The organism is Gilliamella sp. wkB292 (assembly GCF_001690235.1).
Taxonomy (GTDB): domain Bacteria; phylum Pseudomonadota; class Gammaproteobacteria; order Enterobacterales; family Orbaceae; genus Gilliamella; species Gilliamella apicola_F.
Genome location: NZ_LZGO01000030.1, coordinates 1 through 98,188 on the forward strand (window position 1 = coordinate 1; position 98,188 = coordinate 98,188).

The following is a 98,188-nucleotide window of genomic DNA, read 5'->3' on the forward strand; positions in this document are numbered from 1 at the left end:
AAATAATATATTTGGTTCTTATTTAGTGAGTTACCGTTTTTATAATAAGTGAAAACAGTTATGCATTTAAAAAGGAGTAAGATTTAACATAACAAAAGCAAATTAACGTAATAAAGCTACCATCGTTTTATTATTTTAATGATAAAAAGTAAAAATCAATCATTTATAAATAGAAAATCTTACTACACTCAATATATTAAAATATCAATCAAATTTGGCTGATAAATGTTAGGGCAATGCACGCGATAAAACATTAATCATCAATCATGCATCTGTTAATATTACTTATTAATACCATATCATTAGACAATTTTGATCAATTTAATCTATATCAATGTAACCACTAAATTTGTTATGCATTATGATCTTAGTAGCAATATACTATTAATTAAAATCAATGGATATTTTCAAAAATTCAACAACAAGTCGATGCCATATAGCCAAAATGCATATTGTTATAATTATTAATTAGTATCATCTTTTTGCGTTATATTTATAATAATCACTATAGTTAATAATTGATAATGTAATGCTATTTCCTTTAAAGCGACAAATAAGGATTTTAATATGAGTAAAATATTTGATGATAATTCACAAACCATTGGTTATACCCCATTGGTACGATTAAAACACTTTGGTAAGGGCAATATTTTAGCTAAAGTTGAATCACGTAATCCAAGCTTTAGCGTTAAATGTCGTATCGCTTCTAATATGATTTGGGATGCAGAAAAACGTGGTTTACTCACCTCTGACGTTGAGCTAATTGAGCCAACAAGTGGTAATACAGGTATAGCACTTGCAGCCGTTGCAGCGGCGCGTGGTTATAAACTGACATTAACCATGCCTGAAAGCATGAGTATCGAGCGACGTAAGTTATTAAAAGCGTTAGGCGCAAATTTAGTGCTAACCGAAGCGGCTAAAGGTATGAAAGGTGCTATAGAAAAAGCGGAAGAAATTGTAGCTAGTAACCCACAAAAAAATATTATGTTGCAACAATTTAGTAATCCTGCTAATCCAGAAATACATGAAAAAACAACTGGCCCTGAAATCTGGTTAGATACAGATGGCCAAGTTGATATTTTTATTGCAGGTGTTGGTACTGGTGGAACATTTACGGGAGTCACGCGTTATATAAAAAAAACACAAGGTAAAAAAATAACTGCTGTTGCGGTCGAACCAACTAACTCACCGGTTATCACACAAGCACTAGCTGGCGAACTTATCAAACCTGGTCCACATAAAATTCAAGGTATAGGTGCAGGTTTTATTCCGGCAAATTTGGATCTCAATTTAATCGATCTTGTCGAAAAAGTATCTAACGAAGAAGCAATTGAAACAGCGCGTATTTTAATGGAAAAAGAGGGAATTTTAGCAGGAATATCATCGGGTGCAGCAGTTTTTGCCGCTGATAGGTTAGCTAATTTACCTGAAAATGCCAATAAAACTATTGTCGTAATTTTACCATCGTCCGGTGAACGTTATTTAAGTACGGATCTCTTTAGTGGCATATTTACTGAAAAAGAATTAGGCTGATTTAAAAGAAAACCACCACACAAGGTGGTGGTTTACATACTGAATAATCAACGAATCATTTACCAATCGTGCAGTCCATCTAGACTTATATGTTCCACTTTATACATCTTGAATAATACCAAAATGACGGTAAGCATGAGGCGTTGCAATTCGACCACGAGGTGTGCGCTGAATATAACCTTGTTGGATCAAAAATGGCTCAAGTACATCTTCAATGGTTTCACGCTCTTCGCCTATTGCCGCTGCAATGTTATCCAAACCAACAGGGCCACCCATAAACTTTTCAATGATCGCCAATAATAGTTTGCGATCCATAAAATCAAAACCTTCATTATCAACATCAAGCATATCGAGCGCTTGAGTTGCTATTGTTTCATCAACAATGCCTTTCGATTTTACATCGGCATAGTCTCTTACTCGTCGCAATAAACGATTGGCAATTCGAGGAGTGCCACGAGAACGCTTAGCAATTAAATGCGCACCTTCTTGAGATAAATCCATACCTAAAAATTTGGCGCTGCGACTAACAATATATTCCAAATCTTCAACCCGATAAAACTCTAGGCGCTGCACAATGCCAAAGCGGTCACGTAGTGGTGAAGTTAATGAACCGGCGCGAGTAGTTGCTCCAATCAGAGTAAACGGGGGTAAATCGATTTTAATCGAACGTGCAGCTGGCCCATCTCCAATCATAATATCTAATTGATAATCTTCCATTGCAGGATACAAAATTTCTTCAACCATAGGTGAAAGTCGATGAATTTCGTCAATGAAGAGCACATCATTGGGTTCTAGATTAGTTAGCATAGCGGCCAGATCACCCGCTTTTTCTAATACCGGGCCTGAAGTTGTACGCAAGTTAACGTTCATTTCATTAGCAACAATATTGGCTAAAGTCGTTTTTCCAAGACCAGGCGGACCAAAGATTAGTAAATGATCTAATGCATCATGTCGCTGCTTAGCAGCTTGAATAAAAATTTTCATCTGCTCACGAACATGCGGTTGACCAATATATTCATCCAAAAATTTAGGACGAATTGCTCGATCTAATGATTCTTCTTCTTTTTGAGCCTGAGGAGCTATCAAACGATCCGCTTCAATCATATCCTTGACCTATTTTATAATGCTGATTTTAATGCTTCACGAATAAGCGTTTCACTATCCATTTCTGGCTTAATGACTTTACTAATAATGCGACTAGCTTCTTGCGGTTTATAACCAAGTGCAATCAGTGCAGAAACTGCTTCGCTTTCAATTTGATTAGACGATTTTTTAAGGTCGCTTGATGAAATTATACTACTAGTTGCGGACAAATCTTCGCCAAATCGTTTCAGGCGATCTTTCATTTCAACAATCAAACGCTCAGCAGTTTTCGTCCCCACGCCTGGTAATTTAACAAGTGTTTTGATTTCACCTTGTTCAACAGCACTAATAAATTGTTGGGCTGACATACCCGATAAGATCGCCAATGCCAATTTAGGTCCTACCCCATTCACTTTAATCAGTTCTCGAAATAGCTCTCGTTCTTGCTCATGATTAAAGCCATACAATATTTGTGCATCTTCACGAACGGCAAAATGTGTTAATACAATCACTTCTTTACCATTGTCCGGTAACTCATAAAAACAAGTCATTGGCATAAATACTTCATAGCCAACACCGCCGACCTCAATTAACACTTTAGGTGGTTGCTTTTCTATAATGAGTCCTCGTAAACGCCCTATCACATTTAATCCTTAATAAAGAGTATTATTTAACTTAATTTTAACTATCAATAACCGAGATTTTAAATATCGCTTAAATAAAATAATAAAAATTATTTGATAGTCAGTATTAACAACATTTATAAAATAACTAGTTTGTAGTTTACCTGATACAAAATAATTAATAAAGAAAAACTGTATAAATAGACAGGCAAAATCATATATCAACTTTGGTCATTACTTACTATTGAAAGACAACCTAATAATCATTTATATACATGACACTGGTAAATAGTGCTAAATCTATTTATAGTAATGCTTATAAATTATAATCAGTAACATCAGTTTTCTAGGAATAACTTGAATGATTAAGGAGTATTATGCGTGATTAGTCAAATTAAACATTTGTGTCCGGATAAGAATAATGAAGATAACTATTATGGGTTTATAAAAGCACTAGATGAAAAGAACGATTACTATTTTGCTAAAAAAGATATCAATAATCTACCCATCGAAGAACTAAAAATAGGTACAAAAGTTAGTTTTACTGCAAATGAAAAAGACGCAGGCAAAAGATATGCAACCGATATCAAACTTATCGATGAGCGAAAAATAAAAGAGAATATTGATGTATCGGATGCCAATTCCTTTCCTGATAAAATGGATGCTAAGACTTATCAAGCATTATTAATACACTCGGTACGACAAATCGAAAACATCACCGATCCAATCGCTTTTGAAGATTCTGTTTTTAACTTATTAAAAATAATTGGATTGAATAAAATTTTTCAATTTGATAGAGAAAATCAAGCCGGAAAAGCAGATGGCTTTTTTATTATTGAAAATTTAGCGGTAATGTATGATTGCACTCTCAAATCAGATTATGAAGCATTTAAAGAAGAACAAATAGAAAATTATATTAATCAACTCAATCATAAAGCACATTTAACGTTCAATACAAAAAAAATGGATGGACCAACGACTCCAAAAACAATTCCGCTGACAGGCAAAAGCAAACAAGTTTGGATTATCACTAAAGGTGAAAGCAAAGAAATCAGCGATTATGATAATGTTAAAGTCAAAGAAATATCAATTCATGATTTGTGCAAAATATTCCAAAAAAGATTACATGATATTACCTATGATAATGAAAAATTAATGAATGATTTTATTTTTATTGCTAAATAATTTCTATAAATAAATGGGAAGACTAGAAAACTAGCCTTCCCACTAAATTAGATAAAGTTAATTTTTATACCGACAATAATCAATATTCAACGGCAATCATTAAAATGGCATTTTAAAACCTGGTGGTAATTGCATGCCACCGGTAACTTGTGCCATTCGCTCTTTTTGCGCCTCGTCTAAACGACGAGTAGCATCGTTATAAGCGGCAGCAATAAGATCTTCTAACATCTCTTTATCATCTTCTGTTAACATTGATGGGTCGATTTCAACGCGTTTGCAGCTATGTGCGCCATTGACTGTGATTTTAACCATTCCAGCACCTGATTCACCGGTCACTTCCAGTTTAGCGATCTCTTCTTGAGCTTGCTGCATTTTTGCTTGCATTTGTTGGGCTTGTTTCATCAAATTACCCAAACCACCTTTTCCACCTGAAAACATATTTATTCCTCTTTTAAAACATTTAGCTGCCAATTATACAGGACGAATACTCGCTTCATCAATCTTCGCTTCAAAATATTGGCAAATCATCTCAATTTTAGTATCTTGTTTGATGATCTGCTTAGCCTGTTCTAACTTTTGTTGATATAAATCTTCGCGCATTTCTAAAGGCGTTTTATTTTCTTGATTATCATCAATCATTACCTTGAGTTTTACTAATTGTTGTCGATGGTTAGATAATGCTTTTTCTAATTTGTTAGTATTAACAGATGAATTGATCAGATGTTTAACTGACGAGCGCATATGCAGAACTATATTAGTTTCATCAACTTGTTCTAAAAATGAATTTATTGCTATTTGTTTAATTAACGGAGCCAATTCTAGTTGTTCGATCTCTGCACACCACTTATCTTTTTGAGCCATTTCACCAATAAGTTTTTGAGTCATTTCTGGTGTTTTATCACCATTTAATGATTCTCGAAAAGCCTTTGTATCGATAACCATATCATCTTTAGTTTCAACCAGACCATAGGATTGCCATTGATAATTTTCAGCAGTAATCTCTTCTTCATCATTATCATTAATTGTATGGCTTTCTAGTTCAGTATTTTTCTCTTGCTCGTTAGTTGATGGCAAAATGTTTTTTATGCGCGCTAATGAGGAGTGCTCCTCGCCATTTTGTGACTGCTCTTTTCCAGCCACTGATTCAGACTTTTTTGTATTTTGCTCCTCTTTGATTAATTGCATTCTCATTTCTAAAATATTTTTAGTGATCGAGGATGCATCATCAGGGATAACTAAGTCTGATGGTGCAACATTATCCTTTACATCTTCTGTTATCGTTTGTTCAGCTTCAATCTTTTCTGTTGTGGTTGACCTTATTGGTTCCAACTTTTGTTGTTCTTTAGCATTAGACGAATTAACTGAAGTACTTTGTAAGTTTGACTTCGGTTCAATACGTTGCTCATTTTGCTGACTTGATACCATTGGCGGAACTTGTGATTTGCTATCCGCCATTTTTGGTGATTGCTCAGCAACTTTAGCTTGCTGTGTAGGCGGTTTAACTGCCTCAGTTGTTTTAGGGATAAAGGCTAACGCGCGTAGAAAGCTCATTTCAACACCAACTTTTTTATCAGGTGCATAAGCAAGTTCTTTTCTACCCATCAACAAAATTTGATAAAACAACTGGATATCATTTGGCGCCATATATTGTGCTAAAAAGCGTATGCGATCTTCATTGTCACTGTAATCCCCCAGTGCAGTAGGAACAACTTGAAGTAATGCTATTTGATGTAAAAGTGCAATGCTATCAGCAAGTAGATTATCCCAATCAACACCTTGCGTCGCAGCAACATTAATTTGCTGCATTAAAGCATTACCATCCCCGTGATAAAGCGACTCTACTAGTGAAAATGGTATTGATTTATCTAACGTGCCTAGCATCATGGCAACTGACTCAGCTTCGACTTTACCATTACCTAAAGCAATCGCTTGGTCAGTAAGACTTAGCCCATCACGCATACTGCCGTTAGCTGCTTTGGCCAATAACTGTATTGCTTTACTATCACTTTCGATCTGTTCCAGTTGTAAAATGTGTGATAGCTGTTCGGCAATTAACGAGGTATCAAGTACATTTAAATGCAAATGCAAACAACGAGATAAAATAGTAATCGGTAATTTTTGTGGATCGGTTGTGGCTAATAAAAATTTTACATGTTCTGGTGGTTCTTCTAATGTTTTTAACAAAGCATTAAAGCTACTACGTGAAAGCATATGAACTTCATCAATTAGGTAAACTTTGAATCGTCCTTTAGTTGGCAAATATTGAATATTATCTAAAATTTCACGTGTATCTTCGACTTTAGTCCTTGATGCTGCATCGATCTCAAGCAAATCAACAAAGCGACCTTGTTCAATATCGCGACAATTATCACAGACACCGCAAGGCGTTGCAGTTATACCTGTTTCGCAATTTAAGCCTTTAGCTAGTAAACGTGCTATAGACGTTTTCCCAACGCCGCGAGTACCCGAAAACAAATAAGCATGGTGCACGCGTCCTAGCGAAAGTGCGTTAGATAAAATTTTTAAAACATGCTGCTGTCCAACCACTTCAGAAAATGATTTTGGTCGCCACTTACGTGCCAGAACTTGATAACTCATAATCACCATTACTAATTGCTAATGAAATTGCCAATTATCATATCATAATGTGTCAAATTAGTCTTTACTATGCCGATAACCGATTTAATATTTGACAATGTTTTATACTAAAACGCATAACTTTCCTTAAACTTCCTGTCAGGATTTTTTGGATGTAAAGTTTATTTAACAGCCTATACGGCTGTGAGCGATCGTGAGATACTATAATCGTTGTTAGTGTAAAGGTAAATGGTATTTTTGGGGGGTTAAACCCTTTTTTTTGATGATTTTTTAATGTTTCGATTTTATTAAATTTTAAATTAACTTGAAAAAAAGGGGTAGTAGTTGGGTTACTTGAATTCAAGTTTTTTTGTAAAATGAAACTGTATAGACTCCTCAATAATTTTTAAAAAATATTTTAACCAATTAAATATTGATTGTTTTTTATGTTTAAACGCATAGGGTTCCTTAAACTTTTTGGCAGTCATTATTTTCATTTATTAATCAAATTTGTTTCTTAAATTTCTTAATAGAATTTTTGGATTTTAGATTGATTAAGACTTTGGACGTTGGTCGTTTTGTGATGTTTTCTTTTTTGTAAAAACGCCCGAGTAAAAAAGGGATTATGTGCCCTCCCCCAAATTACTCGTATAATCCATTTCTGCTTGCCGATGCTATCGGCTCGGATTGCCCCTGCCGCTAAAACTGCCCTTTTGTTGCTTAACCTTTATTACTCCTTATTAAACGCCCCCGACTTAAGGATTAAGGATAAGTGCAAATCCCCCCATTGATGGCGTCGCTGGGGTTGATCCTGATAACGTAGCCGTCTCTCGAGTAGACAGTCAACGGGTACGGAGAGCTGATGTCACTTGTCCAATCGTAGTAGTAGAGGAAGCCGGCAGCGGTATAATCGCTCATGTTGCCCCATTCGGTGAACAAACCTGCACCAATATTACGCTGGTAACCATTCCAATTCGATGACGGCGTAGCGCCCACTGCTCCTTGGCAAAAAAAGCCTGAACTAGTTCCCGAACAAACCGAGTTAGTTAAGTCTTTGACCTGTGGCAAGCGGTAACCACCACCTAAATTGCGACACCAGGATGAGGTGTTAGCATAAGTATCTGGTTTATTTCTACGGTTAACGAACCACTGTTTTAACACAAAGCCATAGCTTAATACCGTTTTATTACGACTATCTTTACCGACTAACACGAATGTCTGTGGCAAGATGGGAGTAGCGACGCTACCCGGTGTGGCTGAATTGATTTGGGATGCTGTTGCCGCCGGACCCGTGAGGGTGACGCGAATGTTATTAGCATTATCGGGGGATGGCGTCATGGTGGCGGTAATACCGCCTTGGCTGACTGTTGGCCATGTCAATGCTGAACCTTTAACACCACCTATGTCTAAATCAAAATACAGATTATTAATACCAGTAGTGGGGAAGTTACGACTGTAAGTTGATGGCTCAGTGGATTGCACCAGAAAACCTTTATCCGGATTCCAGATAGTGGCGGGACCGGCGTATTTGCCGTCACCATAATTCAGATTGGGTTTGACATAACAGATTTTTGGTGCGGCTTTAGGACTGATATAATAAGCAGCAGAACTACCATTGAAACTACTACTATTAGGCAGCCCATACTGAGTAGCTATACTTCCATTAGTACTGGTTAATTCCACTTTATAAGGCGCATCACAGATATCTAAAGTAGCACTACGACTCACAGCATGATTGGCTTTATCGGTAATACGCACGCTTAAATTACCGGTAGCAGCAATACCATTAGTACCTTGACCATCACCATCTTCATCACCCCAATAATTATAAGGTGCACCAATTAAAGCACTTAAGGCAATGGAATTGGTATTGGTAGGTATTGACATAACAATATCAGCGAAACTCTGATTGGCTACCGGCAGCTGTATTGGGTTGACTGCGGTTGAAGTATTGGTTGCTGGTGTAATGTGAGTACCGTCGGATAGAGTAATCCATAACAAACCATCTGTAGTGGTAACCTTAGTTACCCCATTATCAAAGGTTAAATAAGGTGGATTACCATGAATATATTCAGTTGTACTTGCCGATAATGCTTGAGTATTAGAGCAATAAAACAACAATAACATCGGCATCCAAGCTAAACCAAGTTTAGATAACCTACCTGATGCTTGAGTTTGAGTATAAACCCCTAGTGAAGTTAAGATTAACCTTAAATTTATATCTTTAATTAAGCTTAAGGATAACGCTGAGCTCAAAGCGTATCTTTTGTTTACACTTATTGCTAAAAAACAATGATTATTTACGCTGTTTCGATGAAATAAGTTAAAAGTAGAAGTAAGAATTGAATTAAATTTCAGCCTAGAGAGAGATTGGGGAGTTTTTAAAACATTGTTTTGCCAGCGCTGGTGTCTATAATTATACTGCATGGCGTTCCATCCGTCAACTAATCTTTTATTTTATTTAGGTTTTTTATGCTAAACGGCTATAAATTAAGCCTTAATCGTTTTAATTATAAGGGGATAATAAAAAAAAGCCACTCATTCAGCCGAATTATTTGTAAGGAAATGTAAAATAGCAAGATATATTTGAAATATATCGTATTATTTTTTATTCGAAAATATATCACCCCTTTTATTTCTTAAATTTCTTAATAGAATTTTTGGATTTTAGATTGGTTAAGATTTTGGACACTGGTCGTTTTGTGATGTTTTCTTTTCGGTGAAAACGACCGAGAAAAAAGGAGGTTTATGAGCCTTCCCCAAATTACTCGTATCGCCCATTTTTGCTTGCTTCTTCGAGGCTATTATCGCTATGTACTAATCTTCAAATTTGTTCCATAAAAAGTTTGTCCCCACAACCGCTCGAATACTGGTCACAGCTTTACTGCTTTCGTTTCACAAATTGTCATTTAACAAACCAGTGAGAATCGTAGCTCGTGTATGCCCTCACCTTATTCAGTATTCTGAATGTTCTAGGCCAATTCCCTCACTCGGCAAAATTTATATTGGAAATGAACATCTCGATTGGACTTAAGTAATCGCCCAAGAAAAAAACTTAAGTATAAAACACCCTGTGAAGCCTTTTTTAGGCTGAATTCATACTTAGTAGTTGAATTCAAGCAATGTTTTTATACTAAAACGTACATATTTCCTTAAGCTTTTTGTCAAAATTTAATTTGTTAAATAATCTATTTGTCAGCAGTTGTGAAATGGGTTAGGTTAATTGATATGTTGAATTATCACGCTGCCAAGCCATTTGCTCGGCAGAGTATCCGCCTAAATCAACTTTTTATTCAAGTTTTTGGCGTTTAGTTTTGATTTAAATAAGCCCAAGCATATTGTGCATAAAATTCTGCACCTAAGGTCATACCATCTTCGTCAACATTAAAGCAACCATGATGATGTGGCCATTGCGTGTCTTTTTCAGGATTACCGGAACCCACCAAGGCAAAAGCGCCTGGAATGTTTTCTGTATAGTAACTAAAATCTTCACCACCAGTTGTCGGCGGTTCAAAATAAAGGGTTTGTTCACCAAACGATTCGACAATAACTTTTTGTGCTAATAAGGCACTCTCTTTATCATTAATCACGGGAAGTGTACCGTAAATATATTCAACTTCGGCCGTAGCTCGGTACATAGCAGCAACTTGGTTAGCATATCGACGAATTGCTGCTTCAATTTTGTCACGTACAGCAACATTAAAACAGCGTACAGTGCCCTCTAATACCGCATTTTCGGCAATCACATTAAAACGAGTACCAACATCCATTTTGCCAATGGTGACTACAGCTGGATCAAGTGGGGAGACTTCGCGCGAGACAATAGATTGTATATTCATTACAAATGAAGATGCGACCATAACGGCATCAATAGTGTCATGTGGCATAGATCCATGCCCACCTTTACCTTTAAAACGAACAGTTAATAAATCTGCCGAAGCAAAACTAGAACCGACCACACAAGACACCTTCCCTACAGGTGTTTGTGACCAAATATGCATGCCAAAAGCGCTATCGACATCTTCAAGCACACCCTGTTTAATCATGCCTTTTGCACCTTGGGCGATTTCTTCCGCCGGTTGAAACACTAATCTCAAATTACCTTTTAGCTGATCGCGAATAGCATAAAGTGCTTTAGCCGCAGTCAGTAGCATAGAAGCATGGGTATCATGACCACAAGCATGCATTTTGCCATCAATTGTTGATTTATAATCGATGTTGGTACTTAATTCTTGCACCGGTAATGCATCGATATCTGCTCTCAGTAAGATTCTTTTACCGGGTTTACCACCTTGGATATCAGCAATAATGCCTGTTGGTTTAGTGCGGCGGTAAGGAATACCGATTTTATCAAGTTGTTCGGCTATTTTGTCGGTGGTTCTAAACTCTTCCCACGGTAATTCAGGATGTCGATGTAGGTCTCGACGAAAAGCAATCATTTCATCAATATTTTGTTGAACGAGTTTTTTAATATCTGGATTTATCATGATACTACCTTTAATATTTCAATGTATTCTATTTTTTAGGATTAGATATGCAATCATCTAATCCTTATTTATGTCATTACTCTTTTTTAATTGTGTCGGTTACTTTAGCCAATCAACACAATTATATCTGTCGCTAAGGCGTAACCGCTGATGGTGCGACAATCATATTGACCATGATACCGGCAAGCACCACAGATACTATTGTGACTGAAATAAATCCACCAATCAGCATCGGTGGTAGCATATGGCTAGTAAGCACATCTTTTTCTTTCTGATCTTTAGTTAAATTGTTGATCACTTCATTGGTAATAATATAATCGGCAGGAAAACCATATAAGGCAGTAAGTGCGATAGAAAACGCCATCTCTTTACTGACTTTTAAAACTTTACCCACAATCACCGAAAAGATAAACATGCCAACCACCGCAGATAAAATAAAGATGATAAGTGGTGTAATTAATCGAACTAGCATTTCAGGCGTTGCTTTACTTAAGGTATCAAAAATAAAGAGCATTAATCCCATCACCGCTAAACCAAATCCACCTGCTTTTTTGAGTGGATGACGTTCTAAGAAGCCACACGATGCCGCAATAACACCAAATAGTAAACATAAGACAAATGGGCTAACACTGACAATTGGCTTTAAAATTTCAGAAACAGAGTAAGCTAAAAGTCCAATAATTGCGATACGTAAAAAAATGAAATAAGATGAATTATAGCTGGAAGGAATTTTAGCAAACATGCGTGGCATCGGATTTTCATCATCTGCGACCACTGATTGTTTGTCAATCGATGACTTTGGATCGTTATTGGCATTCCAAGTACCTGCATGATACTGGCTCAGCACTCGTCGCCCTTCTCGTTTAAGCATGATTGAGGTAAGCGGATAACCAATAAAGCCTTGCATCACATAGATAATAATGGCAAATACAGCGAGATCAGGTAATCCAGCATCGGTTGCACCTTTCGCCATAATAATGGCCGATACAATGCCGCCAACTAGAGGCGGAATCGCCACAACAACGGTATTAAAGTCAAAGAATAGATAGCCCACTATTATTGCAATAATAATGATCCCCACAATTCCTGCCAGCGAAATTAAAATAGTTTTCCACTGTAGTAATAGTTCCTTAACCGATAATAGTGTGCCCATATTAACGATCAGTAAATACATAAACATTACAGCAACGACAGTTGGGATACCCGCACGAGCGACGATATCTTTTGGGAAAAACGTCCAATAACCAAGTAAGAAAAGTACAGCACAAATAAATACAGAGGGGATCCAAGCTTTGGTTCGGGTTGAAACAATATCGCCAAGATATAAAATAATTAACAATAATACGAGCGCTAACATTTGTGGCATGTCATTCATCGGTGACATAAAAAGCTCCATTTTTTATCTTTTTTAATAAATTTGTTTTCTTAAGAGACGCTATTATAGTTAATTATTTATGATGTTATATATTTTTTATCATGAAATCGTTAATTTCATCTAAAAATAAATTGCCATATTTCTCTAATTTAATTTTACCTACGCCTGTAACATTAAGTAGTTGTTTTTTGCTTTCTGGCATAGTTTGCACCATTTCTAATAAGGTCGCATCGCTAAATATGACATATGGTGCAATATCTTCAACATCTGCAATATCTTTACGTAATCGTTTTAGATTATTAAATAAAATACGCTCTTCATAAGACAAAATGGTAGTTAAGTTAATTGCTCTAGCATATCGATTTAAGCGACTCTTCTTCACAATCTCTAGTCGAGGTTTAGCTAATGATAAGCTAATCTCACCTCTTAAAATTTTTCGTGCCTCTTGAGTCAGTTGTAACGTTGTAAAAGTTGAAATATTTTGACTTAAGTAACCTAAATAAATTAATTGTCTAATGACACTTAACCAATAATCTGTTGAGTGCTGTTTCCCAATTCCATAAACAGACAATTTGTCATGTCCGTTTTCTTTTATTTGCGAGCGAGCTGATCCTCGTAATACATCAGAAATATATTGTGCGCCATAACGTTGCTCAACCCGATAAACACAAGATAAAACTTTTTGCGCATCAATTAAACCATCATACATTTCTGGCGGATACAGACAGATATCACAGTTATTACAAGGCTCGCTGTGATTTTCACCAAAATAATTAAGCAATACGATTCGCCGACAAGTTAAGCTTTGAGCAAATGATTCCATAGCATTAACTTTATGTTGCTCGACCTCTTTATGCTTACCATCCATTTTGTCAGCAATTTGTCGATGATACCAATTTAAATCTTTGCCATTAAAAAGTAATATTGCTTCGGCAGGTACGCCATCTCGCCCTGCTCGTCCTGTTTCTTGATAATAAGCTTCAATTGTTCTTGGGCAATCTGCATGGATAACAAATCGAATATTCGGTTTATTAATTCCCATACCAAATGCAACTGTTGCAACAATAATTTGTACATTATCTTTTAAAAAAGATTCTTGTGCCTGTAAACGTTCGCTGTTGGTTAAACCAGCATGATAAGCTATAACAGAAAAACCACGTGCAGCAAGCCTTGTCGCCATATCTTCAACTTTAGAACGGCTTGAACAATAGATTATGCCACTATTGCCTTTTTGTGTTTCAATAAAAGAGACCGCTTGCTCGGTTAAATTAAATTTATCCACTACGGTATAACGGATATTAGGGCGATCAAAACTACGCACAACAACTAAAGGATCCACTAGTTTTAATTGATGAATAATATCCGTCTGAGTCATCTTATCCGCTGTTGCAGTCAGTGCAACCAAGGGAATGTCAGGAAAACGTGCTGAAAGCTGTCCTAATTGGCGATAATCAGGGCGAAAATCATGACCCCATTGTGAAATACAGTGCGCTTCATCTATGGCAATTAATGAAGGGGGATGTTTTTCAATCATAGTAGAAAATGATGATACAGCGAGTCTTTCCGGTGAAATATAAAGCAATTTTATTGAGTGTGATAAATATTGTTCAATAACGGCTTGCTGTTCATCTGATGATTGAGTCGCATTTAGATATGCTGCCGAAATACCGTTGGCAATAAGTTGATCAACCTGATCTTTCATTAAAGAAATTAACGGTGAAATAACCAAAGCGGTACTTGGCAATAATACGGCGGGTATTTGGTAACATAACGATTTACCACCACCGGTTGGAATAATTGTTAAGGTATCTCGACCATCGATAATTGATTCAATAATTTCTTTTTGTTGATTTCTGAATGATTTATATCCAAAAATATTATGTAAAACATCCTCTATCTGATCTTTTATCGACATGTTAACCAAAACAAATAGCTCCTTAATTATTCCATTGAGTATAGCTAAATAAGACTAAACAAACCACAGAAAATTTACATTTATTTACAATTCGAGAAAAAAAACTAAACCTGTTTTTTAAATCGTAATAATGATAAAAATAAATCTATTTTACAACCCTTATCTTGATCATAAAAACAACGTATTCGGTTATTCTATAACCACAATTGTTCAACAGATTAAAAAACAGGCTATTTTTAATTTTTTTACTTGATACAAATCGATTTCACAGCTAATATTTGCGTGTTTCAACATATACGCCCGTAGCTCAGTTGGTTAGAGCATCACCTTGACATGGTGGGGGTCAGTGGTTCGAGTCCACCCGGGCGTACCAATTCAAGTCCATATCCGAAAAGGCTTCGCAAGAATTAATCTTCATCTCAATTCTATTAAAGGGGTTAAATCAGGGTAAAACCCATACCATTTTTTAGAAAATCTATGGTTATCCACTTTCAACCACCGCACTTTAAATTTCACATTTGCAAAATTAGTTTAATGTTAATAAAGGACCGTTTGCTTGTAACATGAAAACAATCAATCACACAACACCAATTACAAACATGGGCTATAGTCTATTTTGAACTTAGACAATTATTTATTAGATTATTATACTCAAAAATCAAGATAATTATTGCTTATAGAATAAGCTCTAAACCCGAGAATAAAAAAGAGCGATCAAAATCGCAATTGTTGTGCAAAATTAACTTAATCGACTTTATTTTTGGATGATAATCACTTTTTCACACTCTCGAAATACGAAAAAGGCTATGCTTTTAGTAAAGCCATAATTGTGCCTTTAATTTCCCATCATTTTCAAATTTAGTATTCATTATTATTAAATTCAGATCTGATCAATGATTGTCTTCGTTGATGTCAAATGTTGATTAACCATACGAACGATATAACATATTCTTTATTTTAAACGTTCGATTGGCTAACCTATCAGGATAAAACAGAGACAACCGCATCATTCAAGTCATAAAAGATTTTGATAAATGATAAATTAAAATTTTTTGACTTTACTTTGAATTAACAATGGCTAAATAAATTTTTACTGATATGATCTAAGTAATTAAACACCATAATAGGAAAATACAATGAAAAAGATTTTATTAATATCATTTATTTCTGCAATGCTATTAGGTTGTGATGCTAATGTTGAAACAACCGTGACAATTTCACAGCTTGATGCTAAACCATCTTTTGTTAAAGGAAACCTAACATTAGAAGTCCCAGCCTGCTCAGATTATAAAGACTCCAGAAGTGAATCATCGTCACTAATTACAGCTAAAAAAGAGATAGCCCAACTATTCAAATCAGTTGAATATAAAGAGTGTTATACTCAAAAAATGAAATCATATGCATCATTTGAAATTCCTATTTTAGTTGGTCAAGACATATCAGACACTGAACTTTTAAAACAAGCAGATATCCTAACAGTTAAACATGATAAAGGAATATATGCTATAACTAACCCCGAGTTCACAAAAAAATTAATTCAATATAAGAAAAAAGCCATGTCAAATATTGATTTTAAAATTTCAATTTCACTTATCAATGACACCGATAAGTCTATCGATAAAATTTCTGTAACAAAAGCTTTTATCGATAATAGACCATACGATGCGGCCGAATTCTCTTTAACACCAAATGCTAAGGTAACAATAACACTGAGTGATGTTTCTACTCAAATACTATTAAACCCGACTACAGATTCTAATAATAAACAAGGCATAACTGAAATCGCTAAATTTCAGTAAAATAATATTGTTAAAATGCATATCATATGACTTTATGATACTTAAATAATTAAAAAAGGGCGCTTTAACCCGCCCTTTTTATATGAAAATCATCCTAGAAAAATAATCGAGAGATTATTTGGTTCATTTAGAAATTAATCTCAGTACCAACAAAATAACGTCGACCTTCTAACGTTTTACCAAAATCATCGTTGCTTACATCCCTATCAAACAAATTATAAATACCAGCATATAATTTTGCTTGTTTATGGATTTTATAAGATGCACCAACATCCCAGAAAGTATAGCCCGGATATTCAATTTTATTACCATTGCGGTCTGTGGTACTTTCTACCCCATAATAAGCAACCTTAGTCCATAAATCCCACTCTTGAGTGAGATTCCAATCAAGTTGCGTATTGAACTTCTGTTTCGGAGTACGATTTAGTGATCTTCCTTTATTTAGACCTGTTTTTTGTTCAGTCTTAGTCCAAGAATAATTAGTACTTAATAAGAAATCAGTAAATAATGGAGTTTTAAATGAAAGTTCAAGACCTTTCAGATCCGCTTTATCAACATTTTGCCATTTTTGAATTAAATCAAATTTATCATTTGATCCTTCAAGTGTGCATGCCTTACTATTTTTTAAGTCATTACATAAATTATATGTCTGCATTTTATTTTTATACTTTGTATAAAACACTGTAGCTGAGGCATCAATACCATAATCATTAGTATAACCAAATCCTATTTCATAATTATTGGATTTCTCTGGTTTTAAATTAGGTTCACCAAGTACAATCCCTTTTCTCCCTCTACTTCCTGAACCACCCGTTGGCTGTCCCCAATCTGAAACAACTTGACGTAATTGAGGAGTCGCATAGCCTGTCGAATAACCACCTTTTAATGTAAAGTTATCATCAATATTCCAAACACTGTACACGCGCGGATTCCAATTGCTACCATAATTTTCATCTTTGTTATAGCGTAATCCGGTAGTTAAAATCCAATTGTCTAATAAATGGATCTCATCTTCTGCAAAAAAAGCATAATTCCAACGATCAATTTTTGTTATATTTCTATCAAATTGATTATTTTTATCATGCAATTCTTGATAATTATATTTTCCCCCAAGAGTAAGCATATTAATTGAAAAAGGAATGATTACACGACTATCAACATCGGTATTTCGTATCTTCATTTTGCGCTTTTTGTTATTATTTTCTTCATGAGAAACATAAGAAGTAGTTGTGACATCACCAAATACTCCATTGTGTGTTAACCCAAATGTATTATGATGATCGTTACGAGCACTTTCTCTTCCATCCATTGCAGTCTTTCCTTCGCTAGATTTACTACTTTGCAATGCATGTCCAAAATCTAAATCAAATTTTTGAGTATCGGTTGCATTTAACGATAATTTACCATTAATGCTATGTAGCTTTTGTTCGGCATGACCATATAAAAACTCATCTTCATGGCGATTAGAGTATTGGCCATAAAGTTGAATACCTAAAATATCATCAATAATAGGTCCCATTGTTGAAAAGCTGCCAGTATAAGTATCTTTTTCTTTGGAACGATAAGGGATAACTGACTCTAAACGTAAACCTGTATGCCATTTATCTGATACTTTTTTAGTAATAATATTAATGACCCCACCCATCGCATCAGAACCATACAGTGAAGACATAGGGCCACGCACCACCTCAATACGTTCGATTGCAGTTAATGGTGGTAGCCAACCTTGCTCAAATCCAGAATTATCGCTATTAGGCCGCGTTTCACGAGTGCTGACTTTTTTACCATCAACTAAAATCAAAGTATATTTAGCATCCATACCACGAATACTAATATCAGTTTTATCACCACCACCTGTTATTGTGACACCTGGAATATCTTTTAAAGCGTCAGTGACATCACGGTAAGGTTTATTATCAATTTCTTCGGGCGTAATAACCGAAATTGTCGCCGGCGCTTCTTTAACTTGTTGCGCAAATCCCGAAGCGGTTACAACCATAGTATCAGTATCAGAATTAGTTGCCGCCAAAGCCGAGGTTGATAATGATATTAAAATACCTGAATTGATTGCATGTTTAGCAAGTTTAAGTTTCTTTTTGAAAGCCATGATGTATAACCCTATTATTAATAATGATATTTTTATTTCAAGTGGAATGTGAACACTACAGTATATGAGAACAATTATCAATATCTTTTCGAAAAATTATTTAAGGCTAGACAATTTTAATTTATTAAATAATAATAGTTCGCATTTACACATAAACATAATGCGAGAAATTATGATGAAGAGAAATAAAAAATGGTTACTAATTAGCCTTATTGCCGCGACATTAGGACTAACCGGTTGCCAATCATCAAATACGATGATAGTAACAGCCGATAATCAAACAGTAACGGTTCCCAAATTACCCCATAAAGTTGTCGTGATGAATTACGGTGCCTTAGACACCTTAGATGCATTAGGCAAAGGTTCTATCGTTGTTGGCGCACCACAATCGGTAATTCCATCCTACTTAAATCAGTATAAAAAAGCCAATATTAAAGATACAGGTAATATGAAAGAACCTGATTTAGAGGCAATTAAACAAGTAAAACCTGATTTAATTATTATTGATGGTCGTCAAGCTAGTCGTGCGCCTGAGTTAACTAAAATTGCGCCTGTTATTAATCTAAGTGTTGATGCTAAAAACTATATTCAATCAACAAAAGACCATATTAATGTGTTGGCAAGTATTACCGGAACGGAAGCTAAAGCTACTAATTTGATTCAATCGCTTGAAAAAAAGGTAAATGATGCACAATCAATTGCTTCAGCAAGCCATAAAAAAGCGATTGTAGCAATTCATAATGATGGAAAAATGATCCTGATTAATACTAGCTCAAGTGCGGCTTTAATACATGATGTACTAAAAGTTAAACGGGCAGTACCCGTCGATGTTAAATCTAGCAATAATAACGACAAACCTAAACCGGTATTTATTGATAATCATTACATAAGCACAGTAAAACCTGATGTTATCTATGTAGTTGATCGCAGTAAAGCGATTGGTAAAGAAGGCATGAGTGAAAGTTACTTTGACTCAAAAGTATTGAAAAAGGCTAAAACACAGGTGGTATATTTAACGCCTGATCTTTGGTACTTATCTGGCGGCGGTGCAGAAAGTTTAGATCGTCAAATTGATGAAGTGGTAAATTCACTAAAATAAATTATTATTAAATTTTTAACTTCCTATTTATGAGCTGTTATTATCAAATAACGGCTCTTTTTTAATTAAATAAATCAGCCATAATAAATTAAACTACGGGTAATAATTAGCTACTTTTTAGCTATTGTAATTTAAATAACTCAATTCTAAAAACTATTTACTTAAAATTCGAATTAACCCCATTAAAGTATGAGAAATTTATTTTAATAGAGAATAACCATCTATTAATAGATTGATACTAAAGGTGTTTATACGCAATGAGAAATTCTTTATATCAACTAAGATTAAATATGATAAAATGCACCCGTTTTTTTATTATTAGCTACAAAATTAAACTAATTGACAGATAAAATTCTCAAATATACCTCTAATTAATAAACACACTATAAAAATATGAATATGTCATCCCCTACTATTGGATTTGTGAGTCTTGGTTGTCCTAAAAACCTTGTTGACTCAGAGCGAATTTTAACTGAGTTACGTACTCAAGGTTATCAAGTTGTACCAAGTTATGATAATGCTGATTTAGTTATTGTTAATACCTGTGGTTTTATTGATAGTGCTGTGCAAGAATCGCTTGAAGCTATCGGTGAAGCCTTAAACGAAAATGGAAAGGTCATTGTCACTGGTTGCCTTGGCGCCAAAGAAGATCAGATTCGTTCTGTTCATCCTAAAGTGCTTGAAATATCAGGTCCACACAGTTACGAATCTGTGCTGACTCATGTAAACAAATACGCACCTAAACCAGCTTATAATCCTTTTACAAGTTTAGTACCACAACAAGGTGTTAAATTAACACCAAAGCATTATGCTTATTTAAAAATTTCTGAAGGCTGTAATCATAACTGTACATTTTGTATTATTCCATCGCTTCGAGGCGAGATGGTCAGTCGCCCGATTGGTAATGTGCTTGATGAAGCTAAACGCTTAGCCGACAGTGGTGTTAAAGAATTATTAGTGATTGCACAAGATACATCAGCCTATGGTATTGATATTAAAAATCGTACCGATTTCTGGAATGGTATGCCACTAAAAACCGATATCAAAACGCTTTGTGAACAATTAGCGAGTCTAGGTATTTGGGTAAGGTTACATTATATGTATCCCTACCCGAGTGTTGATGAATTGATTCCATTAATGGCTGAAGATAAAATTCTTCCTTATTTAGATGTACCTTTACAGCATGCCAGCCCATCAGTTCTGAAATCAATGAAACGACCTGGCACCATTGAACGTACTCTTGAACGAATTGAAAAATGGCGAAATATTTGTCCTGAAATCACCCTACGTTCAACCTTTATTGTCGGCTACCCTGGTGAAACCGAACAAGATTTTGAACTATTACTCGACTTTTTATCGCAAGCACAATTAGATCGCGTTGGCTGTTTTACTTACAGTCCTGTTGAAGGTGCAGCAGCGAATGCGCTACCAAATCAAATTCCTGACGAAATCAAACAACAACGCTATGATCGTTTTATGCAACTACAACAAACGATTTCTACCCAAAAATTACAAGATAAAATTGGGAAAACATTATCGGTCATCATAGACGAAGTAGATGAAGAAGGCGCAATTGGCCGTAGCATGGCAGATGCACCAGAAATTGATGGTGTTGTTTATCTAAATGAAGAAAACTGTGTTAAAGTTGGCGATATAGTTCAAGTTAATATTGAACATTCAGACGAATATGATTTATGGGGAACTGTTAAACAGTAATAAAAACAATGAAACTACATTATCGGTTAGAGATTAAAAATATTATAAAATTAGCAGTTCCGGTATTGATTGCCCAAATGTCGCAAACAGCTATCACCTTTGTCGATACCATTATGGCCGGCAATTATAGTGCTACCGCACTTTCTGGTGTAGCTATTGCGGTTTCCATTTGGCTACCAACAATTTTATTTGGCCAAGGATTACTGACGGTTTTAACGCCGATTATCGCTAATTTAAATGGCGCAGCTAAACGAGATCAAATTGCAATTCACACCCGTCAAGGTGTAATTATTGCGTTATTTTTGTCGATAATCATGATGCTTTTTCTCTATCATTCCGATAAATTAATTACATTGAGAAGTTCTACTGATCATCCTATAGATCCAAAAATGGTTAATGTGGCGGTATCGTTTTTACGCGCAATTATGTGGGGAGCACCGGCTTTTTTACTCTTTTTTGTTTACCGTAATCAATGTGAAGGGTTATCAAATACTAAACCAGCAATGGTAATTATATTTATTGCATTACTTGCCAATATTCCCATTAATTACATATTAATATATGGTAAATTAGGGTTACCAGCTTTTGGCGGTGTAGGTTGCGGTATCACTGCCGCAATTATATTTTGGTTAATGTTCGCGTTAATAAGAATATACACATTAACCACCTCAAGTCAGCAAGATGTACGTAAAACACCAATGGTTAAACTATTTGATTTTTCAATCATCAAAAATATTATTGTTCTTGGTACGCCTTTAGCATTAGCCTACTTTTTCGAAGTCAGTTTATTTGCAGTTGTCGCATTATTGATAGCACCATTAGGCCAAACAACCGTTGCTGCCCATCAAATTATTTTTACCATCAGTAGCTTAACATTTGCTATTCCCCTATCATTAGGTGTCGCAACGAGTATCCGTGTCGGTTTTTTATTGGGTAAAAGCAAGCCAATTTTAGCTAAGCAAAGTGCTTATATCAGTTTAACTATATCATTAATGTTAGCAATTATTGTGGCACTAATATTAGTAATATTTAAATCACCAATAATTGAAGTTTTCACTACCGAAAGTAGTGTTATTTCTATCTGCATGCAATTAATTATTTTATTGGCTATCTATCAAGTCTCTGATTATTTACAGGTGGTTGCAAGTAATGTACTGCGTGGTTATAAAGATACACAAAGTATTTTCTTTATTACACTTATTTCTTATTGGGTAGTAGGCTTACCCGTTGGTTATATTTTGGGATTAACAAATATTATTATCGAACCAATAGGGGCTGCTGGTTTTTGGATAGGATTTATATCAGGTCTGAGTGTTGCAGCAATTTTATTGCTTGCAAGAATGGTTTATATTCAAAGACAACCTATCGATGTTATTCTAGAACGAGCTGCTAGATAAATAGTTAAATTATTTTATAAATAATAACAGAGTATTATTAGCATTCATTTATATAAAATAGTGTTAGATATAGATTTAGAAATATCTGGCACTATAGCAATATCATGAAATATATGACCATATATAAATTAACAATCAACGTATAAAAATGCTATTTATTTTATTGACATTAATTATATTTTAAATATCCCTTAAAACCTCCTAATTTGCAGCCTTTTAATTAAAATAACAAATAAAAACAATATAATAAATTATTTAAATTGGATTTTTTGATCTTAATTTAAAAATAAAGCTAATGGATGGGGATTGAATTAGATGTCAAACATGATTATATGCAACATGAAATTACAGCAATACCCGAACAACAAAATATCAAAGTCAAAGATTGGAACATGAATAATTTATACGAGTATGATAAATTGAAAAAAGATCCAAATCCTTTCAATTAGTATTTTAAATAATATTTTATAAAAATAGCTTATCAAAATAAAAACGCCATTAGCAATCTACTGCTTATGGCGTTATGAGTTCGTTTTTTTAGTTTGTTATTTTAACAAACTATTGGCTTGGGCAATTACATTTTCAACAGTAAAACCAAATGCTTTAAATAATTGCTCTGCTGGTCCTGATTCACCAAACGTTGTCATGCCGATTACTTTGCCATTTAGACCTACATATTTATACCAATAATCACTAATACCAGCTTCAATAGCAACTCTTGCTGTTACTGATGAAGGTAAAACTGATTCTTTATAAGATGGATCTTGTTTGTCAAAGGCATCTGTTGAAGGCATTGAAACGACTCTAACCTTTTTACCAGCTTGGGTAAGTTGATGATAAGTTTCTACCGCAAGTTCAACTTCAGAGCCAGTCGCAATAATGATAAGATCTGGCGTGCCTGTACAATCATTTAGAACATAACCACCACGATAAACATTAGCTAATTGCTGTGCTGTACGATCTTGTTGTTTAAGATTTTGTCTTGAGAAGATTAATGCTGTTGGACCATCTTTACGTTCAATTGCATATTGCCATGCAATTGCTGATTCAACTTGGTCACACGGTCGCCAAGTACTAACGTTTGGAGTAACGCGCAAACTAGCCATTTGTTCAACAGGTTGATGCGTTGGTCCATCTTCACCTAGACCAATTGAATCATGGGTATAGATAAATAGTGAACGAATCTTCATTAACGCAGCCATTCTTACTGCATTACGGGCATATTCCATAAACATTAAGAAAGTTGCACCATATGGAATAAATCCGCCATGTAGAGCAATACCATTCATAATCGCTGACATACCAAATTCACGCACGCCATAATGAATATAATTGCCATCAGGATTAGCCAATATCTCTTTAGAGCCTGACCACATGGTTAAGTTACTTGGTGCTAAGTCCGCTGAACCACCAAGAAATTCTGGTAGTGCTGGTGCAAAAGCTTCGATCGCATTTTGCGAGGCTTTACGCGTTGCAATAGTTGCTGGATTAGCTTGTAATTTATCAATAAAATCTTTAGCTGTTTGTTGCCAATTATTTGGCAATTGACCTTCAACACGACGTTTGAACTCTTTCGCTAATTCAGGATAGGCTTTAGCATAAGCATCAAAACGCGCATTCCACTCTTGTTCAATTTGCTGACCTTTTGCTTTTGCATCCCAAGCTTCATAATACTCTTTAGGAATTTCAAACGGTGGGTATGTCCATCCTAATGCTTTGCGAGTGGCTTCGATTTCAGCATCACCTAATGGCGCACCATGGCTTTCATGACTACCGGCCTTATTTGGTGAACCAAAACCAATAATTGTTTTACACATTAATAATGATGGTTTATCAGTTACGGCTTGTGCTTGTTCGATAGCTTCAGCTAACGCTTTCGCATCATGACCATCAATGCCACGAATCACATGCCAGCCGTAAGCTTCAAAACGTTTTGCAGTATCATCAGTGAACCATCCTTCAACTTCACCATCAATTGAAATACCATTATCATCATAAAACGCGATAAGTTTACCTAATTTGAGGGTACCCGCTAATGAACAGACTTCATGAGAAATACCTTCCATCATACAGCCATCACCCATAAATACATAAGTGTGATGATCAACAATGTTATGACCTGCTTTATTGAATTGGGCCGCTAATGTTTTTTCTGCAATTGCCATACCAACCGCATTAGCGATACCTTGACCTAATGGACCTGTTGTGGTTTCAATGCCTGGTAGATGACCATATTCAGGATGCCCTGCCGTTTTTGAATGCAATTGACGAAAATTTTTTAAATCATCTATCGTGACATTATAGCCAGTTAAATGTAATAAGCTATAAATCAACATTGACGCATGGCCATTTGATAATACAAATCGGTCACGGTCTGCCCAATGAGGATTAGTTGGATTATGTTTTAAAAAACCTCGCCAAAGAACTTCGGCCATATCGGCCATTCCCATAGGAGCCCCTGGATGACCTGATTTTGCTTTTTGTACGCCATCCATACTTAATGCTCTTATCGCATTCGCGAGTTCGCGGTGAGATAAAGTTGTTGCATTCATTTTGTAATCTCCAAAATATTTAATTTAAATATCATTACTATTTGCAAGTTAAATTACACTTACAAAAATCGTTAAGAAATAACGATAGAAAATAAAAAAGAGGGGGAAACGCTCCCCCTGACGATTGTACATAATTAGAGAAGTGCACCAATCATGTCTTCTAATTTACCTTGATCAACAGCAAAAGCACGAATACCTTCAGCTAATTTTTCAACCGCCATTGCATCACTATTGTGTTGCCATCTAAATTCAGCTTCAGTCATTAATGTAGGGCGCGCAACAATGGTTTGATTAGGATCTAATTTACGTACTACTGGCGCGTTAGATTGTTGCATTTCTGATAGCAAATTAGGCGAAATAGTTAATCTATCACAACCAGCTAAAGCTAAAATTTGGTCGACTTTACGGAAACTTGCGCCCATAACAATGGTTTTATAACCATGTTGTTTATAATAATTATAAATATTACGAACCGAAACAACCCCAGGATCTTGATCGGCGACATAAGGTTCAATTGGTTTTTTAGCTTGATACCAGTCATAAATACGACCAACAAAAGGAGAAATTAAAAAGGCATTCACTTCTGCACAGGCACGGGCTTGAGCAAAGGAAAAGAGTAACGTTAAATTACAATTAATACCCTCTTTTTCTAAAACTTCAGCAGCTTTAATACCTTCCCAGGTTGAAGCAATTTTAATTAAGATTCTTGATTTATCGATCCCTTTTTGTTTATAAAGTTCGATAATTCGGCGAGCTTTTTCAATACAACCTTGTTTATCAAATGACAGGCGAGCGTCAACTTCTGTTGAGATGCGTCCTGGAATAATTTTTAAAATTTCAGCGCCTATATTTACAGCAACTTGATCACAAGCATTGATCAATTGTTGCTCTTTACTGCCACCTAATTTTTTAGCAGTTTCAACAGCAGAATCGATTAAATGACGATATTGAGGAAGTTGAGCGGCTTTAAGTACTAAAGAAGGGTTAGTTGTTGCATCTTCAGGCGAAAATTGTTTAATTGAATCGATATCACCAGTATCAGCAACTACAACGGTTAATTTTTTGAATTCATCTAATTGACTCATACATCTATGTCCTCTACAACATTGCTATTTCAAATTGAGTTATCATATCATTTATTCAATAATAAAACGACACTATCAAATCGCTATTTATATTGTTATTTTGAACTAAGAAAGTTAAAAATGTCGATAAAAACACGCGAGTTCCACTACAGTATTTTATATTTTTTTATGAATTTAAATTTACTTTAACTAAAAAAATTTATTACAACCTAGTTACTTTGAATATAACTTATCGTAATAGCAGATTCGTTCAACCTTAGCCGTTGATCCGCCACCTTCAAATTCCGATTCTAGCCATGCTTGTACGAGCTTTTTCGCTAATTCTACACCGATGACTCTAGCCCCCATAGTCATAATCTGTGCATTATTACTCTTTCTGGCACGTTCGGCCGAATAAACATCATGGCACTGAGCGGCGCGGATACCGGGAACTTTATTGGCAGCAATCGCTACACCAATTCCAGTTCCACAAATTAAAATACCTCGTTCATGTTTTCCGGCTTTAATAGCACATGCAACAGCATTAGCAACATCAGGATATAAACTATTTTCTGACTGCTTATCACTACTATAATCAACGAGCTCAATACCTTGCTTAGTTAAATATTCAACAATACTATTTCTAAACTCAAAAGCAGCATCATCTGCACCTATTGCAATAGATTTCATGTTTTCTCCTTACTAACTTTCATTAAAATGAACATAAGTTCATATTAATATCATTTGTTATTATTTAAATATAAATTATTTCAGTTATGTGATAAAGGTCTCGAAAATAAAATATTTATTAAGCTATTGATGGATAGAAGACAAAAATTATTGAATATTTTTTACTTAAAAGCCTTGATAACCTGAATTTCTTTCACAAAAACAATCAAAGGTTAAACATAAAAACATTTGATACACGCTAAAAAGCATGAAAAAATGAAATGACGCAAATTTATTTTATCTGTTGATACATCTCGTTGAAAAAGGATAAATTAACTGAAGTTATTTAAGATGATGCCCAAGTATAAATGCGTTGACCAGTTAGGTCACAACCTACACAACTGACACATTTTTTTGTTCCACAAGCATTTGAATCCTCCATAATATAGAGCTTTATCTTGCCTTTTTTAATCCAAAACAACATCATTTGTTCAACTGCGCTTTCAGGTAAATGAAAATAGCGAGCAATATCTTGTAGATTTGCTCGCCCTTTTAATTGAATATAATCTCGAATCGAAATTAACATATGAGTAAAAAGACAAACGCTAGGCTTGCTCTTCTCCAATAAGTTTTATGATCACTTTGATGATGGATCACAGCAGCGAGATCCATTTGTAGCATCGTGATGTGATTTGGCCGATATACTTAAAGATGAATATTGTCCAAACCAACGCATTAATAAAATCATTGTACCAATAAATGCAGCACACCCTATCAACCAATAAATTGCCGAGACTGATTGCCCTAATAAAGTTATCTGATAATATATCGTCGCAACCAGCCAACCTACTATAAATGTCCATAGGGCAACAAATACCATCCATTTAATTCCCGCTTCACGATAAATCGCCCCCAATGCTGCCGCACAAGGCGTGTAAAGTAGGATAAAAATCAAATAGGCAATGGCAACATTGTACGTCATAAATGAAGTTTTAATCTTAGCAACTGTAGTAGAGTCAATTGCTAAATCATTTTCAATATCATCAATATCTTCTTTCAAAGATGAGAATCCTAATGGATCTAAAATAGTATCAGTAAAATCGAGTAAATTTTTAGGAATCGATAATATTGAAGCTTTAATACTGTTATTAAAATCGAAGTTATCGCGTTGGAGTTGTTGGTTATCCATAGAATAAAGTGAATTCAATGTCGCAATAACAGCCTCTTTGGCAAAAACACCCGTAAAAAGCCCAACTGTTGCTGGCCAGTTTTGTTTATCAAGCCCCATCGGTGCAAGTGCAGGTGTAATGGTTTGACTAAATGCAGCAAGTATTGAATCATTAGATTGTTCATGTCCAAATCGACCATCAGTGCCCAATGAATTTAGTAAACTCAGTACCGTCACCATAATTACAATGGCTTTACCAGCTTTAGCAATAAAACTTTTTAACCTTTGCCAAGTTAATTTAAACATACTTTGTAATGTCGGAATTCGATAAACAGGCATTTCCATAATAAAAGGGGTTGGCTGACCTTTTAATAAGGTTAGTTTTAAAATATAACCGGTAGCGAGTGCAACGAATATACCAAGCAAATATAAAGAAAAAACGACCATTGATGCATGACGTGGAAAAAAGATAACGGCAAATAAGGCATAAACAGGTAACCTTGCACCACAAGACATAAAAGGAATCATACAGATGGACATAATACGATCACGTGTACTTTCTAGTGTTCGGGTTCCCATAATCGCAGGTACCCCACAGCCAAAACCCACCAGCATTGGCACAAAAGCTTTACCAGGCAATCCAATGCAGCGCATGGCTCTATCAACCATCATTGCCGCACGCGCTAAATACCCAGAATCTTCTAAGAAAGATAAGACAAAAAACATAGCTGCAATAACCGGAATAAAGGTTGATACCGTCTTAATACCCGTTCCAATGCCGTCAGCTAAAATAATATTCATCCAGATAGGCGCATCGAGTTGATGCAATAGATAAGATAGACCTTCAACAAAAATCGTATTAAAAAAACCATCAAAAAAATCGATAAAAATTGAACCAAAATTGATAGCGATTGTAAACATAACATACATCGCTAGCAAAAAGAGAGGTATACCTGTTATCCGTCCTAGCGCAATTTTATCGAGCTTTTCAGAAAAAGTAGAACTTAGCTCTCGAGGTTTATTAATAACGTTTTTACACACATTATCAATCACGTCATAACGAGCACTGGCTAACGCGACATCAATTTCATAATCACACCATGCAGAAAGTAATAATCGACAAGCGTTAAGTTTTTCTGATTCGCATGGGGTTAATTGATAACGTGAGCCGCCTAATAAAGCATCAATCAATTGCCAACGATTAAATTGATGAACCTGACTGTTTGGCGGCAATTCGTCCATATAACGAGTAATTACTGCTTCCTGATCATGACCTAAGGTATTCATTGCAGGTTTAGTCACTTGCTTAGTTGAGCTAATTTTCTCAATTTGTTGATATAATAAATCAATGCCCGTTTTTTTCTTAGATGATATAGCAATTACTGGACAACCGAGTATATGTGACAATTGTTCAGTATCAATTTGTTCACCTGTCATTTTTAACGCATCAGTCATATTTAAGACAACAACCATTGGCAGCTGTAAATCAATTAATTGTAATGTCAAATATAAGCTACGTTGTAAATTGGTGGCATCAATAATGTTGATGATTACACTCGCTTTTTCACTCAAGACAAATTGACGCGTGACTAACTCATCTTGTGACACTGACAACGGATCAGATTCAATAGCATAGGTGCCGGGCAAATCAACAATAGTATATTGGTTATTTTGATAATTAAGCACACCGGTTTTACGCTCAACAGTCACACCCGGCCAATTACCGACTCGCTGTTTTGCACCAGTAAGTAAATTAAACAGCGTCGTTTTACCACAATTTGGGTTACCAATGAGTGCAACGTTCATGACTCAACCTCCATAACTTCGATAGTTGCCGCTTCACTACGCCGCAAACATAATAAAAAACCGCGTATTTTAATTTCCAGTGGATCGCCTAATGGTGCGGCTCGAATCACTAAAACTCTGCAACCTGGCGTGACACCCATAGCTAACAGTCGCCGACGAAATGGCAACGATTCAGGCAATAGACGTGATATAACCGCCTCCTGCCCTAAGGCGAGGTGATTTAAAGTTAGGACTGACATTGTGCTCCTAGATATTGCTGAATTATTCGTTTTAATCTGTATCGTTTAAATCATGATTATCAGAATAATTTAGTTTAAAAACGCGAATATCGCGCAATGATAATGTTTTTTTCAATATAAAAAAGCAAATAAACATTAAAAAAATAGAAATGATTATGGAATTATGGTGTCAAAATGAGATTTTTCATTGAATTTGTAACGCAATTTTATATATTTTTTTATAAAATGGTAATACATAAACCACAATTTATACTAAACCGTATGTTTATCCTAAAACTTGTTGATAAACCCTATTTATTAGGATAATAGCAATAGATTTTTATAGTTATCGTCTAACGAGCAAATTAACAACTAAAATTAACACTCTAAGCCTTAAGATCTAGCTTTCTTATCAACCGCTATCTTATTTTTATTAACATTAGGCAAAAGATCATCTTCATCTATCTAAAAAATACCTCCACCACAAATACAATTAAACTAAAACTATAGTTAATTAAATACTATATCCTTATCCAAACTACTAGCTCATATTAATCGCAAATTGCCGAACTTAGCAGATAACTGTTATAATCTTTTTATAACAATTCAAATTAGGAAAGATTTTAATGTATATCATTTATGGTATTAAAAATTGTAATACAATGAAAAAAGCTTTCACTTGGCTTGATGAACATAATATTAGCTATCAGTTTCATAATTATAAAACTGATGGTTTATCACCAGAACTTTTAGATTCATTTTTACAGTTAGTTAACTGGCAAAGTTTACTCAATACTCGCGGTACAACTTGGCGTAAACTTGATGAAACCATTCGAGCCAACGTTGATAATGAACAAGCGGCAAAAGATATTATGTTAGCCAATCCATCAATATTAAAACGTCCTTTACTCATTGATGGAAAACGCGCTTTATTAGGCTTTTCTGACGAAAGCTATTCACAATTTTTTGCTACACAAAAATAAACCGAGATAATTATGACAGACCCTGTTATTACTTTAACTAAAGCATTGATCGCTGAAAAATCAATAAGTCCTGATGATAAAAACTGTCAAAAAATGATTATTGAACGATTAAAACCTTTAGGCTTTACTATAGAAGAAGTAAATTTAGGTCACACCAAAAATCTATGGGCATATCATGGCGAGCCTTCACAAAAGACATTAATGTTTGCAGGACATACCGATGTCGTGCCAGCAGGTGATGAAAGCCAATGGCTTTATCCTCCTTTTCAACCTACAGTCGATGAAAACGGCATCCTATATGGGCGTGGCGCGGCAGATATGAAAAGTGGCGTTGCGGCAATGGTATGTGCAGCTGAACAATTTGTTAAAAACAATCCCAATCATTCTGGTCGTGTTGCTTTTTTAATTACCTCGGATGAAGAAGCCGATGCTTCTGACGGTACAGTCAAAGTTGTTGATCTACTTAAAAAACGTCAAGAACGCATTGATTATTGTATTGTTGGTGAACCGTCTAGTGATCAAAAACTTGGTGATCAAATTAAAAATGGACGCCGAGGTTCACTCACAGCTAATTTAATAGTCCACGGTATCCAAGGGCATGTCGCCTATCCCCACCTTGCTGATAACCCGGTGCATCGCTTTGCTCCAGCTTTGAATGAATTAGTTACAACAATTTGGGACAATGGCAATGAATATTTTCCACAAACTACGATGCAAGTAGCAAATATTAATGGTGGAACAGGTGCCGAAAATGTCATACCGGGGGATTTAAAAGTCCAATTCAATTTTCGCTATAGTAGCGAATTGACTGACGATGTCATTAAATCTCGGGTTGAGCAAATTTTACAAAAGCATAAATTAAGCTATAGCCTAACTTGGCGATTATCGGGTAAACCTTTTTTAACGCCGCAAGGGGAACTTACCGATGCAGCTACACATGCTATCAAACAATTAACACAATTAGAGACCAAACTATCGACAAGTGGCGGGACCTCTGATGGCCGCTTTATCGCCCAATTAGGCTGCCAAGTGATAGAATTAGGCGTAGTGAATAAGACTATTCATAAAATTAATGAGAATGTAAATTGTCAGGATATCATCACGTTAACAGCAATATATCATAACATTTTAGAAAAACTATTATCGATTTAGTGAATAAAGATTATCGTTACTGATAACAAAAGAATATGTTGTTAGTTTTATTTTTAGCAGTAAACGATGATTGCGATTATTCTCGACCATAACCAAAGGTGATTAGATGGAGTGGCTCAAAGACTATTGGTGGATAATTGTAGTTATTTTAATTGGTATTTTTATTAATACGATTAAATCGCTTAGCAAACTTAACTACAAATCTTATCTGGAAAAAAAGAAAGGGATAAAACCTATCCCCTATAATGATGATGATGACGATGATTAACCAACCTCAAAGTTAATCATTAACGATTATTATGGCCGTCATTGAATATGACTTGATGGCGATAGCGATCGACCCACATAGCGGTTGAACCACAAACCGCAATAGGCATAATAACAAGATTTAAAATCGGAATCATCGTAAATAAGCTGACTAAAATACCATAAATCAAATTATCCATTTTATCCTGCTTTAGTAACTCACGCATTCGAGGAAAGGTAATTTTATGATTATCAAACGCATAATCGGCATATTGAATGTTAATTTGCCAAGCAGTAAATAAAAACCATATAACAGGCGTGACCGATTGCCCAATAACCGGAATAAAATAGGTTAGAAAAATTAGACTTGCCCATAATAGATAATGAATCAGTTTTTGTAATTCTCGTCCCATTATTCTAGGTATATCCATAATCAAACTTATCCAAGAAGTATCAGGTGCCGGCATACCGGTTAATTGAGATTCAACATGCTCGGCTAATAGCCCATTAAATGGCGCAGCAATAATATTAGCAACTGTACTAAAAAAATAGCAAAATACGATAGCGAGTGTCACAACAACAATAAAGCTAATGATATACCCTAACCATTGAAGCCAACTAGGAACAAAAGATAATCCCCAGTCCACCATACCGGTTATGGATACCAAAAACCAATAAAACAATAAAGACATAATCACGATATTAGCAAGTAAAGGTAAAAAGACATAGTGGCGAATGCTTGGGCTGAAAGCTAATGACCAGCCTTTAATAAAATATTCTAGACCAGTTTTTGGCTGGTAATCAGTTTGGTTACTGTGCATGTTGGTATTTGTTTTTTCAAAATTATTTAATTTCACATTTTGTCCCTTCTAATAAAATATGATTTTATGTTAAGTTTTGATTAAAATATTTTAAGCCTTGTTATCAACATTGTTAAACCACTGCTTAACTTCATACTTTATTGCCTGCATTAAAGCTGCTTTGCCTGTTAATTGATACTGTTTTATCACATGTATTAATTTATTATCATCTTGCAATAATGATTTTAAGATAGGTAAATTGAAAGCGTTTTGTTGATGATTATTAAATTGATTCAATCGACAAAGTGCAGCATAAGTTGCTTCATAAGGGCGGTGATAGTAACAAAATCCACGAAGTTCATCAAGATCCTGATGGGTTAGTTGCTGATCGCTATTTAGCTGAAAACGATCAGCTAATGGTAGATCGATAATATTTTTTAACCAGTACCAGTTACGCTGCAATTTTTTGTTTAACTGCATGGTCAAGGATAATCCCTGCTTGGTGATAGGTTTTAATGCCATTACGGAATAACTACCACTGCTTGTTTCTTTACGACTACCAACGTGAACCAGTACAAATCCACATGCAGACCAAAACTGATCGTTTGCTTGATTAAAAGCATAACTCACCGAAATAAAATCTTTACCTTGTATAGCCCCATGCTGATAAATGCGTTCAACCAATTGCTGAGCAATATGTTGGCGACGATGAGACTCCGTAACGGCAATACGATTAATTCTAACTGATGCAAGCTTAGCTGCTAATTTTTCACCGGCATGCGCCACCAACGATTGAGCAACTAAATTACCTTTAGGTCGGCGCGTACCTTGCCACACGGCTTCAATTAAACTGTCAGATAACTGACCTTCATCTATCGTGATGGCACCAGCAATAAGATGATTTTCTTGCTTTGCTTGCCAAACAGTTTGATTATTTGCATCAAAAATACGTCTTAAATCAATTAAAGTTGTTTGATAATGCGCAGTTTTTAATAAATAAAAAATCTGTTTTAACGCAGTAATATTATTACGGCTAACCCTGTTATATTCAATCGATTGATTTATCAGATGACTATCTTGTTTTTGACAAAATAAACCATTTAGCAGTAAACAATCAGTAATAGCTTCAAGCTGATCACCATCTTGCCAACGTATTGGGTTTGTTAAGTAGAAAAACTCACACGATTTATTTTTAAATAATTGTAATAAAAAACCCTGTCCTGTCCCTTCATAACCTTCCATCGTTGTAGTTAATAATACTGGGCAATTATTCTCAGATGCAAATTGCAATAAGTTTTCCAGCATCGGAAGTGGAATCATGGCAGCTTCGTCAATAATTAAATAATCAACATGACCACTAAATCCAACCTCTATTAATTCATCAGGTGCAACAAATTTAACCGATGATTTGGCGAAACGAAAAAACGTAGTTAAAGCACTTTTGTTAGGTGCAGTAATAATAATTGATTGGTGATAATGGCTAAATAGACCGGATAAAGCTGATTTTCCTCGTCCGCGTTTAGCCATTAACACTTTAATTGGCGCATCACTTATTAGTAGACGTTCAAGGATAGTTTGTTGTTCTGTTAAACTCAGCTGTGCTGTTTGAATATTTGGAAAGTCGCGTTGATTAGATTCAATGTCAAAATCCTTTAAGATTTGCTCAAGATGTTTGACAAAATTGGGAACCTCAATAGCTTGGCTGTTCTCATTCCAGCGTATGCTATCTTGATCACACCAATGGTTAAAATCTTCTGGTAAAAGTAATATAAGTATACTTCCTTTAACCAAAGTCCCAACCAGCATGGCAAAAGCATCTAAATTAAAACCTTGCGTTGCATCAAAAATCGCGTGCAAAAATTCTCGACCTAATAACGATTTGGTTTGATTGGGTAAAAAAGTTTTAGTCAAAAAAGGGGGTAAATTATTCTGTGTGGTGATTGTGATCCAATCAGCTTGATACCGATTTATTATATCACGCAACTGATTCAACAATTGTGTTGCTTCGCCTTTTAATACCCAGAGCTTTCTTGTGCTATCTGGACCTGACATAAGCTAACTTTTTCCAATCACGAGCGATAAAATACCTGCCGCTATCAATGGTCCAACTGGGATACCTTTGAAAAAAGCAACACCAATTAATGTACCAATAATTAAACCATTAATTATGGTCGGATGAGCACCAATTAATGATACTCCCCGAGTACCTAACCACGAAACAGCAATCCCTACCAGGATAGCCAACATTGATTGCCAAGTAGTAAAGGATTTTAAAATATCTTGAATTTTTAAAGTCCCATCAGCCAAAGGAACCATCATTGCAGCAGTTAAAATCACAATGCCAATAGTTAAACCATATTGATTTAAAAAAGGGAAATATGTTGATAGTGGCGTTAATTTGAACAGCAATAATAACAAAACGGCAAAGGTCACTGTGTTATTATGCGTCACATAACACAGTGCAGCTAAAGCTAATAGAAGAAAGAAAGAGATATCGAACTGAGCAAACATTACAAAGGTACACCAATGCGCTTAGCGACTTCTTCATAAGCTTCTATTACACCGCCTAAGCTTTGACGGAAACGATCTTTATCCATTTTTTTCAACGTCTCTTTTTCCCATAGACGACAACCATCAGGAGAAAACTCGTCACCTAAGGTTACTTCACCTTTGTATAAACCAAATTCAAGTTTATAATCAACTAAAATCAAACCAGCTTTATCAAATAGTTCAGTCAATATTGTATTAATTTTAAAGCTCAGCTCTTTCATTGTAGCTAATTGTTCATCTGTCGCCCAGCCAAAAGCTTTACAGTGCGATTCATTAACCATTGGGTCATGCAATGCATCATTTTTCAAAAATAATTCAAAAGTTGGAGGATTAAGGACAGTGCCTTCTTCAACGCCTAAACGTTTAACTAAAGAGCCTGCAGCGCGATTACGCACGACACATTCAACAGGAATCATTTCTAATTTTTTAACTAAAACTTCATTATCTGATATTAAGGCTGCAACTTGTGTAGGAATGCCTTCATCACGTAATAGTGTCATAATAAAATAGTTGAATTTATTATTAACCATTCCTTTGCGATCTAACTGCTCAATACGTAAACCATCAAAAGCAGAAGTATCATTACGAAATTCCAATATTAGTAGTTCTGGGTTGTCTGTTGTGTAAACAGTTTTTGCTTTACCACGATAAAGCTCATCCAACTTTTTCATGCTTATAACCTTATATCATAATAGCCAATAAATAATTAAGGAGCTTTTCGCTCCTTAAATTCGAACTCATTGTTGTTATCTTTACTTCGGATTTATTGAAAGCGTAAATAACAACACACTACTTATTATTAAAGTCATCGATTACGATAAACCAATAACGCACCAGACGACTTTTGAATTAAAAACTCTATTTATCACGACAACCAACTCGATAACGACAACTATCGACGGTTGCTGTCTTTAAGATCTTCTTTTAAAGCCTTCATGGACTCAGAATCTTTATCTGACTTAGTGTCCTTTTTGGCATCATCATCTTTAGGATCTTTCACTGGTGGTTGTCGAACTGATTCTGGTGCAACCTCATCCATGATGATATTAAATAAACCAACTACGTAACGTTGTACTTCTGCTGGTTGGGTAGAAATATCTTCAGCACCACGAGTTAGCGAGTTCAAGCCAAGTGTAATGGTTTCAGTGTTACCCATAATTTTTCGCTTAAATACGTACGAAGCTTCAGTTTGTTGCGATTCGTCAGCACGTACTATATATGCCTTAGCCGTTTTAATAGTTTGATTATCACGACCATCAATAGGAATATTTTTGCTAGTTAAAATATTAGGAATTCGATCCCATAGATTATAACTTAATGGTACATTGAACGTTACCATACCATTGTTATAGACCACAAAAGCTTCAGAAATCGTTGAAAGCGGCAACATAGGTGGGCGAATATCAACTTGTTTTCCTAACGGCCCATCGATTTTGCCATTATTCACAAAAAAGTCAGCAACTTCTGCTGGTACTGTAATACCTTGTGGAACAATTAATGGTTTTAAACTTGGTGAATTTAAATAGTCATCATTACCATCAACTTCACGTTTATAGTTTTGATCGCTTCCACATCCTACAAGAAAGAAAGAAGCAACAGCGGTCAAAATAGCGACTTTTTTTATGACATTATTTTGCAATACGGTTTTATTAAACATAGATGTCTGCTTATAAATTAAAAGTTATACGAAAATAAATTACAGTAAATTAGCATCTTTTAATGCTTGTTCCACCGCTGGAATTGAAGCATCGGTCAGCGATATCATCGGTAAACGAATTGTACCATCAGCGATCAAGCCCAATCTTAGGCAAGCCCATTTTGCTGGCGTGGGGTTGGGTTCAATGAACAAATTATTATGTAATGCTAATAAACTTTCATTTAACGCTCTAGCCTCTTTGATTTGGTTGTTTGCAGCTAATTGACAAACTGTAGCAACTTGTTTTGCTGCAACATTAGCAGTAACAGAAATCACCCCATCACCACCTAAAATCATAAAATCTAAAAATGTAGCATCATCACCACTTAACAGTTTAAAATCATCTCCCACTAATTTTCGCGTTTTATATACGCGAGAAAGATCACCTGTTGCGTCTTTCAATGCAACAATATTTTTGATTTTAGATAAACGACCAACGGTCTCAGGTTTGATATCGCTACTTGTGCGACCTGGCACATTATAAAGAATCTGAGGTAATGCAGTACATTCAGCAATGGCTTTAAAATGCTGATACATACCTTCTTGAGTCGGTTTGTTATAATAGGGAGCAACAGTTAAACACCCCACTACCCCAATATTTTCAACTTGACGAGTTAATTCAATTGCTTCTTTAGTGGCATTAGAGCCTGTTCCAGCAATAATATTGATTCGCCCTTGCGCATAATCAACAGTACGCTTTATAACATCGATATGTTCGTGATGATTAAGTGTCGCTGATTCACCCGTTGTTCCAACAGATACGATAGCTGATGTGCCATTAGCAATATGATATTCGACCAATTTTTTTAAGCTTACGTGGTCCACATTTCCTTTAGAATCCATTGGTGTGATAAGGGCGACCAGACTTCCTGTAAACATAAAATGACCTCTCATATTATCTGTTTAAACAACAACTTTAAAGAATAAAAAATCTGCGAATAAGTATGCGATATTTCTTAGTTAAATTCAACTTTTGTTATGCAGGATTATCAATATCAATAAAAATAACCTCAAGGCTATATTCCTTAGCTAACCATTCGCCAAGCTTTTTAATACCATAACGTTCCGTTGCGTGGTGACCTGCTGCATAAAAATTTATACCATATTCACGTGCAATGTGGATAGTACGTTCAGAAACCTCGCCGGTAAAAAATGCATCATAACCTTGTTGAGCCGCTGCTTCGATAAAATCTTGCCCGCCGCCGCTACACCAAGCAACGCGTTTTATCACTTTAGGTGCATTATCTCCACAAAATAAAATAGAACGCTGACTGTTATGCAAGACTTTTTCCAATTTATGCTTAAATTCAAGAGCGGTTAACGGTTCGGTTAGTGTTCCTTTAAAAAGTAAATCGGTGATATCAGTGCGCGGTTCAACCGAAATATTAAGCATGTTAGCTAATAAGATATTATTTCCAAGTGTGGGATGGCCATCTAGCGGTAAGTGATAACCAAACAGATTAATATCATGAGATAATAATGTCTTAAGTCTCTTATATTTAATGCCAGTAATTGTTTGTGGTTCACTTTTCCAAAAATAGCCATGATGAACTAACACCGCATCTGCTTGCAATTCAACCGCTTTATCTAATAAATCTTGACAAGCCGTGACACCTGTCACAATTTTTTTTATCTCACTTCGCCCTTGCACTTGCAATCCATTAGGGGCATAGTCACGATAGCGTAAAACTTGCAGTTCTGTATTAATAATTTGTTGGAGTTCGTAATTATGCACAATGCTCCTCGCTACTTTTTACTCAATCATAAAGTTAATCTAAAAACAACATTAACAAAAAGCTGAAAATTAGCAGATAAACGTTTAGCCCTTTTGTTTAGCGCCAATTATAGACACTTTCTTGAAATAACTCATCTGATATTATGACTAATTGATTTTTACCACCCTAGCTGACCAATGTTTTAATTACTCAATTAGTATCTATCATATTCATTTTAATGTTTATTAATTTAAATAAAATAGATTAAGAATGTTGTCAGGTTTCAATTATAAGTAGAAGTCAAATAATAAGTGAAGGTTAAACTAGCTATTTAAGATAGCTATCGTGAAAACGAGGCTTTCCCCTTTTTATGAAAATGCATCAACTCGTCTTTATCACACAACTTCTGAAATAGTATTGCAATACGCTAACGCACTTTATAAAGATTAACAATTTGCTAAAACAAACATTCGATTAATCAGAAATAAAACAATTGGGATTATTATTCTAATGAAGATCATTAATCTTGGTCTTGTTGGATAATAAAGAACAAGCTAATCAAGAATTTAGTGTACTAATTTGTTACTTTCCAAGTTTAGCAGCAACTTCTTATTATTTATAAACATTAATCACTTGCAATCAAATTAGTCAAGCTTAAGGAAGTATTACAAACTTTTGTAACAACGTTTAAAACATCTGCCTAAACATTATAAATGTCTTAATTCACAATGGACTGAAGAGATTGAACTATCAAAAAACAATCCCCCCATTTAGATTGATTTATAAGATTTAACCGAAGATTAAATTATCGCTTAAATGCTAAGATGACTTAGGTAAAACTAGGCGAAAACAACAAAAACTGGCATAATAACCTCCATTTTTGACAAACGAAGATAAACAATTGTGCCAAACACAAAATTATGTGAACGCTTTCGGGGTTTTTACCCAGTCGTGATTGATATAGAAACCTCAGGATTTGATCCTAAACTCAATGCCATTTTAGAAATTGCCGCCATTACCCTTAAAATGAATGATGACGGCTGGCTTGAGCCTGATGAAACGTTACAATTTAACGTTAATCCTTTTGAAAACTCTATTTTAGAACCGAGTGCTTTAGCTTTTAATGGCATTGATCCTGATAATCCATTAAGGGCAGCTGTTGACGAAAAACTCGCACTGGAATCCATATTCAAAATGGTGCGTACTGGAATTAAAGCCTCTGATTGTACCCGTGCAGTCATTGTTGCCCACAACGCACACTTCGATCATAGTTTTTTAATGGCAGCGGCAGAACGTGCCGGAATTAAACGTAATCCTTTTCATCCCTTTGCGACATTTGATACAGCATCACTATGTGGTTTAGTTTTTGGGCAAACCGTATTAGCAAAAGCGTGCGAAGCTGCAAATATTGCCTTTGATCATAAACAAGCACATTCAGCACTTTATGATACCGAAAAAACCGCTATTTTATTTTGCGAAATTGTCAATCGATTTAAACGATTAGGAGGTTGGCCACTGCCACAGACTAACGAACAACCTGATCAATCAGCATAAAAAAAGAGAGAGATAATATCTCTCTTTTCTGTTTAAATATGCACATACAATTTAATTAAGATTTATGTTTTTTAGCAGTCTCTTTAATTAAGGTTTGTAATTCACCAGCTTGAAACATTTCTAACATAATATCACAACCACCAACTAACTCACCTTCAACCCAAAGTTGTGGAAAAGTCGGCCAATTAGCAAATTTTGGTAGTTCCGCACGGATATCAGGATTTTGTAAAATATCAACATAAGCAAACGGTTCACCGCATTGTGATAAAACTTGCACTGCTTGGGCTGAAAAACCACAACTTGGCAACTTAGGCGACCCTTTCATGTACAAAATAATTGGGTTATCAGCAATCTGTTTTTTAATTTTTTCAAGTGTTGTCATTTCAGTTGTCATACTAGTTAATCCTTATTTTATTTCTAGCAAATTGTGACTATTTTAACGTAGAATTATAACTTGTCATACTGCTATATTTATTTTGTTTTACTATAATGACAATTTATGAACATCCTGCCATTAGTTGACAAATAAGCACCTATAAAAAATACGATAAAATTAAGATCAACAACCCTTTCATTAACAATATAACAAATTTTGATTTATGGAAGATCCTCTATTCATTTTTTGTAAATGATTAAAACTTAACAGTTAAACTTAGCTGACTAAATGTAAATTCTTACTAAGTCATTTTGGCGATCTCTTTTCCTTGCCATCACAATATAGTATGCTTATTGTTATTAAAATGACTTTAATAAAATAGATATATCGTGCATCCTTTAATCCTGACTTTACGTAAAGTTTTTTATAGCAGTAATCTCCTTTTTAGTATTCGTATGCTAATTAGTCTGACCGGCTCTACCCTAGTTCCATGGTATTTTGGTCATGTCAATTTAGTCATCCCGTTAACTTTAGGCGTTGTGGCTGCTGGACTGACCGAGATTGACACCCGCTTACTTAGCCGTTGTATTAATATAGTTTTAACGCTATTTTGTTTTGCTATTGCAACTTTTTCAGTTGAATTACTATTTGATTTTCCATTGGTTTTTATTGTGGGATTAGTTTTTTCAACTTTTGCTTTTATTATGCTTGGCTCACTAGGACAACGCTACGGCGTCATTGCGTTTGGATCATTACTGATTGCTGCTTATACAATGCTAGGCCATAATTTATATGCTGACAATTATACTTTACCTTGCTTTTTATTATTAGGTGCACTTTGGTACAACATTGTGTCGTTAATTGAATCTATCATTCAACCTATCCGCACAACTCAACAAAGTTTATCAAACTGTTTTATTAGATTAGCCCAGTATCTTGATGCTAAAGCGGCAATGTTTGATCCAGACGAGACCGATGGATTTACGAAACAAACCTTACAATTAACCGAAAGTAATACTCAATTAATCAATGCATTTAATCAAACTAAACGTTCACTGTTTAATCGTCTAAAAGGCTATCGCGGGCAATCTTATGTCAAAAAGATGTTGAGTTATTACTTTGTGGCTCAGGATATTCATGAACGAGCTAGTTCAGCACATGGACAATATCAAGCGTTAAGTGATAATTTTAAACATAGTGATATTTTGTTTCGATTTGCGCGAATTTTAAATTTACAAGCAAAAGCCTGTGCCAAACTTGCTTTTGCTATCAAAATGAATCAAACATATCATCATGATCCTTTATTTGCGCGCTATTTTTCTTACCTTGAAGAAGCGATATCTCAATATCAAAGTCAGAATAAAAATTCGTTACTTTTAATAAAATCATTAAAAAATTTATATCAAAACCTGTTATCTATTGATCTGTTACTTGCCAACATTGATACAGAGCAGCATCTTGCCAAACAGCAAGAAGAGAATCAATTGGTTGATGATGAACTTACCAGCTTTCATGACATTTTCGCCAAAATAAAACAAAATTTAACCATCAAATCAGCCCTATTTCGTCATGCTATTAGAATGAGTATTGTGCTCTTTGTTGGCTATAGTGTTATTTATTGTACCGACCTTTCACACGGTTATTGGATTATTCTGACCAGTCTTTTTGTTTGCCAACCTAACTACGCCACAACAAAACATCGACTAAAATTGCGAGTATTTGGCACAATATTAGGGATCATCATTGGTATACCTTTAACCTATCTATTCCCGACTATTGAAGAACAACTTATTTTAATCATTATTACCGGTTGGTTGTTTTTCTTATTTAAAAACTCACAATATGCCTATGCGACAGCATTTATTACATTACTGGTCTTTTTTAGTTTTAGCTTAATTGGAGAAAGCAGTATTGAGGTCGCATTGTCTAGAATTATTGCAACCTTGATAGGCTGTTTTATTGCCTGGTTTGCGGTAAGTTTTATTTGGCCCGATTGGAAGTTTAGAAATCTTCCTAAATTAGTTGATCGGGTTTGTCATGACGACAGCCACTATTTAGCCCTAATTGGTAGTCAATATCTGACTGGAAAAACTAATGATCCCAAATACCGTTTAGCAAGGCGATCAGCCCATGATAGTAATGCAGATTTATCATCATTAATTAGCTTAATGACTAAAGAGCCGCATATGAATCCTGCATTAATTGATAAAGGTTTTCGATTATTAACTTTAAACCATACGCTAATCAGCTATTTATCGACACTAGGTGCACATCGTGATAAATCTATTTCTAATCATACATTAGAATTGTTTGATGATTTGTCGGTTTATATCATTAATTTATTGACTGATAAACAGTTAAATAGCGAATATCAACCGATTAAACAATCGGTCGCAAATTATATCGAGTCGATTTCGATCCAAGATGAACAAGCCAATAATGATTTACTCGTTATGCAACAATTAGCACTAATACTCGATATATTGCCGGAATTAATCAGTCTTGTTAGCGAATTAGACAAAAAATCGACTTAATCAAAGCTTGCTAAATAAAGTGATTTGCTTACATACAAATATTTATGAGTAAAGATGTTATACACCCAAAATATAGAGAGAACGGTATTTTTGCATATTCTCATCAATCCAAATGATTAGGTCACTAATTATTTGTGAAAAATTCAATTTATATTTCAGAAAATTTTTTGACATCTCTTTTTGCCAAGATTTATCAAAAATAAATGCAAAATCAAACAGATCATCTCGCAGTTCAATTAAATTTTGCGCTTTTATCACTTTCTGTTTAAGTTTGAATTATTGAGGTTTTATCAGTAACCATTGTTGTTGAGTAACCTGCGTTGCTCCCCAATGTCCAAAATTCTGATAATTAGAAACATTATAATAGATAATACCTTCAATAAAGCTAAATGCGCTTTCTGCCAGATATTTGGACGTTGCATTCCAATGAGTATTTTTGAAAGGAGGAGTCGTAAATTCAAAAACTAGTTCTCCCATCTCTGATTCTAACGATCGTAATTTAAAATTTATCCTATCTCAAGATAAAGCTATAACGTTATTTATCGATGAATTACACCATTTTTGACTGTGCTTAAACCGGCAAATGTAGATAGAATTAATCACAAATTAAAAGAATAACCATCGCCCCTCAAGAAATTGATTTCGCTTAGATATAACAGGTATTTTGACTATCCTTTAGGTTTATAGAATTCAAACTTAGATAACTTTACTGCTAGTTTCAAGAAAAATTGGATAATCATTATGATGTTACTTATTACGTGAATGTAATTAAATCAATACTAAAAATCACTTAAGTTAAAGCCATATTTAACCTATTAAACCACCAATAGATTAAATACAGCGTTATTGATATCACTTAAAAGTCAGGCACGGTAGCCGTTTTACTTAGACCATAACTATTAAAAACTCCCTCTACCGCAGTTGAGCTTTTTTCTTGTTTTATCCATAAAATAAAGCTTTGCTCAGTGCTTTGACTATAAAAATGTAAATGCGGATAAGTAAGATTAACACTTCCCCATTTATCTACCATTTTTTGTTTTACGTCAGTAGACCATTTACCTTGAGCGGTTAAGCGTTTTTCAGCACGTCTTAATGCACTTTGTCCTTTCGGATTAACCCGAATTAAACGTAAATAGCCCTTAACTTCAGCTGGTATGGCTGTGATCGGTAGAATCAATACATAGTCAGCAATGGCAGCCTGTTGCTGTAGCGCACTTTTAAATTCCTGTAACTCGGCTTCAGTACCAAAAATGCGAATAATTCCACCCAGTGTACGACGGACATTATAACAAGGAAAACTGATGCCGAGATTGCCCTGAAAATTAACCAAGACTTGATGCAGTTTTTGCATCACTTGATTCACCACATTGACTTCGGTTATCTCAATTTGTGGTATGGCGCGCAGTTCAAAATAGTGTGTATGCATATTGCTTACTCCTTACCGCTCGCCCCAAATACACCACCACGAATTAATACTGCAATCACATAATGTTGTTGTTCCAAACTTGGCTTTTCCCCTTTCAAAACCCAGTTATCAAACAAGTTATAAAAGTCCAATTTCTGTTTAGGTTGGCGGAAAGCATGCCCCATAGTGGTCACCGAACCATAAGGTTCAATCGCAATTGGAAATTCCGCTTTTTCATCATACCAGGTATCAATAGTACGAATTGCATTACTCACTTTTTGCGAATGCATCGCTGCTTGACCATTTTTGTCATAAAGCACTTTGCTTTTTTCTTTACCAGTATCTAAAATTAATTCTTGTGATGGGTAAACTTCTTGTCCTAAGCCCATTTTTAGTGTTGCGGTAACATCAAAGATCACAAATTTTTTATTAGCTAATCCTGCTTCAATAAGATCAGTTAATGCTTGAACAGATTTATCATCATAATCAAAACTGTTAAGCTGATAATTTTTGGCATCAACGTTAGCGACGTCAATTATCTTAGCTTCATCTTTATCATTGTGCGCTTGGTAACTCACGATAATATTAATTTGCTCGGCTGCCATACGGTTACGCCATAACCAACGACCATTTAAAATATTAATGGCATATCGTTTCGCTAACGCTTTTAAACCAACATCTTTAATATATTCTTGAGTTGTCGTTGTTAACTGTGCTTGATATTCAACATCATTACATACTGACGGTTTACCGGTAAAAGGTAACACTTTACAGCTCCATGTTATCACTAAAGTATCTTTATCGGCATCTAACGCAGCAACATCAACAGTTTGTAAATTAGGTTTTTGAATTTCGGCATCTAATTTAGCGGGATCGCTAGCAATGGCATTTTTAAGGCGATTAGAGATAGTTCCGCGTACTGATTTTTCGGTTAATCGAACCGGAGATAATATTTCAGGCTTGGCAGTATTTGGCTGAGAAAAAACAGCATCAGAAATATCAAAACTGCGTTCAAAAGCTAAAACAGATGCGGTAGTGATTTTACTTTTACTCATAATAAATTCCTTATTGTATAACGCTAAAATTATTTAATTATTTTGTTGATTAATGATATAAATCTCTGCACCATTTGATTGCAATGTACTGCATTGATAACGCCAAAATGCTTGTGATAAATTTTCCTTTAAGCGCAATGGAAATACCCATTTACCCAAGCCATAAATACATTCAACAAATTGTGATTGATGTTCATTACTCCGAGCTTCTTGCAACTTACCAGCAGCAAATAACGGTGATATTGCTTGATACCCTAATGGTATCGGGACTAACCAACCTCGCCCCTGTTTGACTGATGTGGTCTGCCAGTGTTCTTTCTCTTGTGGATGATGATGCAACATCGCTGTTTCGATTAAAGCATCAAGCGCGGTTGCATTGGGATCTTGTTGTTGTAACTCAGCTGTGATCTCTTGCAGATCTTGCTGTGCTTCAACTAATACAAAAGCAGGTAATAACAAATTTGCTAATGTTTCGTCTGATGCATCAGAGGGAATTAATTTTGCCTCACCAATTTCTAACACATGACCACCAGCAATGCGTTGTTGATACAGTTTTTGTTTCATTTGATTAACAAATTCATTCTTTTGATCGTCATCATAAAGTGCTTCAAAATTTTCTATTTTGACTTCAATCAGCAATGAAACATCAAGATGCACTCGTCCCTCTTCAATAATTGAACGATTATCACCATTTTTTGCCAATGGATTACGGGTTAATCGAAAAGTATAATCACTATAATCATTAGGTCGATAAACTTGTACATCACACTCATGGCAAGCAATCAATACTCCATCTAAATAAATAGGATCAGTCGATTCAATTTTACGGTTTAATGCATGAATAGCACCAATAAAACCCGAAATAGCCGGAAAACCATAAGTTAAAGGACTGGAAATTGCATTAGCGTTTTGAATTTTTACGTGGTCAAAAAATAAATAATAAACTAAAGATGCCATTAAAAAATCCCCTCTTTTCTGCGTTGACTGGCTTTTATTGCCGAACGAAGTTCTCGGCGCCATTCTTGAGATTCAACTTCTGATAATTCTTTTCTTATATTATTGAATTTATGATCTAATGCATTATCAATCCAGAGAGAAAAATCTTTTTCTAAACTATATTGCCACTTACCTTGTTCATACTGTTTTTGAAAATCTTCTTCATTCTCTAAATCTGCACGTTTTGGATCTAACCAAAGTTTTTGATGATTGAGGAGAGAATATTCACGACTCCAACCTGCCGGCATGGTTTTTTGAATGTGTCTGGCATATTTAAGTAATAGCGATAAAATAACGGCAAAAGCATCTTTGCGATTGTCACGCTCTTCAACATTATTTTTGGGCGTTTGAACCATATCAAACAACAATCTAAAGCCAAAGCGAAAAGAATATTGCATTGAATTTGTGAAAATGGTTTCTTGCACCTTATTAATTGTTGGAAAAGGGGATTTTTCAAATTTAGGCGGCATTGACGGTAATAAAAAATTACGTCCACCTTGATTACTGGTTAATTGACTAACACCTTGCGGATTGCTGCCCCCTAACTTAACCACGGCTAAGTGGTGAAACGAAAAATAAGATTGATGTTCAATCCCTTTAATTCTTCTTTGTTCACGAGCCTTTTTATTCTCGTCAGAAAATCTTGTTTGTACTTTTTGATACACCAAGTGGCACAATGATGAGGGATACAATGGAATTAACAGACGGTAATGATTATCAACCCCTGAAAGATAAGTATCTTCACTATTTGGCCAATATAATTGTTTATTAAGTTCGGATGCTTTTGGATTATCAAAATTATTAAAAATCGCTTTTTTTAAATTAGCTAAATAAACCGCTGCCTTTTGTTCATCATTGGATAATGCAGGCAAAACAGCAGGATGTTCTTGTATAATCAATTGTAATAAAGTCATATCATCCGTTACAGATTGATTTAATAAAGAAAAAATATCCAATGCGGCAGCATTACCTGAGCAATCGAAATTCAAAGTTAATGGCGTAGCTGATGATACATAATTTGAATCAGTTGGCTTAGTTTGTGCAACATAGTTGATATTATCACCTAGACTCAAGGAATTAATGCCCTTACTAATATTCGTTCCAATATCTATCCATAAAATTCGTCTAGTTGCTGCATCTTCCATCCAAGTTTCAAAATCGAATCGCTTAACTAAATCCTTAATTTTTTGTTGAGATTCATTAATTGCCGATACATCATTTGCTTGCTTGGCTTTATCCAGTTTTGTCACTTCACTTTTATAATTAGCATTATTAGTAAGCCGCTGCTCAAGAAAGTCGACAATAACCTTTCTTATATCTTGCCAAGAAATATCTTCCATTGGCCCTCCTTAATTTCCTTTAAAAATAAAAAGGTCCATAAAAAATTATGGACCTTAGTAAATATAATTATGATGCTTTAAATCTTATATACGACGCTAATAAATTAAGTGCTTTATTGTTATACAGCCACTTATTCGCAGCATTAAGATATCGATATTTAGGTTGATCAAGTTCCAATTTCTTAATTAAATATTCGGTTTCTTTGGTTGTCGAAATATTCAATATTTTCATTAGTTCTGTAATTGAAAAGTATTCAACCGATTCCGGCAAAAAAATTACAGACTCATCATTAGCTGCAGATCTATTTATTTCAAAATTTTGTAAATTAATTAACATTAAATTATCAGTAGAAAATTGACTTTTTTTAACCTTTATTCTATTATCTGGCATAATTTTATTCTCCTTACATGATCTTAGGTTAGTAAAATTTAAACCTCAGATGTTGGCTCATCTGGGGTTTTATTCTATTTAACACTATGTTATTTATAGTGCACTTTTTATATGTAATATGCATTACATGGATGCTATATTATGCCCACAAGAAAAACAAGTCAATAATTTTTTCAATCTAATTTCATGGGAAGCATAAAAAAAATCATTCATTAATAAAATGAAACCGCCTATTCGGCGGTAATAAAAAATTTATTCAAAATAATTTCATGTTTCTAAGCTACCTATTCGGTAGTCGATGTTAGTATAGTTTAATTATCGATTTATATCTAGCTGTAACCAGCTCATTTAGATATTTTGCGTACAGCACTTATTTCTGGATATAAATTTCACTAACCACTATTTTTAATCTGATAAAAACCCAAATTTGGGTGGAAATACCAATATTTTTCACTATTTAAAGTTACACTACAAAATTCATTGGTAAGTTGATATAGGTTTTGATTAGGGAAATATGTGGCCATTTTTGCTAAAGCTTGCTCAACAGAATTAGTCAACCAAAATGAGATCTGTGAATTATCAAATAACCACTTATCATCTACCATTATATTGTTTTTTATTTTCTGGGATTTTTCATCTGGCGTCAGGTTGGCTTTATCACTATAAGTAAATAATAGTTTTCCATTGTCATCCAATTGACAAATAAATTCATCTTCTTGATGATTTTGCATTCTAAAAGGTGAAATTAATTGTAAATGCGAACAATGATGATGCGCTAAATCGGGTTGCCAATAGCTCGTAACATAATTACTATTTCGTGCATTAAGCGCAAATAGATGTGCCATTACTTTATGCTCCAATTCGCCAAGGGTAAGCTCATCTTGTGTTGAATTAGTTATGCGTGGTGTGGCATCAATATTTGCTAATTGTTGTTGCGGTATTAATTTATTGGTTTGATGTGTCGTAAGTAAAAAAGGTTTTTGTTCAAAACCAGGCTTACAAAAACACGCTGTACCGACACCATAGTTCACACCCTGCTTAATTGATTCAATATTACTGCCTAAAATAGCAACATTCGGACTTTTAGCAACTTTATTGGGGCGATGGCGCCATACACGACCAACTAGCTGTATAATTGAACGCATTGATGACGGTTCAATAATGGCCCAATCGTAATCATGATCTCGCCCGACTTCGGTTACTGGTGTGCCTATAACAATAAAAATATGATTTTTTTTGTCACTATCTTTAATTGCTTCAATAATTTCTGGTTGCTTAAAAATTGCTTTTGGATCAGTACGATTTAAAATTCTATCTAACTTTTGCTCTAATTGGTTACGTAATAATAATAATTGTCTTGCATGGTAAACCACAATATGAAATTGAGTATCTACAGCAAGATCAGTTTGTTGATAAATTTTTTTAGTTAAGGCAATTAAATCTTCAGTATGAGCAAAACGGATTAAACCAATACTTATTTGTTTTTGTGTTTTTTCATCGAGTTGATGATGATTTAAATGAAAATCATAAGATTGCCTTAACAATTGATTAGCTAATAAATTGTAATTTAACTTTTCGTTTTCTGGTTTTTTATGCTGGTAGTCAAGTAATTCTAGAATATGTCCTTGACGACGAACTTCGCCCTTAGCAAGTTCATTAATGCGCTCACTGACAAATAGCTGATGTTGTTGGCTAAATGCCGCATTATCAGTAATTTGCGTAATTGATTGCTGATACTCATCAAACCAACCACAGACGATCGAATCATTATTACGTTGATGGTTTTGATTCCATATTTTTCGTCCCGCTTGATAAGCCGCAAATAAACCCGCAATTAAATCAGGCGTTAAAGTTGCCGATGACAACAACACTTTGCTCCCATAAAGCCCAGCTAAATGAACAAGCCGCGCCAAAGCTGGCAAGTCATTTTGGTCAAAATCATCAGGTTCATCTAAAATCAAATCTGAGGTAAGTAACCTTAAGGTCGGCGCAATATATTTGCCGCCTCGTATGCATTCGCTGGCTTGAATAATATGATCAATTGTACATGTAACAATCGGCGCATAAATTAGTTGACGAGCTTTGCTGTTTTCAATGATTGTGCCTAATTCACTATCCGCAATACCACTTTCTGCCACATCAACATAATCATCGACCAAAGATTCTATCGATTCGCTACCCTCTTGCTCTAAATTATCTTTTGAGATATTTTGCTTTTCTAAATTTGATTTTTGTAACTTTTCTTCATTCTCTAACTCAAATAACGTTTGCGTTGCTCGCCCACCAACTAAGATCGCTAAATGTTCATCGCTAAGCTGTAGTTTTTCACGCAGCGCTTTACCGGTTTGCAAGGTTAAAACCCGTAAACCTAAGGCAATGGTAAATCTAACGCCACGTTTAGGATTCGCCAGTGCATACATAATTCGACCATTGGCAAGCGTTTTACCGCAACCAGTGGATGCCATATTTACACCAAAAAAGCCTTGTTCATCACTTAATGATTGATAATGCTTAGCGATATCATATGCATGATTTTGCCATTGAAATCGATCGATAGTCGTCCGTTTGGTAAAAGGTTTATGCTGATTAATGGCTGGCAATTCATCAATCATTTTCGGTAGTAAACGCGCAAAACGCGCTGAAAGATTGGCAACACCAATAAGGTGATCATCTAAACGCTGTTTAGCTATTTTTTTTCCTTTTTCTTCATCATACTTAGTATTGGCAATTAAAATTGTATTATTTCTATCTGCCTCGGTGTTTACAAAAGATAAACTTGAGTAATTGTGATCAGCCACCATTAGACTTAAACGCGACATATGCAATAAAAAGGCATCAATATTCGTTAATTGCATTAAAGGTGGATGAGTTAGCGTCTTATTAGCATAACGGCTAAGTTTTTTTAACCACGCTTGGCTTAACGTTATATCGCTTTTTAGTTGCCAAAACTGATTAGGCGAAGGATGTTGGCTAAAACTATTTTTTACCCATTTTTCAACAGCGGTAAGGGTTTTATAAAAACTGGTTGTTTTTAAACCTGAAATATATAAATCTCTGGTTTGTTTCTTATTTTTATCACCATTTAATGAATCAATTAAAAATGGCATTCGGTGATGCGATACAATCAACCAAGCTATCCACTGTGTTAATAAAGGCCACTGCATCAGATCGGTTTTTTCAGTTTTGTTAAGTTTTTGATACCAATTTGGGTATTGCTGCTGATATTGAGAAAAATTTGCCAAACGTTCAAAAACAGCTTGATCTGTTGTGCAGTCTTGAATCATTAATAAAAATAATTGTAACGAAATCCATTCATGACGGTATGGATCGCCAGCCACTTTCTCTGTTGCGCGTAATTTAGATTGAAAACCAATAGTCGCTTTACCAAGATCATGTAATAAACCGGCAATCGTTGTGATTAATTGAATCGTTGTTGCATAATACCAACTACTTTCATTACCATTTTTTAATATATTGCGTTTAGTACGATTAGTTGGTGCTCGACCTTGCTGATTAAATTGACTACGATCGCCAACAATCCATAGTAGATCAGTCAAATTTTTACCATGAGTCCAATAACAAGCAACGGCTGTATTTCTGCGAGCCGTTTTGCGCAACAATTTATGTAGGGTTTGTAATCCATCTTCGGTCATGGCTGTTTGCCATGTCCGTTCACCACAACGCTCAGCAAACTGATCAATAATTCGTCTGGTTTCGGTTAATGCCCGTTTTTTACATTGGCTTACTAATAAAATATTCATGCTTTTTCTGCTATCTGTTTTAATGTATCAATAATTCGATCCAATGCGCCTAACTGTGCAAATTGTGAAATGCATGCTTGCCGAAACGCTTTTTCACTGTCGCCTTGCTTTGCAGACAAAAAAGCTTGCGGTAAAACTATGCCATCTTTAATAATATCAGCGGCATCAAATACTAAACCACCACGCCGAGTTTTACCATGCAAAATCGCCAATCCATGCGGTAATCCTAACACCCAACAAGCGGTTGCACCAAGCCCATAAGCTAAGTAGTTACCATGATCTAAAAATTGGTTAGCCGGATCATAGCTTTTACCATGGGTACCTTGTTCACGTTTAAACTTATCATCCCTTAACGTTAATTGATTCGCCATAGCATATAATCTTTTACTTAAACGCCCTTCTGCTGCGAGCAATGCTTGACTATTATTGACATTTGCAAATTGCGTTATTGCATCATTTATAACACTGTCTAATTGACTTTGATCAATCGCCCAATCAAACTTTGACCAACACTCGCGAATGATTTCAAGGCGACTTTGTTGCAACATTTTAGCCCCTTGCAATCTACGTTCATCGTCAAACCAAAATTGACACCAACGTTGTAAGTATTCTGTTGCACGATATTCACTTTGAGGAGAGAAAAACTGACACGCAAATTCAGCTTCGGTAGAGGAAAAAAGCGGCGTTCCACCACCACCGCAAAACCCAATCATCACACCAGCACGGGAAAGCTCGCGTACAGCCGCTTGCGTTAAAGAGGTACCGGTTCCTAACAAAATACAAGTAGTATTAGCAATGGGGATATTCCAATAAAGCGATTGTTGCCCCTGATCGGTAACATACTCAACGCGCCCACCATTAACCAATACACGGCAATGCTCTAGGTAATAAATGTTGGCACGTTTTGAATGTAAGATGGTTTTAAGATCGGAAGAATGAATCATATCCATGTTTTTCACTAACTTAATTCAATTTAAATATTGACCATAAATTAGCATGATAATGCGCAAAAAACGAGGTAAAAATAATCAAAGATTAAACAAAATCAAAGCTAATCTTTAGCTTATATGAATAAAAAGACATCAAAAAATCGGAAGTTTAAACAGTAAATTGTTTAATCCACTTATGCAGTGTTGAACGTTATCGTCACTGGGCGGGGACCGGTAGCGTATTTCTAAACCACTTATGCAGTGTTGAACAATATTAAACAAATTAGTAAAACCTCGCTGGGTTTCTAAACCACTTATGCAGTGTTGAACTAGAAACTGGTATACTATAAACCCTGTTTATAAAAAGGCAAACAAGATTTTTGTGCTCAAAAACCCTTTTTTTTAACCCTTTTCTAATATATTGATTTTAATCAATTTTAATTTAGTGTAAAAAAAAGGGTTGATTGGTGAGGATGTAAAACAAGATTTATATATTAAAACGTGTATATTTGCTTAAACTTTTTACAAAACTTTTACTGCTATAATCTTCAAGCTAGCTCTAATATACTTTTTCAAATTGAGTATTTACTTTTTATTCGATCTAATTCTATTTTTTACTCTTCTTCACCATCATTCTTAATCATAATGGGTAATTGGTAATGTGCATTCTGCATTAGATGGCATAGGTACACGGCTTGTAAAATATGAACGACTTCGATGTTTGGGTGGTTGCCTATTTTTGTCAAAACTTGACTTAATGTGTTTAGTCCTAAGGTGTCGCATTGATTTTGCAATTGCGCTAATTGCTTTTTATCGTCATTGTTCAGTTTAAGTCGTCCCGAACTCGTTATCGTTTCACAAAAATTGAGCGTCGGCTTGATAATGTAGATAACAATCGGATCGTGTTGGTAAGCAATCTGCTGAGGTTGTTTTTGAAATAGTATTTCGGGTTGTTTATAATAGTCACCGCTATTATTTGATATTTGGTATAACGATTCATTGTCAAAATCCAGATTTAAAATATTGATATCATCCGTTAGCGGCTGTTTATAAAATAGTGCAAACGGTTCAAGATCTAAATTATTATCATTTTTTACACATTTTACTAACACGGTTAAGGGCTGTAACTCTATTTCGTGTAGCAAATAAAGTGATTCAATACGCTGTTTTTGTTTACCATCCCAAAAGATGCGTAATAGTAGGTCATTATTCTGTGAATCTTTAACACACCACACTAAGCACTGTTTGATTTCGTCCAAATAAGGTTTTTGTGCTTTGGTAACGTGAATAAAGAGCACCTGGTTGAAAAGTGAAATATTAGCATCGTAATTTTGTAAATAGTGACTTAATAGTGACCAGTTATCAAAACCTACTTGTTGGCGAAATTGCTGATACTGCTGCAAATTCCAACCTGTTGGTTGTAATTTTATCTGTGAACCACGACTTGATAATTTACCATCATGCGATAAACGTGGCTCATATAAGGTAAAAGCTTTATTCATTAAGTCACAAGGCATCGTTTGCCAAATCGATGCACTTTGCCATATGCTTTGTCGATTAAAGTCGATATCCGAGTTATTAGGCCTGGCTAAAGTTGTCTCATAATATTGTAGCGCTATTGGATCCCAAAAGTAAAAAGTTGCCCCAATTGCGCCGGTTTTGCTTTGCCACCAATAAGCCCCCAATGGTAGTAAGTCAATTGATTGAGCATCATTTTGGTAATGACGTTTTTGCCCTCCACGTACTGTGGTGAGCTGCTCACCTTGATAATGTAATAATTTTTCCAGATACGCTTTAAGGCGAGCTAAGAACAACAGTATGTCTTGTTCGTCAACGGTAAAATGTCGATTGGCTTGTTGTTCAACAAGTTGACAAAGGTGTCTTAACATTGCGGCTAAACTGGCAAGATTTTGCGATCGAGCAGACATATTAAGCAACTGTAATTGTGTCGCTTGGCTTTGACTCACATAAGATAATCCATGGGTTATTAATGTATAAATATGTTCTTCAACTTGCTTAATTAATGCTATTTCATCATCGGTTAACCGATCAATCGGTTTATCTGTTAAGTTGTTTTCGATTGGCCAAGTCCATGGCTGGTGATGTTGTTGAAACAGGTAAGCAATAACCGCTAAATGTACAGCTGTTTTCTGTTTTTCGGGTAGCTGTGAAATCATACCAGCAAAACCGGTCCCAGCCATATAGATAATCGGCATATCACTTTGTGGTATTTGAATACGTAATTGCCCTTTTTGATTTTCTACGGTTAATGGCGGCAGTTGCTGCCAATCAAAAACCAATTGATAAGCAAGGCGCACATTGGCTTTACCTGCTTGTTTAAGTAGCACGCCAGCATCGATTGTTAGTAGCTCGCTTAATGCATCTTTTAATGGTGACACTGACTGATCAGTCTCTGAATTTTGCGATAATGTTGCATTATTATTCGTTTGATGATTGGTCTGAATTTGTAACCATAAAATGGCCGCAATAATATGTTTGCAGTGTCCACTAGCTGGGCAACTGCAAGTTGCTTTTTGAATTCCTTGCGCAGTGAGTTTTACCTGTTGACCATCGACCATAAACAGAAGAAAATTGGGTTGTTCTTCTTGAAAAAAGACTTTTTCGGCTTCGATATCTTTGCGTGCACGGCGAATTAAACCAATATTAGCATAAAGTGCTAACGCTTCTTGATCATAATTTAAGTAGGTTTGTTGCCAACTCATCGCATCACCTCGGCAAGCCAGCTAGCAAAATGCTCAGGAGTTAAGGCAGCAATTAGCATCCCGCGATCAGCAAGTTTTTGTGATATTTGCATATCATAAACAGCATTAGCTTGATAGTCTAAAGCAGCCAAACCCAGCATTTTTACTCGATTAGTATTAAGACGAGTGACAGTTCGATATAAATGCGTTACATTTGCGCCTTCATAAAAATCACTCACCACCACTACCACCGTTCGGCTCGGGTTTTTAATTTTTTGTTCAGCATAATTAAGTGCTTTACCAATGTCTGTTCCACCGCCTAATTGTACAGTCATGAGCACTTCAACTGGATCTTCGGCTATATGTGTTAAATCGACAACTTGAGTATCAAACACCAGTAAATGCAAATTAATCGCCGGTAGTTTAGCGATGATAGCGGCACAAATTGCTGAATAAAGAATTGAACTATCCATCGATCCACTTTGGTCAACACATAAAATAATATCCCAAGGTAATTGTCTTATTTTGCGTGAATTGAAAATTGCTTTTTCGATAATAATTTGCTGTTTGTTCTGATCAAAATGCCTTAGATTAGCATTGATTGTTGCTCGCCAATCAAAGTTCTGGTTATTTTTGATTAAAGAGCGCCTAAATCGATTTTTTTTACCAGTGATCGCATTGACAAAATTCGTTTGAATCTTTTGTAAAATTTCGTCCACCACTTTTTTAATTAATATCCGTACTTCTTGACGAACGTCATAACTCAATTTACCCCGTAAATTCATCAGTAATCGTACTGAGTTTACACTAGGTTCAAGATCTCGTATGACTTTCGGATCGTCTAAAATTCCATCCAAGTGATAACGCTCTATCGCCTGATTTTGCATTCGCTCAAAGGTACTTTTAGGAAACAATTTACGTGTTAGTTTTAACCAATCTATCGTGTTATAAACAGAACGACTTTTATCACCCGCTTTTATTTCTGAATCAGCCTTGTCATTGATCAATAAACCTCGAGCACGATATTCGTGTCGATAAAGATACGCTAATGATTGATCGATTTGCTTATCATGCGCATTAAAATTAATTTGACCTAAATCCTCATCGGCATAACTTCCTAAAATTAAACGCCACCGTTTAATTTGTTCATTGGTAGTTTTATCATCGATGTGATTATCGTTAGTCATACGTATTCCTATTGTTTAAACCATGTTTGCAAATGCTGTTGTTGAATATGTTTGGTGATAAATAGCTCTAAAGAAAGTGCTTTGTTTAACTCTTTTTCACTAAAGTTGTATTGGTAAAAATTTAATTCATCATCGACAATATGATATTTTTTAGCAATCTGACTAGCCAACGAAGCATTCTGTGTCGGGTTTAATTGAGAAAAGGCGTAACGTAGATCGGGCAATATTTCAATAAATCGCTCAGATGACCAATCAATCATTAGTTGATCTAAGCTATCAAGTAGAAAAGTTGAATGAATAATCAATTGCGGAGTACACTGCATAATACCGATAAAATAGTTAATTGCGTGATCATCTGGTGTTGTTAACCTGAAGTTATTTTTTATTTTATCTTCTAGTTGTTGTTGGCTTAAGTATGCATCTAAGTAGCTAAGACTATCAATAGCACCACAGATTAATGGCAGTTGAGCTAACTCAGGTTGTAAACGATGCAGATTATGATAAAAATCGTGTTTAAATTGTTTAACATTAAGTTGCTCTGGTAAATAATTTAGTAAGTCTCTAAATGAAAGTAATGTTTTGATATTTTTTTGTTGCTGTTCTTGCTCTGGTTGTTTTAACTTGGTTAACAAGAAAAGACTCTGTTTAATTATTTTAACTAATAATATCAGTAACGTTGCGGTATTTTTTAGTTGTAAAAAATTTTGCCCTTGCCATAAGTAAAGTAAGCGATGACCACAATTGATTAGATTGTCCAGTTCGTTATCGTTCTCAATACAATTAGATAGATTATTTAATAAATAATCAAAACAAGATTCAAGCCCCATCAAAGCGCCTTGAATTAACTGTTCAACCGCCACAATACTTGAATGTCCAGATTGTTCTGTCGCTAATTGTAATTGCTTGATTGCGATTTGCGCTAACTGCGTCCCCTGTTCAGATAATTTAATTAAACGCGCTTCGACCATGGGGGTCCAAGCATAACGCCAATCTTCAAACATAATAGTTAAGCGTTTACCATGAATATAATCAGGACCATCTATTCGGTTGGCAAAACCCACTTGTAAAAAAGCCAATAAATGTAAATAGCGGCTACGTTGCCGATGCTGTGATTTGCGATAAATATCGATATGCGTAAGTTTAGGACTGGAATAATCTAACTTAAATCGATATTTTTTTAGCGTTAAATATACTTCATTCACTAACGGAGGTTGTGCAATATCTTTAGGTATTTCACCCAACAAATTGCCCGATAGGCAATTTTGCACGGTTAACCAAAACTCATGACGAGAATCATTGATACTCTCTTTGATAAAGCAGGATTGAATCGCATCAAGCAGATCATATCTTCCTGGTCCATGATGTTCTCGTAAGTTGGCTAATAACATTGATTGTGCTATTGCAGAACGAAATGGGACAAAACCGATAATATTGTCACTGTTTTGTTGCCGTAATTTATCAACAATATTGGTAAGCACATCAGCAGTTAAAGATTGGCGAAATGCGACGCAAGATTTGCCATTGGTGGTTGATTTATCATAAAGCAACATTGACTGCCATGCCGCTTGATAATAAGCAGGCGAAGGCATTCCTGACGCATAACCATTTAAGGAATCAAGGCGATCAAAGCTATAACGAATTAACCAATTTTGATCTTTATCACCGTTTTTTTGTTGATGATTAAATCGAGTCATCTCTGTTTTTTTAGGTAACACAAGCTGATCGTGCCATAACCCTTCGAGTAAAGGTAAGGTATGAAAACCACCTGTTACTACCACAATTTTTGCATCAGGTTGAGATTTCTTTAATTGACCTATCGCTGTTAACATATACTGTTCACGTTGAACTGAACCCTCTGCGGCTAGTGAAGACGGTGAATAATCAAGCCTTGCCATTGCACACCAGATAAAGGTATCAATAAAGAAATTTTGCCAATCAGCGATATCATTATAATCTTTCAGTTCAAAAAGATGTTCCCATACTTCATCATGATCACGACAATGCAATTTTTTCATTAAATATTGAATGTATTGGCTATGTTTTAGATAAGTTTCGGAAAGTAGCGAGCGGCTTTTATCAAAATCAGCTGCGATTTCTTGATCACATTGCAAAGCCCAAGGCAGATCAATAAATTGTAGTGTGGCATGTTGCTCTTTTGCCATTTGCATTGCCACCCATTCTGGCGAGTAATGACAAAATGGGTAAAAAACCGAACAGGTAGATTGTTTAGATACACTATCATCTTCACTTTCTGTTACTAACGGTATTGTGTCAATTTCTGTCTGACAAAGTATCGCAATGGGCGGACGTGTATCATCATGTAACAGTTGTTCAATTAACGGTGTAAAACTAACTGGCGCTTCAATCAATATATGCGTTGGTTTTGTTTGCTCAATCAATTTTTTAAGCGCAAAACTGCATGATGGGCTATGATGACGTATGGGGGCAAAATAGATCTGCTCTTGCTGCAAAGCAGCAAGTTTATTTAATGCTTGTGATAACCTATCGGGTAATAATTCTTGGCTAAGCGTCATGTTAAGTCGTTATTTCCAGAACGTTTTCGATACTTGATAAAAACTGTGCCATGTATCGGATTTTTTTGCGCGTTCACGCACAACATTATCCATATAAAATTGGATTCGTTTTATATCATCGGCATTATCTTTTAAAACCACCCCAATAAGCTGTTTGGCGATTTGTCCTGCATTTAAGGTTCCATCGCTAAAATAATAAGCATCTAATGCTGAAGCATAGGCAATGTTTACCGCTTCGGCTGTTGACATCACGGCATCAGGTGTTTTTATATTTGCGCCATCTTGAGTTTGACCCTGCCTTAACTCTTGAAAAGCCGTAACAAGTAATTCAATGACATCAACCGGAATAACTATTTGTGTTTTTAATTCACCTAACTCTTGTTCAAGTTGCCTTTGTATCAATTCAATCTCAAAATCTTTGTTATTTATTGGATTAACAGTTTCAAAGTTAAAACGTCGCTTTAATGCAGCAGACATTTCATGCACACCACGATCTTGTAAATTAGCTGTGCCTATAATATTAAAACCGGGTTTAGCACTAATAATCGCATTTGCCCCCATTTCGGGGATCATCATCTGTTTTTCAGACATAATCGAAACAAGGATATCTTGAATTTCTGGTGGACATCGAGTTATCTCTTCAAAACGAACAATTTTACCTTGTTTCATACCTTGATAAATTTGCGAACCAACTAATGCACGTTCGGTTGGTCCTTCGGCCAGCAATAAGGCATAATTCCAAGAATATCGGATATGATCTTCACTAGTACCAGCCGTACCTTGGATGGTCAAATTTGAATCACCACTGATGGCGGCGGCCAATAATTCTGATAACATAGATTTGGCCGTACCCGGTTGACCAACCAGCATTAATCCTTGTTTACCCAATAATGAAACAATAGATCGATCAACTAAAGGATCGTCACCAAAAAATTTACGGCTGATGCCCAAACGATCGTTACCTAAAATAAATTGACGCACCGATTTAGGGGATAAAACCCAACCTTCAGGTTTATTATTTTCGCTATCGGCCTTAATCAGTTTTTCCAATTCTTTACTATAACGTTGTTCAGCACTTAACCTAATAACTTGTTGTTTTGCCATAATCCTTTATTCTCCCAATCTGAATCAAAACCAGCTGTTCTATCAGCTACTATTCTATAATTACTATAGCTTTCGACCAGTAACAAACTGGTAATCATTGAGTATTTTGGTTCAGCCTTTTAAACATACATTGTGAGTATTTTGCTAGCTATATTTAGTTAATTTTACCAAATTAACTTGTCTTGCCAATTTGGATCAAAACCGCTTGATGCATCTGCTACCGCCATATAATCGGCATAGCCTTCAGCAAGTAACACGGGCGGTAACTCATCAAGTGCAATTAATCTATCTTTAAACGTTGTATTTTTACTAAAGTACAGATTGAAAAGCGCTGCCGATATATTTTCTTCAGGGACAAAGCTACCACTGAATTCAATATTAATATACAGTTTAAGGCTAGCAAAATATTTATAATAACTATCAAAGTAACCCGCATCTTGTATATCATTACGTTTATAACCCAATTTAGTTAGGATTTTTCGTATGGTAAAACTATCGGTTAAGCAACCATAATATTTATCAATTATGTCATCTTTAAAGTGACGAATATCCGGTAATGGATGATTGAATTGATCGAATAATTGAATAATTTTGTAATCTTTAAGATGAGTTTGCCAATTTGCTGTGATATCAGCAGTTAATAGCGCTGAATGCGCAACGGTAATATGATTATTTTCGTTCAACACAATTTCGTCATCTTGATTATTGACCAAACTACCATCTTCAGTTGGTCTAAAGCTATTAACAATATTACCGTTTTCATCGAGTTCCAACCATACTAAGCGTTGAATAAGTCGACCCAAAATTGGATGCGGTTGTAGATATGTTTGCCAATCATCAACTCGCCAGCTGCGCTGAGTGCACATCGCTTCATAAAAACGATTAATTTGCATATCCAGTAATTGAGTCAGTTCTTTTTTACTGTTACTAAATTGTTTTTTTGCATCTTTTACTAAGGCTGGAGCTTCACTTTTACGTGCTTCAGGTAAGGCCTTAATTTCGTCACCATCGGCATTTTTTAAGTGCCATTTAAACTTATCATCTAACGTTGCGTTAAAGGTGCGTTCACCATAATCGAGAGTTAACACACCACTATCATCCAACCCAGCTGTTGATATAGTGCGATCTGCTAATTCGTCTAATGTCCAACCATTACGTTCAGCAATAGTTTCTACTAAGGAACGTGCTTTTTCTTGTATTGTTGCCATGCGATGACGTCGAGCTATTGAGAGCAACAATTGAGTAATCAGTGGATCATCACTTTGTGCAAGGGGTTCTAGCATCGCTTCAATTTGAGCCCGCCGTTTTTGGTGATGTTTCATAAAATCAAGTAATAACGAAACAGCAACACCCCCTTCAATACCGGTAGTTAACGCTAATACACCCTTTGCTTTAATTGCAGAACCAAGGTAGGTAGCTAATGTCTCTTTTTTTATCTCCTCAAATACTTGTTCCAATGTAATATTGGCATAAGCAGGATATAAACTCGGGTATTGTTTATAATAACCTAAGTATTCTTGCAAACGTTGATTAGCCATTAGGTTAGCTTGCGCTTCGGCTTCGTTAATGCTTGGTCTTAAAGTATCTTGCTTAATAAAACTACGTAAAATAAACTCAGCTAATTGTTGTTGGCTTGGTTTACTTAACAATTGACTATAAATCGTTAATAGTGGGTTTACAGGCTCTTTTAACTTAACCGCTAACCAAGCCCACCACTGAATAATTTGTGGTTCGACCGCCTCGCCACTTTGCCAAGTAAGTGCAGGCATTAAGCTAATATCAAACCAGTCAAAGTCATTAGGTTTTTTACCTTTTAAACCTTGTTTTGCTTCAGCTAATAATTTTTCAGTGGTTAGTTGTTGACTTATGTCTTCACCACATTTTTCTAAAGCAATCAATAATGATGCTTGTATAATTTCGCGTTTTTCTTTTTTTAATGCATGATGTAATGCTTTAATTGACGATTTTTGTCCTAATAGTGCCAACCAATCTGCCGCTGCAATTCGCTCTTCTTGTTTGGGCGATAGTAAAGCTTGTTCAACTTGATCATGAATATTAGGAATGACTTTTAGAGTGTTTTGTGCTGCATGCCGTATTAGTTTGTTTTCTTTTAGTGCGAGTTCAAAAAGATAATTAACATATTTAGTCGGCAGACTAGGAAAAAGTTGTAATATTTTTATTGCACTAACTTTATCAAGTTTAATGTAGGACCAACATTTATTGCTCTCAGCAAAGCCTAAAACTTCATCAAGTAAAAATTCATGATCAGCAAAAAATGGCCATAATTTATCTGGTTGATTTTCATAAAAAGGATGATAAGTCTCACTGGTTATAAATGGTAAAGCAACAGCATAGAGCACATCTTGACAATAATCAATTTTCGCCATTACATCGGCGATTTGCCTAAGATCGAAATTTTTAACAAAGTCATTTTTTGTATATACCCTTTCAAAACAATAAGTACCACCATTTTGATCAATTAATCGCATTGCTCTAAATAAGTGATAAAGGGTGAATTCGGGTAAATTTTGTAGTCTATTTTTAGTCAGTAAAAAATGATAATCGACGTTTTTATTAATCCCTTGAAGTAACGTCGTGTATTGAATTTTACCATTTAAATAATGATAAATATCATCTAAATTTTTTTCAGTTAGTGTGTCATATGATTCATTATGTTTTAGTTTGTGATAGTCTTGATAATTTTGCCGCAAAATGTCTTGTGCCATCGATGGTAAATCGATATCGATAATGGGTTCAAAACTAGGAATAACTAAATTTGTTTGTTGTTTTGCATTATTAGCAGTTTCAAGTCGTAGCAAAGCGCTTTCAATGGCGCCAATAACGGTTTTATTGGTTTCACTTGCTAATGCTTGTTGTAATATTGCAGAATCTGACGATATTCTTGCCAGTAATTTAGCGGCATTACTACGTTGTTTAACCGAGCCCGACGTTAAAAAGTGTTGTAGTTTTGGTTGAACATCTTCAACAGGAAAACCCATTAGCATATCTGTCGCTAATTGACTGACTTGTTTGGCAGTATGTAATGCTTGCTGAGTAATAAACTCAATCAGTGGTAGCTGAAGTTCAGAATGCTTTTTAATGTACTTTAATTGTTCTACCTGCCCCAAAACAGCAATATCCTGATCGGGTAGCTGACTAAATAATTTAAGATGATTTTTAATATAAGATAATAATCCATCGATGTTATAAAAATACTGAAAGTCACTTAAATCATTGCTCGTCATATTTTGCCGATCAAATATCGCCAATAATAACTTTTCACCCAATCCAGTTTGTTCCATTTCGAGTAGTTGGTGTAATTGTTCAATTGACCAACTTTTTCGTTGTTCAATGTCTTCTTCATTTTTACAAAAAGATGGCATTGTGCTAATCAAACCATCATATAATAGATATAAAAACCATGCAGGCAACTGTTGGTTAATTAATTTAACTAAATGCAAATGGTAACAAATTGCGCTCAAAACACATCCAAAACGCCTTATTTGTTCAAGTGTATAGTCATCAGTCCAACATTGATAAAAATCTATTCTGGCTTTTTTAGGTGGTTTTGGTTTATCGTAAAAGCTTGTTCCATAAAAATCACAGGGTCTATATAGTAATTCAAAGAGTTTATAAGCGTTATCGCTAGTTTGACATAATTGTTCTAGATCACTTAAAACGTTAGCTTCATCACCCTGTAAAACATATTGAGTAATACGCTCTGGCAAACTTTTATCGAGTGTGTTTAGTGGTTCGAATATTGTTGCAATTAATTGTTGCGCAGATTGAGCATGTGTTTCTTTCATATTCCTTGATTCTCCTATGCAGGATATTTTTTATTAATCATTTATATTAATTAAGTAGCCATCTTCCGCCGGTCTAAAGCTAGTTATAATTTGATTGTTTTTAATGATTTCTAACCAAACCAAGCGTGTAATCAGTCGTTTCCTTATTAATTATAATTATCCGTCCATTGTTCATAAAATCCGATCCTTGCATTAGGCGATGCGCTATCACTATTGTAATAATAACAATAATTGATACCGAGCAAAGAACAGGAATAAGACATAAAATCCATTATGTCATCAATGCTATAATGGCAATCTTGCGTTAATTTATTTATTCAAAATTGCGTAATTATCTCCTAGCATAACATATCTTAAAATGTTTTCAGGGATTGTTTGATTGCGTTTTCATAAAGATTCAAAATAGTTAATATTAGCTGTTCAGACGGCGTATCAATCTCTTTTTTCACTGACTGGCGATTGAAAACGGCTAAACAGTGAGGCAATTTTACCTTTTACTTTATTAAACATTCCCTATTCTTAATATCTTTATTTTGTTTTCGCTACTAAACAATAATCGGCATAACTTTCAGCTAATATAATTTGCGGAACGCGATCAAGTGGAATCGTTTTTTCAATTGTTCCTATTTGCTGAGTAAAATACAAATCATAAAGTTTTACAGTCTCATCACTATTTGTTGTTGTACGATAAAATTGGCTGACCATAATACGTGCTCGAATACCTAAGCTTGAATATAATTTAGCGAATCCATCAATACAATCCCAGTCAGTAATGCTATGATAGCCTTTCGAATATAATATGTTTTTTAAGATATTTAGCTTGATAACCTTGCCATAATAATCATTTAGTTTATTGTCAATCACTTGACTCAAATCAGGTAAATGATTAGCAAATTGAGTAAATAGAGGCGTAACTTTGTAATCCTTAAGATGATTTAACCATCCTTCTACTTGATCATCTGACAAATAGACGCTATGCGCTAACTTAATATAATGCTCAGGATTTAAAGTGACTTCATCATCATTTATGTTAATCAAGCAACCATCTTCTGTCGGTCTAAAGCTGTTAATGACTATGTTGTTATTATCGACTTCAAGCCAGATCAACGATTCAATCATTCTATTCATGATAGGATGTTGGTATAAATTGGCAAACCAATCTTGGTAAGACCACACTTGCCCAATAGACATCATGTCATATAACCGCTTTGTTTGATTGTTGATAACTTGTTTCAACTCTTTTTTACTACTGGTTAGTAATATTTTATAAGCTTTGATTTGTTCAACATTTTCACTATTTGTTGCTTCTGGTAACGATTTGAGTATTTTACCCGCTTCATTTTTTATCACTAATTGTAAACAGTGATCGAGCTGTGCTGTGAATTTACGATCTCCATAATCAAAATCTAATACACCTCGCTCGTTTAAATTAGCTGTTGGAACCATTCTTTCAATGAGTTGTTCAAGGCTGCATGCTTGCGCTTGCGCAAATTCTTCAAGTATTTTTTTGGCGTTCTTACGAACAATATTTGAACTATAACGCAGTGAAGTAGAATAAATTAATTGAGTAATTACCGCATGATTAATCGTGACAATCGCCTCAAATACCGCTGATATTTCACTACGTTTTGAGGAATGAAATTTCAAATAAGGACGTACAATATCAGCAATTTGATAAGGCTCACTATATTTACACAAAGCCAACATGCCTTTGGTATTTAGTGCAGATCTGACATAACGTGTGTATTTATCGGATGTTAGTTCTGTATCTTGTATAATGAACATTTGCACCACAAAATACCCAAGTTTTTGTTGGCTTTTTACATCTAATAATTTTAAATAGAAATCAAACAAGCCATTATCAGTGGTTTGTTTTAATTTTACCGCTAAGATGATCCACCAATAAATAATTTCAACAGCAACTTTCTGACCATTTTGCCACATTAATTCTGGTAGCATATAAGGTTCAAGCCAATCAAGACTGACTGGTTTTTTGGTTTTCAATCCTTTTTTTGCTTCATTTAGCAGATAATCAGGCGATAAATAATAAGAGATATCTTCACCCAATTGACTTAATGCGCTGAGAATAGATGCAATTACCGCTTCTTTTTTCTCTATTGATAAAGCACGCTTTAGTGATTTGATCGACGAATCCCCCCCTAATTTCGCTAACCAATCACTCGCAACTATTCGTATATCTTGTTTTGTTGATAATAATGCTTTTTCAACTTCTAGATGGATATTAGGAATTTTGTTTAAAATAAGCTGTGACTGTAAACGAAAGCGACGACCAGCGCCTAGAGCCCACTCCTGTAATAGTGGAATATACGACTTAGGTAACTGCGGAAAAAGGGAAAGAATCGCTAAAGCATTTGCTGTTTTATAACATTCTAAATTAGTTTCACCGAATAGTCCCAATGCCTGATCAATATAATGCAAATTTTCGGCAAAAAATGGCCAAATAAGATGTTCTTGATTTAGTATATATTTTTCTAAAAAAGGTAACGAAAAATAAAATAAAAAAGCACCGGCAATCTTATCTTTTATTGTCGTGCTACCAGTAATACTTTGTAACACATCAGCTAATAATCGCAGATCAATTCGACAATATAATTCTTGTTCCAATAATGATGAGAGATCTTTGTTGACATATTTAGGCTTTTCTAAATAATAAGCTCGTAATACATGCCATAAATTACACTCAGGTAGTTGTTGCAAACTATCTTGGTATAAGGCGAGTGACAATTCATTTTTATCAAATATATCTAATTCATTATTATCCAAATCTAAATTGTTTTTTTGTACCAAACCATTTAAATAAGCAAAAACATTATCAAGATCGTTCGAGGTTATTGATTTCAATATGTCATAACGCTGCTGTTGGTTTGAAAGACTAACATTACAAGTTTTGTTAACTGCTTGTTCATCCTCAACCTTTATTTTTATTATTGCCAATTGCTTATCAATATTTTGTTGTAAGGTTTGTCGAAAATTATCTGGCAGCAGGCGTTGAGGAATGGATTGATATGGAGTTATATCGTTATCTTTAGCTTGTAATGTAGATTGACTCAAAGTATTTCCTTATTTCACTTATTTCATATTATTATAATATCTTGAGGATTACTTAACTCCTCACCCAAAATTTAAATACAACTTATATGACTTTTTAAACAAAATTAAACCTAATATTATTCAAGACAATAGTATTTTGGTGCAAACAACTGATGCTTTAGATTAATAAATTGAAAAAGAGGTGCGCAGCCATAAATAAAATCAAAAATAACAGGGGGTTCATTTTTTAAAAGTTTACCTGTCCATTGTTCTATTGGTTCATTTTTATCTGCTAAATTATTCAATGGTTTAAAACCACCACCTTCACTATAACAAAGACTAACATTGGTTATCATATTCGAATCCGAATCTAAAATAATCAAATGCTCTAAAACCGTATCAGGATCGGATGGCTTTTGATAGTCTTGTAGATAAAATTGTAAACCATTTACTTCGGACAAATAGCTATCCCCTTTTACTAAGTCATCTGTCGGCCAATGACATCTAATAGAGGCAATTTCAATATTTTTATCAAGTACTGGGAAATCGTCTTTGCTAATTTTTTTCCACGATAATGGCGTTAATTGTTCTTGAGCGAATGGATTCTCTTTACCAAAAGACACCAGATAATCTGAATGGTGATCAAATAGTTTTTCATCTAATTTAAAACCATATATATAATCGTTCTGCTTAAAAGGAGCTTTATAATAAGTCGTATCCACCACAGCAAAAGCATTTAACTGACTAATCGGCAATGATGTTAAGTCATTATGTTTATAATCGTATATAAAAACCTTATCGTCTTCTGATAAACCTGCCAACTCAAAAAATTTAGCACGGTATGAATCTGTCAGTAAATATTGTTCATTTTGGTAACTCTCTTTTTCATCTCCAGGAATTAAAATAATAGCTTGTTGATTATTCTCATCATATAAATGCACATCATCAGATAATGAAACAAAAGTAGATTCAGGTTCATTTTCAATATTATAAACAGTAAATGGGCTATACATGCGAATATCCGACCGATATTGAGACTGAATTGTTGTTTTATCCCATTCTATTAACTTGTTTTCGCCAAGCATTGCTGCATAACTATAAGAATTAAGGGATGATAAAATGAATCCCCAAAATAAACCCTTTAATAAAAATTTTTTCATGCTGATACTTGTTCTTTTAGCCAAGCAATTTCTTGAGCCCAAATATCAGAATTAATGGTTTCTAAAATTAAAGGGATTTCATCTATTCTTGGATCTTGCATGATATATTTAAAAGCGGTTTTGCCAATGTTACCTTTACCTAAGCTGTCGTGGCGATCGACATGGCTAGCAAGTTCGCTTTTGGCATCATTTAAGTGCATACCACGTAGATAATTAAACCCAACAATTTTTTCAAATTCAGCAAAGGTTTCTTGGCAGGCTTTTTCAGTGCGTAAGTCGTAACCGGCAGCAAAAGCATGACAAGTATCAATGCATACACCTACCCGGCTTTTATCATCAACTTGATCGATTATTTGTGCTAAATGTTCAAATTTATAACCTAAATTAGAACCTTGTCCGGCTGTGTTTTCAATAACGGCCACTACATCTTTGGTTTTATCTAAAGTCATATTAATCGACTCAGCTATACGCTTGAGGCATTCATCAACTGAGATTTGTTTTAAATGACTACCCGGATGAAAATTTAACAGTGTTAAACCTAACTGTTCACAGCGCTGCATTTCGTCTAGAAAAGCAGTGCGCGATTTTTCAAGTTGTTCAGGATCGGGATGACCTAAATTAATTAGGTAGCTATCATGCGGTAGGATTTGTTTACTCGTGAAGCCATATTTTTCACAACGCTTTTTAAAGCTATCAATTATCGATGACTCTAATGGTTTTGCATGCCATTGTCGTTGATTTTTAGTAAATAAGGCAAAGGCAGTTGCACCAATTTGATAGGCATTAATCGGTGCGTTGTCAACACCGCCCGAAGCACTCACATGTGCACCAATGTATTTCATACTGTTATTCATCCTAATAGTTAATTTGAGCCACTGTTACGTTGCAGTTGATCGCGTAAATTAGGTGGAATACCTTTAATCACCAAAGAATCAGTTTGCGGATCCCATTTTATGCGTTCGCCTAACAGATCGGAATCAAAGCTGAGGGTTAATCCACCACCACTACCTGAAAATTTCTTTAATTGACGTAATGCGCTGCGATCAACTGGAAAGGTGTCTTCTAAATCATACTCACTGTTTTTAACAAATTGCATAAAGTTGTTATCGTCACTGACTGGTAATTCATTGGCTAGGTTTTTGAGTTCTATCTCTTCGCCTGCTTGCAATTGACCTTGACAGTAATTATAAACATTTTCACGCGCGGCGTTTTTGTCTTGTTTATCAAATTGCATCTCTTGGCAATAATCATCAACCGCTTTGACTAACGTTTTATTTTGCGCTTTGGCATCTAATCCTTCACTAGCGCCTAAATAATCCATAAAAAAGTCTGACACTTTTCGCCCTACTCGACCTTTTAAAAAAGTCAAATAACGTTTTGAATCAGCTTGAGTTTCCCATTCTGTTATATCAATTCGTGCAATAATATCGGCATGATCGATATCTAAATATTGGGTTTCGGAAATATCCAAATCTTCATTCACAAGCATGCTTGAACAGCTATTTAACACGGCAATAATTAGATATTCCACCGCTAAATAGCGATAAAGGCAAAATACCACTGTTCCCCCTTCGGCAAACGGATATTTGGCAAGTTCATTACGTAATTGTTTAGTTGATTCTTGACTAAAGTGGAGAAAATCTTGATTACCTAAACGTAATTCTTTAAGCGATTGTTCAAACAAACTTTCACTATTAAAAAGTCCGTAAGCTTTGCTTTTGTTGTTATAGATACGATTGATATCTTCAATTAAATTCACAACCGCTTGTTGATTACTGAGTATTGTATCACGAAGCTGTAATTCGATTTCAGTGTCACTTTTTCTAATTAATTTATGTAATATAACTTTTTCTATTTGCACACTCATTTTAAATTCCTATTGGGATAATAGCGTCTATTTGTAACTATTTTATCAAAGCGTTCAAAAAGTGCTATCTGCAATTATAAATAACGACAATAAGTTAAGCTCATATCTATTTGAATATTCGATTCTTTCTGTCATTCACGCCTTTGTATAAATATTGCCAATCAAATGGTTTACTTTTACTATAGCGTTCTGACAAAACCTAGCTTTTATAGCTGATAATGACAATACGGTATAATGATAACATCCACGATTAAAAGTGAAATGACGTTAGTTACAGAAAATTGTAAGAATAACAAAAAACAATTAAACGAAAAGTGGAACAAACCAATTCTTTGCTATAGCTTTTTTCTATTTTTGCATTAAATGATCTGAATTTTTTGTGAATATTTAATCTGAAAAATAGACTGTTATTAATTTTGTTTTATTACTTTCATAAATAAAAGTATAGGATGCATCCCTACCATCAAATTTGTAAGTTATTTCAAATTGATGTTTTCCTATCTATATTTGACTTCAATATTTAGATCATCATAAATATCGGTAAAATTTTGTGCTATTTTTTAGTTTTTCGAAATACACTAAAATCCCCAAAAACAATATTTTTATACATAATCGCCGTTGTTTTCTTGAACTTGTCAGCAAAATTAATTATTTTTAAAATGGAGGACGGAACATTTATCTTCAGTTAAGATATAATATTAACCGGGCAAAGCATCTGCTTAACAGCCCAAAAATCAACTCTAAAAAAAACCAATAAATAACGGCGGATCACCTGATGGTGTTAATCCCCCGCCAATGTTACTAATGAGAAAGATGAAAAAGATAATAAGAAGATAAAAACGCCAATATGTGATTTATACAGCTATCTACTTAGCTGTATTTTGCTGCAAACTCAGCACTGTTCTCGCATTCGATGCACTGGTAGCAATAATATCAATTACTCCTGATCTCAACGCCCCTAAAATAGCGGTTGATTTGGTGTTTTCCGAGGCAATAGCGATTACGCAGGGAATATTACGTAACTCTTCAATACTTAAACCAATGACCCGATCATTCATTACAGTATCAACAGGGTTGCCATTTATATCGAAAAAACCATAGCCAGCAATATCACCAATTACCCCTTGATTTAATGTCGCATAGGTGATCTCTTGTGGGGTAAACCAACCTAATTGCACCATGTAACAATTTTCGTTCATATCCCCTAAACCGACTAGAGCAATATCAGCTTTAGATGCACGTTCTAACGTATCTTTTATGACACGATTTTGCATAAAAGCGTGTTTAAGCTCGCGGTTTTCGACATATGCTGGTGCATAAAGCGTTTCACTGCTGGCATTAAATTTTCTAGCTAGGCTTCGACTAATATGATCAGCATCAATAATTTCACCAACTCGTTGCGTTCCACCAATACCACAAATAAATTTACATTGTTTTTCAGGAAACACCCCTACATGACTGGCAATAGCAGCAACATTTCGACCTTGCCCTACCGCAACAGTCATACCATTTTTTAAATTACTTGATAAATAGTTAGAAACAAGTGCCGCAACTTGCCGTCGCTGTTCATCTTCATCTTGATGATCTAAAGCTATCAGTGCACGCTTAATACCAAAATGGTTAACAAATTGTTGTTCTATCCGTGAACTAAATATTGGATGATATTTGACATTGATTTCAACAATCCCTTCAGCTCTAGCTTTTTTTAACAAGCGACCGACTTTAATACGCGAAATGCCAAATCGCTGTGCTATCTCTTCTTGAGTTTGTTCATACTCATAATAGGCAACAGCTATCTCGGTGAGTAGTTCTGCTTCTTGTTTATCATCAAATCTATCCATTAGTTCGCCTTGTTTATCAATATTATCGTTGCTGATTTATAGCGGATAATATATTACAAAAACCTGTTGCTTGCCATGCACTGCGACCAATAAATAGGCCATCAATATTGGGCTGAGTAATTAATTGGGTCGAATTTTCAAGATTGACACTACCACCATAGAGTAAAATCATATTATTAGCTACTTCTGAACCATAGAGATCAGAGAGCGCTAAGCGTAAGTTATGATGAATAAATTCAGCTTCTTCAGGTGTTGCCGGAACGCCTTTTTCACCAATCGCCCATATTGGTTCATAAGCAATAATAACCTGACTCGCTTGATTATGATCAATTCCTGACAATGCAATCTTCATCTGCTTTACAACAGTTTCACTCGAGACGCCCCAAGATTTTTCTTGAGCGCTGTCCCCAACACAAACTAACGGTGTTAATTGGTGTTTTAGTGCAGCATGAACTTTTTTATTTACTGTCATGTCGGTTTCACCAAAAAATTCACGGCGCTCAGAATGCCCTAATTCAACTATTTTAGCACCGGTATCTTTTACCATAATTGGAGATATTTCACCGGTAAAAGCACCCGCTTCTTCAAAATGCATATTCTGGACACCGGTTAAGCAATTTATTTTGTGTTGATATAAGTATTCCGCCACATCTCGGACACAAGTAAAAGGAGGTATGACAAACGGTTGGATATGACTTTTTAAATCTTCGGGGTAGTAGGTTTTTAGTTGTTCACAAAATAACAATGCTTCGGCTAAGGTTTTATTCATTTTCCAGCTGGTGCCTATGAATATTTTTTTCATAATTTATCCTTGTATTGATGTAATGTTTTTCATCGCTTTTTTTAATAGGCTTCCAATAGTAAAAATGGGTTAAAGAATAGTTATTTATTACCTGACTATTCTTCCCCATTTTTTAATCATTTATCTTGTTTTAGCAACACTCTCATTATTACGGCAAAAAGCAACTTATTTAAGCAATAACGATAGTTGACCTAAAAGCAAGTGTTGTTTTGGTGTTATGCGATACCTAAACGTTTTTTATAACTCTTCACATAATAATCTGTTGCTTTGATAGCTTGTATAACATCATCAGCCGTCACCGCAAAAGGCAGACTATGGATAGTTTCAACTGGAGCAATGGCTTTTTCGCCAATCAATTGAAACTCTTCTTCTGTAATTTTATCTAAATGCACTTGTTCTAAAGTGATTGGTAAATCCAACTTAATATATAAATCGATATACCTTTCAAGCTCAGCAATTGGTCGACCTTCTAGCACAAGTTGAGCAATTGTGCCATATGCCACTTTTTCACCATGCGTTAGATGATGCACATCACCTGATACGGCAGTAAAACCATTATGAATAGCATGAGCTGCACCTAAACCACCATTTTCAAAACCAAGACCACTTAGTAAAGTATTAGCTTCAACAATAGCTTCTAACGCTGGGGTAACTAATTTCTTTTCATTCGATTCAACAGCAAGTAATGCATACTCAAATATGGTTTTTTCACACTCTCTGGCAATTGCTTCACCAGCAATCGTTGCTATACCACCAGCATCAGTTTTATGGCAACTGCGAATGGAGGTTCTGGCTTCAACCCAAGTTGCCAGCCCATCAGCTATACCTGATTTTAACGATCTTACCGGTGCATTTGCAATCACTCGAGTGTCAACTAATACCAAGTCTGGATTTTTATAATGGTGCCATAAAAAGTCAAAAACACCATCTTCAGTATAAACGACTGAAACTTTAGCCGTTGGCGCATCGGTTGATGCCGTAGTTGGTACACAAACTTTAGGTATATTATATTTAGCTGCAAGTGCTTTAGCCGTATCTAGTGTTTTACCACCACCTACACCAATAATTGCATCAAATTTTTTTGATTTAAACTCATCAAGTAATCGGTTAATTTCTACCATTGAACATTCGCCGTTAAAAATGGCTTTAGTAATCGATAATTCGGCTTTTTCGAGTGAATCAGCTAGTTGATTGGCTGCAATATTCCAAATATTCTTATCTGCTAGGATTAAAAAATTGGTCCCAAAGGGTTTGATGTATGCTTCTGCACGAGTCAGCAAATCTTTACCTTGTACATATCTATTAGGACTAACAAAAACCTTATCCATATTAAAATCCTCTTATAAACACATTTACTAACTAATTAATTATTATTAATTCAATTAAAATAATTAATTTACTTCTGGAGAATTACTTCTCGAGTTTTAATTGCTGTAAGAATTCATTCATAATCATCCAAGCTGATTCAGATCCCGCATCCCTGTGTCCAATAGCTCGTTCACCTAATCGCATGGATCGCCCTTTTTTTGCAACCAATGGAATAGTTAAATCAGAACCTTTTTTCATTTCATCAACGCAAATTTCTAACGTTTTTATAGGGTCATCACCTTCTTTATAATTGTTTAATACTTTAAGACCCGGAATCAGTGCATCTATCATTGTTTTATCATTAAGTTCGGCTTTTCCTCGCATTTGGACAGCTTCAACACCATCTTGATACATTTGACAAAACTCTTTGAATGTTACAGCTTGTTTTCCAGTTGTATTGTTTGCCATTTTCATAAAAAAACTACCATATAAAGGCCCTGATGCTCCGCCGACTTTGCTCAATAAAATCATTCCTACTTTCTTCATTAATTCAGCAATATCTGCTGTTGAGTCAGATAACAGTGGCAATTGCTTTTCTACTTCACGAAAACCTATGGTTAAATTAATACCATGATCACCGTCGCCAATGTCAGAATCTAATTTACTGAGGTGGTCACGATTTTTTTCGACCATATCGGCGATTTTCTTAAATGTTTCGATAAAATAAGATTTATTTAGCATCAGGGCGCTCATTTTTCCTCTCCTTGGTAGTTAATAAGCAATTTTAAAATAAGGCGCATCACATGGATGGTCTAATAGCTGTTTTAGTTCATCATCTAACTTGATAACAGAGATCGACATCCCCACCATATCCATTGATGTCACATAATTGCCCACTAGTGGTTTATAGATTTTAATGCCCTTTTGTGCTAATAAAAGATGTGCTTTTCGGTAACAAATATACTGATCCATCAATGCTAAACCACCTAATCCATTAATCAGTAATTGCACTTCATCACCGGTTTTTATTTTGGAGTCTTGTAAAAGATGATCGATTAATTGGCTAACAACAACATCGGCCTTTTCTAGCTTAGTTCTTTCAATACCGGGTTCACCATGAATGCCCATGCCAACTTCCATATCACCCTCTTGCATATCAAAAATGACTTCGCCTGTAACCGGTAATGTACAAGATGATAGTGCAACGCCCATTGAATAAGTATTGGCATTAGCTTTTTCAGCTAAAGCTTTAACTTTATCTAAATCATAACCTTTGGCGGCAGCACTGGCAGCGACTTTGAACACAAATACATCACCCGCTACCCCACGGCGATCACTAATGTTTTTTGAAGAATAGATATCATCAGTTACTGTTACAGTTTCAACTCGGATACCCTCTTCAGCCGCTAATTCAGCGCCCATATCAAAGTTCATAACATCGCCAGCATAGTTACCATAAACAAATAGGCATCCTTTACCAGAATCAACCGCTTTTACTGCTTCATAGCAATATTCAGGAGAAGGTGAAGTGTTCACATTACCGACTGCTGCCGCATCGGCAAAATCTTTGCCAACATAACCTAAAAATGCGGGTTCATGTCCTGAACCACCGCCAATAATTATTCTCACTCTTGGCTCTGTACTGATTTTTTTGCTTACGACTACGCGATTACACGTTTTTTTTAATTCAACATATTCACTATGCGCTAAGCAGTAACCTTCTAGCATCTCTTCTACAACATCATAGCCATCATTAATTAATCTTCTCATTACATCACCTCGGTCTATCCTTTACATGTTTTACTTGTTACTTAATTCACTAAAAAAAGTGATAATACATACCCACCAACAATACCTGCACAGACTGCTGCAACAATATTTTTAACTGATTTACGTTTGTTTCCACCGGTTAAAGCTGAGGCAACCCAAATCCCAACACCAGCGGCTAACCCTTGATCGACCCATACTGAACCACTTTGTGTAATCATTGGCGTTGCTATTCCATGATTAATGCACCATACAGTACCGACAATAAATGCTGCCGCCATCCAACCACCAATTGGTCCCCAATTGTCAACCATACGCCCCCATGCCATGCGTATAACAAAAGGGAAGATAAAACCACCGATTATTGTTGCAATAGCCAATTTAATTGACATCATCATTTGCTCCCTATATTTCAGCTAATTATTTCTTTTTTTGAAAAACTTTGATTTGTTTGCTACGCAAGATCTTTTCTTTTGCTTCTTTCAACTTTTCAAAATCAGATCGTCTTAAACCAGGTTCTCTTGGATTCTCATTAATAAATTCTGTTTTCTTCGCCATATCTTTTTCAATGAAAGCAGCAGTAATACCACCTAAAGTAGCGCCGACAATCACAAGCAATATGGTTGGTAAAGAAGTGACAAATGCATGTCCACCTTGAATAAAGGTATCGCGCATAATGCCACATACTGCAATGGCAAGTCCCATATCAACAAAAGCAGCATCATCTTCATTACCAGTCAGATTGATATAATGATTCATATACCACATTGGACCAATAATGATTACCGCCGCCAAAAAACCACCGAAAATGCCGTAAGTACCTAATTGTGACCACACTGACATTACAATCATTCCAGCGATACAATAACCCACAAAGCTTCGAAAAAATTTCATCCTAACGCTCACTTTTTAAATATTTTGTAGTTCAGCTAAAATACCTTCAACATCCTCATCAATCATGGCTTGTATTGACGCAACAAATGCGCCTTCTACAAGGGGAGCATCAACTAACGTTACCTTTTTTCTTAATTGTTCATCTTCGATAAGATCAATAGCGGTTTCTGTGCTTAAAATGGCACTACCTATATCAGCAAATATCAGTATATTTTTGTGATCTTTTGATTGTTCGATGATGTTATAAATCGCAACTGAATCTGTTCCTAATCGTCCATCCTCTGTTCCGCCTGCTGAATAAATTTTTACATCACCGGTTGAATCGACCATCTCTTCGATCATTTCTTTTAATCCATCAGTAATTTTTTTACTGTGAGAGACTAAAATAATACTAATCATGCTTACCCCTTTGAACATATGTCTCATTAACAATCTTTTGTTCAATTATATCGAATAAAATTAAGGCGGAAATTGTTTTATAATAAATTTGTGATTCAGATCTAACTTTTAGATAGTGATAATTTTGATAGCAAAATAAAATAGAATAATTAACTATATTAGCGTGATATATGAAAAATAATATCATTAACAGATTGATAGATGATGTAAAAAAAATGTTCAAAACCATTTTGTTAAAATGAGCATAAGTTTACATGCAAAACAAAAGATTCAATTATTGATTAGCTAATAAGATAAAAAGCATCACCCTATGCAATATTTACAGTTACACGGGTAACCTAGCTTAATTTGCTACTTTTGATAGTTTCAAAACAATATAAATAAATTGCTTTTAAAACTTAGTAATGGAATGAATAAGTTGATGTTGATGCTTAGAAGAATTTAAAAACTATTTAATATTTAGACAAATGACCAGCTAATTTAATCCTGTCCTTTGCTAATTGAACTAACTCAATTAGCAAAATAGTTTTTAAATTAGCCTGAGTGATTTATGAGTTGAATACAACTAATGCTTTTATCATTAAAATCCACCATAATTGAAAAGTGTCATTAATATTGGCATTAATAAAGTCAATACAAACCCTTGTACAATTGCTGGTGGCACAATAGTGATGCCGGCGCCTTTTTGTAACATTGGTAAAGTAAAGTCCATAGAAGTTGCGCCACACAAACCTAACGCAGTAAGTTTATAGCGTCTTATTAAGGTTGGAATAAGAATTATTGCACACAATTCACGCAAAATATCATTTAAAAAGGTTGCACTACCAATGATTGGGCCATGCGCTTCTGTCATCAAAACTAAGGACAAAGAATACCAGCCAAATCCCGATGACATAGCAAGCCCAACACGAGTTGGAAAATCCAAAATAAAAGCAGCTAATATTCCACCTAAAAAAGTGCTTATGACCACGACTAAAGACGTCGTTAAACCAATTTTATTTAACAAAATCTGTTTAAACGAGATATTGTTACTACGTAGCTGGATACCAATGAGCAATAGAAGTAAAACTAACACTATTTGAATAATGCTGCCAGTATATTGCCAAAAAAACAAAGGTAAAAAGCCCGCAATAAAACCAAGTATCAAGGCAATAAATACTTTTAAAGATTCAAAAATCAATTTAAAACGAGATTCAAACGACGAGCGGGTATTCGCTGTTTTCCAAGGCAAAAATAGATCAAATAAGATTAATGCCAAAAAATTACCACCAAAAGTACAGGCAAAAACAACAGCGGTATAGATCAAAATATGTTGTAAATTTGTGATTAAATTGTCTAACTGAGCTAATTCAGCCCCCATGATAAAAAGAATAAAATAGACCATATAGCCAAGTATCTGATTAATTTTGGCTAGCCATTTTTGATCTTTAATCTTAATCAAATAACCTAAACACAATGGGACAAATGCAATCAAAATACCATAATACATTTTTATTCCTTTCCATGTTTATCTTCAAATATTATAGTTATAAAAATTAGAAATGAAACTCTGCTCCAATATATCCTCATTATCAACGTAATGAGGATAAACTTTCTTCAATGCTAACTTTAAGCTGATCTAATAACGCATAACGATTACGATATTCAGAACGTTTTTTACTTGCTATTTCGTCAATCGATTTTCGATTAATTTCGGTCGGTAATATAAATAAGTTTCTAGAATCTGGTTTACCATCAATTGTTAACCAAAAATCATCGTAATCCGATAAGATTCTTTCTTGTCGGCTATTATATCGCCAGTTATTGTACACATGTGTGTTATTACCAACAGCAATCACTTGTTCTAAATTAAAATATTTAGCAATAATTAACGCCGCTTCTACCGCTACACGTTTTGGAAAAAGCCCATAGCACTGCTTTGTTGCTTTTTGTACACGACTTCGTGCTTCATGATGCCCTGTTCCTTGTAAACCAGCAATAAATAGCGTAGATTTTTTTTGATATTCTACAAGGGTGAAGGTTAAAGTTGCTAAATCAATACCGTCATTATCATAAAAATAGAGACTCAATTCACCTTCACGCGCATATTTATTCCGTGCTTGAATAGCTATTTGTATGTTAGTTTCGTTTTTAGCGTCGATATTAGCCAAAATATAAGGCAATTCTGGGTTATAAAAAGCCTTAGACATATTGCCGGATTGCTTTGATAAAAAATCATAATGATAAACTAAAGCGGCTAAACGCTCTTTTTGTGTCAAACATGATGATAAATATGGCCGTTGTAATTTACAAGGTAAATTGGTTTGGCAGGAAAGGTAATAACCAAGTAAAGGATATTGTCTCAATTTATCGAGCAATTTGAGTGTAATTGGGCTTAAAAAAAGTGTGCGAAAAAAGAACTTATACCGATAAGTCGGTTTAAGCCAAAGTTCATTAAGTGGAAGTTTGCCTACACAAAGCCAATGAAAAAGTTGCCATTTACTTTTAGGCTGGGGCATATTTGTAATATTATTCATAATCAGAAAAAACTAAACTCGGTTAATTTAAAAAAATATAAAATGACTCAAGTATTACTTAATATGCAATATTAAAGATAAGTCATAAAATCAAGGCAATAAGGGTACAACACAATATAAGTCAGTGCAACTATCCTTATATAAGGTTATATTAAATAAAATGAAAATAAAAAACGGTGAATTTATCACCGTTTTTAAATAACGATTAATTTTCGTTAAAAATTAATTATTGACCTTTAACTTCTTTTAAACCGTTAAATGGTGCTTTAGAACCTAACGCTTCTTCAATACGCATTAATTGGTTGTATTTAGCAATACGGTCTGAACGGCTCATAGAACCAGTTTTGATTTGACCTGCTGCTAAGCCAACAGCTAAATCAGCAATGGTTGAGTCTTCTGTTTCACCACTACGATGAGAAATTACTGCTGTATAACCAGCATCTTTAGCCATTTTAACTGCTGCAATTGATTCAGTTAATGTACCGATTTGGTTAACTTTAACTAGGATTGAGTTAGCGATACCTTTTTCAATACCTTGTTTGAAGATTTTGGTATTAGTAACGAAAAGATCATCACCCACTAATTGGATTTTGTGACCTAATTCTTTAGTTAAGTATGCCCAACCTTCCCAATCGCTTTCATCTAAGCCATCTTCGATAGAAACAATTGGATATTGTTCACTTAAACTTTCTAAATAACGAGTAAATTCTTGAGCAGTAAACTCTTTATTACCTTCGCCTTTTAATACATATTTACCAGTTTCTTTGTTATAGAATTCAGATGCAGCACAGTCCATCGCAAGTGTAATGTCTTTACCTAATACATAACCTGCTTTTTCTACTGCTTCTTTAATACATTCTAACGCTTCAGCATTTGAATCTAGGTTAGGTGCAAAACCACCTTCGTCACCAACTGCTGTATTCATACCTTTAGCGTGTAAAACTTTAGCTAAATTGTGGAATACTTCAGAACCAATACGAATTGCTTCACGCACTGTTTTTGCACCAACTGGTTGAATCATGAATTCTTGTAAGTCGATGTTATTATCAGCGTGTTCACCACCGTTGATGATGTTCATCATTGGTAATGGCATAGAGTATTGACCTGGAGTACCATTTAGATCAGCGATGTGTTGATAAAGTGGTACACCTTTAGCTGCTGCTGCTGCTTTAGCATTTGCTAAAGATACGGCTAAAATTGAATTAGCACCTAAGTTAGATTTGAAATCAGTACCATCTAAATCAATCATGATTTGGTCGATAGCTGCTTGATCTAAAGCATCTTTTCCTAAAACAGCTTTAGCAATAGGTCCATTAACATTTTCAACAGCTTTTAATACGCCTTTACCTAAAAAGCGAGACTTGTCACCATCGCGAAGTTCTAGTGCTTCACGTGAACCAGTTGACGCACCAGATGGAACAATTGCTAGACCAACAAAACCACCCTCTAAGTGCACTTCGGCTTCAACTGTTGGGTTACCACGAGAGTCGATCACTTCACGACCATGTACTTTAACGATTTTTGCCATGTTTTTTTCCTCTATATGACAGATATATAACTAATGTAAAAATAAACTATTTTTGCTGCTGATCTTGATACTCTTTAGCAGCTTTCACAAAACTACTGAACAATGGATGTCCATCTCGTGGTGTTGAAGTAAATTCCGGATGGAATTGACATGCGACAAACCAAGGGTGTTCTGGAATCTCAATAATTTCAACTAATTTCTTATCAGTTGATAGTCCAGTGATCTTCAATCCAGCTTTCACAATTTCCGGTAATAAATTGTTGTTTACTTCATAACGATGACGATGACGTTCAGTGATCGACTCTTTTTTATACATATCAAATACTTTAGAATTTGTATCTAAATGGCAAATTTGCGAACCTAATCGCATAGTACCACCTAAATCACTGTTCTCATTACGTTGAACCACGTTACCAGATTCATCACTCCATTCTGTGATCAACGCGATAACTGGGTTAGCGCAATCTTTAACAAACTCTGTAGAATTGGCATCTTTAATACCAGCCATATTACGAGCATATTCAATTAAAGCAACTTGTAAACCAAGGCAAATACCTAAATAAGGAATCTTATTTTCACGCGCATAACGAGCCGCCATGATTTTTCCTTCAACACCTCGATAACCAAAGCCACCAGGAATCAAAATCGCATCTAAACCTTGTAATAATTCCGTACCACGAGATTCAAGATCTTCAGAATCAATATATCGAATATGAACAGTTAAACGATTTTTTAACCCGCCATGTTTTAATGCTTCGTTTACCGATTTATAAGCATCAGGTAGAGCAATATATTTTCCAACCATACCAATAGTCACTTCACCTATTGGGTTGGCTTCTTCATAAATTACCTGTTCCCATTCAGACAGATCAGCTTCTTTACATTCAAGGTGGAAGCGATTGCAAACAAATGTATCTAAATTCTGAGATTTTAATAGTGCAGGGATTTTATAAATAGAATCAACATCTTTTAATGAAATAACTGCGCGCTCAGGTACATTACAAAATAGTGCGATTTTAGCACGTTCATTAGCAGGAATAATGCGATCTGAACGACAAATTAATACATCAGGTTGAATACCAATTGATAGCAGCTCTTTTACAGAGTGTTGTGTCGGTTTGGTTTTTACTTCCCCAGCCGAAGCTAAATAAGGTACTAACGTTAAATGCATAAATAACGTATGTTCACGGCCAACATCAACTGCTAATTGACGAATTGCTTCTAAAAATGGAAGTGATTCAATGTCACCCACTGTGCCGCCAACTTCAACAATAGCAACATCAAAACCTTTTGCACCTTCAATCACGCGTGATTTAATTTCGTTAGTGATATGAGGAATAACTTGAACAGTTGCCCCTAAATAATCACCACGTCGCTCTTTACGTAGTACATCGGAATAAATTCGCCCAGTAGTAAAGTTATTTTTGCGTGTCATTTTAGTGCGAATAAAACGCTCATAATGACCCAAATCAAGATCAGTTTCTGCCCCATCTTCGGTAACAAAAACTTCACCATGTTGAATAGGACTCATTGTGCCCGGATCAACATTAATATAGGGATCGAGTTTGAGCATGGTGACTTTTAAATTGCGGGCTTCTAAAATTGCAGCAAGAGACGCTGCGGCAATGCCTTTACCCAAAGAAGAAACGACACCGCCTGTAACAAAAATATAATTCGTAACCATTAATACCAGACCATTATTAATTTATTAGAATAATATTGTGCGTTTTTAAACCATAAAAACCAACACAATATACGATGAATCAGACGGGAAGATAGTATAACAGAATCAAGTATAGGTCTCAATTGAATAATTACTTTTAACTGTTGTTTAGGCTGAATGATTTGATTAACAAGTATTTTTAATAGTAATTTGATTGTTGATGTAATTTTAATTTTGTTACAGTTTAAAACACATCTCAAAATCAAAGAAAATCAAAACGAAGTTAAATGTGCGAGTTTAAGCATAATTTATTGATGTAACATGTAATAATATCTAAAAAATTTTTTTTGAAAATTAACTAAAAATAGAACTTAACAAGGCACTTAAGGTACCTTGTTATATCTAGACTAGATAACTATTTGACCGTTTTTTCACTACGGGACAAACCAATAATCCCTGATCGAACAGTTTCCACAATATTACATGTTTCTCTGATTGATAATAAGAATGAATCAAGCTTTTCACTGGTGCCCGATAACTGAACAATATAATGCGTTGCAGTCACATCAACAATTGATCCTCTAAAGATATCGGCACATCGCTTCACTTCGTCACGTGCATCTGAATCTTTAGCAGCAACTTTAACTAACATAATTTCACGCTCAACATGAGGACCTTCAGTCAAATCATTAACACGATATACATTAATTAGTTTATGAAGTTGTTTCTGAATTTGTTCAAGTACATGCTCATCGCCTGAGGTTTGAATTGTCATACGATGCATGGTTGGATCTTCGGTTTGCGCCGTTGTAATGGTTTCGATATTAAAACCACGTTGTGAAAATAGACCAATTATTCTAGACAATGCGCCAGGTTCATTTTCAGTTAAAATAGATAATATATAACGCATTAGGTTCTCTCCGTCTTACTTAACCACATTTCACTCATTGAACCACCACGAACTTGCATTGGATAAACATGTTCTGTAGCATCGGTCATCACATCGACAAAAACAAGTCGATCTTTAATTGATAACGCTTGTTTAAGTTTGGATTCAAGCTCTTCACGCTTATTAATACTTATGCCAACATGACCATAAGCTTCAGCAATTTTAGCAAAATCAGGTAATGACTCCATATAAGACGAGGAATGTCGCCCTGCATAAATCATATCTTGCCACTGTTTAACCATACCTAAAAAACGATTATTAAGATTCAAAATTAAAATAGGTAAACCATATTGTAATGCTGTTGATAGTTCTTGAATATTCATTTGAATACTACCATCACCGGTTACACAAACAACTCGATTTTTTGGAAATGCTAATTTAACACCTAATGCTGCTGGTAAGCCAAACCCCATGGTACCAAGTCCACCAGAAGTAATAAAGTGTCTTGGTTTATCAAACGGATAATAAAGCGCTGTAAACATTTGATGTTGACCCACATCAGTAGTGATATAAGCATCGCCTTTAGTTAATTTATATAATACTTCAATTGCTTCTTGCGGTTTAATACTGTTACCTTCATGACTATAAGCAAGGCAATGTCGAGCTCGCCAATGTTCGATCTGTTTCCACCAATCAACCAAGGCATCTAAATCACGCTCTATGTTTAGTTCATCAATTTGATCTAACATAGTTTCTACAACAACTTTAGCATCACCAACAACAGGAATACTTGCCATGATGGTTTTAGATATTGAAGTAGGATCGATATCTACATGAATTATTTTGGCTTTAGGACAATATTTTTCAACATTATTAGTTGTTCTATCATCAAAACGTGCACCGATAGCCAAAATAACATCCGCATTATGCATCGACATATTGGCTTCATACACACCGTGCATACCTATCATGCCTAGATAATGTTTATTTGTTCCGGGGAAAGCACTAATGCCCATCAGCGTTGAAGCAACAGGCAGATTCAATTTTTCAGCAAACAGTTTGATCGCCTCACTTGCATTAGCAGAAATCACACCGCCACCAATAAAAAGAACCGGTTTTTTAGCAGTAAAAAGTGTCGTTAGCGCTTTTTTTATTTGTCCTTTATGTCCTTGTATTGTTGGATTATAAGAACGCATCGATACTGATTTTGGATAATGATAATTATATTTATTGGCAGGATTAACAATATCTTTCGGTAAATCAATGACAACAGGACCTGGACGACCGGTTGACGCAATATAAAATGCTTTTTTGATAATTTCTGGAATATCTTGAGTATCTTTGATTAAAAAACTATGTTTAACAATTGGTCTTGAAATACCGACCATATCACACTCTTGGAATGCATCATTGCCAATTAAATTACTTGCTACTTGTCCAGATAATATAACCAGTGGCACAGAATCCATATAGGCAGTTGCAATACCGGTAATAGTGTTAGTTGCACCTGGTCCAGATGTAACTAGCACAACACCAACATCCCCTGTAGCTCGTGCATACCCATCAGCCATATGCACAGCTGCTTGCTCATGACGAACTAATATATGTTCAATACCACCAAGTGTATGAATTGCGTCATAAATATCAAGAACACTTCCACCAGGATAACCAAATATCTGTTTTACTCCTTGATCAATCAATGACTGAATGACCATTTCCGCACCTGACAATTTTGCCATGGTTATTGCCTCCAATATAACTTTTTTGTCATCTATTGATTTATTGTGCATTAACTTATATATAAAATCAATTAAGTCAATGATATAACTTTTAACTAAATCACAATAAAAAAATAATAGTGTAAATTTGCAAAATTAAAATAAAGGGAGTTTAATAAAGTAATCAAAATATTATATATTGATTTTCCAGTCATTTTTGTTTTGTTTTAACACTTTAGAAAATTGGAACTCTAGTGTTACTGATGTTAAAATTCTTTATTTGTAAAAGGCACTATTATGAGCAATTTCTCAACTAAACCCATTTCACTTGCCGATTGGCAGTTAGTAAAAGTATCTGGAGTGGATAATCGCAAATATTTACAAGGACAAGTGACGATTGATATCGATCACCTTTCTCAGCAAACTGCCTTATTCGCTGCACATTGTGATGCTAAAGGCAGAATGTGGAGTAACATACTATTATTTCAACGAGAGCAAGATATCTACTATATCTTACGTAAAAGTGTTGCTGATGTGCAAATTGCTGCTTTAAAAAAATATGCCGTATTTTCTAAAGTCTCTATCGAGCAGGTTAATGATTTAAATATCGTTGGTTTAGAATACGATGCGATACCCGCAGACATTATTGACCAATTCAATCATCAAAATTGTATTACCCATAATAATATTACTTATATCAAATTAAATTTACCTCATACACGGGCAATTAGAGTATCACCTCAAACTACCGATGAAGATTTACAACCTTGTAGCCGATGGATGCAACTTGATTTAGAAGCTGGTTATGCCATTATCGATAAGGAAAATTGTGAAACATTACTGCCTCAAGCATGTAATTTACAATATTATGACGCCATCAGTTTTGATAAGGGTTGTTATTGTGGTCAAGAAATGGTGGCTCGAGCTCAATTTCGTGGGGCTAATAAACGAGGGCTTTATTTATTAACGGGTAAAAGCGATAGTTTACCCAATATTGGTGATACCATCGAATGCCAGATTGATGGCAATTGGCGCGAAAGCGGTCAAGTCCTTGCAACGATGAAATTAAATCAAGACAATGATATTTATGTTCAAGTTGTGCTTGCTAATGGCATCGATCTCAACACACAATTTAGAGTAAAAGGCGCTGTAGAGAGTAAACTTTGTTTTCATTAATTAATACTTGTTAGGATCTGTGAGAGCTAATCAGTTAACAACTACATTATAAAGATAGTTAACTGATTAGTTGAGTAAATCTTTTGATAACAATTAAAAAATGCTAGGTTGAGTTAACCCCCAAGTTCTTGATTGACTATTTCAATAAAGTATTGCGCCCCAGTTGTTAAAACTTCATCGTTAAAATTGTAGGCTGGGTTATGTAAATTAGCACCTTTGCCAGCACCTAGCCACACATATACACCCGGTATTTTTTGCAGCATAAAAGCAAAATCTTCCGAGCCCATTGATGGTAAAGGATCGATAATAAGACCATTTTCACCAACAACTTTTTTAGCTGCTTCTATCGCAATATCTGCTTGCTTGGCATAGTTAATTGTTGCTGGATAACGCCGTTGATAATCAACCTCAGCCTTGGCTTCGAATGTGCTGGCAATACCTGTTGCAATTTGTTTAATACGTTGCTCAGCCATATCTTGTACATCGGCGCTAAAAGCACGAACTGTACCACGAATTACCGCTTGTTGTGGTAACACGTTCCACGTATCGCCACTATGTATTTGCGTAACACTCACCACAAGAGAGCTAATAGGATCGACATTGCGGCTGACAATGCTTTGCAAACTATTTACGATTTGTGTTGCCGTTAAAATTGTATCTTTACCAAGATGAGGAGCGGCAGCATGAGCGCCAACACCTGTTACTTTGATTTCGAAAACATCATATGATGCCATCATTGGTCCATGGTTAATGTAAAAATGATTTAATTTCATATTCGGTTGATTATGAATACCATAGACAGCTTCAATTGGAAAACGATCAAACAAGCCATTTTCAACCATAACACGAGCACCGCCTTCGTTTTCTTCAGCTGGCTGGAAGATAACAACGACTGTACCCGAAAAATCACGGTGTTCACTCAAATATTTAGCCACGCCTAATAATGTTGCAGTATGACCATCATGACCACAGGCATGCATTTTACCGGGGATAGTTGAACAATAATCTATTTTATTCTCTTCTATAATATCTAAAGCATCAATATCGGCACGCAACGCGATAACTCGACCTTCTTTTTTGCCTTTAATAATACCGACCACACCAGTTGGTGCAAAATCGGTATAGAGCTCAGTTATACCGAAAGATTTAAGCTTTTCAATTATAAATTCAGTTGTTTTCTTCTCTTCAAATGCGGTTTCTGGGTAGGCATGGATGTGATGACGCCATGCAATCATCTCTGATTTCAATTCATTAATACGACTCATTATACATTCCTTATTCATTCTCAATTGTAAACTTAATCAGTTTATTGATTAGTACTATACTGCTATTCTAGCTTTTATAAAAATAACTTCTTTTACTATGATTAGTGATTTTAGTTATATATTAAAATACAGATAAGCTAACTGATGAATTTTGAAAAAGAATGAAATATTTAATCGATTTACATTACATAAAAAGATTAGATGTGTTTGAGCGAAATTTAACCCTTTTAATCATTTAATTAACTAAAATAGCAGCAGCAATACGCCGAAATTAATAAAAATGGACCAAATGGAATAACTTTTAATGATTGTCGATAAAAAAGATAGTTTAAGATCAGAAAATAAAAAATACCCAATATTGAAGCCATAATTACTAATAAGGAAAGTAAATGATAAGGAATCCATGCACCTATCGCGGCAAGTAATTTTATATCTCCCCCGCCTAATCCATGCTTGTTTGAAACTAAATAAAACAAACTAGCCGGTACTTTTAATAAAAGATACCCGCATAAAATGCCAATAAATGCATCGGTTAATATTATATTGCTGATGTTCAAATATGCCGCCAATAAGCCTCCCCACATTAATGGTTGAGTAAAAAAATCCGGCAATAGATAATATTTAAAATCGATTAAGGCTAATAGTAAAAAATAACAGCCCAACATCATTAAAATAATACTTTGCGCATTAATACCTTTATGCCAATAAATCACCAAAAACAACACTGAAATAGCTAACTCTAACAAAAAATAATAAGCCGGTATTTTAGCCTGACAAGCATAACAACGTTGTATTAATAGAAAATAAGACAACAGCGGAACTAATTGCCAAACTTTTAGTTTATTGAAGCAATTTGGACACGATGAACATGTTAAACTTATGGCCGATAAATAAATGAAGGGAGTATGTAATGGCGAAAACCGACTAAAAGCAACGCAAATAAAACTGCCCATACATGCACCTAACACCGCTATAATACAAGCTATCATTAGTTAATCACTTCGCCAAGTTGAAAGATAGGCAAATACATAGCAATAATTAAACTTCCAATTATTAGCGCTAGTATTAACATTAACAACGGTTCAAATAATTGAGATAAATTATCAGTTAATGTTTGACTCTGCTCTTCATAGTAATCCGCTAACTTTGCAAGCATCAAATCCAGCGTACCGGATTGTTCACCTATGTGGATCAATTGACGACATAAAGTTGGAAAACACGGTTGTGTTTGTAAAACATGACTAAAAGAAAACCCCTTTTCGATTTCGGCTATCATATAAAAAATACTTTTTTGATATACGTGATGGGTAATCGTATTAGCCGAAGCGGTCAAACCTGCAAGTAAAGGGATACCAGCTTGTTGAGTTATTGCTATTGTTTGAAAGATATGTGTTAAACAATTACTACCAATTACTTTACCGATTATAGGTAATTTTAATGTATAACTATCAATCACATCACGATAGCGAAGCTTAAGATAATATCGATATAATAAATAGCTTAGTAACAGAGTAATTAAAACAACGAACCAAGTTCGTTGTAAAAAGTTTGACAAATCGATAACGCATTGGGTAAACAACGGCAATTGAGCATTGAAATCTTGATAAATGTCAGCAAATTTGGGTAAAACCACTAATAGCATTATCACTATCACAATTATTGATACCGAGAGTAAAAAGCATGGATAACGCATGGCCTGTTTGATACGCTTTTGTAGTTTAATGGATTTTTCGAGTTGTAACGTTAACTGTTCAAAACTTGAATCCAATTGTCCTGTCATCTCACCGATTGCAACAATTTCACAATAAAGTGTTGGAAAGACTAAATGATGTTTAGTTAAAACTTTTGATAAAGGTTCCCCTTTTGCAATCTGATTTTCAATTTCAACAAGAAGATATTGCCAATGAGGATGAGGGTGCTCTTTGGCTAAAATAAGTAAACTATCAACAATAGAAAGCCCTGCTTTAAGCATCGTTGCTATTTGTTTAGTAACAACCAGTAACTCTAAACGATTAAAACTATGTTTATTAATATATTTAACTGCTTTTATTTTGATGGCAATTTTGCCTTGTAATAACAGCTTTTTTTTCGCCTCTTGCTGAGAAGACGCAATTATTTTATTTTCATTAAAATCCAAATCATACCAAACGTAGAGTCTTTTCATAGATAATCACCCAAAACACGTTGCAATTCTGCAATGGTGGTAACACCATCTTTAACCAGTTTTTGCCCTGCAACTTTTAGCGTTACCATATTGGTAGGTGAAATCATTTGGTCACGGAGTAATTGATGTTGTATTTCTGCCGTTATTGGTAAAAATTCATATAATCCTACGCGCCCATGATACCCACCAAAACAATGTTCACAGCCCATAGCAATAAAATGGGCTGTTGTTTCTCCTCCTAATACGATTAATTGACTTGCGACAACCTTACAATAATGACAAAGCTTACGAACAAGACGTTGGGCAATAATTAATTTTAAACTTGAGGAAACCAGATAATTTTTAACCCCCATTTGATTTAATCGAATTAAGGCTCCTAAACTTGAATTGGTGTGCAATGTGGATAAAACTAAATGTCCTGTTTGCGCTGCTTGAATAGCAATCTCTGCTGTTTCAGGATCACGAATTTCACCAATCATTATCACATCGGGATCTTGCCTGAGTAACGCTCGCAATATAACAGCAAAGGTTAAACCAGCTTTAACATTTATCGCAGTTTGATTAATGCCTTCAATGGGGATTTCAATAGGATCTTCAACGCTACAAATATTACGCTCAGGTTTGTTTAACTTTTTTAATCCACTATATAAGGTAACCGTTTTCCCGCTACCGGTTGGTCCGGTCACTAAAATCAACCCTTGAGGGTAATCTAAAATTTGTTGAAATATTGAAAGATCGTGTTGTGTTAATCCTAAATCATCAATGGTGAGTTCCGATTCATTATTGTCCATGACTCTAAGCACAATTTTTTCACCATTAATGACCGATAACGTAGATATCCGCATTGCATAACGATCTACTATTAATTGACCATCTTGTGGTAAGCGCTGCTCAGCAATATTTAACTTTGCCATAATTTTTAACCGAGCGGCAATTTGTTTAGCTAAAGTCAATGGTGGCATAAGCATATCTTGCAGCACACCATCAATTCGCATGCGAATACGATAATGATGTAAATAAGGTTCAAAATGAATATCCGAAGCCCGTTTATCTAATGCTGACAACAATAATTTATCTAAACTTTCAACTAATTGCTCTTCATTCATCACATATTCCTTATTAATCGTTTTAACGATCAAAATTTAAAAATAGCTTCACAAGCTTGTGTTAAAGAAGTATCTGCAGGTGTTGTTAAACAATTTCGCGTCCAACCTAAATTACCTTCTGTCGAATTAATTGCCGGTGTTAAGGTCGTGGTTAATCCCAATAAAGCGCCTTTACCAACCAAAGTAATCACGCCGTTAGCTACAGAAACGGATGTAACATAATTAGATGATTTACTGATGGGCACACCATTATTACCATTACTGCAATGTGTTAAATTACCTTGTTCAATTGCACATATTTCGATAGCGGTTTTATAAACTGTCATAGTCTGTAGCATATCGGTTAAAGCAGCTTTTTTTACATAACCTTGATAAGCCGGTAAGCCAATGGCTGTAAGAATAGCAATAACGACTATTGCAATCATAAGTTCAAACAAGGTAAATCCTGATTGAGCTGTCATAATGTTCTCGTGAGTTAAAGTCTGTGAATAAGGTAGTGACTTTATAGCAAAACAAAAAAATGAAATAATAAGTAAAAATCCATTTTGGAAATAATAATTGATATTTATTGCAACTATCTAAGATGCAAAAATAATGTTTGTGAACGTTATCGCAAAATTAATTTTTATCCTCGCTGTATATAGCAAAGTTTATTGGAGTCCATATGTCACTTAATATTATTAAAGGTTGGTTACAGGGTGTAAAACAAGTCATTTCACCTTATTATAATGATCGCCCTGCTAATGAAGAAATTTCATTAATAGTCATTCATAATATCAGTTTACCGCCAAATCAATATGGTGGTCCTTATGTTGAACAACTATTTACGGGTAAACTTGATCCTAACGAACATCCCTATTTTGCAACAATTTATCAACTAGAAGTATCTAGCCATCTATTTATTCGTCGTGATGGTGAGATAATTCAATTTGTTCCATTTGATAAGCGAGCTTGGCATGCTGGGCAATCAAGTTTTGAAGGTAGGGAGAATTGTAATAATTTTTCGATTGGCATTGAAATGGAAGGTTGTGATACAGATGATTTTACTGACTATCAATATCAACAATTAGCCGCTGTTACCTTATTGTTGCAACACACGTATGGCATTAAAAATATTACTGGTCATAGCGACATTGCACCAGAACGTAAAACTGATCCTGGACCTTGTTTTAATTGGCAATATTATCGCAAACTTATTGATGAATTGTCACAAACCAAAAAAATAGTAAAACAACTTGAGTTAATCAAACTTGAATTACAAAACATTCGTTTATGGCAAACAACGCCACCACCAGCTGCTGCTTTTTTAAGCCAAGAACCTTTTGCAATCGACACTATGCAAAGTCATGAATGGTTACAATGGATTTTTATTCCGCGGATTTTGGCGCTTATCGATGCCAAAACGAATATACCAACGTTTGCACTTCATCCTTATTTTGAAGAAGCTTTAAAAGAACATCCTGAAAATACCGTTCAACTGTTACATCTTATTAAACAACTTGACAAACTATCTACCGAAAATGAACACAATTAAACAGTTATGCTTACATTTTTGAAATTTGTTATAGATGCCGCATACTGATTTATGCGGCGATGATAGCGATAAGATTAATTAACATCACGCGTTAATTTACGGTATTCATTGACTGCTTGTTGATGACTACCATAACTATTGGAGAACGTATGACCACCGTTGCCTGTTGCCACAAAAAACAGATAGTTGGTCTTAGCTGGGTGAGCGGCGGCTTCTAAAGAAGCAAGGCTAGGCATAGCAATAGGTGTAGGCGGTAACCCCTCAATAACATAAGTATTATACGGATTGTTGGTATCGGTTAGATCAGAGCGCCTAATGGCACCAGTATAATTATCACCTAAGCCATAAATAATCGTTGGATCAGTTTGTAATTTCATTTTTGCCTTTAATCGATTCACAAATACCGAAGCAACGTTCGCTCTTTCAGAACTAATGCCCGTCTCTTTTTCAATAATTGAAGCTATAATTAGCATTTCGTAAGGCGATCGATATGGCAAATCCTTATCACGATTATCCCATACTTTTTGTAAATTATTTTTCATGGTCAGATAAGCACGTTTTAATATACTTACATCAGTCGAATCGGCCGTATAAAGATATGTATTTGGTGATAACCACCCTTCGATTGAACCATCAATACCCAATAATTTAGCAATTTCTTCATTGGATTTGCCATCGAGTGTTTGTTGAATATAAGGTGTAGTTTTAAGCACATTAAGCCAATCTTTAGCCCGTTTACCTTCAACAAATTGAATAGAAAAATTACTCTCTTTTCCAGAGACTAGTAACTGTAAAAATTCTTCAACTGTCATGTGAGCATGTAATTGATAAGTGCCAGCTTTTATCGAACTCAACGAAGGATCTAATTTATAAAGATAAGGTAACAAATAAGCTTGTTGCATTAAGTTATTTTGTTTTATTTCAGCAACTAATTGATGCAAAGTCGTTCCCTTTTTAAGCACAAATATTTGGTTGTCATCTGTGACTTGCATTTGCTGTTTTGAGAATTGGTGCAGAAAATAGTAACTAATACCAATTGCACCACCTATAATAATAATGAGTGTAAGAATCGTATATAAAAATATTTTTTTCATCATAATGATTAATCTATATAGTGAATTTTTGCGCGGGAAGTTAAGCGCGTTAAAAGCTCATATGCACTGATACCGGTATGCTTAGCAATCTCTTCAACAGGTAACTGTTTACCCCAAAATATGACCTCATCACCGGGTTTTTCTAGACTATCAATCCCCAAATCGATCACAATCATATCCATCGAAACTCGCCCCACTATTGGCACTCGGCGTCCGTTAATAACGACAGGCGTATTTTCTGGAATATTGCGTGGATAACCATCGCCATACCCCATAGCAACCACGCCTAAAAGCGTATCTTTGCGGCTTGTCCAGATTTGACCATAACCGACAGCTTGGCCTTTTTTATGTTTACGCACAGCAATTAATTCAGATTTGAATGTCATTACAGGTTTAAGATCCGCAATAGGATCATTGAAAGGAGAAACACCATACAACGCAATTCCTGCTCTTATCATATCACGATGAGAATCAGGCCAATGCAATATTCCTCCAGAGGCAGCAATAGAAAGTTTGTTGATCAATGATTTATTGCCTGAAGAATGAATAAACGCATCTAATCGTGCATTTTGTTGGTTAGTTTGTGCTGAATCAAATTCATCCGCTGAGCTAAAATGGCTAATAATGTTTATCGATTTACGTATCACTTGACAATTAGCAAGCCGATTAAATTCGGCTTGTGCTTCATCTAAATGAAACCCTAACCGATGCATTCCTGTATCAATTTTAAACCATGCGGTAATTTGATTGTCAATGGCAATATTATTTAAAGCATCAATTTGCCAACTAGCGTGGATCACCGGTTGCAAATTAAAATCGATCAAATCCGCTACATCATCATGAGGGAAAAAACCTTCAAGTAAGACAATCGGTGTATTAATACCAAGTTTTCTTAAAAATAATGCTTCAGAAACTCTTGCAACCCCAAAATAACTGACTTTATCTTGCAATAACTTAGCGACACCCTCAACACCATGACCATAAGCGTTAGCTTTAACAATAGCCATTAGTGCACTTTGCGGTGCTTGATTTTTCAACACGTCAAGATTATGTAGAATTGATTTACGATTTATTTCAACAACAGCGATAGACATTGTGTATAACCTAACTGATATATCAGGAAGATATTGTAAATTTTGTTGTTGAGAAGCACAATAAAAATATTGATTTGATTATTTATGATATAAGTTTAGTAAAACTAGGCGGCACTTTGTAATAAAGTCAGTAAAATAACTTTATCATCCAAAATTTAAAAAAATTAAATAATCTTAACGGATTCATTAATCATGCTTAATTACAAAACACCATATTATCTTGTGTAAGTATCTATTCAATTATTAAATTTTTTAGATCTGATAAAAACGCGTTCGTTTTTAAAATTAATCAATTAAAATTCAGCTTGTTTTGCTAACGATGATGTAATATGAATACAAATCAAATATATTTTTTCTAGACAATAACTGTTAGCTATTGTCTAGATTTTACTCAAATACAGCGCGAGCTCCGACGCCGACGGCTCGTCGTTAATAACGACTCGGAGTCGGCTTTTGCCATTTCGTTCATTTCATTCTCTTCAAGGCAACGTCGCCCAAACCATTGACCATAATCCGTTAAATCAAAATCACCAGCAATTCGGTAACCAAAAGAGGTTAAGGCCGCTCCTGGTAAACGTTCATTTATCTTATTTGCCGGAAAACCACACTTAACTATCCATTGATTTCGAGCGCCTGCAGCTTGATAAAATTTCAATTTTAGCTGTTGCCCAAGTATCTCATTTAAAATGTAGGCAGACTGATTATACGCACGTAAAAATAATCCTTCGCGAAATAATAAAATACCTTGATATTGATTCAATAAATCTAACTTTTCATCAATTTTCATTTTTATACCAAACAGATGAAAAGCCGTTATTGCCGACAAACCAAATAGTCTGGAGCGCCTACTGCATCAGCATCTACCCCTAAAAGACCAGAACTTGAATTAACATCAATATGAGTACCATAGCTACTTTGATAGTACAAATCTTTTGTCCAATATCTATCCCCTTCATCTCGCCATGTTGAATCAGGATAAGTTTGTTGAGTTGAATAACCCCATTCAGGTAGAAGTCCTTGACCAATGGCTCTTGTATAACCATTTATAATCTCAAAAGAGCCATTTAAACGATCATCAACAGGTGTATTGGTTAACTCCGAGTAAGAGAGCAAATTATTTATACTACATCTTTGAATAGCAACACTCCAAATATCAAAAAAATCTTTAAGCGGATTCGCCCAAACACTGGTTGGATTAAAGGTATAATCAAATTTAATTGTTGGATCTCGTTTCAATGTAGCCCGTACAGTAACATTACCTGTTGGTTTGCCTCTTAGTAAAACATAACCCTGTGGATCGATAGTCACTTGCCCCCCAGGATTATTGGGAACACTAAAACTATAGTCAGTTTGTGCACCTGCGACTATTAGTTGAAACTTGGCGCCAGAAAAGCCGGTAGTCGGAAATGTTTTCCCTCCCGATTCGGTTGGATTAGTTTTAAACCCCATATTAGGCACATAATCTGCTGTATAGCCGCCACCAACAGCTGTCCTTGACGTATAACGTGAATCATTCCAAGCAATGAATGTATTACTACTATCAAAACTTAACCACTGAAATTGTGGCATTTTTTCAATAGCATAGGGTTTAGCATAACAAACTTGAGGTTTAGAAGAAATTTGATAACGTTTTACTATTGGCACATAATCACTTTCCCGAGGGATACCATATTTAGAATAGGTCTTTACCTGCGTTGTTATTTCAAGCGTTAATGGCATCGGATAACTACTTCCACACCCCATCGTTTTACTAGTATCTGTAATTAATTTTCCATTACCGTCATACCACTGTTTACTGGTAAATGAGAGTAAAAATGGCTTTGATGTATCTATCCCATCACCATCTTTATCCGCATAATTTAATGTGTTATCCAACGAATTATAGTAAAAATTCTTAACGATAAAATTTGCAGGGCTTAAATCACCACTAAATTCCTTAACTACATCACCCTTGATATTGTTGCTTGCTTCACTGTAAAAAATACCATTAACCGTAAATCCTTGTTTATTCGCTGCCAAATCGATATTTATCACTTCTGGCGCACTGCCTTCTATCGCTTTCGCTGTTGTTGTACTTAATGCTTGCACTGGATGAATCGTCAATAAAATAAAAAATATGAATAATGAGCTTTGAGTTAATTTCGATTGAATTAATTTAAAATA

Annotated in this window: 77 protein-coding genes, 1 tRNA gene and 2 pseudogenes; 16 read left to right on the forward strand and 64 right to left on the reverse strand. The window is 35.0% G+C overall.

Going from position 1 to position 98,188, the window contains the following annotated elements; translation table 11 throughout:
* Positions 1–567 precede the first annotated feature (567 nt).
* Entirely contained in the window at positions 568–1,533 is a 966-nt protein-coding gene (gene cysK, locus A9G09_RS03060) for a cysteine synthase A (RefSeq protein WP_065633446.1), read from the forward strand.
* 99 nt (positions 1,534–1,632) lie between these two features.
* Here cysK and ruvB read toward each other — a convergent pair whose 3' ends face one another.
* Both ruvB and ruvA read right to left on the reverse strand, forming a co-directional pair.
* Positions 1,633–2,637, reverse strand: a complete 1,005-nt coding sequence (ruvB, locus tag A9G09_RS03065) for a Holliday junction branch migration DNA helicase RuvB (protein ID WP_065633447.1) — start codon at positions 2,635–2,637, stop codon at positions 1,633–1,635.
* Positions 2,638–2,651: 14 nt separating this feature from the next.
* On the reverse strand, positions 2,652–3,260 hold the full coding sequence (ruvA, locus tag A9G09_RS03070; protein ID WP_065633448.1) for a Holliday junction branch migration protein RuvA: 609 nt from the start codon (positions 3,258–3,260) through the stop codon (positions 2,652–2,654).
* Positions 3,261–3,620: 360 nt separating this feature from the next.
* Between ruvA and A9G09_RS03075 the strand changes: the two genes are divergently transcribed.
* Positions 3,621–4,424: a cold-shock protein gene (locus A9G09_RS03075; protein ID WP_065633449.1), complete on the forward strand. Its 804-nt coding sequence runs from the start codon at positions 3,621–3,623 to the stop codon at positions 4,422–4,424.
* A 99-nt stretch (positions 4,425–4,523) separates the two neighbouring features.
* Here A9G09_RS03075 and A9G09_RS03080 read toward each other — a convergent pair whose 3' ends face one another.
* From A9G09_RS03080 to recQ, 6 genes are all read right to left on the reverse strand, one after another.
* Positions 4,524–4,862, reverse strand: coding sequence for a YbaB/EbfC family nucleoid-associated protein (locus A9G09_RS03080; RefSeq protein ID WP_065633450.1), 339 nt, complete (start codon positions 4,860–4,862; stop codon positions 4,524–4,526).
* A 33-nt stretch (positions 4,863–4,895) separates the two neighbouring features.
* Entirely contained in the window at positions 4,896–7,022 is a 2,127-nt protein-coding gene (gene dnaX, locus A9G09_RS03085; protein ID WP_065633514.1) for a DNA polymerase III subunit gamma/tau, read from the reverse strand.
* 741 nt (positions 7,023–7,763) lie between these two features.
* Positions 7,764–9,257 carry a hypothetical protein gene (locus A9G09_RS03090; RefSeq protein ID WP_065633451.1) on the reverse strand — a complete coding sequence of 498 codons (1,494 nt, stop codon included), beginning with the start codon at positions 9,255–9,257 and terminating at the stop codon, positions 7,764–7,766.
* A 1,052-nt stretch (positions 9,258–10,309) separates the two neighbouring features.
* Positions 10,310–11,488, reverse strand: coding sequence for a M20 family metallopeptidase (locus A9G09_RS03095; RefSeq protein ID WP_065633452.1), 1,179 nt, complete (start codon positions 11,486–11,488; stop codon positions 10,310–10,312).
* 133 nt (positions 11,489–11,621) lie between these two features.
* Positions 11,622–12,854, reverse strand: coding sequence for a hypothetical protein (locus tag A9G09_RS03100; RefSeq protein WP_065633515.1), 1,233 nt, complete (start codon positions 12,852–12,854; stop codon positions 11,622–11,624).
* A 94-nt stretch (positions 12,855–12,948) separates the two neighbouring features.
* On the reverse strand, positions 12,949–14,778 hold the full coding sequence (gene recQ / locus A9G09_RS03105) for a DNA helicase RecQ (protein ID WP_065633453.1): 1,830 nt from the start codon (positions 14,776–14,778) through the stop codon (positions 12,949–12,951).
* A 296-nt stretch (positions 14,779–15,074) separates the two neighbouring features.
* On the opposite strand from recQ, the gene A9G09_RS03110 reads away from it, so the two are divergent.
* Both A9G09_RS03110 and A9G09_RS03115 read left to right on the forward strand, forming a co-directional pair.
* Positions 15,075–15,151: transfer RNA gene (locus A9G09_RS03110), tRNA-Val, on the forward strand.
* Positions 15,152–15,914: 763 nt separating this feature from the next.
* A complete protein-coding gene (locus A9G09_RS03115; protein WP_065633454.1) occupies positions 15,915–16,577 on the forward strand; it encodes a hypothetical protein in 663 nt (220 codons plus the stop codon).
* Positions 16,578–16,704: 127 nt separating this feature from the next.
* On the opposite strand, the gene A9G09_RS03120 is transcribed toward A9G09_RS03115, so the two are convergent.
* Entirely contained in the window at positions 16,705–18,684 is a 1,980-nt protein-coding gene (locus tag A9G09_RS03120) for a TonB-dependent receptor (protein ID WP_065633455.1), read from the reverse strand.
* A gap of 172 nt (positions 18,685–18,856) precedes the next feature.
* Here A9G09_RS03120 and A9G09_RS03125 point away from each other — a divergent pair, with 172 nt between their 5' ends.
* From A9G09_RS03125 to A9G09_RS12830, 4 genes are all read left to right on the forward strand, one after another.
* Positions 18,857–19,783 (forward strand): siderophore ABC transporter substrate-binding protein, encoded by a 927-nt coding sequence (locus tag A9G09_RS03125; RefSeq protein ID WP_065633456.1) that lies wholly within the window; start codon positions 18,857–18,859, stop codon positions 19,781–19,783.
* A 399-nt stretch (positions 19,784–20,182) separates the two neighbouring features.
* Positions 20,183–21,499, forward strand: a complete 1,317-nt coding sequence (rimO, locus tag A9G09_RS03130) for a 30S ribosomal protein S12 methylthiotransferase RimO (RefSeq protein ID WP_065633457.1) — start codon at positions 20,183–20,185, stop codon at positions 21,497–21,499.
* An 8-nt stretch (positions 21,500–21,507) separates the two neighbouring features.
* Entirely contained in the window at positions 21,508–22,896 is a 1,389-nt protein-coding gene (locus A9G09_RS03135) for an MATE family efflux transporter (RefSeq protein WP_065633458.1), read from the forward strand.
* A 299-nt stretch (positions 22,897–23,195) separates the two neighbouring features.
* The gene (locus tag A9G09_RS12830; protein ID WP_176700941.1) at positions 23,196–23,345 is read left to right on the forward strand and encodes a hypothetical protein; all 150 of its coding nucleotides are present in this window, start codon (positions 23,196–23,198) and stop codon (positions 23,343–23,345) included.
* 96 nt (positions 23,346–23,441) lie between these two features.
* Here the strand turns inward: A9G09_RS12830 and tkt are convergent, their stop codons facing one another.
* From tkt to A9G09_RS03165, 6 genes are all read right to left on the reverse strand, one after another.
* Positions 23,442–25,448: a transketolase gene (gene tkt, locus A9G09_RS03140; RefSeq protein WP_065633459.1), complete on the reverse strand. Its 2,007-nt coding sequence runs from the start codon at positions 25,446–25,448 to the stop codon at positions 23,442–23,444.
* 134 nt (positions 25,449–25,582) lie between these two features.
* Positions 25,583–26,533: a transaldolase gene (gene tal / locus A9G09_RS03145; RefSeq protein WP_065633460.1), complete on the reverse strand. Its 951-nt coding sequence runs from the start codon at positions 26,531–26,533 to the stop codon at positions 25,583–25,585.
* Positions 26,534–26,746: 213 nt separating this feature from the next.
* Positions 26,747–27,202 carry a ribose 5-phosphate isomerase B gene (gene rpiB / locus A9G09_RS03150; protein WP_065633461.1) on the reverse strand — a complete coding sequence of 152 codons (456 nt, stop codon included), beginning with the start codon at positions 27,200–27,202 and terminating at the stop codon, positions 26,747–26,749.
* Positions 27,203–27,527: 325 nt separating this feature from the next.
* Positions 27,528–27,767, reverse strand: a complete 240-nt coding sequence (locus tag A9G09_RS03155) for a FeoC-like transcriptional regulator (protein ID WP_065633462.1) — start codon at positions 27,765–27,767, stop codon at positions 27,528–27,530.
* Between the two features lie 51 nt (positions 27,768–27,818).
* A complete protein-coding gene (feoB, locus tag A9G09_RS03160) occupies positions 27,819–30,155 on the reverse strand; it encodes a Fe(2+) transporter permease subunit FeoB (protein WP_065633463.1) in 2,337 nt (778 codons plus the stop codon).
* Positions 30,152–30,394, reverse strand: coding sequence for a FeoA family protein (locus A9G09_RS03165; RefSeq protein WP_065633464.1), 243 nt, complete (start codon positions 30,392–30,394; stop codon positions 30,152–30,154). The genes feoB and A9G09_RS03165 overlap by 4 nt, the downstream gene beginning before the upstream one ends.
* A 605-nt stretch (positions 30,395–30,999) precedes the next feature.
* On the opposite strand from A9G09_RS03165, the gene A9G09_RS03170 reads away from it, so the two are divergent.
* The 3 genes from A9G09_RS03170 to A9G09_RS12570 all read left to right on the forward strand — a co-directional run bounded on the left by A9G09_RS03170 (position 31,000) and on the right by A9G09_RS12570 (position 32,776).
* Positions 31,000–31,356 carry an ArsC family reductase gene (locus tag A9G09_RS03170; protein ID WP_065633465.1) on the forward strand — a complete coding sequence of 119 codons (357 nt, stop codon included), beginning with the start codon at positions 31,000–31,002 and terminating at the stop codon, positions 31,354–31,356.
* 12 nt (positions 31,357–31,368) lie between these two features.
* Positions 31,369–32,508, forward strand: coding sequence for a succinyl-diaminopimelate desuccinylase (gene dapE, locus A9G09_RS03175; protein WP_065633466.1), 1,140 nt, complete (start codon positions 31,369–31,371; stop codon positions 32,506–32,508).
* A gap of 106 nt (positions 32,509–32,614) precedes the next feature.
* A complete protein-coding gene (locus tag A9G09_RS12570) occupies positions 32,615–32,776 on the forward strand; it encodes a YpfN family protein (RefSeq protein WP_081297461.1) in 162 nt (53 codons plus the stop codon).
* 19 nt (positions 32,777–32,795) lie between these two features.
* Here A9G09_RS12570 and cysZ read toward each other — a convergent pair whose 3' ends face one another.
* The 7 genes from cysZ to A9G09_RS03210 form a co-directional block, all read right to left on the reverse strand.
* Positions 32,796–33,575, reverse strand: a complete 780-nt coding sequence (gene cysZ / locus A9G09_RS03180; protein ID WP_065633516.1) for a sulfate transporter CysZ — start codon at positions 33,573–33,575, stop codon at positions 32,796–32,798.
* Positions 33,576–33,665: 90 nt separating this feature from the next.
* On the reverse strand, positions 33,666–35,606 hold the full coding sequence (locus tag A9G09_RS03185) for a GNAT family N-acetyltransferase (RefSeq protein ID WP_065633467.1): 1,941 nt from the start codon (positions 35,604–35,606) through the stop codon (positions 33,666–33,668).
* A gap of 3 nt (positions 35,607–35,609) precedes the next feature.
* Complete coding sequence (locus tag A9G09_RS03190) at positions 35,610–36,065, reverse strand: DUF441 domain-containing protein (RefSeq protein WP_065633468.1); 456 nt, start codon at positions 36,063–36,065, stop codon at positions 35,610–35,612.
* On the reverse strand, positions 36,065–36,775 hold the full coding sequence (gene purC, locus A9G09_RS03195) for a phosphoribosylaminoimidazolesuccinocarboxamide synthase (protein ID WP_065633469.1): 711 nt from the start codon (positions 36,773–36,775) through the stop codon (positions 36,065–36,067). Before purC ends, A9G09_RS03190 begins: the two co-directional genes overlap by 1 nt.
* A gap of 221 nt (positions 36,776–36,996) precedes the next feature.
* Positions 36,997–37,761 (reverse strand): outer membrane protein assembly factor BamC, encoded by a 765-nt coding sequence (gene bamC / locus A9G09_RS03200; protein WP_065633470.1) that lies wholly within the window; start codon positions 37,759–37,761, stop codon positions 36,997–36,999.
* Positions 37,762–37,800: 39 nt separating this feature from the next.
* Positions 37,801–38,679 carry a 4-hydroxy-tetrahydrodipicolinate synthase gene (dapA, locus tag A9G09_RS03205; RefSeq protein ID WP_065633471.1) on the reverse strand — a complete coding sequence of 293 codons (879 nt, stop codon included), beginning with the start codon at positions 38,677–38,679 and terminating at the stop codon, positions 37,801–37,803.
* A gap of 97 nt (positions 38,680–38,776) precedes the next feature.
* Positions 38,777–39,535, reverse strand: coding sequence for a Nif3-like dinuclear metal center hexameric protein (locus tag A9G09_RS03210; protein WP_065633472.1), 759 nt, complete (start codon positions 39,533–39,535; stop codon positions 38,777–38,779).
* A gap of 880 nt (positions 39,536–40,415) precedes the next feature.
* Between A9G09_RS03210 and rnt the strand changes: the two genes are divergently transcribed.
* On the forward strand, positions 40,416–41,069 hold the full coding sequence (gene rnt / locus A9G09_RS03215; RefSeq protein WP_065633473.1) for a ribonuclease T: 654 nt from the start codon (positions 40,416–40,418) through the stop codon (positions 41,067–41,069).
* 55 nt (positions 41,070–41,124) lie between these two features.
* On the opposite strand, the gene A9G09_RS03220 is transcribed toward rnt, so the two are convergent.
* The gene (locus A9G09_RS03220) at positions 41,125–41,451 is read right to left on the reverse strand and encodes a Grx4 family monothiol glutaredoxin (RefSeq protein WP_065633517.1); all 327 of its coding nucleotides are present in this window, start codon (positions 41,449–41,451) and stop codon (positions 41,125–41,127) included.
* A gap of 383 nt (positions 41,452–41,834) precedes the next feature.
* Between A9G09_RS03220 and yccS the strand changes: the two genes are divergently transcribed.
* Entirely contained in the window at positions 41,835–43,979 is a 2,145-nt protein-coding gene (gene yccS, locus A9G09_RS03225; RefSeq protein WP_218056814.1) for a YccS family putative transporter, read from the forward strand.
* A gap of 276 nt (positions 43,980–44,255) precedes the next feature.
* On the opposite strand, the gene A9G09_RS03235 is transcribed toward yccS, so the two are convergent.
* The 32 genes and pseudogenes from A9G09_RS03235 to ilvI all read right to left on the reverse strand — a co-directional run bounded on the left by A9G09_RS03235 (position 44,256) and on the right by ilvI (position 86,613).
* Entirely contained in the window at positions 44,256–44,456 is a 201-nt protein-coding gene (locus A9G09_RS03235) for a hypothetical protein (protein ID WP_065633475.1), read from the reverse strand.
* Positions 44,457–44,835: 379 nt separating this feature from the next.
* The gene (gene cas6f, locus A9G09_RS03240) at positions 44,836–45,405 is read right to left on the reverse strand and encodes a type I-F CRISPR-associated endoribonuclease Cas6/Csy4 (protein WP_065633476.1); all 570 of its coding nucleotides are present in this window, start codon (positions 45,403–45,405) and stop codon (positions 44,836–44,838) included.
* Between the two features lie 5 nt (positions 45,406–45,410).
* The gene (gene csy3 / locus A9G09_RS03245) at positions 45,411–46,439 is read right to left on the reverse strand and encodes a type I-F CRISPR-associated protein Csy3 (protein WP_065633477.1); all 1,029 of its coding nucleotides are present in this window, start codon (positions 46,437–46,439) and stop codon (positions 45,411–45,413) included.
* Positions 46,440–46,472: 33 nt separating this feature from the next.
* Positions 46,473–47,396 carry a type I-F CRISPR-associated protein Csy2 gene (gene csy2, locus A9G09_RS03250; protein ID WP_065633478.1) on the reverse strand — a complete coding sequence of 308 codons (924 nt, stop codon included), beginning with the start codon at positions 47,394–47,396 and terminating at the stop codon, positions 46,473–46,475.
* Positions 47,396–48,775 (reverse strand): type I-F CRISPR-associated protein Csy1, encoded by a 1,380-nt coding sequence (gene csy1, locus A9G09_RS03255; RefSeq protein ID WP_065633479.1) that lies wholly within the window; start codon positions 48,773–48,775, stop codon positions 47,396–47,398. Before csy1 ends, csy2 begins: the two co-directional genes overlap by 1 nt.
* Positions 48,776–48,842: 67 nt before the next feature.
* Complete coding sequence (locus A9G09_RS03260) at positions 48,843–49,166, reverse strand: hypothetical protein (RefSeq protein ID WP_065633480.1); 324 nt, start codon at positions 49,164–49,166, stop codon at positions 48,843–48,845.
* A gap of 392 nt (positions 49,167–49,558) precedes the next feature.
* Positions 49,559–52,927, reverse strand: a complete 3,369-nt coding sequence (gene cas3f / locus A9G09_RS03265) for a type I-F CRISPR-associated helicase Cas3f (RefSeq protein ID WP_065633481.1) — start codon at positions 52,925–52,927, stop codon at positions 49,559–49,561.
* Entirely contained in the window at positions 52,924–53,877 is a 954-nt protein-coding gene (gene cas1f, locus A9G09_RS03270) for a type I-F CRISPR-associated endonuclease Cas1f (protein ID WP_065633482.1), read from the reverse strand. The genes cas3f and cas1f overlap by 4 nt, the downstream gene beginning before the upstream one ends.
* Before the next feature lie 593 nt (positions 53,878–54,470).
* Positions 54,471–56,579: an SWIM zinc finger family protein gene (locus A9G09_RS03275; RefSeq protein WP_065633483.1), complete on the reverse strand. Its 2,109-nt coding sequence runs from the start codon at positions 56,577–56,579 to the stop codon at positions 54,471–54,473.
* Positions 56,576–57,745 (reverse strand): VWA domain-containing protein, encoded by a 1,170-nt coding sequence (locus A9G09_RS03280; protein WP_065633484.1) that lies wholly within the window; start codon positions 57,743–57,745, stop codon positions 56,576–56,578. The genes A9G09_RS03275 and A9G09_RS03280 overlap by 4 nt, the downstream gene beginning before the upstream one ends.
* Positions 57,746–57,753: 8 nt before the next feature.
* Entirely contained in the window at positions 57,754–60,279 is a 2,526-nt protein-coding gene (locus tag A9G09_RS03285; protein WP_065633485.1) for a DUF5682 family protein, read from the reverse strand.
* Between the two features lie 9 nt (positions 60,280–60,288).
* Positions 60,289–61,383: an AAA family ATPase gene (locus tag A9G09_RS03290; RefSeq protein WP_065633486.1), complete on the reverse strand. Its 1,095-nt coding sequence runs from the start codon at positions 61,381–61,383 to the stop codon at positions 60,289–60,291.
* A gap of 164 nt (positions 61,384–61,547) precedes the next feature.
* Complete coding sequence (locus tag A9G09_RS03295; RefSeq protein ID WP_065633487.1) at positions 61,548–65,189, reverse strand: DUF4132 domain-containing protein; 3,642 nt, start codon at positions 65,187–65,189, stop codon at positions 61,548–61,550.
* A 528-nt stretch (positions 65,190–65,717) separates the two neighbouring features.
* Positions 65,718–68,261: a DUF4132 domain-containing protein gene (locus A9G09_RS03300; protein WP_065633488.1), complete on the reverse strand. Its 2,544-nt coding sequence runs from the start codon at positions 68,259–68,261 to the stop codon at positions 65,718–65,720.
* Positions 68,262–68,377: 116 nt separating this feature from the next.
* On the reverse strand, positions 68,378–69,400 hold the full coding sequence (locus tag A9G09_RS03305) for a hypothetical protein (protein ID WP_065633489.1): 1,023 nt from the start codon (positions 69,398–69,400) through the stop codon (positions 68,378–68,380).
* Positions 69,397–70,242 (reverse strand): deoxyribonuclease IV, encoded by an 846-nt coding sequence (gene nfo, locus A9G09_RS03310; protein ID WP_065633490.1) that lies wholly within the window; start codon positions 70,240–70,242, stop codon positions 69,397–69,399. Before nfo ends, A9G09_RS03305 begins: the two co-directional genes overlap by 4 nt.
* A 20-nt stretch (positions 70,243–70,262) precedes the next feature.
* On the reverse strand, positions 70,263–71,267 hold the full coding sequence (gene yejK / locus A9G09_RS03315) for a nucleoid-associated protein YejK (protein WP_065633491.1): 1,005 nt from the start codon (positions 71,265–71,267) through the stop codon (positions 70,263–70,265).
* Between the two features lie 694 nt (positions 71,268–71,961).
* Positions 71,962–72,094, reverse strand: a pseudogene (locus A9G09_RS12835) (sodium:proton antiporter); the annotation flags it as partial.
* Positions 72,095–72,133: 39 nt separating this feature from the next.
* Entirely contained in the window at positions 72,134–73,108 is a 975-nt protein-coding gene (locus A9G09_RS03320; protein ID WP_065633492.1) for a sugar-binding transcriptional regulator, read from the reverse strand.
* Positions 73,109–73,130: 22 nt separating this feature from the next.
* Positions 73,131–73,910, reverse strand: coding sequence for a triose-phosphate isomerase (locus A9G09_RS03325; RefSeq protein ID WP_065633493.1), 780 nt, complete (start codon positions 73,908–73,910; stop codon positions 73,131–73,133).
* 215 nt (positions 73,911–74,125) lie between these two features.
* Positions 74,126–75,238 (reverse strand): glycerol dehydrogenase, encoded by a 1,113-nt coding sequence (locus A9G09_RS03330; RefSeq protein ID WP_065633494.1) that lies wholly within the window; start codon positions 75,236–75,238, stop codon positions 74,126–74,128.
* A gap of 82 nt (positions 75,239–75,320) precedes the next feature.
* Complete coding sequence (gene dhaL / locus A9G09_RS03335; RefSeq protein WP_065633495.1) at positions 75,321–75,971, reverse strand: dihydroxyacetone kinase subunit DhaL; 651 nt, start codon at positions 75,969–75,971, stop codon at positions 75,321–75,323.
* Positions 75,972–75,989: 18 nt separating this feature from the next.
* Positions 75,990–76,988 (reverse strand): dihydroxyacetone kinase subunit DhaK, encoded by a 999-nt coding sequence (locus A9G09_RS03340; protein ID WP_065633496.1) that lies wholly within the window; start codon positions 76,986–76,988, stop codon positions 75,990–75,992.
* 41 nt (positions 76,989–77,029) lie between these two features.
* Positions 77,030–77,377, reverse strand: coding sequence for a hypothetical protein (locus A9G09_RS03345; protein ID WP_065633519.1), 348 nt, complete (start codon positions 77,375–77,377; stop codon positions 77,030–77,032).
* Positions 77,378–77,405: 28 nt separating this feature from the next.
* Complete coding sequence (locus A9G09_RS03350; RefSeq protein WP_065633497.1) at positions 77,406–77,879, reverse strand: hypothetical protein; 474 nt, start codon at positions 77,877–77,879, stop codon at positions 77,406–77,408.
* 15 nt (positions 77,880–77,894) lie between these two features.
* Positions 77,895–78,278 carry a dihydroxyacetone kinase phosphoryl donor subunit DhaM gene (dhaM, locus tag A9G09_RS03355; protein ID WP_065633498.1) on the reverse strand — a complete coding sequence of 128 codons (384 nt, stop codon included), beginning with the start codon at positions 78,276–78,278 and terminating at the stop codon, positions 77,895–77,897.
* Between the two features lie 580 nt (positions 78,279–78,858).
* On the reverse strand, positions 78,859–79,767 hold the full coding sequence (locus tag A9G09_RS03360; protein ID WP_065633499.1) for a lysine exporter LysO family protein: 909 nt from the start codon (positions 79,765–79,767) through the stop codon (positions 78,859–78,861).
* A gap of 82 nt (positions 79,768–79,849) precedes the next feature.
* The gene (locus A9G09_RS03365; protein WP_065633500.1) at positions 79,850–80,794 is read right to left on the reverse strand and encodes a VirK/YbjX family protein; all 945 of its coding nucleotides are present in this window, start codon (positions 80,792–80,794) and stop codon (positions 79,850–79,852) included.
* Between the two features lie 226 nt (positions 80,795–81,020).
* Positions 81,021–82,322: a phosphopyruvate hydratase gene (gene eno / locus A9G09_RS03370; RefSeq protein WP_065633501.1), complete on the reverse strand. Its 1,302-nt coding sequence runs from the start codon at positions 82,320–82,322 to the stop codon at positions 81,021–81,023.
* 46 nt (positions 82,323–82,368) lie between these two features.
* Positions 82,369–84,006 carry a glutamine hydrolyzing CTP synthase gene (gene pyrG, locus A9G09_RS03375; protein WP_065633502.1) on the reverse strand — a complete coding sequence of 546 codons (1,638 nt, stop codon included), beginning with the start codon at positions 84,004–84,006 and terminating at the stop codon, positions 82,369–82,371.
* Positions 84,007–84,400: 394 nt separating this feature from the next.
* Positions 84,401–84,895, reverse strand: coding sequence for an acetolactate synthase small subunit (gene ilvN, locus A9G09_RS03380; RefSeq protein ID WP_065633503.1), 495 nt, complete (start codon positions 84,893–84,895; stop codon positions 84,401–84,403).
* Complete coding sequence (ilvI, locus tag A9G09_RS03385; protein WP_065633504.1) at positions 84,895–86,613, reverse strand: acetolactate synthase 3 large subunit; 1,719 nt, start codon at positions 86,611–86,613, stop codon at positions 84,895–84,897. Before ilvI ends, ilvN begins: the two co-directional genes overlap by 1 nt.
* A gap of 276 nt (positions 86,614–86,889) precedes the next feature.
* On the opposite strand from ilvI, the gene ygfZ reads away from it, so the two are divergent.
* On the forward strand, positions 86,890–87,768 hold the full coding sequence (gene ygfZ, locus A9G09_RS03390; protein WP_065633505.1) for a tRNA-modifying protein YgfZ: 879 nt from the start codon (positions 86,890–86,892) through the stop codon (positions 87,766–87,768).
* 113 nt (positions 87,769–87,881) lie between these two features.
* On the opposite strand, the gene A9G09_RS03395 is transcribed toward ygfZ, so the two are convergent.
* The 5 genes from A9G09_RS03395 to ppdD form a co-directional block, all read right to left on the reverse strand.
* Complete coding sequence (locus A9G09_RS03395; RefSeq protein WP_065633506.1) at positions 87,882–89,033, reverse strand: M20 aminoacylase family protein; 1,152 nt, start codon at positions 89,031–89,033, stop codon at positions 87,882–87,884.
* 239 nt (positions 89,034–89,272) lie between these two features.
* On the reverse strand, positions 89,273–90,022 hold the full coding sequence (locus tag A9G09_RS03400) for an A24 family peptidase (RefSeq protein ID WP_081297462.1): 750 nt from the start codon (positions 90,020–90,022) through the stop codon (positions 89,273–89,275).
* A complete protein-coding gene (gene hofC, locus A9G09_RS03405) occupies positions 90,022–91,197 on the reverse strand; it encodes a protein transport protein HofC (protein WP_065633508.1) in 1,176 nt (391 codons plus the stop codon). The genes A9G09_RS03400 and hofC overlap by 1 nt, the downstream gene beginning before the upstream one ends.
* Entirely contained in the window at positions 91,194–92,303 is a 1,110-nt protein-coding gene (locus A9G09_RS03410; RefSeq protein WP_065633509.1) for an ATPase, T2SS/T4P/T4SS family, read from the reverse strand. The genes hofC and A9G09_RS03410 overlap by 4 nt, the downstream gene beginning before the upstream one ends.
* 29 nt (positions 92,304–92,332) lie before the next feature.
* Positions 92,333–92,764, reverse strand: a complete 432-nt coding sequence (ppdD, locus tag A9G09_RS03415; RefSeq protein WP_065633510.1) for a prepilin peptidase-dependent pilin — start codon at positions 92,762–92,764, stop codon at positions 92,333–92,335.
* 203 nt (positions 92,765–92,967) lie between these two features.
* On the opposite strand from ppdD, the pseudogene ampD reads away from it, so the two are divergent.
* Together ampD and A9G09_RS13240 are read left to right on the forward strand one after the other, a co-directional pair.
* Positions 92,968–93,501, forward strand: a pseudogene (ampD, locus tag A9G09_RS13235) (1,6-anhydro-N-acetylmuramyl-L-alanine amidase AmpD); the annotation flags it as partial.
* Between the two features lie 6 nt (positions 93,502–93,507).
* Positions 93,508–93,837 carry a YqcC family protein gene (locus A9G09_RS13240; protein ID WP_369126353.1) on the forward strand — a complete coding sequence of 110 codons (330 nt, stop codon included), beginning with the start codon at positions 93,508–93,510 and terminating at the stop codon, positions 93,835–93,837.
* Between the two features lie 74 nt (positions 93,838–93,911).
* Here the strand turns inward: A9G09_RS13240 and mltG are convergent, their stop codons facing one another.
* From mltG to A9G09_RS12845, 4 genes are all read right to left on the reverse strand, one after another.
* Complete coding sequence (mltG, locus tag A9G09_RS03425) at positions 93,912–94,931, reverse strand: endolytic transglycosylase MltG (RefSeq protein WP_065633520.1); 1,020 nt, start codon at positions 94,929–94,931, stop codon at positions 93,912–93,914.
* A gap of 8 nt (positions 94,932–94,939) precedes the next feature.
* Positions 94,940–96,025 carry an alanine racemase gene (gene alr, locus A9G09_RS03430; RefSeq protein ID WP_065633512.1) on the reverse strand — a complete coding sequence of 362 codons (1,086 nt, stop codon included), beginning with the start codon at positions 96,023–96,025 and terminating at the stop codon, positions 94,940–94,942.
* Between the two features lie 391 nt (positions 96,026–96,416).
* Positions 96,417–96,812 (reverse strand): hypothetical protein, encoded by a 396-nt coding sequence (locus A9G09_RS03435; protein ID WP_065633513.1) that lies wholly within the window; start codon positions 96,810–96,812, stop codon positions 96,417–96,419.
* 26 nt (positions 96,813–96,838) lie between these two features.
* Positions 96,839–98,188: hypothetical protein (locus tag A9G09_RS12845; protein ID WP_176700942.1), on the reverse strand; the 1,350-nt coding region annotated here is incomplete at its 5' end.

What these genes read in the sequence shown, in the direction of transcription:
- yejK (WP_065633491.1), bottom strand. Translation starts at nt 71,267, where the DNA reads ATGAGTGTGCAAATAGAAAAAGTTATATTACATAAATTAATTAGAAAA.
- A9G09_RS03305 (WP_065633489.1), bottom strand. Translation starts at nt 69,400, where the DNA reads ATGAAAAAATTTTTATTAAAGGGTTTATTTTGGGGATTCATTTTATCA.
- A9G09_RS03340 (WP_065633496.1), bottom strand. Translation starts at nt 76,988, where the DNA reads ATGAGAAGATTAATTAATGATGGCTATGATGTTGTAGAAGAGATGCTA.
- recQ (WP_065633453.1), bottom strand. Translation starts at nt 14,778, where the DNA reads ATGTCGATAAAAGATCAGATAGAGGATGTTTTACATAATATTTTTGGA.
- rpiB (WP_065633461.1), bottom strand. Translation starts at nt 27,202, where the DNA reads ATGAAATCTATTGCAATAGGTGCAGATGATGCTGCTTTTGAGTTTAGA.
- nfo (WP_065633490.1), bottom strand. Translation starts at nt 70,242, where the DNA reads ATGAAATACATTGGTGCACATGTGAGTGCTTCGGGCGGTGTTGACAAC.
- A9G09_RS03295 (WP_065633487.1), bottom strand. Translation starts at nt 65,189, where the DNA reads ATGAAAGAAACACATGCTCAATCTGCGCAACAATTAATTGCAACAATA.
- A9G09_RS03395 (WP_065633506.1), bottom strand. Translation starts at nt 89,033, where the DNA reads ATGAGTCGTATTAATGAATTGAAATCAGAGATGATTGCATGGCGTCAT.
- A9G09_RS03360 (WP_065633499.1), bottom strand. Translation starts at nt 79,767, where the DNA reads ATGTATTATGGTATTTTGATTGCATTTGTCCCATTGTGTTTAGGTTAT.
- dapA (WP_065633471.1), bottom strand. Translation starts at nt 38,679, where the DNA reads ATGTTTACAGGAAGTCTGGTCGCCCTTATCACACCAATGGATTCTAAA.
- ruvB (WP_065633447.1), bottom strand. Translation starts at nt 2,637, where the DNA reads ATGATTGAAGCGGATCGTTTGATAGCTCCTCAGGCTCAAAAAGAAGAA.
- A9G09_RS03260 (WP_065633480.1), bottom strand. Translation starts at nt 49,166, where the DNA reads ATGCCAGATAATAGAATAAAGGTTAAAAAAAGTCAATTTTCTACTGAT.
- A9G09_RS03320 (WP_065633492.1), bottom strand. Translation starts at nt 73,108, where the DNA reads ATGGATAGATTTGATGATAAACAAGAAGCAGAACTACTCACCGAGATA.
- eno (WP_065633501.1), bottom strand. Translation starts at nt 82,322, where the DNA reads ATGGCAAAAATCGTTAAAGTACATGGTCGTGAAGTGATCGACTCTCGT.
- alr (WP_065633512.1), bottom strand. Translation starts at nt 96,025, where the DNA reads ATGTCTATCGCTGTTGTTGAAATAAATCGTAAATCAATTCTACATAAT.
- mltG (WP_065633520.1), bottom strand. Translation starts at nt 94,931, where the DNA reads ATGAAAAAAATATTTTTATATACGATTCTTACACTCATTATTATTATA.
- A9G09_RS03280 (WP_065633484.1), bottom strand. Translation starts at nt 57,745, where the DNA reads ATGACTAACGATAATCACATCGATGATAAAACTACCAATGAACAAATT.
- rimO (WP_065633457.1), top strand. Translation starts at nt 20,183, where the DNA reads ATGTCATCCCCTACTATTGGATTTGTGAGTCTTGGTTGTCCTAAAAAC.
- A9G09_RS03165 (WP_065633464.1), bottom strand. Translation starts at nt 30,394, where the DNA reads ATGTCAGTCCTAACTTTAAATCACCTCGCCTTAGGGCAGGAGGCGGTT.
- A9G09_RS03345 (WP_065633519.1), bottom strand. Translation starts at nt 77,377, where the DNA reads ATGTCAATTAAATTGGCTATTGCAACAATAATCGGTGGTTTTATCTTC.
- purC (WP_065633469.1), bottom strand. Translation starts at nt 36,775, where the DNA reads ATGAAAAAGTTGGATGAGCTTTATCGTGGTAAAGCAAAAACTGTTTAC.
- A9G09_RS03325 (WP_065633493.1), bottom strand. Translation starts at nt 73,910, where the DNA reads ATGAAAAAAATATTCATAGGCACCAGCTGGAAAATGAATAAAACCTTA.
- A9G09_RS12830 (WP_176700941.1), top strand. Translation starts at nt 23,196, where the DNA reads ATGGGGATTGAATTAGATGTCAAACATGATTATATGCAACATGAAATT.
- A9G09_RS12570 (WP_081297461.1), top strand. Translation starts at nt 32,615, where the DNA reads ATGGAGTGGCTCAAAGACTATTGGTGGATAATTGTAGTTATTTTAATT.
- feoB (WP_065633463.1), bottom strand. Translation starts at nt 30,155, where the DNA reads ATGAACGTTGCACTCATTGGTAACCCAAATTGTGGTAAAACGACGCTG.
- A9G09_RS03290 (WP_065633486.1), bottom strand. Translation starts at nt 61,383, where the DNA reads ATGGCAAAACAACAAGTTATTAGGTTAAGTGCTGAACAACGTTATAGT.
- cysZ (WP_065633516.1), bottom strand. Translation starts at nt 33,575, where the DNA reads ATGCACAGTAACCAAACTGATTACCAGCCAAAAACTGGTCTAGAATAT.
- ygfZ (WP_065633505.1), top strand. Translation starts at nt 86,890, where the DNA reads ATGAGCAATTTCTCAACTAAACCCATTTCACTTGCCGATTGGCAGTTA.
- dhaM (WP_065633498.1), bottom strand. Translation starts at nt 78,278, where the DNA reads ATGATTAGTATTATTTTAGTCTCTCACAGTAAAAAAATTACTGATGGA.
- A9G09_RS03185 (WP_065633467.1), bottom strand. Translation starts at nt 35,606, where the DNA reads ATGTCAGGTCCAGATAGCACAAGAAAGCTCTGGGTATTAAAAGGCGAA.
- A9G09_RS03410 (WP_065633509.1), bottom strand. Translation starts at nt 92,303, where the DNA reads ATGAATGAAGAGCAATTAGTTGAAAGTTTAGATAAATTATTGTTGTCA.
- A9G09_RS03125 (WP_065633456.1), top strand. Translation starts at nt 18,857, where the DNA reads ATGATGAAGAGAAATAAAAAATGGTTACTAATTAGCCTTATTGCCGCG.
- dapE (WP_065633466.1), top strand. Translation starts at nt 31,369, where the DNA reads ATGACAGACCCTGTTATTACTTTAACTAAAGCATTGATCGCTGAAAAA.
- A9G09_RS03135 (WP_065633458.1), top strand. Translation starts at nt 21,508, where the DNA reads ATGAAACTACATTATCGGTTAGAGATTAAAAATATTATAAAATTAGCA.
- A9G09_RS03235 (WP_065633475.1), bottom strand. Translation starts at nt 44,456, where the DNA reads ATGGGAGAACTAGTTTTTGAATTTACGACTCCTCCTTTCAAAAATACT.
- A9G09_RS03350 (WP_065633497.1), bottom strand. Translation starts at nt 77,879, where the DNA reads ATGAAATTTTTTCGAAGCTTTGTGGGTTATTGTATCGCTGGAATGATT.
- ppdD (WP_065633510.1), bottom strand. Translation starts at nt 92,764, where the DNA reads ATGACAGCTCAATCAGGATTTACCTTGTTTGAACTTATGATTGCAATA.
- bamC (WP_065633470.1), bottom strand. Translation starts at nt 37,761, where the DNA reads ATGTTTAATAAAACCGTATTGCAAAATAATGTCATAAAAAAAGTCGCT.
- A9G09_RS03190 (WP_065633468.1), bottom strand. Translation starts at nt 36,065, where the DNA reads ATGTTTGCTCAGTTCGATATCTCTTTCTTTCTTCTATTAGCTTTAGCT.
- csy3 (WP_065633477.1), bottom strand. Translation starts at nt 46,439, where the DNA reads ATGAGTAAAAGTAAAATCACTACCGCATCTGTTTTAGCTTTTGAACGC.
- A9G09_RS03120 (WP_065633455.1), bottom strand. Translation starts at nt 18,684, where the DNA reads ATGGCTTTCAAAAAGAAACTTAAACTTGCTAAACATGCAATCAATTCA.
- cas6f (WP_065633476.1), bottom strand. Translation starts at nt 45,405, where the DNA reads ATGCATACACACTATTTTGAACTGCGCGCCATACCACAAATTGAGATA.
- dhaL (WP_065633495.1), bottom strand. Translation starts at nt 75,971, where the DNA reads ATGAGCGCCCTGATGCTAAATAAATCTTATTTTATCGAAACATTTAAG.
- hofC (WP_065633508.1), bottom strand. Translation starts at nt 91,197, where the DNA reads ATGAAAAGACTCTACGTTTGGTATGATTTGGATTTTAATGAAAATAAA.
- A9G09_RS03115 (WP_065633454.1), top strand. Translation starts at nt 15,915, where the DNA reads ATGAAAAAGATTTTATTAATATCATTTATTTCTGCAATGCTATTAGGT.
- csy2 (WP_065633478.1), bottom strand. Translation starts at nt 47,396, where the DNA reads ATGGCATCTTTAGTTTATTATTTATTTTTTGACCACGTAAAAATTCAA.
- cas3f (WP_065633481.1), bottom strand. Translation starts at nt 52,927, where the DNA reads ATGAATATTTTATTAGTAAGCCAATGTAAAAAACGGGCATTAACCGAA.
- csy1 (WP_065633479.1), bottom strand. Translation starts at nt 48,775, where the DNA reads ATGGAAGATATTTCTTGGCAAGATATAAGAAAGGTTATTGTCGACTTT.
- ilvN (WP_065633503.1), bottom strand. Translation starts at nt 84,895, where the DNA reads ATGCGTTATATATTATCTATTTTAACTGAAAATGAACCTGGCGCATTG.
- tal (WP_065633460.1), bottom strand. Translation starts at nt 26,533, where the DNA reads ATGAGTCAATTAGATGAATTCAAAAAATTAACCGTTGTAGTTGCTGAT.
- pyrG (WP_065633502.1), bottom strand. Translation starts at nt 84,006, where the DNA reads ATGGTTACGAATTATATTTTTGTTACAGGCGGTGTCGTTTCTTCTTTG.
- A9G09_RS03100 (WP_065633515.1), bottom strand. Translation starts at nt 12,854, where the DNA reads ATGCCACAAATGTTAGCGCTCGTATTATTGTTAATTATTTTATATCTT.
- A9G09_RS03095 (WP_065633452.1), bottom strand. Translation starts at nt 11,488, where the DNA reads ATGATAAATCCAGATATTAAAAAACTCGTTCAACAAAATATTGATGAA.
- A9G09_RS03275 (WP_065633483.1), bottom strand. Translation starts at nt 56,579, where the DNA reads ATGAGTTGGCAACAAACCTACTTAAATTATGATCAAGAAGCGTTAGCA.
- A9G09_RS03330 (WP_065633494.1), bottom strand. Translation starts at nt 75,238, where the DNA reads ATGGATAAGGTTTTTGTTAGTCCTAATAGATATGTACAAGGTAAAGAT.
- cysK (WP_065633446.1), top strand. Translation starts at nt 568, where the DNA reads ATGAGTAAAATATTTGATGATAATTCACAAACCATTGGTTATACCCCA.
- A9G09_RS03080 (WP_065633450.1), bottom strand. Translation starts at nt 4,862, where the DNA reads ATGTTTTCAGGTGGAAAAGGTGGTTTGGGTAATTTGATGAAACAAGCC.
- A9G09_RS03155 (WP_065633462.1), bottom strand. Translation starts at nt 27,767, where the DNA reads ATGTTAATTTCGATTCGAGATTATATTCAATTAAAAGGGCGAGCAAAT.
- A9G09_RS03400 (WP_081297462.1), bottom strand. Translation starts at nt 90,022, where the DNA reads ATGATAGCTTGTATTATAGCGGTGTTAGGTGCATGTATGGGCAGTTTT.
- dnaX (WP_065633514.1), bottom strand. Translation starts at nt 7,022, where the DNA reads ATGAGTTATCAAGTTCTGGCACGTAAGTGGCGACCAAAATCATTTTCT.
- cas1f (WP_065633482.1), bottom strand. Translation starts at nt 53,877, where the DNA reads ATGGATATGATTCATTCTTCCGATCTTAAAACCATCTTACATTCAAAA.
- A9G09_RS03435 (WP_065633513.1), bottom strand. Translation starts at nt 96,812, where the DNA reads ATGAAAATTGATGAAAAGTTAGATTTATTGAATCAATATCAAGGTATT.
- A9G09_RS03220 (WP_065633517.1), bottom strand. Translation starts at nt 41,451, where the DNA reads ATGACAACACTTGAAAAAATTAAAAAACAGATTGCTGATAACCCAATT.
- ilvI (WP_065633504.1), bottom strand. Translation starts at nt 86,613, where the DNA reads ATGGCAAAATTGTCAGGTGCGGAAATGGTCATTCAGTCATTGATTGAT.
- A9G09_RS03285 (WP_065633485.1), bottom strand. Translation starts at nt 60,279, where the DNA reads ATGACGCTTAGCCAAGAATTATTACCCGATAGGTTATCACAAGCATTA.
- A9G09_RS03170 (WP_065633465.1), top strand. Translation starts at nt 31,000, where the DNA reads ATGTATATCATTTATGGTATTAAAAATTGTAATACAATGAAAAAAGCT.
- tkt (WP_065633459.1), bottom strand. Translation starts at nt 25,448, where the DNA reads ATGAATGCAACAACTTTATCTCACCGCGAACTCGCGAATGCGATAAGA.
- A9G09_RS03365 (WP_065633500.1), bottom strand. Translation starts at nt 80,794, where the DNA reads ATGAATAATATTACAAATATGCCCCAGCCTAAAAGTAAATGGCAACTT.